This window comes from Neomegalonema sp. (assembly GCF_028688855.1).
In the GTDB taxonomy this organism is placed as follows: Bacteria; Pseudomonadota; Alphaproteobacteria; order Rhodobacterales; family Rhodobacteraceae; genus Neomegalonema.
Window position 1 is genome coordinate 112,672 of record NZ_JAQTXI010000005.1, and the last position, 104,226, is coordinate 216,897.

A 104,226-nucleotide genomic window follows, 5' to 3' on the forward strand; every position below is an offset into this window, starting at 1 on the left:
CGGACGCCGCGGCTTCGGGCTCGACCGGCGCGAGGAGGGGGGCGGCGGGCTCGGGCTCTGCGGTCTGGAGCGCCTCGACCGCGAGGGCCGGAGCCTCCTCCTCCGCGAATTCGGGCGCGGCTTCGGGCGCGAGTTCTGGCTCGGGCCGGATCTCGAAGGCCTGAGCCTCGGCTTCGGCTTCGCGCTCGGCCTCGATCTGGAGCAGTTCGGGCGCCGCATCCTCGAACCGGAGCGCGGAAGGCGCCTCGGAGAGCGGCGCGGGCTCGGGCTGGATTTCAGGCTCGGGTTCGGGGGAGGGCGCGGGCTGGCTCTTCGCCGCGAAACGCTCGGGAGGATCCGAATAGGGCTCCTCCTCGGCGGGTTCGAGGGCGGGCGGCCAATCGGCCTCCAGCGCCGCGAGCGCCGCCAGGGCGGGGGCGCTGGTCGTCTGGACGGAGGCGAGCCCGGTCCGCACGCCGCCCAGAGCCGCGATTCCCTCCAGATAGAGCCGATGCGAGTCGGCGGCCTCGCGGCGGGCCTCCTCGACGGCGAAGAGCGCCTCGGGATCGGCCGAAGCCTCCAGCAGGGCGCGCAGGGCGGCGGTCTGGTTCTCCAGAAAGCGGGCGTGGGCGGTCGTGACCTGTTCGGCCAGACGCAGCGCCAGAGCCGCTCCCGTCAGAGGCGCGGGCGGCGCAGGCGGCGCGGCGGGAGCCTGCGCCTCTTCGGGGGCCTCCTCCGGCGCGGCGGAGGGAGCCTCCTCTTCCTCCGGCTCGACGGGGGCCTCGACGGGCTCGGGCGCGGAGGCTTCGGCCTCCTCCCCGGCCTCGGCTTCGGCCTCGATCTGGGCCGGGGCCTCCTCCAGGGCGGCAGAGAGCGCCGGATCTTCAGGCGCCGGAGCGGCTGCGGCCTCTTCCGGCTCCTCCGCTTCGGGCGCCGCCGGGAGGACGGCGGACAGGGCCTCCGGCTCCTCCGCCGGAGCCTCCTCCTCAAGCTTCGGCGCGGGCTCCGGAAGGGCGGACTCCTCCTCGGCCTGCTCCTCGGCTTCCGGGGCTTCGGCTTCCGCCGTCTCGGGAGCTTGGGGCGGCTCGGCGAGGGGGGGCTCCTCCTCGATCTCCGCCGGTTCGAGCCGGGCCTCCTGCGGCGCTTCGGCGAGGGCCTCTTCGATCATGACCGCCTGAAGCAGGGCCACGCGCGGCGGAGGCGCTTCGACGAAGGACTCCTCAAGCATCGGCGCTTCGGGGGGCGCCGTTTCGGGGGGCGCCGTTTCGGGGGTCGTCGTTTCGGGAGCTGGAGCTTCGGCGCGCGGCGCCTCCGGCCGGGCCTCGGGCTCGGGCTTGGGCTCGGGGCGGGGCGGGGCGGGCGCAGGCGCGGGTCGGGGCTGGGGCGGACGCTCGCCCTTGAAGGCCGCGCCCGAAGCCGCCAGAGCCGCCGCCGCCTCCATGATGCGCCTTGCGGAAAGCTCGGGTTCTGCGGAATCCAGCGCCACCGCCATGTGCGGACGCCCTTCGAGGATCGCCCGGACATGACGCGTCAAGGCGTCGCCGGGGCCGAACTCCACGAAGATCCGGGCGCCGTCGGCGTGCATGCGCTCGACGGTCTCCTGGAAGCGCAGCGGCCGGAGCAATTGCCGCGACAGCCGCTCGACGATCTCGCCGGGGCCGTAGGGCAGGGCGGTTTCGGCGCCGTAGACGGGCAGGCCGGGTTCTCCGAGCCGCGCCCGGCGCAGGGCTCCGGCGAAGGTGGCGGCGGCGACCTCGGCGCGGGCGCTGTGGTAGGCGAGGGCGCCGGGCATGGATTCATGCGCGATCCCCCGGCCCAGAAGACGGGCGGAGAAGGCTTCCAGCTCCTCGATCTCGCCGCCGACCACATGGCTGCGCGGCGCCTCGTGGCGCGCGACGAAGACCCGCAATCCCGATTCTCCGATCAGATCGAGCGAATCCTCGATGGGCGCATGCACCCGCAGATTCGCCGAAGGCCGACGCGGATCGGGCGCGCTCATGGCGCTGGCGCGGGCGTAGAGCAGGGCGCCGAGCGTTTCGTCCTCCATGGCGCCGGCCGCCCAGAGCGCGGTCGTCTCGCCGGAACCGTATCCGGCGAGCATGTCGGGGGCGAATCCTCCGGCGCGCAGCACGGCGTATTGTCCCGCCGCCAGAGCCGCCGCTCCAAGCTGCGCGTAGATCGGCGAGCGCAGCCGCGCGGCGGTGCGGGGATCGTCTCCCTGGACGACCTCCGTCAGGGGGGGATCCCCGAGGGCGGCGAACATGCGGTCGAAGCTGCGGGCCACGCCCGAGGCGCGCGGGAATCCGGCCGTCAGGGCGGCGCCCATGCCCGGATGCGCCTCCTGCTCGCCCGAGAAGAGCGCGGCGATCCCGCCCGGATCGACCGCCCGTCGCCGGAAGCAGACCCCGTGCTGATGAAAGGCCTCCAGATCAGGCCTCATCTCCAGGAACCGGACGGAGGCCTCGATCAGGGCGCGCCTTTCGGCTTCGCTGCGGGCGGCGAATCCGATCCTCGCCCAATCGGGCGGCGCCTGGGTCTCGAAGGGGAAGGCCTCGGGCTGCGCCGCCAGATCGGCGAGCCGGGCGATCAGCGCCCGAGTCTCGGGAGCCGCCGCCAGAAAGGGACGGGGCGGAGCTTTCGCGCTCGAGCTCTGGATCATGAGGGCGTTCCTTGGGCGGCATCCGTGGTTGTCGGGCCGTCCGCGCTCGACCATCCGCCGTCTTCGGCGTGGGGGCGCGTTCCGGAACGCGCCGATCCTCCGCCGGACGGGAGGTTCAGCCCGATCCCCAGCCCATGTCGTTCACATGTTCCTCAAATTGGTGTAGATAGGCTTACCGATCCCGAAAAGACGGCTTTCCAGGCCTTTTGGCCCGGCCTCCGGAGCGGCGCGCGGCGTCGAGGCGCAAGGCTCCGTCCGCCCGCATGGCGGGCGGCGGGCGGAAGGCTCCGGCGTCAGGGAGAAGAGGTCAGGGCGCCTTCAGCATGGCTTCGAACTCGCGCCATTCGCCGGGCGACATGCCGGACCCGGCCTGAGTCACGGCTTCGCCGGCCAGCATCCGCCGCAGGACCGCCATGGCCGGTCCCGAGAAGCTGCGCGCGTCGAGGCGGTAATCCTCGAAGGCCTGGGCCGCGACGGGCGTCCAGAGCTTCACCAGCCCGAGAATCGCTTCGGCGTAGGCCCGGATCTCGTATTGGGCGTGGGGGTCGGCGCGCAGGCTGAGGAAGTGCAGGAGATTGTAGAGATCCGTCTTCCAGTACCATTGCGTATAGGCGTTGAGCGGCAGATTCATGCGGGCCAGCTCGCGCGCGAGGCCCTGGCGGCTGTCGTCGTTCTCGGCGAGGAGATGCTCGTAGCTGGAGAAGCTGCGTTCGGCGTCCTCGCGCAGGATGCGCAGGGCCTCGGCGGCCTCCTCGCCTTCGAGCAGATCGCCGCGCCCCTGGCGGTTCTTGCGCGACTGCGCCGCCAGATGCTCCGGAGCGGGGAGGTAATACTCCCGGTCGAGGATGGAGTAGCGCGCCGAGATCTCGTTGACGTTGGCGGTGCGGTGCCGGATCCACTGCCGCGCCACGAAGATCGGCAATTTCACATGCAGCTTGATCTCGCACATCTCGAAGGGCGTGCTGTGGCGGTGCCGCATGAGATAGCGGATGAGCCCCGCGTCGTCGCGGAGGGTCTTGGTCCCGGCGCCGTAGCTGACCCGCGCCGCCTGCACGATGGCCGCGTCGTCGCCCATGTAGTCGACCACCCGCACGAAGCCGTGGTCCAGAACCGGGACGGCCTCGCCCAGACGGGCTTCGAGCGCCTCGGAGACGGGACGGGCGAGAGGCTGGACGGGGGACTGGGTGGGGGAATCGGCCATGGCGAAAGGCTCCGCAAGGATCTGGGAGCCTCTCTTAGGCCATCAGGCGCGGAGGGGAAAGACGCCTCGTGCGCCCCTCAGTCCCGGATCGCGACATAGGGCTCGGCGGCGACGGCGATCAGCCGCAGACGCGCCTGATTCTCGGCGAAGAGCGGGAAAAGCCCCCGGATCTGCATGCGGAAGGCGCGTTCGCGCGTGGGAGTCGCCCCGCGGGAGAACATCGGCTGACGCAGCACCGAAGCGGCGATCATCTCGTGATAGCGGGCCTCGACGAATTCGGCGTCGATGGTCTCGCTCATCCAGGCGTCGCGCATCGAGTTGCCGCCCCGGCGCACGACCTTCTCGCCCTGCCCGACGATGGAGAAGTCGACGAAGCCCTGCATGTCCACCGGCTCGACGTGCTCGGCGTACATCAGAGCCGCCTGAAGCCGGGGGTTTTCGAGGATTTCATTCTCGTGAGGCAGCAGGTGCCCCCGGCGAAGCTCTTCATAGGCCTTCGCGATCATCTCGGTGGGATGCCCCGCCGGAAGATCCGCCCGACTCAGGGGCGTGAGGCTGTAGAGATTCGCCGAGGGGCCAGCGGCGCTGAGCGAGGCGGCGTCGGTCATGGGAAGCGGGCTCCTCGGCCGGGATGGGGGGCGAGATGGAGAAAGTTTCATCCTTATCTCTCACATGTCTTGACAATCTCTTGAGGGATGGCCGCTCCCCATCCTTTCGCAGAGGGAATCCGCCGAAGCCGCTTGACGCCCCGTCGCGGATGAAGCATCCGGCGCGAGCGTCCGGACGGCGGCCTCGGGGCGGAGGCGCGCCGCGCATGAAATTTGCTGGAAACCCGCCTGCGGCCCGGAAGGCCGGGGCGCCTTCCTGCGCTCCGGCGCGGGCGGGCAGGATGAGGATGGATCGATGCGGATCGGAAAATGGGCGGCTGCGGCCGCTTTCTCGGCTCTGGCCGCGAGCTTCGCGCCCGGCGGCCCGGGCGTCGTGGAGCGCGGCGGCGTCGCGCAGGCCCAGGGCTACGCCCAGCAGGGCGCGCCCCTCGGCGGGACGATCCACCCCCTGCCCGACGGTCAGCGCCTGCTCGTGACGCCGGACGGAAGACGCTATCTCCTGCCGCCCGCCCCTCAGGCCCAGCAGGGCTGGCCGCCCGCGCCCACGCCGGTCACGGTCGCGCCGCCGGCCTGGCAGGCCCCCGCCTGGACGCCGCCTCAGCCCGTCCCGACTCCGGCTCCGCGCCCGACCTACGCCGCGCCCGCCCCCGCCCCCGCGCCGAACTTCTCGCCGATCCCCGGCCAGACCGGCGTTGCGGGCCGGGGCGCCTACACGACCTCGACCCATGTCAGCCGCCGCGAATCCGACCAGTCGACGGGCTATCGGGCGGGGGATCCGCGCATGTACGCCAACAGCTCCGACGGCCGCACGCCGGTTCCGCCGACCATCGAGCTGAACATCGCGCCCTCGACCCAGGAGGAATCGCTCTGGTGCTGGGCTGCGGCCGCGCAACAGGCCGTGGGCTGGGCGAACCGGGGCCGGGCTCCGGCGCAATGCGAGATCGTGGCGACGGTCCACGGCCTGGACGCGGCGGCCTGCTGCGCCGATCCGAAGAGCGTCTGCAACGTCACCGGCGAGATCCCCGAGATCATCCAGCTCGTGCGCCGCTTCGGCGGACAGGCCCAGACCGCGCCGGTTCCGCGCACGCCCCGGGAGATCCAGGAGGCGGTCGCGCAGAACAAGGCCATGCTGATCCGTCTGCGGCCCCAGCCGCGCGAGGAGGCGGTGGGGATCCGTCACATGATCATCGTGCGCGGCCTGGAGTGGTTCCGCATGCCCAACGGACGGATCCAGGCCAAGCTGCTCTACAACGACCCTCTGGGCGACGGTCAGCGCGCCGTGGACTTCGACGAGATCGTCGGATTCTTCGAACAGGCCATGGTGGTTTCGCCCTGATCCGCCTATTTCTGCGGGGCGGCGGCCTCCTCGAGGGGGCGCCCGCCCTGCGGAAGGACGATTCATGACCGCCGAGGCTCCTCCTGCGGCTTCCTCGCCGTCCATGGCCCCGACCTCGCCGCGCGCCTCTGCGGCCGGGGGCGCGGGGGCTCTGGGCGAGGCCTGGTCCTGGGGCGGAGATCTGGCGGCCTGTCCCTCCTGCGACCTGCTGCACCGGGTTCCGGATCTGGCGGTGGGCGAGAAGGCGATCTGCGCGCGCTGCGGTTCTCTGGTGGCGGCGCGGCGACCTCAGGTCTTCGAGCGGCTCTTCGCGGTGGCTCTGGCGAACATGGTGCTGATGGGGGCGGCGCTCTGGTTTCCCTTCATCACCATGAGCCGTTCGGGGGTGGGGCGCGAGATCCGCATCCTCGACGCGCCCTTCGCCCTCGCCGAGGGCCCGACGGCCTTCATCGCGCTGACGGTCATGGCGAACATCGCGCTGATCCCCTTCCTGCGCAGCCTGACGGTGGCCTATGTGGCGGCGCCCGTGGTCTTCGGCCGCGCGCCGCCCGCCCGCTCGGCGGAGGCGCTGCGGCTCTGGAGCTTCCTGCGGCCCTGGTCCATGGCCGAGATCTTCATGCTGGGCGTGGCGGTTTCGGCGATCAAGCTGGGGAGCATGGCGCGGGTGTCTCTGGGGCCGGGCTTCTGGGCCTTCGCGGCGCTGCTGCCGACGCTGGCCTTCGAGAACATGATCTTCCACAGCCCTTCGATCTGGCGCGAGATCCGCTTGCGTCGTCGTCGGGTGGCGGCCGCGGCGCGGCTCGCCCGGAGCCGCTCCAGGGAGCGCCGCGCATGACCACGGCCCGCGAAGCCGGTCTGATCGCCTGCCCGAGCTGCGGCGCTCTGGAGCCCATGGCCGCCGACGGAAAATCCTGTTCGCGCTGCGGCGGTCGGCTGTGGAGCCGTCGTCCCCAGGCTCTTCAGCGCGCGGCGGCCTGGCTGGCTCTGGGGCTTCTGGCCTACGTCCCGGCGAATCTCTGGCCGATCATGCGCACGACGACCCTCGGGCGCGGCGAGGACAACACCATCCTCGGAGGCGTCTGGGTTCTGGCGCATCACGGATCCTGGGATCTGGCGGTCGTGGTCTTCCTGGCGAGCGTGGCGGTGCCGGTGGCGAAGTTCTGCGTCCTCGGGGCGCTGCTCTGGGGGCTGGCCTTCGGGATAGGCTTCGAGCCGCATAAACGCCACAGACTCCACGAGATCGTCGAATATATCGGCAGATGGTCCATGCTGGACGTCTTCGTGGTGGCCATTCTCGCGGCGCTCGTGCAGGTGGGGCCTCTGGCTTCGATCACGCCGGGACCGGCGGCGGGAGCCTTCGGGCTCAGCGTCGCCTTCACCATGCTCTCCGCGCAGGCCCTCGACCCGCGCCTGCTCTGGGACGCCGAGAAGGACCACGCATGACGGACCGGACGCCCTCCCCGGAGTCTTCCTCCCCGCCTCCGCCTTCCCCCGAGCCGGCGCCTCAGGTCGAGACGACGCGCCCGCGCATCCGCGAGACGCGCCTCGACCGCCGGATCTCGCTGATCTGGCTCGCGCCTCTGGGGGCGGTGGCCATGGCGGGCTTCCTGGCCTGGCGCGACTACCAGAGCCGGGGCGTGATGGTGACGGTCTCCTTCGAGACGGCTTCGGGCGTCGAGGCGGGCCAGACCCGCGTGAAGCATCGCGACGTCGAGGTGGGGCTCGTCGAGCGCGTGGGCTTCACCGACGACCTGCGGTCGGTGGCGCTGCATGTGCGGATGAATCCCGAGATCGAGCCCTATCTGAACGACACGACGCAATTCTGGATCGTGCGCCCGAGGATCAGCGCGGCGGGGGTCTCGGGTCTGGAGACGGTGCTGTCGGGCGCCTATCTCGAAATGGACTGGGGCGCCCGCGACGACGCCGACAGGCGCGACTTCGTGGGGCTGGCCGATCCGCCCCTGACTCCGACCGGCACGCCGGGCATGCGCATCCTGCTGCGGGCGGGCGAGGGTGGGGTGGGCGTGGGGGCGCCGATCCTGTTCCGGCGGATTCCGGTGGGCCGCATCGAGACCCAGGCCCTCACCGCCGACGGCGCCGCCGTCGAGATGCAGGCCTTCGTCAATGCGCCCCATCACGAGCGGCTCTCCCGCGCGACGCGCTTCTGGAACGCCTCGGGCTTCGAGTTCCAGCTCGGCGCCGACGGCGTGAAGGCGCGCATGGAATCCCTCGCGGCGCTGCTGGAGGGCGGGGTGTCCTTCGACACGCTGCCTTTGCCATCGGCCTCCCAGCCCGCGCAGGAGGGCGACAGCTTCATCCTCTACGCCTCCGAGCAGGAGGCCCGCGAGAGCATGTTCGAGGACGCGACCGGCTCCGAGATCCGCCTTGCGGCGATCTTCGACGAATCCGTGCGCGGCCTGACGGTGCGGGCGCCGGTGGAGTATCGCGGCGTGCGGGTGGGCGAGGTGACGGCGATCAGCGCGCGTCTGAATCCGGTCACCCAGCGCATCGACATCCTGACGACCATGGTGATCCAGCCCAACCGCCTCGGCCTCGAAGACCCCGACCCGGAGACGACCTTCCACATCCTCGGGGGGGCGGTGGAGAACGGCCTCCGGGCGCGTCTGGCGAGCGGCAGCCTGCTGACGGGCGCGCTCTTCGTGGAGCTGGCCGAGATCCCCGACGCGCCTCTGGCCTCGCTGGATCCGGATTCCGATCCCTATCCGATGATCCCCACGGCGCCCTCCAGCCTTCAGGCCCTGAGCGACGCCGCCGGACAGATCCTCGACACCATCAACGGCCTGCCTCTGGCCGAGACCGTCGAGACTGCGCGCGGCGCCATCCAGGACCTCCGCGACCTGATCGCCAGCGAGGGCGTGCAGGGCGTTCCGGGCCAGCTGGCGCAGACTCTGGCCTCGGCCCAGGCGGCGGCGGACGGCGCGGCGCGGCTTCTGGCCGATCCGCAGCTCGCGGCTCTGCCGGGGCGTCTCGACGTGATCGGCGCCAACGCGGAAAGGATCTCGGAGCGCGTGGCGGCCCTGACGGAGGATCCGGGCTTCGCGGCGCTTCCGGGCCGTCTCGACTCCATCGGGGCCAACGCCGAGCGCGTTTCGGCGGATCTCGCGGCCCTGACCGCCTCGAAGGCCTTCGCGGCGCTGCCGGGGCGCCTCGACTCCATCGGCGGCGACGTCGAGCGGATCGCGGCGAATCTGGCGGCCTTCTCGGCGAGTCCCGGCTTCGCGGGGCTTTCGGGGCGCCTCGACTCCATCGGCGCCGACGTGGGGCGCGCGGCGGCCAACCTCGCGGGGCTGACCTCGGATCCGGCCTTGCTCTCGCTCCCGAGGCGGCTTGACGCGACGGTGGCGAAGATCGAGGCCCTGGCCATCGAGGACATGATCTTCACCGCCCGCAGCGCCCTCGACGAGGCTCGCCGCCTGCTGGCCGATCTCGGGACGCAGCAGATTCCCGCCCGCGCCGCCGCGACGCTGGATTCCGCCCGCGCGCTCCTTTCCGAGCCCGCCTTCCGTCAGACGGCCCATGAGGCCTCCGCGGCCCTCGCCGAGGCCCGGACGCTCATCAATGAATTGCGCGCGGCGGGGACCAGTCGGAATCTGAATGCGGCCCTGGCCAGCGTGCAGGGAGCGGGGCGCTCCATCGACGCGGCGGCGGCGGCTCTTCCGGCGACTCTGGCGCAGATCACGGCGGCGGCGGCGCGCGCCGAGAACATGCTCGGCGATTTCGGTCCCGGCGCGCCGGGGAACTACGAGCTGATCCTGACCCTGCGCGAATTGCGGGCCTCGGCGGGCAAGCTCTACGAACTCATGGACACCTTGCAGCGTCAGCCCAATTCGATCATTTTCGGCAAATGAACAGACGTCTTCTCCTCGGCTCCGCGACGGCCTGCCTCCTGCTGGCGGGATGCGGCGGCGGCTCGGCTCCTCAGGGGCCCTTCTTTCATCTTCTTCCGCCCGCTCCGGCGCCTCAGGCTCTGGGCGCGCCCCTGGCCGGGATGGAGGTGGGGCTCCGCGAGGTCCGGCTTCCGCGCTACGCGGTGGACGAGCGGCTGTCGATCCTCCAGCCCGACGGGGTGGCCCTGCGCGAGGAATACCAGCGCTGGGCCGAAGACCCCACCCGCGCGGTGAGCCAGAACCTCGCCGAGGCGCTGCGCGCGGCGAGCGGCGCGGCGGTGGCTCTGGAGCCCTGGGCCAGCGGCTTCGAGCCGGATCGTCGGGTGGAGGTGGAGTTCACGCGCCTGATCGGCGCTCCGGGCGGCATGCTGGAGGCGGCGGGCGTCTGGCGGGTGCTGGAGGGGCGGCGCGGCCGCGAGATCCTGTCGGAGCCCTTCCGCCTCGATCTCGCCGTGGGGCCCGGCTACGAGGGCCTGATGCGCGCCCATGCGGCGAGCCTCGGCGATCTGGCGGAGCTTCTCGCGCAGGCTCTGGCGCGCAGCGGGCCTCTGGAGCCCGCGGGCTTCTGAAGATCCGGAGGCCGCAAGCGGCTTCCGGAGATCGCGCCTCAGGCGGCCTTGTAGCCCTGACGCGCGGCGTTGGCCTCGCAATCGCCCTGAGCCTTGTAGCCTTCGCTCGAAGACCCGACGATCTGGCCGTTGGAGGCCTTGCGCCGCCAGCGCCATTCGCCGCGCTTGTCCTGATAGAACTCCCATTTGTCGGAGTCCTTGTGGCCGCGGTTGGCGTTGGCCTCGCAATCGGCTCGGGCCTTGTAGCCCTCGCTGGCCGCTCCGACGATCTTGCCGTTGGAGGCCTTGCGCCGCCAGCGCCATTCGCCGCGTTTGTCTTCGTAGATCTCGATCTTGTCCTTCTCGGACATGGGGGCGCCTCCTGAAGAGCTCCGGATCTGCGGAGCCTGGCCTGCGCCGCCTTCGGGCGCAAGCCGACTCTCCGGTCAGGGTTGGGGGTTCAGGGACGCTTGTCGCTGGCCGGATAGACGCCGAGCACCTTCAGATGGGTCGTGAAGAAGCGGATCTCCTCGAGGGCGCGCTTCATGTTCTCGTCCTCGACATGGCCCTGGGCTTCGGCCCAGAACTCGGTGGCCTCGAAGGCGCCGCCGACCATGCGGCTCTCCAGCCGCACGAGGTTCACGCCGTTGGTCGCGAAGCCGCCGAGCGACTTGTAGAGCGACGCCGGAAGGTTCTTCACCCGGAAGACGAAGCTGGTGATGGAGCGCGTGCCGGGTTCGGCCTCCAGCTTGCGCCGCGAGACCACGAGGAAGCGCGTGGTGTTGTGGTCGGCGTCCTCGATTCCCGAGGCGACGCTCTCCAGCCCGTAGAGCTTGCCCGCCAGAGCCGAGGCGATGGCGGCGCGTTCGCGCTTGCCCTCGCGGGCGACGGCCGCGGCGGAGCCCGCCGTGTCGTAGCCGGTGACGGACTGGATCCCGTGACGGCGCAGGAAGGCCTTGCACTGCCCGAGCGCCACGATGTGGCTCTGGGCCTCCCTGACCTCGTCGAGCTTCACGCCGGGCAGCGCCAGCAGATCCAGCGCGATGCGCACGAAATGCTCGCCGATGATGTAGAGTCCGGCGTCCGGCAGGATCTGGTGGACGTCGGCCACGCGGCCGTAGATCGAATTCTCGACCGGCAGCATGGCGAACCTGGCGCGGCCCTCCTTCACGGCGTTGACGGCCTCCTCGAAGGTCGTGCAGGGCAGGGGGGTCATCTCCGGAAAGACCTCGTCGCAGGCCTGATGCGAGTAGGCGCCGAGATCGCCCTGAAACGAGATCGTCTGATCCGGATTCGAGGGCGCGGCGGGCCGCAGGGCGGGGGTGGAGGCGGAGTCCGAAGAGGTCACGGAGAAAGCTCCCGAAAAGAGGCGAGCGGCCGGAAGCGGCCGCGCCGCCCTTATACGCCTCCGCGCGCGTCGGGGATAGCTTCCCGAACGGGCCCCGCCTTCCGGAGAATTCGCCGCACGCCGCCCGATCCTTCCCCCTTGCGGCGGCGCGGAGGAAGCGGCTACAAGTCGCGAGGACGCCGCCGCCCGGAGCTTCGCGCCGGGTGGAGGGAACGGCGCCGTCCCCGCCACTGAAGACGGAATCACGATCATGGACAGCTTGGAGTTCAGCAAGATCCTTGGCGCCGGCTGCGTCGCGCTTCTGGTTTACGTGGGCATGTCGGAGATCGCGGGCGCCATGTACGCCGGCCACAAGCTGGAGACGCCCGCCTATTCCGTCGAGGAGGCCGAAGCCGCCTCCGCCGGGCCCGCCGAAGAGGTCGCGCCCATCGCGGCCCGCCTCCAGACCGCCGATCTCGCCGCGGGCGAGAAGGCCTTCGGCGCCTGCAAATCCTGCCACACGGTCAGCAGCGACGGCAAGAACAGCACCGGCCCGGGCCTCTGGGAGCTGGTGAACCGCGAGATCGGAACCCACGCCGGGTTCTCCTATTCCTCCGCCATGGCCGAGAAGGCCGGGCAGCATTGGGACTGGGATCATCTCGACGCCTTCCTGACCAATCCCAAGGCCTACGCGCCGGGCACCAAGATGTCCTACGCGGGTCTGCGCAATCCTCAGGCCCGGGCGAATCTGATCGCCTGGCTGAACACCCAGGGCCCTTCGCCCGCGCCCCTGCCGGAGGCTCCCGCCGCCGGAGAGGCTCCCGCCGCGCCCGTCGAGCATTGAGCCGGAGGGGCGTCTGCGGGCGCCCCCTTCCTGCGGATCTCCCGGCGCAGGCGCGCGCGTTAACCGCCGATTCAAATACGCCGCATAGGTTTGAACCGCCCGGGAAGCTCCGCGGCGGTTCTTTCGTGACTCCACGTTTCGTGATCTTGCGCGCCGGGCTCCGGTCGCCTATCGCCATGATTTATGGAATATGATGCACGGCTCGCAGCCGTCCCGAGCTTCTCCGGGCCTCTCAAGGGGATACGCCGTCATGTCGCTTCGCCTCACTCGCCGCGCCGCCGCCCTTCTTCTGGCAGGAGGGAGCGCCGGGCTGATCCTGCCGCCGCGATTGCGGGCGCAGACGGCGGGCGAGGGGGGCGCGGTCGAGAGCGCGGCCGAGAGCGCGGGAGGTTCTCCCGAAGGCTGGATCCGGCGCCATGGCTCGACCCTGGTCGGCGATCTGAAATATCCGCCGGACTTCCCGCATTTCGACTTCCTGAACCCCGACGCCCCCAAGGGCGGGCGGGTCCGTCTGGGGGGCTTCGGCAGCTTCGACAGCTTCAATCCCTTCATCGTGAAGGGGATCTCGGCTTCGGGCCTGGGCCTGCTCTTCGACACCCTGACCTCCTCGCCCTATGACGAGATCTCGGCGAGCTACGGCCTTCTGGCGGAGTGGATGGAATATCCGCGCGACTTCTCCTCGGTGGCCTTCAAGATCCGCGAGGAGGCGCGCTGGGCCGACGGCCGCCCCGTGACGGCGGCGGACGTGATCTTCTCCTTCAAGGCCCTGACCGAGAAGGGCGCGCCCTTCTACCGGACCTATTACCACAACGTGACCGGCGTCGAGGATCTCGGCGGCGGCGTGGCGCGCTTCACCTTCGACGAGGCGAACAATCGCGAATTGCCGCACATCATGGGGCAACTGACGATCCTGCCGCAACATTGGTGGGAGGCCGAAGGCCGCGACTTCGCCCGCAGCGGCTTCGAGAAGCTCATGGGCTCGGGGCCCTATGAACTGGGGACTTACGAAGCCGGACGCTTCGTCGAGTATCGCCGCCGCCCCGACTACTGGGCGAAGGATCTGCCGATCAGCCGCGGCCAGAACAATTTCGACGTCATCCGCTACGAATACTTCCTCGACGACGGCGCCGCCTTCGAGGCCTTCAAGACCGGCCAGATCGAATTCCGCTCCGAGAATTCGGCCAACAACTGGGCGACGATGTATGATTTCCCCGCCCTGCGGCGCGGCGACGTGATCCGTCGGGAGGTGGAGGAGGAAGGGCCCAAGAGCGCCCAGACCTTCGTGATGAACACGCGCCGTCCGCAGTTCCGGGATCGCCGCGTGCGCGAGGCGGTCAGCCTGGCCTTCGATTTCGAATGGACCAACAAGACCCTCTTCCACAGCCAGTACGCGCGCCCGCAGAGCTATTTCCAGGGCTCGAAGGACCTGATGGCCACGGGCCTGCCCGAAGGGGCGGAGCTGGCGCTTCTGGAGCCCTTCCGCGACCAGCTGCCGCCTGAGCTCTTCACCGAGCCTTTCAGGCTTCCCGTTACGGCGGGCGACGGACGCGACCGTGCCAACCGGCTGCGGGCGACCGCCCTGTTCAAGGAGGCGGGATGGGAGACGAAGGGCGGCAAGCTCGCGGACGCCTCCGGCGCGCCCTTCAAGATCGAATTCCTCTTCCGTCAGAGCAATCTGGAGCGGATCCTCGCGCCCTTCATCGCGAATCTGAAGCAGCTGGGCGTCGACGCCTCCCTGCGCTTCATCGACGGCCCGCAATACGTCAACCTCGTGCAGACCCTTCAGTTCGACATGATGGTGGGCGGAATCTCCAATTCGGAATCGCCCGGCAACGAGCAACGCGACATGTGGGGCTCCGAGACCGCCGACGAGGACGGCACGCGCAATCTCAGCGGGGTGAAGAATCCCGTGGTGGACGCGCTGATCGACAGGATCGTCTTCGCCGCCGACCGTGAGGAGCTGGAGGTCGCGACCCGCGCCCTCGACCGCGTGCTGCTCTTCGAGCATTACAACGTCCTCCAGCTCTATACGCCCTACGAACGCATCGCCTACTGGAAGCGCCTGCAGCCTCCTCCGAAACTGCCGCCCTACAGCATCGGGTTTCCGTCGATCTGGTGGAGCGGCTCCTGATCAGGGAGAAGGAAGATGAAGATGTTTCGCGCAGCCTTTCGCGCCTTGGGCGCGGCGGCCCTCCTGACGGGCTTCTTTGCGGGAGCGGCCCCTTCCGCCGCCCTTGCGCATGTCCTGGTCGGGTACGGGCTTTCGTCTTTCGGCGACCTGAAATATCCGCCGGATTTCCCGCATTTCGACCATGTGAACCCCGAGGCGCCCAAGGGCGGCCAGATGCGGACCACGCCGCAATCGGCGCTGAACGCCTTCGACAGCCTGAATCCCTTCATCCTTCAGGGCGATCCGGCCGAGGGCGCGGGGACGCTGCCTTTCGACTCGCTGATGGTCTCCGGCGGCGACGAGCCGGACGCCGTCTACGGGCTGGTCGCCGAGCATGCGGAATACGTTCCCGGCAAATGGGTGACCTTCCAGCTCCGCCCGGAGGCGCGCTTCTCCGACGGGACGCCCGTCACGGCCGAAGACGTGAAGTTCTCCTTCGACATCCTGCGGGAGAAGGGATCTCCGCGCCTCAAGCCGCAGCTTGAGGGCATCGCCAGCGTGGAGGTCCTGACGCCTCTGCGGGTGCATTACGTCTTCGCCGAGGGCGTCCCGACGCGCGACCTGCCGCTGGTGGCGGCGGGTCTGCCGATCTTCTCGAAGGCCTCCTGGGAGGGGCGCGATTTCGCGAAGTCCAGCCTCGACCCCATCCTGGGTTCGGGGCCTTACGTCGTGGAGTCGACGGCGGCGGGCCGCCGCATCGTCTGGAAGCGCCGCGAGGATTACTGGGCGAAGGATCTGCCGGTCAACAAGGGCCGCTGGAACTTCGACAGGATCGTCTTCGAATATTTCGCCGATTCCACGGCGGGCCGTCAGGCGCTCTTCTCGGGCGAACTGGACCTGCGCGAGGAGATGAGCGCCAACGACTGGGCCACCGCCTATGACGCGCCGCCCGTCCGCGACGGGCGCGTGATCCGCGAGGCGATCCCGGACGGCCGTCCGGCGGGCACCCAGGGCTACTGGCTGAACATGCGGCGTCCGCATCTGGCGGACCCGCGCGTGCGCGAGGCGCTGGATCTGGCCTTCGACTTCGAATGGTCGAACAGGACGCTGTTCAGCGGGCTCTACCAGCGCACGACGAGCTTCTTCCAGAACTCCGGGCTTGAAGCCCGGGGCCTCCCGACTCCGGGCGAACTGGCGCTTCTGGAGCCCTTCCGCGACCAGCTTCCGGCCGCCGTCTTCGACGAACCGGCCTATGTCCCGCCCGTCACCGACGGCTCGGGCCGCAACCGCGAGGCCATGCTCCGCGCCGGCCAGCTGCTGGACGCAGCAGGCTGGAAGGTGGTCAAGGGCAAGCGCGTCAACGCCGCCGGAGAGCCGCTGAAGATCGAATTCCTGGAGGATAATCCGGCTTTCGCGCGGATCACCAATCCCTATCTCCGGAATCTGGGGCAACTCGGGATCGAGGCGACCCTGCGCCAGATCGACTCCCCGCAGATGCAGCTGCGCCTCAAGAGCTACGACTACGACATCGTGACGGGGCGGTTCGTCATGGCCCCGACTCCCGGCGTGGAGATGAACGTCTTCTTCAGTTCGGAATCTGCGGCTCAGGACGGCGGCTACAATCTTTCGGGCCTCTCCAGCCCGGCGGTGGACGCCCTCGTCGAGGCCGTCGCCGAGGCCCCGACCCGAGAGGCCAACGCCGAGGCCGTGCGGGCTCTGGACCGCGTGCTGCGCGCCGAACACATCTGGGTGCCGCACTGGAACAAGGCTTCGCACACCCTCGCCTGGTGGGACCGCTACGGACGCCCGGAGACCAAGCCGCCCTATGACCGGGGCGTGCTGAGCACCTGGTGGGCCCGACCCGCTCCCTGAACCGCCGTCGAAAGCCCCCCGCTTCGCGTCAAGAAAGGCCCCTCCCATGGGCGCTTACATCCTCCGTCGCCTTCTGCTGATGATTCCGACGCTCTTCGGGATCCTCGCCATCAACTTCGCGGTGATCCAGTTCGCGCCGGGCGGCCCGGTCGAGCAGGTGATCGCCGAACTGAGCGGGCAGGGGCAAAGCTCCACCAGCCGCTTCACCGGCGGCGGCGGCGACATGGCGGGCGGCCCGACGGCCATGCCCGGCGCCATGGGCGGCGAGGCCTCGGTCACGAGCAAGTATCGCGGCGCCCAGGGCCTTGATCCGGAGTTCATCAAGGATCTCGAACGGCAGTTCGGCTTCGACAAGCCCGCGCTCGAACGCTTCTGGCTGATGCTCAGGAATTACATGACGTTCAATCTCGGCGAGAGCTATTTCCGCTCCATCTCCGTGACGGACCTCGTTCTGGAGAAGATGCCGGTCTCGATCTCGCTCGGCCTCTGGACGACGCTGATCGTCTATCTGGTGTCGATCCCTCTGGGGGTGCGCAAGGCGGTGAAGGCGGGCGGCCGCTTCGACGTCTGGACGAGCGGCGTGATCATCGCGGCCTACGCCATTCCGAGCTTCCTCTTCGCGGTGCTGCTGCGGGTGCTCTTCGCGGGGGGCTCCTACTGGAACATCTTCCCCCTGCGCGGCATCGAATCCGAGCAATACGCCAACCAGCCCTTCTTCTGGGAGAAGGCCTCCGACCCCTCCTGGTGGCTGGATTACGTCTGGCATCTCACCTTGCCGGTGACGGCCATGGTGATCGGCGGCTTCGCCACCCTGACGCTGCTGACCAAGAACTCCTTCCTTGAAGAGATCTCGCGGCAATATGTGCTGACCGCCCGCGCCAAGGGGCTTTCCGAAAGGAGGGTTCTGTATGGCCATGTCTTCCGCAACGCCATGCTGATCGTGGTGGCGGGTTTTCCGGCGGCCTTCGTGGGGATCTTCTTCACCGGCTCGCTGCTGATCGAAACGATCTTCTCGCTCGATGGCCTCGGCTATCTCGGCTACGACGCGGCGATCAAACGCGATTATCCGGTGTTGTTCGGCACCCTCTTCGTCTTCTCGCTGATCGGTCTGGTGATCGGGCTGCTGTCCGATCTTGTGTATACGTGGATCGATCCGCGCATCGACTTCAGCAAGAGAGGCGGCTGATCATGGCGCTTTTCGATCTCAGCCCGATCAACCAGCGCCGCTGGTCGAACTTCAAGGCGAACCGGCGGGCGATCTGGTCGCTGCGGCTCTTTCTGGCGATCTTCGTGGTCTCTCTCTTCGCGGAGGTCATCGCCAACGACAAGCCGCTGCTCGTGAAATACGAAGGCGGATATTACACGCCGATCCTGAAGTTCTATCCGGAGACCGCCTTCGGCGGCGATTTCGAGACCGAAGCCGATTATCACGACGAATTCCTGGCGAACCTGATCCGGGAAGGCGACGGCTGGATGATCTGGCCGCTCATTCCCTATTCCTACGACACGATCTCCTACGGGGTGGGGCGCGCTCCTGCGCCGCCGAGCGCGCAGCATGTCCTCGGCGTGGACGACCAGGCCCGCGACGTGACGGCCCGTCTGATCTACGGCTTCCGGATCTCGGTGCTCTTCGGCCTGACCCTGGCGATCTTCTCCAGCGTGGTGGGGATCATGGCGGGGGCGGTCCAGGGCTATTTCGGCGGCTGGCTGGATCTGGTCTTCCAGCGGGTCATCGAGATCTGGAGCAGCACGCCGCAGCTCTATCTGATCATGATCGTCTCGGCGATCATCGTTCCGAGCTTCTGGATGCTGCTCGGGCTGATGCTCCTGTTCTCCTGGACCTCCCTTGTCGGGGTGGTCCGGGCCGAATTCCTGCGGGCGCGGAATTTCGAATATGTGCGGGCGGCTCAGGCTCTGGGGGTGTCGAACGCCACGATCATGCGTCGGCATCTGCTGCCCAACGCCATGGTGGCCACCGTGACCATGGCGCCTTTCGTGGTGACCAGCTCCATCGCGACCCTGACCAGCCTCGACTTCCTCGGCTTCGGGCTTCCGCCCGGCTCGCCCTCGCTCGGCGAGATGACCCTCCAGGGCCAGAACAATCTTCAGGCGCCCTGGCTCGGGTTCACGGCCTTCTTCGCCATGGCGATCATGATGTCGCTGCTGGTGTTCATCTTCGAGGGCGTGCGCGACGCCTTCGACCCGCGCAAGACCTTCGTCTGAGGAACGCCCATGACCGACAAACCGGCTGAAAACCCGGCTTCCGGCGATCCGATCCTCGAGATTTCGGATCTGCGTCTGAGCTTCCGCTCCGCCGGCGGGGCGAGCCTGGAGGCCCTGTGCGGCGTCTCCTTCAAGATCCGCAAGGGCGAGACCGTGGCTCTGGTGGGGGAATCGGGCTCGGGCAAGTCGATCACGGCTCTGGCGGCCATGGGGCTCCAGCCCGCTTCGGCCGAGCGGACGGGCTCGATCCGCTGGCGCGGCGAAGAAACCGTGGGCCTCACGGAGAAGCAGCTCCAGAGGCTGCGCGGCTCCGAGATGGCCATGATCTTCCAGGAGCCCATGACGGCCCTGAATCCGCTGCACAGCATCCGCCGCCAGATCGCCGAGAGCCTGAGCCTCCATCGCGGCCTGAGCGGGCGTCAGGCCACGGAGGCCGTGCTGAAGCTGCTGGAGGAAGTGGGCATCCCCGACGCCGCCCGGCGTCTGGAGGCCTATCCGCATCAGCTCTCGGGCGGACAGCGCCAGCGCGTGATGATCGCCATGGCTCTGGCCAACGACCCTGATCTGCTCATCGCCGACGAGCCGACCACCGCTCTGGACGTGACGGTCCAGGCGCAGATTCTGGCGCTGCTCAAGCGGCTTCAGGCCGAGCGCGGCATGGCCATGCTCTTCATCACCCATGATCTGGGCGTGGTGCGGCGGGTGGCGGATCGCGTCTGCGTGATGACGAAGGGCGAGATCGTCGAGCAGGGGCCGACCGCGGAGATCTTCGCCGCGCCGAAGCACGACTACACCCGCAAGCTTCTGGGCTCCGAGCCGCGCGGCCGGCCCTCGCCGCTGCCGGAGGGCGCGCCTCTGGCCGCCGAGGCGCGGGAGGCGCGGGTCTGGTTTCCGATCCATACGGGCTTCTTCCGCCGCGTGACGGGCCATGTGAAGGCGGTGGACGGGGTGTCCTTCGATCTGCGCGCGGGCGAGACTCTGGGCGTGGTGGGGGAATCGGGCTCGGGCAAGAGCACGCTCGGCTTCGCGACGCTGCGGCTTCTGCCCCACGAGGCGGAGCGCAGCGGCGAGATCATGGTGCTGGGCCATGACATGCAGAAGCTCTCCTCCGGCGAGATCCGGCCCTTCCGGCGCGACATGCAGGCGGTGTTCCAGGACCCTTTCGGCTCTCTCTCGCCCCGGCTTTCGGTGGTCGAGATCATCGCCGAGGGGCTGAAGGCGCACGGGATCACCCCCGATCCTCAGGAGCGCCGCGCCCGCGTGGCCGAAGCCATGGTCGAGGTGGGGCTCGATCCGGCCGCCATGGACCGTTATCCGCATGAATTCTCGGGCGGGCAGCGTCAGAGGATCTCCATCGCGCGGGCCATGGCGCTCAAGCCGAAGCTGGTGATCCTCGACGAACCGACCTCGGCGCTGGACGTGACGGTCCAGGCCCAGATCGTGGACCTGTTGCGCGATCTTCAGCAGAAATACGGCCTGGCCTACATGTTCATCAGCCATGACCTGAGGGTGGTGCGGGCTCTGGCGCATCGCATCATCGTGATGAAGGACGGGAAGGTGGTGGAGGCGGGTTCCTCCGAAGAGATCTTCGAGCGCCCGAGGACCGATTACGCCCGCGCCCTGATCGCGGCGGCGCTGCATGACGAAGCGCCGCCCGCCGCTCTGGTCCCCCAGGCCTGAGGCTTTCCCTCCGGAGTCCCGGAGCCCTTGGCCTGCGGGGCGCCGGATTTCACGCTCTTTCCGATTGCGTCCATGGAGATTTCTCGTCCAGGATACGCCGATCTTGCGGACGTCGACTCAGGGATGAGGAACGATCATGCTGCGGACGGGAAGGAATCTTCTGAAGATCCTGCGGATCGGGGCCTTGTCGGGACTCGCCTTTCCGGGGGCCTCCGCTCTGGAGGGCGGAGCCGCAAGGGCGCAGGACGCCGGGGCTGGCCTCATCGAGCGTCTGCGCGTGCTCGAGCAGGAGGTCGCCTCCCTGAAGGAGCGGCGCTTCGAGAGCGGGAATCTGACGCTGTCTCGTGAAGACATTCCGGAGCTGACGAAGACCACGGAGTGCGCCGAGGCCAATGGATGGGGAACCCGGGGGCTTGTGAATCAGAAGGTGACCTTCTCGAAACCCTTTCCCAGGCCGCCCAGGGTGATCGTGAGTCTGCGCAGGGTGGATAACGGTTCCGGGGACGACATCATCCGGTTGCATCTCGAAGCGAACAACATAACCCCCGAGGGATTTGAATATTCATTCTACACGTGGTGCAAAAGCAGCGTCTGGGTCGCGCATGGGACCTGGTTCGCCTTCCTGGAGGGGTGAGTCTCCCGTGGAGTCAGAGGATCGCCTCAGCGTCGCGCCCTTTCGTTCTTGCATGGCCGCGCAGACATCCGGATGGCCGCATCGGATCGACCGGATTTCTCTCTTGGTCGTCCACATGGAGCAAAGCTCTCCTTTTGGGAATAATTGTATTTTGATCTCGTTATGATTGCAATTCGGAGGTTATCGGGACAAGATCCGTTAATTTTTAACCTTGAGTAGATTCATCCACGAACGAGGGGGCGATCATGCGTCGGACGGATGGAGTTCTTCCGCGATTCATGCGGGCGGCGATCCTGTCGGGAGCCGCTTTGCTGGCGCCCCACTTCCTGGGGAGCGAGGCGGCAAGCGCGCAAGAAGCCAAGAGCCTCATCCAGCGTCAGGCGGCGCTTGAGGAGACTCTGAAGCGGATCGAGTCCGCCCTGACCTGGGCGCCCGTGGCCCCGGACGTCAAAGCCTTCGACGCATGGCTGAAGGAGGACGCCAACCGGCTGCGCGATTATGAATTTGGGATCGAATACAGCGAAGGATTCCGCATCCTGCATGTCTCGAATTGGAACCACGGTCGGCGTTTCATGACCGAGCCTTATATGACCGGGGATAGGATATCTGACGAACTTTACAACGGTTTTCATCTGGGGGGCAGCCTCTGGCTGGTCGGCACGCAGGACGTTGGGGAAACCAGAGCCCATTACTGTGTGAACAGCGCGGACAAGGCGAGTTATCCGCCGAAGCCGGATCAGGATCGCCGCGCGCTGCATCGGTATTATTTCTATGGTCCGGACGGCGTGAAGCCTTCAACCATCGGCAGCAGTTGCGTTATAGCGGGCCCGGTCTACGCGCGGGCGCGCCTCTTCACGGAGTGACCGGCTCCGGCTTCCCTTGTGGGCGCGGTTGCACGACGCGGAGGCGAAGACGTTTCGGCTCCGCCGGAAAACGCTCTAATAGCCCCTCCCCCGGTCCACGAGATGCAGCGGCGTCTCTCCCTGGGCGAGGCGCCGCATCTGCTCGGCGGCCACGCGCGCGGCGGTCTCGGGACGCGTGGCGCTCGCCACATGAGGCGTCACGAGGATCTTCGGATGACTCCAGAAGGGATGTCCCGACGGCAGGGGCTCCATCGCGAAGACGTCGAGAGTCGCGCCCCCGAGCGCCCCCGAATCCAGAGCCGCCAGAAGCGCCGCCTCGTCAAGGATCGGCCCGCGCGCCGCATTGACGATCCGCGCCCCGCGCGGAAGCCGCGCCAGAGTCCGGGCGTTCAGCAGCCCGCGGGTTTCGGGCGTCAGCGGCAGCAGGATCAGCAGGATCTCCGAGCTCTCCAGAATCTCCTCCAGCCCCTCCGGGCCCCAGAGCGCCCGGATTCCCGTCCCGATCTCCGGTTTGGGCGCGCGGCTCCAGCCGGAGACGGGAAAGCCCACCGCCGCCAGAGCTCGCCCGACCGCCGCGCCCAGCTCTCCGAGCCCCAGCACGCCCAGAGGCCGCCCGCTCGCCAGAGGCGGCGCCTCGGGCGCCCAGATCCCCTTCGCCTGAGCCTCGCGGAAACGCTCCGTCTCCAGATGGGCCCGCAGCGCATGGCCGAGCATGTATTCGACCATCCCCCGCTCCAGGCCCGGCTCGACCATCCGCGCGAGGGGAACATGATCGGGAATCCGTCCCTCGCCGAGGATGCGCTCCACCCCCGCCCAGAGCGACTGCACGAAACGCAGATTCCGGTAGGGCGCGAAATCGCGCAGAGGGCCGCCCGGCGCATAGAGGATCGCCTCCACCGCATCCGGATCGGTCTGGGCGGGATCCATCACGAGATCCATCCGGGGATCGGCAGCCCGGAGGCTCCGCGCCCAGAGGGCCTTCTCTTCGGGGTCTCCGGCGTAAAGAACGCGCATCCTCGCCTCCATGGAACGCAGCTGAAAGAGCTCGCAGCCCTTGAGCGATCCGGCCTGATCGCAAGACCGCCCGTGGCCCTGCGCAAGCCTCCCGCAGGATCGCCCTGCGAGATCCTCCGCGCAAGAACCTCCGAAGACGATTGGCGAACATCGGCCGCTTGAGTAGCATGCCGCCGGAGCGCCGGGATCATCCCCGGGCGTTCCCGCCGCAGACTCCCGCCGCCCCGAGGGGCCCGGAGGGAGAGGCGGGGCGTGCATGACATGGAGCATTCGATGAATCGAGCGACAGCGACGGCCTTCGCGCTGGTCCTGGCGGCGAGCGCCTCAGGCGCCGGCGCGCAGACCGTCCTCTGGGGAGGCGGCGCCTCCACATCCGGCGCGCCTGCTTCGGGCTCGGCGCCGATCTACAACCCCTCCGCGCCTGCGGCCGCCCCGACGAATCCCCTGCCGCCGCCCGGCTTCGGCGGAGGCCTGAGCGGCGCGGCGCCCCAGGGCTTCCCCACCACGCCCCCGCCGGGCTTCACGCCCGGCGCGACCGGAACGGTTCAGGGCTTCCCGACCACGCCGCCTGTCTCCTCCTCGGGCGGTTTCCCCCTGCCGATCCCGACCACCCCGCCGCCGGGCGCGTCTTCCGTCGGCTCCGGCGTTGGTCCCGGAGGCGGCTTCGGGCGCTGGTCCTCGGAGGCCGAACCGACCTATTCCCCCTGGCGCGGCGACGAGGCCGAACGCGCCCGCGAACTCGTGCAGCAGCTTGAGCGCCTGGTCCGGGCCGCCGAGCGTCAGCGCGCCGCCGATCCCGACTTCCTGCGCGACCTGCGCCGCGTCATCGAGCGCTACGACGACCGCGACGACCGCCGTCCGGGCCGCCGCCCCGTGCCGCGTCCGGATGTGACCGTGGTTCAGCCGCCGGTGGTCCAGCCGCCTGTCGTCGTCGTGGCCCCGGCGCGGGTCTACATGAACGACACGTTCTCCGACGGCGACTTCACCCGCGGAACGGTCTGGACTCCGCGTCAGGGGCAATGGGGCGTCGATCCGGCCAACGGCCTGCGCTCGGTGCGTCCGGCGGCCCCGCCGACGGTCGCGCGCCGCCAGGTCTCGCCGCAGGAGCTGCTTCAGGCGCTTCTGGTGGGTCCGCAGTCGCTCGGCCTCGGCCCGCAGGAGGCGCCGCCCAACGCCGCCCTCATCGAATACGCCCAGCCCATCGGCAACGCCTTCACGCTCAAGACCCGCCTCACGGATCACGGCGGAGACGGCGCGGCGCATCTGATCGTGCATCAGGGCGGCTCGAACTGGAACGGCTACCGGCTGGAGCTGCGCGGCGGTCCCGAAGGACGCGCCGTGCTGACGCGTCGCGGCGCTTCGGGCTACACCGATCTGGCGAACGCGCCTCTGCGCCGCTTCGCGGCCAACATCCCGCATGACGTCGAGTGGACCCGCGCCGCCAACGGCGCCATGAGCGTCCGGGTGGACGGCGAGCTGCTCTTCAGCACCGCCGACTCGGCCTTCCGCGACGACTGGCGCGGCTTCGCCTTCTTCAATGCGGGCGGCGATTTCTCGATGCGCTCGATCAGCATCGAAGAGACCCGCTGAAGCCTCTTCGCGTCTTGCGCCGCCCGGATCTTCCGGGCGGCCTCCGCCTTCAGGCCAGTCTGGCGAGGATCTCGCCGGCGAGCGGCTCGGGCGCCGCCACCAGGTTGGGCCGCACCGGAGAAGGCTGATTATAGACGCCTTCCTTGCCGTCGAAGCCGACCACCCGCACGCCCGCCTCCGCCGCGAAGAGCTCCGCCGCCGCCAGATCCCATTCGTGGAAGGGATTGACGATCATCGCGGCGTCGAAGCGCCCGGTTCCGACCATGCAGACCCGCAGCGCCAGAGAGCCGACATAGACGGGTCTGGCGTTCAGCTTCCTTCCGTCGCGCCAGAGCCGCCAATCCGTCATGGCGCTGTTGCCGACGAAGCGCGCCGCAGAGAAATCCGGTCCGGCGGCCCGCAGGACGCGCGCCCCGTTGAGGAAGGCGCCCGCGCCCGCCCGCGCCGCGTAGAACTCGCCGCGCGCCGGAGCCCCCACCGCGCCGAGCACCACACGTCCGTCTTCGACCAGGGCCGCGCAGACGCCGAAATCCTTGTGCGCCGAGATGTAGTTGCGCGTGCCGTCGATGGGATCGACGATCCAGACCCGCCGCGCCTTGAGGCGGCTCCTGGGGTCGTCGCTCTCCTCGGACATCCAGCCGTAATCCGGCCTTGCGCCGCGCAGCCTTTCCTGCAGCACGGCGTCGGCGGCGAAATCGCCCTCCGAGACCGGGCTTCCGCCCTTGTCCCAGACCTGGGGCTCGCGGCCGAAATGGCGCATGGCGGCTTCGCCCGCCGCCTCGACGGCTTCGGTCAGCAGGGCGAAATCGGCGTCGAGATCGTCCTGTCCCTGCGGATCAAACGGCGACATGGCAGCCCTCGACGCGGAGGGTGGGGGCGTCGATGCGCCGGTCTCCGCGCAGGTCGTTCGCCAGCGTGAGGTTCATGAACATCTCCGGCAGGGCGCCTGCGATGGTGGCCTCGTCCACCGGATAGGCGATTTCGCCGTTCTCGATCCAGAATCCCGAGGCCCCGCGGCTATAGGCGCCGGTGGTCGGATTGATGCTCGCGCCGAGGAATTCCGTCACGAGGAAGCCCGACTTCACGTCGCGGATCAGATCCTCCGGCGAGAGGCTCCCCGGCGTCATCCGCACGTTGGAGGGCCCCGGCGAAGGCGAGGAGCCCGCGCCGCCCCAGGCGCAGGCGTTGCTTTCCATCCCGAGCCGACGGGCGGTCTGGGAATCGAGCAGCCAGGTCTTGAGGAATCCGTCTTCGACGAGCTTGCGCGGCGCGGTGCGGCGGCCCTCGCCGTCGGAGAGCCGCGAGCCATGGCCGCGCTTGAGCCAGGGATCGTCCGTGATCTCGAGTCCGGCGCAGAACACCCGCTCGCCGAGCTTCTCGCGCAGGAAGCTGGAGCCGCGCGCCACCGATTCCCCGTTGATCGCATTGAGCAGATGCGACACCAGCGAAGCCGAGACCCGACGCTCGAAGATCACCGGAGCGGGGCCGCCCGGCGGCTTGCGCGCCCCGACCCGTCGCGCGGCGCGTTCTCCGGCGCTGCGGGCGATCTCCTCGGGCGAGCGCAGGTCCGAACGCCAGCGCTTGTGGTCGAAATCATGGTCGCCCTTCATGCAGAGGCCCTCGCCCGCGATGGCCTGACAGCTCAGCCAGAAGGCGCTGTTGCGCCGGAGGCTCTCGTAGCCGTCGCTGAAGGCGGCGGCGTGCTCGCCGAGGGCCCAGCCCGCCGAAGAGCCTTCGCTGTTGGTCACGCCCGGAACCGAGCGCATGACCTGATCCATCTCCTCGGCGGCGCGGCGATAATCCGAGGCCGGGCCGGGCTCGGCGGAGTCGAAGAGTTCGAGGTCGGGGCCTTCGGCGGGCGGCTGGGTCTCGGCGAAGGCGCACCAGGGGTCTTCGGAGGCCTCCTTCGCCATGGCGACGGTCTGTTCCGCCAGATCCTCCATGGCCTGAGGGTCGAGGCTGGAGACGCTGGCGCAGGCCTGCCGAAGCCCGATCTGCACGCGCAGGCTCAGGTCCAGGGTTTCGGCCCTTTCGATGGAATCGAGGCGTCCCATGCGGAAAATCGCGTCGAAATGGTCGCTGCGCGAGGCGGAGGCGGAGGCGGCTTCGGCTCCGGCGCGCCGGGCGAGGCGCACCAGCTGGCGGGCGGTTTCGAGCGACATGCGTATTCTCCCTGGAAGGACCGGGCCTCACATGCGCCCTTCGGGCTCCGGAATCAAGCGCGCGAAGGCGAAAGGGCCGGAGCCTTCCGGCTCCGGCCCCCCGGGGCTCGCGGAAAGCGCGAAGCGCTTATTCGGCGGTCCAGCTCTTGACCAGCTCCTCGTAATTCACGGTGATCGGGGTCTCGTCCTCGTTCTCCAGCTTGGGCTGGGGCGCGAGATTCCCTTTCGCCACGGCGTCGGCGTGCCAATAGGCGAGGTCATGCTCTTCGGCGAGGACCGGGCCGAGGTCGCCCATCACGCCCGAACGCTGAAGGCGCTGGAGCACGGCCTCCTGTTCGGCGCAGAGCGAGTCCATGGCCGCCTGAGCGGTCTTGGCGCCCGAGGAGGCGTCGCCGATGGCCTGCCACCAGAGCTGAGCCAGACGCGGATAATCCGGCACGTTGGTTCCGGTCGGCGACCATTGCAGGCGGGCGGGCGAGCGGTAGAACTCGATCAGGCCGCCGAGTTTGGGCGCGCGCTCGTCGAAGCTGGCGTGATCCAGCGAGGACTGACGGATGAAGGTCAGGCCGACGTGGCTCTTCTTGACGTCCACGGTCTTGGAGGTGACGAACTGGGCGTAGAGCCAGGCGGCCTTGGCGCGGTCGTCGGGGGTGGACTTCATGAAGGTCCAGCTTCCGGCGTCCTGATAGCCGAGCTTCATGCCGTCCTTCCAGTAGACGCCATGGGGCGAGGGCGCCATGCGCCATTTCGGCGTGCCGTCGGCGTTGTTGATCGGCAGGCCGTCCTTGACCATGTCGGCGGTGAAGGTGGTGTACCAGAAGATCTGCTGCGCGATATGGCCTTGCGCCGGGACGGGGCCGCTCTCGGAGAAGGTCATGCCTCCGGCTTCGGGCGGGGCGTAGGCCTTCATCCAGTCGAGGTATTTCTGGATGGAGTAGACGGCGGCGGGACCGTTGGTGTCTCCGCCGCGCGCCACGCAGGAGCCCACGGGACGCGCCTTGTCGTCCACCTTGAGGCCCCATTCGTCGACGGGGAGGCCGTTGGGGATGCCCTTGTCGCCGTTGCCCGCCATGGAGAGCCAGGCGTCCGTGAAGCGCCAGCCGAGCGAGGGATCCTTCTTGCCGTAATCCATGTGGCCGTAGACCTTGCGGCCGTCGATGGTCTTGCCGGTGAAGAATTCGGCGATGTCCTCATAGGCGGCCCAGTTCACCGGAACGCCGAGGTCGTAGCCGTATTTCTCCTTGAACTCGGCCTGGAAGGCGGGGTCCGAGAACCAGTCATGACGGAACCAGTAGAGATTCGCGAATTGCTGGTCGGGCAGCTGATAGACGGCGCCGTCCGGGGCGGTGGTGAAGGAGATCCCGATGAAGTCCTGAAGATCGAGGCCCGGATTGGTGGCGGCGGCGGCGTCTCCGGCCATCCATTCGGTGAGGTTGCGCGCCTGCTGATAGCGCCAGTGGGTGCCGATCAGATCGCTGTCGTTGATGTAGCCGTCATAGAGGTTCTCGCCGGACTGCATCTGCGTCTGGAGCTTCTCGACCACGTCGCCTTCGCCGATGAGGTCATGGGTGATCTTGATGCCGGTGATCGCCGTGAAGGCGGGCGCCAGCACCTTGGATTCATATTCATGGGTCGCGATGGTCTCGGAGACGACGCGGATGTCCATGCCCGCGAAGGGCCTGGCGGCGTCGACGAACCATTGCAGTTCGGCTTCCTGCCCCGCGCGGTCGAGCGCGGAAAGCTCGCCGATCTCGGAGTCGAGGAAGGCGCGGGCGGCCTCCATGTCGGCGAAGGCCGGAGAGCCCATCGCGAAGAGGGCCAGGGCCGAAGCCGCGCCCAACAGGGAACGAGTCATGACATTCCTCCCTAAAGGATCGTCCTGTTCAGATGAAAGGCCCGGTTCTCCGGGCTCTGTGTTCGCCGCCTCGCCGGTCAGACGAAGCGGAAGACGAAAAACGCGTAGATCGCCGAGACCCCCAGCGCCTGCCAGAGGTTCGGCCCCACCAGGCCCAGCCAGGCCAGATGGATGAAGGCCGCGCCCAGCAGCGAGAGGAACAGGCGGTCTCCGCGGGTGGTCTCCAGCCCGAGGATTCCCCGTCGCGGAGAGCCCCCCGGCGAAACCCGCTCCCAGAGCGCCATGCTCAGCAGCAGAAGCGCGATGACGCAGAAGAAGATCGCGGTGGGGGTGGTCCAGGCCATCCATGAGAAGTCCACGGCGCTCCCTCCCTCAAACCCGCCCGAGGGCGAAGCCCTTGGCGATGTAGTTGCGCACGAACCAGATGACCAGGGCTCCGGGGATCAGCGTCAGCACGCCCGCGGCCGCCAGCACGCCCCAGTCCATGCCCGAAGCCGAGACGGTGCGGGTCATGGTGGCGGCGATGGGCTTGGCCTCGGTGGTGGTGAGCGTCCGGGCGAGCAGAAGCTCGACCCAGGAGAACATGAAGCAGAAGAAGGCCGTCACCCCCACGCCCGAGGCGATCAGCGGCATGAAGATCTTCACGAAGAAATGCGGGAAGCTGTAGCCGTCGATATAGGCGGTTTCGTCGATCTCGCGCGGCACGCCCGACATGAAGCCTTCGAGGATCCAGATCGCCAGAGGCACGTTGAAGAGGCAATGCGCCAGAGCCACCGCAATGTGGGTGTCGATCAGCCCGAAGGCCGAATAGAGCTGGAAGAAGGGCAGGGCGAAGACCGCCGCCGGCGCCATGCGGTTGGTCAGCAGCCAGAAGAACAGATGCTTGTCGCCGAGGAAGCGGTAGCGCGAGAAGGCGTAGGCGGCGGGCAGGGCCACCAGCAGGGAGATCGCCGTGTTCATCACGACATAGGTGATCGAGTTGAGGTAGCCCGAATACCAGGAGGGATCGGTGAAGATCACCCGGTAATTGCGCAAGGTCGGCTCGTGGGGCCAGAGCGAGAAGCTTCCCGTGATCTCGGCGTTGGTCTTGAAGCTCATGTTCGCCAGCCAGTAGATCGGCAGAAGCAGAAAGAGGATGTAGAGCGTCAGGACGAGCCAGCTCCAGCTTCTTTTTCCTTGGGTCATGCTTGCGCCCTCACTCCTGGTCATGGCGCGTCATGACGGCGTAGAACACCCATGACAGCAGCAGAATGATGAGGAAGTAGATGATCGACATGGCCGCCGCAGGCCCGAGGTCGAATTGTCCGAGCGCCATCTTCACCAGATCTATCGAGAGGAAGGTGGTGGCGTTGCCGGGGCCTCCGCCCGTGACGACGAAGGGCTCGGTGTAGATCATGAAGCTGTCCATGAAGCGCAGCAGCACCGCGATCAGCAGCACGCGCTTCATCTTGGGCAGCTGGATGTGCCGGAAGACCGCCCAGCGCGAAGCCCCGTCGATTTCGGCGGCCTGATAATAGGCGTCGGGAATCGAGACCAGCCCGGCGTAGGCCAGCAGCGCCACGAGGCTCGTCCAGTGCCAGACGTCCATGACGACCAGCGTGACCCAGGCGTCGCCGACGTTGTTGACGTAGTTGTAGTTCACGCCCAGCTCGGCCATGGCCCGCCCGAGCAGCCCGATGTCCACCCGCCCGAAGACCTGCCAGATGGTCCCGACCACGTTCCAGGGGATCAGCAGCGGCAGGGCCATCAGCACGAGGCAGACCGACAGCCAGACGCCCTTGCGCGGCATGTGCAGCGCGATGAAGACCCCGAGCGGAATCTCGATGGCGAGGATGATCCCCGAGAACAGCAGACTCCGCCAGAGCGCCGCCCAGAAGCGGTCGGAGTTCAGGATCTGCTCGTACCATTCGGTTCCGGCCCAGAAGAAGCGGTTGCCGCCGAAGGTGTCCTGAACCGAATAGTTCACCACCGTCATCAGCGGGATCACCGCCGAGAAGGCCACCAGAACCAGCGTCGGCAGGACGAGCAGCCAGGCCTTGTTGTTCCATGGCTTCATGGGATGCGCCCTCCTCCGATGCGCCAGCCCCCGGCGTAGAGGTTCAGAGCCTCCGGCGCGAAGTCGAGCCGGGGATCGGCGGGGATCTCCGCGTCTTCGCCCAGCGCGACGGCGAGGGGATGGCCGTAGAGCTCGGCGCGCAGGATCTTGCGCCGCCCGACGTCCTCCAGCCGGAGCGGGACGAGCGGCCAGCCCTCGCGCCCGACGCGCAGCATCTCGGGGCGCAGGCCGATCTCCGTGCGGGCGCCGGGAGGGATCTCCGCATGAGGCCCGAGGGGAATCCGCGCCTCGCCGAGGATCGCCTCGCCGCCCTCCACCCGGACCGGCAGGAGGTTCATCCCCGGCGAACCGATGAAATAGCCCACGAAGCTGTGTTCGGGCCGCAGGAACAGCTCCTCCGGCGTGCCCATCTGCACGATGCGCCCGTCATGCATCACGGCCACGCGGTCGGCGAAGGTGAGGGCTTCGGTCTGGTCATGGGTGACGTAGACCATGGTGAAGCCCGAACGCCGGTGCAGCGCCTTGAGCTCCGCCCTCAGACGCCATTTCATCTGCGGGTCGATGACGGTCAGAGGCTCGTCGAAGAGGATGGCGTTGACGTCCGGCCGCGCCAGACCCCGCCCCAGAGAGATCTTCTGCTTCTGGTCGGCGGTGAGGCCTCGCGCGCGGCGGTCGGCCATGCCTTCGAGGTCGATCAGCCGCAGGATCTCGGCCACGCGGGCCTCCGTCTCGGCGCGCGGGAAGCCGCGGTTGCGCAGAGGAAAGGCGATGTTCTCGCGCAGGGTCATGCCGTCATAGACCACGGGAAACTGAAACACCTGCGCGATGTTGCGTTTGCCGGTGGGCAGGTCGGTCATGTCCTGATCGTCGAAGAGGATCCGCCCCTCCGAGGGCCGCAGCAGCCCCGAGATGATGTTGAGCAGGGTGGTCTTGCCGCAGCCCGAAGGCCCGAGCAGCGCATAGGCGCCGCCGTCGCTCCAGACGGCGTGGACCTCCTTGAGGGCGTAATCCGACTCCTGACGGGGCGTCCCGTAGGCGTGGCGCACATGATCGAGCGTGATGCGGGCCATGGCCTATCCTCCCCGAACCAGGCTTTGCGCCGAAGTCTCCGCCGCAGCGACGGCGCGGCCTTGCGCGTCGAAGGCCATGAGCCGCGCCGGATCGAGAAAGCCCGCGAGCGGCGTCCCGGGGGCGATCTCGTGCACCCCCGGCGCGAGCAGGGCCCAGCGCTGGAGGCCGCGCTCCACATGGATGAAGGTTTCGGAGCCCGCGATCTCGGCGAGATCCACCGTGGTTTCGAGCCGCAGATCCTGCGGGCCCTTCGGCGCGAGGGTCAGGTGATGCGGATGGAAGGCCAGCCGACAGGGCCCGTCCGGCGCGGCGGAGAGATGCGGCGGAACCGGGCTGAAGGCCGCCTCGCCTTCGAGGAGCAGGCCGCCTTCCTTGCGGGCCTCCAGCATGTTGAGCGGCGGATCGGCGAAGGCGCGGGCCACGGTCAGATCCCGGGGACGGCGCCAGACCTCCATGGTCGGGCCGAACTGCGCGAGCCGCCCTTCATGGAGCACCGCCGTCGCGCCGCCCAGAAGCAGGGCTTCGGCGGGCTCGGTGGTGGCGTAGACGAAGATCGCCCCGGAGGCGGCGAAGATCTTCGGCAATTCCTCGCGCAGCTCCTCGCGCAGCTTGTAGTCGAGATTGGCCAGCGGCTCGTCGAGCAGCACGAGGTCCGCGCCCTTCACCACCGCCCGGGCGATCGCGGTGCGCTGCTGCTGTCCGCCGGAGAGCTCCAGCGGCTTGCGGGAGAGATAGGGCGTGAGCCGCAGCAGATCGGCGGCCTTGCGGACTTCGGCCTCGATCTCCGCGCGCGGGCGCCCCTGGAGCTTCAGCGGCGAGGCGATGTTGTCGTAGACGCTCATCGCCGGGTAGTTGACGAATTGCTGATAGACCATCGCGATGTCGCGCTTGCGCACCGGAACGCCCGTGACGTCCTTTCCGTCGAACCAGACCGAGCCCGAAGTCGGGCGGTCCAGCCCCGCCATGAGCCGCATCAGCGAGGTCTTGCCCGAGAGCGCCGCCCCCAGCAGCACGTTCAGCGACCCCCGCTCCAGCTTGAGGCTGAGCGGATGGATATGCGTCTCGCCGCCGACCGTCCTTGCGGCCTCGCGCAGCTCAAGCATGGCCGGGCCTCCCTGATCCTGGTTCGCTTCCTCCGCCCGCGCCCTCTTCGGGGCTGTCGGGCCTTCGTCGTCTCGCTCCGCCGCGCCGGGCTGCGGCTCAGGGGGCTGCGCGTCGCGCCTCCGCCATGGCCTTCTCCAGCTCTTCGGCCTCCTGCGCCGTGAAGCGCAGCCCGAGCTTGCTGCGTCGCCAGAGGACGTCCTCGGCGGTGAAGGCCCATTCGCGCGTCATCATCCAGCGCAGCTCCGCTTCGTGGAGATCCGCGCCGAAGCGCCGTCCGAGCCCCTCCGCCGTGTAGACGCCTTCGAGCATCCGGTAGGAATCGAGCCCGTAAAGCCGCATGAGCCGCTCCGCCAGAGCCTCGCCGAGGAAGGGCCTGGCGCGCAAGAGCTTCGCCGTCTCCTCCGCGAGTCCCCGGACCGGGAAATCGCCGCCGGGCAGATGGGACCAGGCCGTCCAGGGCCCCGCCTTCGGCCCGATGGCCTGGCCGATCTTCTCCAGCGCGCTTTCCGCGAGGCGCCGGTAGGTGGTCAGCTTGCCGCCGAAGACGTCGAGCAGCGGCGCTTCTCCGGCGGGGGCTTCGAGGTTCAGCACGTAGTCGCGGGTGGCCTCCTGAGCCTTGCCCGCGCCGTCGTCGTAGAGCGGGCGCACGGCGGCGTAGCTCCACACCACGTCCGCGCGGCCGATGGGCTCGCGGAGGTAGGCGTTGGCCATCTCGATGAGGTAATCCGTCTCGGCGGGCGTGATCTGCGCGCGGGAGGGATCGCCGGTGAAATCCTGATCGGTGGTGCCGATCAGCGTGAAGTCCCGCTCGTAGGGGATCGCGAAGAGGATCCGGCCGTCCGGGTTCTGGAAGAAGAAGGCGCGCTCGCCGGGGAAGCGCCGCCGCGTGACGATGTGGGACCCCTGCACCAGCCGCACATGACGCGCCTCCCGACGGCCCAGAGCCTCGCGCAGCACGATGTCGGCCCATGGGCCCGCCGCGTTGACGAGCATCCGCGCCCGACGGATCATCTGCGCGCCCTCGCGCTCGACGTCGATCCGCCAGAGCCCGCCCTCGCGCCGCGCCGAGACCACCTTCGCCCGCGTGAGGATCTCGGCGCCCTTGTCGGCGGCGTCGCGGGCGTTGAGCAGGGTGAGGCGGGCGTCGTCGACCCATCCGTCGGAATATTCGTAGGCCCGCCCGAATTCCGGCTTGAGCGCCGCCCCGAGCGGATCCTTGCGCAGATCCACCGGACTGGTGGCCGGCAGCAGCTTGCGCCCCCCGAGGTTGTCGTAGAGGAACAGGCCCGCGCGGATCATCCAGGCGGGGCGGGGGCCGCCCTTCTCCATGGGCAGCACGAAGCGCATCGGCCGGATGAGGTTCGGCGTCATGGCCCAGAGCGTCTCGCGCTCCCGGAGCGCCTCGCGCACGAGCCGGAATTCGTAATGCTCCAGATAGCGCAGGCCGCCGTGGATCAGCTTGGTCGCGCCCGAGGAGGTTCCGGAGGCCAGATCCCCCATCTCCGCCAGCCCGACGCGATAGCCCCGGCCCACGGCGTCGCGGGCGACGCCGCAGCCGTTGATTCCGCCGCCGATCACGAAAAGGTCGAGGACGTCCTCTTGCGCCACGCGGACCCCCAGGGTTTCAGGAGACTGGTCGAAACGAAACCCGTTCAGGATGAACCGCATCCGAAACGCGTGTCAAACGAAACTTTCCGCGCTTTCGGGTCTCAGCCTCCGGTTTCGATGAGCCGCACGTCCTCGCGCAGGCAGAGCGCGCGGATGGAGTCGGGCGCGGGGCGGTCGGTGACGAAGCTGTGGACCTGCGTCAGACGCCCGATGCGCACCGGAGCGGCGCGCTCGAACTTGGTCGAATCGGCCACGAGAATCACATGCCGGGCGTTGGCGATGATGGCTTGCGAGACCTTCACCTCCCGGAAGTCGTAGTCGAGCAGGGCGCCGTCCTCGTCGATGGCCGAGGCGCCGATCACGGCGAAATCGACCTTGAACTGCCGGATGAAGTCCACGGCGGCCTCTCCGACGATCCCGCCGTCAGAGCCGCGCACCAGGCCCCCCGCGATGACGACCTGAATCCGGGGGGCGGTCCTCAGGCGGTTGGCGACGTGGATGTTGTTGGTGACGACCATCAGATCCTTGTGGTCGAGCAGCGCCTCGCCGACGGCCTCGGTGGTGGTGCCGATGTTGACGAAGAGAGAGGCGTCGTCGGGAATGAGCCGCGCCGCCGCCCGGCCTATGGCCTGCTTGCCTGCGGCGGCGATCTTGCGCCGGGCTTCATGCTCGACGTTCTCGTTGCCGCCGGGCAGCAGGGCGCCGCCATGGATGCGCGTGAGGGCGCGGGAGTCGCAGAGATCGTTGAGATCCTTGCGGATGGTCTGGGGGCTCACGGCGAAGCGCCGCGCGAGCTCCTCCACCTCCACCCGGCCGCGGAGTCTGGCCAGGTCGAGGATCTCGGTCTGACGGATCGTCATGGGGTTCAAGGGCGGCCTCGCGCTGGGAGGGCTCGGGAGAATCGCGAAAGGGAGACGCAAGCGGATCGAGAGCGATCCGGCGGGAAAATCTGCGCTCCGCCTCCGGCTTTGTAAAGCGCGCCCGGAGCGTGACGGATCAGGGGGGCTTCAGGCGTAGCCCATCCATCCCCGGAAGCTCAGCCCCGCGTAGAAGAGCGCGACTCCCGAGAAGCCGGCCGCGCGCAGCAGGGCTTCGTCCTCCTCGGGCGAGAGGACGCAGAGCCGCGAGGCGATGGCGCGTCTGGCCTCCGCGGCTCTTGCGGGATCGCCGCCCGCGAAGGCGACGTGGCGGGCGATCCACAGCGATCTCTCGGGCTCGTCCTGCGGGAAGCTGACATGCGCGACGACGAAAGGCGCTCCCGGCTTCAGGCGTCTGCGGATCTCGCGGAGCGTCGTCAGGCGCTGGTCCTGCGGCACGAAATGCAGCGTCAGCAGGCAGACGGCGCCGTCGAAGGGGCCTTCGGGCGCGTCCTCCACATAGCCGCGGCGCAGGCGCGCGCGGGCGAGGTGCGGGCCGATGATCCGTTCCGCCGTCTCCAGCATCTCGGCGGAGGGGTCCACGCCGTCGAAGCTCCAGCGCGGGTGATCCTCGGCCAGAGCCCGGATCTCCAGCCCGCCGCCCGCGCCGACGACCAGAAGCCGCCCCTCCTCGGGAACGCGCTCCGCCAGCAGCAGCGAGGTCATGCGGTGCAGCCCCGCGAAGCCGGGGACCTGCCTGGGCGGTCCTTCGGCGTAGGCGCGGGCGTGGTCGGCCTTGAAGGCCTCGGCTCCGGGAGGCGGAGGGGGATCGTCCTGGGTCATGAATCTTCGTGGCGCCCGGCCTCCTGCGCCGTCAAGCCCCGATCCGCTTGCGCGCGGGCGGCGAAAGGCTTATTTCTGGGGACATGACCGCCTTGCGCCCCCTCTCGTCGAGTTTCGCCGTCCGGAGCTACCTCCGGCGCGGCTACGCCTATGCGCGGTTCGACGACCGGGCGCGCGTCTTCTGGCGTTTCTTCGGGCCTTTCGCGGCCTCGGACCGACTTCCGACCCCCTTCTGACGGTTCGCCAAAAAGTCAGCCCCGGCGCGCCTTCGCGCCGCCCGTCTTTCAGGAATTCCTCCATGTCCGACACCCAAAAGGCCCAGGGCCCCCGCACGCTCTATGACAAGATCTGGGACGATCACGTCATCCACCGGCAGGAAGACGGCACCTGTCTGCTCTACATCGACCGCCATCTGGTCCATGAAGTGACCAGCCCTCAGGCCTTCGAGGGCCTGCGGGCCTCGGGCCGCAAGGTGCGCCGTCCGGAGGCGACTCTGGCGGTGCCCGACCACAACGTCCCCACCGCCGACCGCCGTCTGGGCATCGCCGACCCCGAGTCGCGCCTCCAGGTCGAGACCCTCCGCGAGAACGCCGCCGAATTCGGCGTCGAGATCTTCGACGTGCTCGACAAGCGTCAGGGCATCGTGCACGTGATCGGCCCCGAGCAGGGCTTCACCCAGCCCGGCATGACCATCGTCTGCGGCGACAGCCACACCGCCACCCATGGCGCCTTCGGGGCTCTGGCCCATGGCATCGGCACCTCCGAGGTGGAGCATGTGCTCGCCACCCAGACGCTGATCCAGAAGAAATCGAAGAACATGCTCGTGCGCGTCGACGGGACGCTCGGCGCGGGCGTCACGGCCAAGGACGTGACCCTCTCGATCATCGGCCACACCGGCACGGCGGGCGGCACGGGCCACGTCATCGAATACGCCGGAGAGGCGATCCGGGGTCTGTCGCTCGAAGGGCGCATGACGGTCTGCAACATGGCCATCGAGGGCGGCGCGCGGGCGGGCCTCGTGGCGCCGGACGAAAAGACCTTCGCCTATGTCGAGGGCCGCCGCATGGCGCCTCAGGGCGAGGCCTGGGAGCGCGCCGTGGCCTATTGGCGGACCCTCTTCAGCGACGAGGGCGCCCGTTACGACCGCACCGTGATCCTCGACGGCTCGGCCATCGCGCCGGTGGTGACCTGGGGCACCAGCCCCGAAGACGTCCTGCCGATCACGGCCCTCGTGCCGAACCCCGAGGACTTCGAGGACGAGCACAAGCGCGCCGCCGCGCGCCGCTCGCTGGACTACATGGGCCTGACGCCGGGCGTGCGTCTGGAGGACGTCGCCATAGACGCGGTGTTCATCGGCAGCTGCACCAACAGCCGCATCGAGGATCTGCGCGAGGTGGCGCGCATCGTCGGCGACCGCAAGATCAAGGCGGGTCTGCGGGCGATGATCGTTCCAGGCTCGGGCCTCGTCAGCGAGCAGGCCGAGCGCGAGGGCGTCGCGGACATCCTGCGCGCGGCGGGCTTCGACTGGCGCGAGCCGGGCTGCTCCATGTGCCTCGCGATGAACGCCGACAAGCTCCAGCCGGGCGAGCGCTGCGCCTCGACCTCGAACCGCAATTTCGAGGGCCGTCAGGGCCGCGGCGGCCGCACCCATCTGATGAGCCCCGCCATGGCCGCCGCCGCCGCCCTGACCGGCCGCCTCACCGACGTGCGCCAGATCGCCTGACCCCGGCTCTCCCGGGTCTCCGCCCGGCCTTCCCCGACGCCGCGCCCTGAACAGGCGCGGCGTTTCGCGTTTCCGCGGACCTATCCTTTCGGACAGGCATGATTCGTGGGGCGATTCCCGCGACGTGCGAGGCTTTCCCGATTCGCTCAGAAGGCGTATGTTGTACGCCAACAGCTCAACCGCCGCGAACTCGCATGGGGAGGAGCGCGGCCTCCGGAGACTCGCACCGATGGAGACATGCAGATTCAGCCGTCCGGGCCTTCCCCAGCTCCTGCGCGCCGCGCCGCGCGACGGGAGCGGCGATTCCCCTGACGACGACCTTCCTCCCAGGAGGCCGGGGACGTCCTCCGTCTCTCCCTCCAACCCCTTTCCGCCCGGCGACCACCGGCGGGACTGCTTCTGGATGCTCGGCGTCATCACCTCCTGGAGTCTGGCGGTCCGGAAGGCGGAGATCGTCCCTTCCGGCACCCGCGCCAAGGAGCGTCGCGATTTCAAGCAGATCTCGCGCGAGGACATGATGGCGATGATGACCCTCCTCGCCTATTCCTGGGATCCGCGCAACCGCTTCGACGCCCCCCCGGACGCCGCCTGCTTCAGCCTGAACTCCCTCGCGACCATCATGGACGCGCCGCGCGTGCCTGCGATGTCCAACACCCTGCGTCAGGTGCTGTTGCCCGCCGCCCTGCGCTGCGATCTCGTCTGCGGCTTCCAGCCGGGCGATTGCGCATGGGAGAACGATCTGGAGAAACGCGGCACCTTGCGTCACAAGATCCACATCAGCGAAAAGGGACTGGCGCTGGTGCGTGTGTTTCTGGATATCGCCAATCAGTCCATGGGAGAATGAGATGAGCAAACTCACAGGGCTACTCGGCTGCGGCTGTCTGGGCCTGGCTTCTCTGTTGCTCTTCGCCCCGCCCGCCGCCGCCGCGAGGTCAGCCCGGCCCGTCGCGGCTCCGGCGGTCGCGGCGCCGGAAGGCTTCGAGATCGCCTTCGACATGGAGAGCGTCAGGCTCTATCGGGACAAGGTCGCCTCCGAGGCCGCCGCCGCCCAGAGTCAGCAGCCCGTGAAGTGACGCGGGAGGCCGAAAGATAATCCCTGTCGAACGCTTCGCGCCGAGCCCCACGGGCCCGGCGCATCTCGGCCACGCCTATTCGGCGCTGCGCGGCTTCGAGGCCGCGCGGGCGGCGAAGGGGCGTTTCCTGCTGCGCATGGAGGATCTCGATTCCACGCGCTCCCGGCCGCTCTGGGAGGCGGCGCTCTGCGAGGATCTCGCCTGGCTCGGCCTGAGCTGGGAGACGCCGGTCCTCCGGCAGTCGACCCGGGGGGCGGCCTATGGCGCGGCTCTGGAGGGCTTGCGCCGACGCGGCCTGATCTATCCCTGTCTCTGCACGCGCCGCGACGTGGCGGAGGCGCTGTCGGCGCCTCAGGAGACGGCCGCCGCCCTCGGGAGGTCCGCCGCCGAGGCGACGGGTCCGGATGGTCCGGCCTATCCGGGAACCTGCCGCCTGCATCCGCCGGATCCGGCGCGTCTGGCCCGGGCGCCCTACGCCCTGAGGCTGGACATGCGCCGCGCCGTCGCGGCGCTGGAGGGCGAGGCGCTGGAGTTCGTCGAGCTGGAGGAGGGGCCCCGGGGCGAGACGGGCCTCATCCGCGTCGATCCCGCATGGCTGGTCGAAGGCTGCGGCGACGTGGCGCTCGCCCGCAAGGACGCTCCGGCGAGCTATCATCTGGCGGTGGTCGTGGACGACGCCTTCCAGGGCGTGACCCATGTCACGCGCGGGCGCGACCTCTTCGCCGCGACGCCGATCCACCGGCTGCTTCAGGCGCTGCTCGGCCTGCCTCGACCGCTCTACCGGCATCACCGGCTGATCCGGGACGACAGAGGTCGCCGTCTCGCCAAGCGGGACGGCGACCGGAGCCTGGCGGCTCTGCGCGCGGAGGGCTGGTCTCCCGGGGACGTGCGCCGGGCGGTGGGGATGACCTGAGGGAAAGGTCGGCCCGGACGAAGGGAGGGCCGCCGCGCTTCGGAGCGCCCGAGGGAAAGGCGCCCCGAATTCCGGGAAAGACTTCGGGAAGTCCGGGGCGTCAGCGCGCCATGCGGCAGACGTTCACCGACTGCCAGACCGGGATTCCGTAACGCTGGAGATCCTCGACGCAGCGCACCGGACGATCGCTCCAGGGGTTCTGCTGACAGAGCTGCTGCGCCTCGTTCCACTGGAAGACGACGTGGCTGCGCTGGGCCGCGCTCTGGCATCCGCCGCCGCCGGGCGGCACGATGATGCGCGGCTGAGCGCCGCCGGGGCCGGGGAAGCCTCCGCCGGGGAAGCCGGGGCCGGGTCCGCCCCAGGGCTGGGCCAGGGCCGGGGAGGTCAGGGCGGCCGCGGCGAGGCCGAAGGCGCAAAGGGCGGATTTCAGGACTTGGTTCATGGGGGTCTCCTCCTCGTTCGCCGGCTTTTCCGATCCGGGCTCCGCATCAGGGCGAGGCGTCAGGGTTGCGACGTTCGCCGGAGATCAACCTGACGCGCGAGTGAGCCCGCATCTGGGCTCAATCAAGGAATTTTCGGACCAAGTAAGGTTTTTGAAAGGCGATCAAGGCCGCAAGGCCGCAATTCCTCCGGAGGCCGCAGATCAGGAGGCGGCTCCGGATTCCTCCTCGCGCCAGGCCAGAAGCCGCCGCAAGGCCACGCCGGGCCCCACGCAGATCAGGGCGGGGGGCTCGATTCCCGCCTGGGCGGCCTCTTCGGCGGCGCGCGCGAGGGTGGTCTCCAGCACCCGCTGACCGGGCAGCGTGGCGTTCGAGACGATGGCCACCAGCTCCTCGGGCGGGCGTCCGGCCGCGATCAGCGCGGCGGAGATCTCGGGCAGATGGCCGAGCCCCATGTAGATCACCAGCATGGGCGCCCCCCGCGAGAGCGCCGCCCAGTCGATGGCGGGAGTCTCGCCGCTCTGGTCGTGGCCGGTGAAGAAGGCGAGCGAGGCGTTGATCCCGCGATGGGTGGCGGGAATCCCGGCGTAGGCCAGTCCGGCCACGCCCGCCGTGATTCCGGGCGTCACGCGGAAGGGGATCCCCGCCGCCGCCAGAGCCAGGGCCTCTTCGCCGCCGCGCCCGAAGACGAAGGGGTCTCCGCCCTTGAGCCGCAGCACCCTCAGGCCCCGGCGGGCCAGCTCGATCAGCTTCAGCGAGATGTCCGCCTGTTTCGCCGAGGGCCGGCCGCCGCGCTTGCCCGCCTCGACGGATTCGGCGTCGGGGCGGCGCAGCGCCAGGATGCGCGGATCCACGAGGGCGTCATGGACCACCACGTCGGCCTGACGGAGCGCGTTCAGCGCATGGAGCGTCAGCAGGCCGGGGTCTCCCGGACCCGCCCCCACCAGCCAGACCGAGCCGGGCCTGAACTCCGGCCAGGGCGCGCCTTCGATCTCGGGAAGCTCCTTCTCCGGAAAGCGGGTCACGGGGCTTCGGCCTCGGGCGGAGGAATCAGCCTCTGCGGGTTCGCCTCGCCGTCATAGGAGGCGTCGAGCTGATATTCCTTCAGCTCATAGCCGCCGTCGAAGGACGTCTCGGGATCGTCGACGTAGCGCCAGACGGCGGAGCTGGAGGCGTCGGAGATCCCCCGCCAGCGCGAGAACTCCGAGATCTCGGCGGTCTCCGGATCGAAGGCGGCGTTGACGATCTCGCGCTTGAGCTGAAGCCCCACGATCCGCACCCCGAGGACCGCGCCTTCGAAATCGTCGTTTTCGTAATCCACGTCGACGAGGGGCGCGGGGAACTGCAGCAGATCGAAGCGCGAGCCGTCCGCCTTGCCCGCGATGAAGACATGGGTCTCGTTATAGGCCGCCCGGTTGCACAGGAACTGGAAGAGCAGGTCGCGTTCTCCGGTCTCCGGATGAGGCGGCAGGGCGTAGATCCGGGGGGCGAGGTCCTCTTCGTCGATCCAGTCGAGGGCGCGGATGCAATGGGAGTCTCCGGCGGCGGCCTCGAAGACCTCCACCGCCCTGAGCGTCGCGACCGGATCCGCCTCGACCTGCGGCGGGAGGGCGGGCGCCTCCTCCAGATCCTCCGGGGCCTCGACGACGGCCCCGGCTTCGACCTCAGCTTCCTGGGCCTTCAGCGGCGCGGCCCAGACCAGAGCGAGGACGCAGAAGGCTCCGCCCAGACGGGCGGGGCGGCGAGAGGCGAGGGCGGCCATGCAGAATCTCCTGAGCGGACAAGTCGCCGCGCAGATTAGGCCTTTCCCGCGCGGGCGAAAAGCGTCCGTCTGCGGGCGCGGGGGATCAGTCGCCAGAGCAGAAGGAGGATCAGCGCCAGAAGATAGACCGCCTCCTCCAGACGCAGCGTCTTGGCCGCGAGCAGCAGATGGATCGCGCCGCAGACCGCCGCCGGATAGATCAGCCGGTGCAGCTTCCCCCAGCCCGACCCCAGACGCCGGATCGCCCAGGAGCCGGAGGTCACGGCCAGAGGAACCAGCATCACGAAGGCCGCGAAGCCGAGCAGCAGAAAGGGCCGTTTGGCGATGTCGGCGAGGATGGGACCGGCGTCCTGAAGCTGAAGCGCCCGCAGATCCAGCAGCAGATAAGCCGTGAAATGGAACAGGGCGAACCAGAAGCAGAGCAGCCCCAGGGCTCTGCGCCAGCGGATGAGGTTGATCCCCGTCGTCTCGCGCAGGGGCGTGACGGCCAGCGTCAGGATCAGGAACCGCACCGCCCAGAGCCCGAGCATGTGTTCGAAGCTCTTGACCGGATCGGCGCCGAGCTGGTTCGTCGCGCCGAGGTAGAAGCCCCAGAGCGCGGGCGTCAGACCGACCAGGTAAAGCGGCCAGACGGGCAGGCGGCGCGGTCGCTGCGCTGCGGCGGCCCGAGGGGAAGGGGCGGTCAATATTTCGCCCGCAGATCCATGCCCGCATAGAGGCTCGCGACCTCTCCGGCGTAGCCGTTGAAGGAGAGGGTGGGGCGCCGGTCCGAGCCGAAGAAGCCTCCGGCGCCGATGCGCCTTTCGCTGGCCTGGCTCCAGCGGGGATGGTCCACCTCCGGATTCACATTGGCGTAGAAGCCGTATTCATGGGGCGCGAGGATGTTCCACGTCGAAGGGGGCTCTTCTTCGGTCAGGGTGATCTTCACAAGGGATTTCGCGCCCTTGAAGCCGTATTTCCACGGGACCACCAGCCGCACCGGAGCGCCGTTCTGATTGGGCAGCGTCTCGCCGTAGAGCCCCAGCGCGAGGATCGCCAGAGGATGCCGCGCCTCGTCCAGACGCAGGCCCTCGACGTAAGGCCAGTCGAGCGGCTGGAAGGCCCCGCGCTGGCCGGACATCTCCTCGGGGCGGACCACCGTCTCGAAAGCCACGTATTTCGCCGAAGCCAGAGGCTCCACCTGATCGAGCAGCGCCGAAATCGAGAAGCCCACCCAGGGAATCACCATGGACCAGGCCTCGACGCAGCGCATGCGATAGACCCGCTCCTCAAGACCGAGGCCGCGCAGGGCGTCGAGATCGAAGGTCCTGGGTTTGGCCACCAGCCCGCCCACCTCCAGAGTCCAGGGCTCGGGCCTGAAGGGGCCGGAGTTGCGGGCGGGATCGCTCTTGCCGCTGCCGAATTCATAGAAGTTGTTGTAGCTCGTGACGTCCTTCTGCGGCGTGAGCGGCTCGCCGGGATCATAGCCGCCCTTCGCGGCCTCCAGAGGCGCGGCCCGGGCCTGGCCGGATCCGAGCAGCCCCGCCGCGAGCGCGCCCGCCAGCAGCCTTCGCCGGTCCAGCCAGATCTCTTGCGGCGTGATCTCCGAGGGCGGAAGGACAGGCGGACGATAGACGGCCATGGCGAGGACTCCGGGCGAGGCGGGGACTTCGAACACATAGGTCCGCAGAGGGCCCCCGCAAAGGCCTCCGGCTTCACGGATCGGAGACGACGAAGGCCGCCCCGAAAGGCGGCCTCCTGCGGCGCAGGCGAGCCCGGAGCCTCAGAGCCCGAGCGAGCGGTAGGACAGCCCGATGCGCTGGATGGCCAGAATGAAGGCCGCCGTGCGCAGATCCACGCCTTCCTCGCGCCTGGCGCGCCAGATCTCGGCGATGTTGGAATAGGCCGTGCGCATGGTGTCGTCGAGGCCCGAACGCACGAGGTCCAGCTCGTCGGTGCCCTTGACGAAGGCCTCGCGCATCTCCGCCGGGAAGGGCTTGCCGGTCATGACCTCCAGCGCGCCGATCAGCTTCTCCTGACGCGCCTCCTCCTGACGGCGCTGCATCCGTCCGAAGCGGATGTGCTGCAGGTTCTTCACCCATTCGAAATAGGAGACCGTCACGCCGCCGCCGTTGGCGTACATGTCGGGGATGATGATCACGCCCTTCTCGCGCAGGATGCGGTCGGCGCCCGCCGTGACGGGGCCGTTCGCCGCCTCGATGATCAGAGGCGCCTTGATCCGCTCGGCGTTGGAGAGGTTGACCACGCCCTCCATGGCGGCGGGGATCAGGATGTCGCATTCGGCCTCGAGCAGGGAGGCCGCCTCGGCGACGTAGGAGCCGCCCTCGAAGCCTTTCACGCCGCCCGCGCCCTTGAGGTGCTCCTTGAGCTCCTCGATGTTCAGGCCCTTGGGATTGATCACGGCGCCGTCGCGCTCCAGCACCGCGACGACCAGGGCGTCGTCCTCCTCCGACAGGAACTTCGCGGCGTGATAGCCCACGTTGCCGAGCCCCTGCACGATGACCCGCTTGCCCTTCAGCCCGCCCTTGAGCCCCGTCAGCGCGACGTCCTGCTTGTGGCGGAAGAATTCGCGCAGGGCGTATTGCACGCCGCGTCCCGTGGCCTCGACGCGCCCCGCGATGCCTCCGAGATTCTTCGGCTTGCCCGTGACGCAGGCGGCGGCGTTGATGTCGTCGGTGCGGGTGCGGCGGTATTGATCGACGATCCAGGCCATTTCGCGCTCTCCGGTGCCCATGTCGGGCGCCGGGACGTTGGTCGCCGGATTGATCAGGTCGCGCTTGATCAGTTCGGAGGCGAAGCGGCGGGTGATGCGCTCCAGCTCCTCTTCGGTCCAGGCGCGCGGGTCGATGCAGAGCCCGCCCTTGGAGCCGCCATAGGGCACCTCCATGACCGCGCATTTGTAGGTCATGAGCGCGGCCAGAGCCTCGACCTCGTCCTGATCGACGTTCGGCGCATAGCGGATGCCGCCCTTGACCGGCTCCAGATGCTCTTTATGGACCGAGCGATAGCCGACGAAGGTCTGCATCTCGCCGCGCAGCCGCACGCCGAAACGCACCGTATAGGTCGAATTGCAGACGCGGATCTTTTCCGCCAGACCCGGCGGAAGATCGACGTATTTGACGGCGCGGCGATACATCGCGTCCACGCTGTCCCGGAAGCTCGGCTCCGCAGCCTGATGGGCGTCCATTGTTTTCCTCCGTGATCCGCCGTCGTTCGCGGCGTTTGAGATCATGCGGGGCCCCGGCGCCAGAGGCGCGCAAGAGGCTCCCAGCCTTCTTGTCGCACGGGCTTCGGCACAGAGCGAGGAAAGTTTCAGGCCCCCCTCCGTGAGGGCGGCGGCGAAGGCCTGAGGAGGAAACGGAAAAGGGCGGCCCGAAGGCCGCCCTTGCAGAAACGTCGAGAGACGACCGGAGCCGCCCCCGGACGCCGGATCAGTTGGACGAAGCCGGAGCGGTCAGCGCGGATTCGACCGCCGTGCGCACCGGAGAGAACAGCCCCTCGGCGGCGCGCTCGACCGGAGCGGCCACGGCCTCCACGGCGTGCTCGACCGGGGTCGCGACGGCCTCGAAGGCGCGCTCGACCGCATTCGGAGCCGGAGCGGCGACCAGCGGCGTCACCGGAGTCGGGGCGCCGGTGGCCACGCCCGAAAAGGCGTCGGCGGGCGCGGGGGTCGGGATGGCGACCGGCGCCGGAAGAACCGGAGCGGCGGGCGCGGCGAAAGCCTCGACCGCGACCGGAGCGGCGACCGGAGCCGGAGCCGGAACGGCGACCGGAGCGGGCTGCGCGATGATCGCCTCAAGCTCGGCGGCGCTCAGCACGTTGGAGGCCGGAGCGGCTTCGACCGGAGCCGGAGCGGCCTGCGCCGGAACCACGAGGGCCTCGAGCTGCGCCGGAGCGGCGGCCGGAGCCGCCACGGCCTCGACCGGAGCCGCCACAGGCGCCGCAGCCGGAGCCGAGCCGAGATTGAAGGTGACGTCCGGGAAGGCCACGACGGTCGCCGGGGCCTGAACCAGGACGGGAGCCGGAACCGGAGCCGCGACGGGGGCGGCGACGGCTTCGACCGGGGCCGGGGCCGGGGCGGCGGGGGCCTCGACGGCGACCGCCGGAGCCGGGACCGCGACGGGCGCCGGCTGGGCGATGATCGCCTCGAGCTCGGCGGCGCTCAGCACGTTGGAGGCCGGAGCGGCGACGGGCGCCGGAGCCTCGGCCGCGACCACGGGGGCCGCGACGACCGGAGCCGCGACCACCGGAGCCGCGACGGGGGCGGCGGGCTGAAGCAGGCTCTCGACGGCGGTCAGGAAGGGGTCGGCGGGCGCAGGCGCCGCGACCGGAAGAGCGGCGGGCTGGGCGGCCGCGAGCGGCAGGCCCACAGCCTCGGCGCCGCTGGCGACGACGCCCGAAACGGCGTTCGAAGCCGCGTTGACGGCGGCGGTCGAAGCGGCGTCGACGACCAGGCCCGTCAGGGAGCCGTCCTGAGCCTTCGCAGGCGCAGCGCCGATCAGCATGGCGCCGCACATCAGAGCGGCCAGAGAAGTCTTGTTCCTCATGACGTGACGAATCCTTCGGTCGGCAAGATGAATCGGATGAAAAGCAACCTGCAGGGGAATGCCCCGACGGGCCGCACAGGGCAATCCCGAAAATCAAACGCGAAAAATTTGTAATGTTCGGGCGTCGGCGAAGCCCCGGGCGCCGCAAGGAGCGCCGGAGGCGGAAAGGCGGATCCTCGCCGCATCGCGGCGCCTTCGCGCGGAGCGGAGCGCCTCCCCGTCAGGGGAGAGGCTCCGTCGCCCGACCCGGCTCGGGAAAGCCGGGCCGGAACAGCCTCAGGAGGCGTTGGCGCGCAGACGGGCGGCGACGTCGTAGCGGCGGAAATCCTCGAGATCCCAGTCGCTGGAGCCGACCTGGCAGGCCGGACGGGCGTCGCCCGCCTGATAGATCAGCGAACCGACCACCGTGCCGCCCGCCTCGACGCAATAGGCCGCGGCGGCCGTCACGGCCGGAGGAGGAGCCACGACCGGCGGCGGAGGAGCGACCGCCGCAGCGGGCGGCGGCGGGGGCGGCGGAGGCGGAACGGGCGCGGGAGCCGCCGGGGCCGGCGGCGGAGCCAGAACCGCCGCGGCGGGCGCCGGGCGCGGAGCGGGCTTGTCGTCATGCCACCAACCACGGATGGTCGAGCAGCCCGCCACGGAGGTCGCGAGCAGCACGACCACGGCCGGAGCCATCAGCTTCTTCATGTCTTCATCTCCCAAGGTCGACGGTCGGCGAGACCGCGTCGGGAAGGGCGCGCGGCCCTTTCCCCCCAGCAAGAAGCCCGTAGGGCCTCCGCTTAACAGTCTTGTAAGAATTCGCAGAAGGATGCAACGGCGCTTGAACGTAAAACGTCCGATTTTCCCCATGTTGCGCGCGAGAGACGCGATTCGCAAGGCGCGCGGCGGAGCCTCCGGAGAAAGACCCCTCAAGCCCGGGCTTGCGGCGGCGAAGGCTGAAGCGGAGCCGCGAAGGGAATCGGGGCGTCGGCCTGCGCCGCCTTGAAGGCCCTCCGCCGTCGCCGCAGACGCTCCCAGGCGTAGCCGTCGGGGTCGAGGCGGGCGGAGCGGATCGTGTCGAGCGCCGCCTCCCGGACGGGCGCGAGATCGGTCCCCGGCGGCAGATCGCGCCCCAGACGCGCCTCGGCGCACTCCAGAGCCGCCTCCAGATCGGCCTCCGAGATCAGGCCGTGCAGCAGCCAGTTCGCCAGATGCTGCGCGCAGAGGCGCTGGGTGGCGAAATCCTCGAAGCGCTTCTCGTGGCGCGGCGAGCTATGCAGCGCGAAGGCGACTCCCCCCCGCAGCCAGCCGTCGAGATAGGCCAGCAGCGTGAAGGCGTTCCCTTCGGTCTCGGCGCGGATCTCCTCGGGGCCGGGCAGGGCTCCGGGCGCCAGCAGCGGCGGGCGGAGCATCTCCTCCAGAGCGGTCCGGCGGCCCAGAACCCCGAGCGTCGTCTGACGCGCCCGCGGATCGGCCCGGTGATATTGCGTCGCCATGAGCGTGGCGGTGCGCGGCGAAACGGAGGTCATGGCGGTGGCGCCTCCGCCGCCCGCCTCGGCGATGCGCCAGGACAGCAGCTCCGCCATGCGCCGCGGCCGCGACCAGCCCGAACGCTCGACCTTGGCGCGGCCGTTGAATCCGACCTCCACGGCCATGTCCACGACATGCCGTTCGTAGGCCCGCCGCCAGCCGAGGGTCTTCAGATCGGCCAGCCGCGCGACCGGTCCGGCCTCGGTCGCGGCGCGGATCTCTCCGGCGCAGCGGTCGCCCAGGCCGGAGCTCATGAAGACCAGGCGTCGGCGCAGGGGCCGCAGCGCCGACTTCAGGTTCAGCCCGAGCCGCCGCTCCTCGACCATCAGCCCGACCTTCAGCGTCAGGGGCGGCAGCCGCAGGCATTCCTCGACGCGCCCGAAGATCTCGGCGGCGAGGGCGCATTCGTCGGGGGCGTGCATCTTGGGCAGCCCGAGATAGATCGACCCTTCCTCGCTGTTGCGGATCATGCGGTCTCCCCGGACGCGCGGCAGGTCGTGGAGCCCGCAGAGGGCCATCATCATCACGTCGAGCATCATCTCGGGGATCTCGGAGCCGTCCGGGAGCAGGACCGCGGGCGTCGTCGGATTGAGCCCCGCCACCCGCGTCATGGCCAGAGCCCGCCCCTTCAGCCGCAGGGTCCGGCCGCCCGGGGCGCTCCAGAAGCGGTCCGGGGCCAGGGACAGCCGCTCGCCCGAGGGCGTCGTCGCCTCCAGCCGCCCCTGCGAGAGCGCCAGCCAGTTGCCGTAGGAGCGCAGCTTGTCCGCGGCGTCCACGGCGCAGCAATGGTCCTCCAGATCGCCGAGCAGCGTCAGCGCGCTTTCGAGCACCAGATCCGAGAGCCCCGCCGGATCTCCGGCGGACAGAGGCGAATCGGGATCGAAGCGCATCTCGACGTGCAGGGCGTTGTTGCGCAGGAGCAGGGCCTCCGGGCGTTCGGGGGGGGCCGCGCCAGCCCACGTGCTTGGCGGGATCGGCGAGCTCGGTCTCGCGGCCGTCGGCGAGGATCGCGCGGAGGGTCTCGTCGGGGCCGATCAGATAGCGCCGCGCCTCGGCGTGGCTTCCCTGCGCCAGAGGGGCGATCTCGTCGAGGAAGCCGCGCAGCCAGAGGCGCGCGCGCGTCAGCCGCTCCGGATCGAGCGGCGCCCCCTCGGGCAGCGGCGCAGGCGAGACGGCGTCCGTGTCGTGCAGGATGCGCAGGAGCCCGCCCCAGCGCGCGTTGAGGCCCCGCAGCAGATTGGCGGCGTCGTCGAAGGGGCCGATGAAATGCGGCGCCGGGATCCTGGAGATCTCGACGTCCACGCCGGGCGGCGCGATCTCGAAATGCGGCTCCTCGGGCTCCAGATAGCCGATGGAGGCGAGAAAGGCCATGTGGGCGGCCTCGTCGAGGGGCGCGCCGCGTCGGGCGCGCATCCAGACGTCGAGCTTGCCCTGGAGGTCGGCGCGACGCTCCAGCAGCCAGGCGCGGCGATGTCCGAAGTCGCGGGCCAGCCGCGCCAGCCCGAGCCAGACGTCCCGGGCGCAGGCCCCCGAGCCGGGCAGCGCCTCGCGCTCGACGAAGGCGTGAAGCGCCGGGTCGATTCGGAGGCCTTGGACGGAGATGCGATGCGGCACGGGATTCTTCCCGGCCCGCGCTGGGTGCGGGCCTGGTCTCGGATGTTGACAGGAGAATGTTGAACGCAAGGTGAAGCCGGATGGAATCTCCTCGCGGCGCCGCCGGATTCCGTCCGGAGGCGTCAGTTGCTGCGGCGGATGGCGCCCCAGGCGTCGGGCTGGTCCACGAGGCTGCGGTAGAAGGCGAGGGTGCGGTCGGCGTCGGCGCGGGCGAGGTCGCGGCGCAACAGGCGCTCGGCGCCGGCGGAATCGCCCTGGAGGCTCAGCACGAGGGCCAGATTCTGCCGCACCCGGGCGTCGGCCTCCGGGGCGCCGAGGGCGGCGCGCAGGGTCTTTTCGGCGCCGGGGAGGTCTCCGCCCATGGCCTGCGAGAGTCCGGCGTTGTTCAGCACGGCGGCGTCGTGAGGCGCGAGGGCGACGGCGCGGTCGTGATGGGGGCGGGCCTCGGCGTGGCGTCCGGCGTAGTCGTAGGCCGCGCCGAGGGCCGAGCGCAGGTCCGGGCCGTCCTGGCCCTGGGCGAGGGCCTGCTCCAGAACGGTGACGGCCTCTTCGGGGCGTCCGTCGGCGGCGAGGGTCTTGCCGAGCTCCTGGGCGAAGCGGGGATCCCGGGGCGCGGCCCGCAGTCCGGCGCGCAGGGCGCGTTCGGCCTCCTCGTTGCGTCCGAGGAGCCGCAGATGGCGTCCGAGCTGATAGGTCGCCTCCATGTTCTCGGGCTGGGCCCGCGTGATGGAGGACCAGTGCGTCGCCGCCGCGAGGGGCTGGCGGGCGCGGGTGGCCTCTTCGGCGGCCTCGCGGAGATAGACGAGGGGATCCTCGGGGGCGTCCGGATTGAACTGCGAGGAGACGTCCTGATTGAAATCGGGGCGCGCCGTCGAGCTCATGAAGCCGAGGCTCGGGGGCTTGCTGGACACCGGAGAGCTGGCGGAGCCGCCGCCGAAGGCCCGCTCCATCGAGGAGCAGCCGCCCAGCAGCAGCGCCGCGCCGAAAACCGACGCGAGGGCGCGGGCGGCCACGGAGGACGCGGCGGAGGCGGCGGCGCGGGTCATGCGGAGACTCCTGAAGACGGCGCGAAGGCTGGAAGCGCCTCCCGACGGGCGCAGCATCCCGCAAGCGGGTCAACAGAGTTTTAACGTCCGCTTCCCGAAGGGCGCCCTGCGGCGAAGGGGAGCGCGCGCTTCCGGTCAGGATCCGGCGGGGCGGGGGGCTTCCCCTCCTTCTGCTGCGGAAGCAACGCTGGCGCTCGGGGCTTCTCCCGCGTATGGGTGGGGGGCTCGCCGCAGGAGGCCTTGATGACGCGATCCCCCGACATTCCCCTTGATTCCCCGGGGGCTCCGGCCGATTTCGCTCCGGAGTCCGAGGCGCGGTCCGCGCGGCCTCTGCGCGCGCTGACGCCTGCGGAGCTTCCGGACTGGGTCGGGGCGCATCCGCGCGGAGGCGCCTGGGCGGCGGCGACGGAATTCACCGCGCGCGAGGGCGCGATCCTGACCCTGCCCGACGCCTCGGGCGCTCTGGAGGGGGCGCTCTTCGGGCTGGGCGCGGGCGGGCGGCTCGCGGAGCCGCTGGCCTTCGGCGCGGCGCCCTGGGGATTGCCCGAAGGCGTCTGGCGGCTGGAGGGGCTGGAGAAGCCCGAGGAGCTGGAGGCGGCGGCTCTGGGCTGGCTGCTGGGCTCCTATAAATTCACGCGCCATCGGCCTTTGGACCGGGCTCCGGCGCGGCTGCTGGCGCCCGAGGGAATCGACGCGGCGAAGATCCGTCGTCTGGCGCGAGGGGCCTTCCTCGCCCGCGACCTGATCAACCGTCCGGCCAATGATCTCGGCCCCGAGGCGCTGGAGGCCGAAGCCCGCGCGGTGGCCCGGGCCGGCGGAGCTGAGATCTCCGTGATCCTCGGCGACGAGCTGCTGACGGCGGATTATCCCCTGATCCATGCGGTGGGCCGGGCGGGGCCTCAGGCGCCGCGCCTCGTCGATCTGCGCTGGGGAGATCCCGAGGCGCCGAAGGTCACGCTGGTGGGCAAGGGCGTCTGTTTCGACACCGGCGGGCTCGACATCAAGCCCTCCTCGAACATGCTCCTGATGAAGAAGGACATGGGCGGCGCGGCGGCGGCGCTCAGCCTGGCTCAGAGCCTCATGGATGCGAAGGCGCCCATCCGGCTGCGGGCGCTGCTGCCCATCGTCGAGAACAGCGTCGGCTCCGACGCCTTCCGTCCCGGCGACGTGCTGAATTCGCGCGCGGGCCTGACGGTCGAGATCGGCAACACCGACGCCGAAGGCCGCCTCATCCTCGCCGACGCCCTGACCGAAGCCGATTCCGAGGCGCCGCAAGTCCTGATCGACTTCGCGACGCTCACCGGCGCGGCGCGGGTGGCGCTCGGGCCGCAGCTTCCGCCGCTCTTCACCGACGACGAGGCTCTGGCGGCGGATCTTCTGGCGGCGGGTTCGGCTCTGGCGGATCCGCTCTGGCGTCTGCCGCTCTGGCCGGGCTACGAGGCGGATCTCGCCTCGCCGGTGGCCGACCTCAACAACGCGCCCGGCGGAGGCTTCGCCGGAGCGGTCACGGCGGCGCTCTTCCTGAAGCGCTTCGTGAAGCGCGCCGGAGCCTGGGCCCATCTCGACATCTACGGCTGGACCCCCAAGGCCCGGCCGGGCCGCCCCATGGGCGGCGAACAGCAGGGAGCGCGCGCCGTCTACGGCGCGCTGGCGAAACGCCATGGCTTCTAGGAGCGCCGCCTTGGGCAAGACCCCGCCGAAATTCGATCCTCGCATGACCCCCGCCCGCCCCGATCTGGCGGCGGCCTGGCTGAAGGGCGAGGTCGAGGCCGCGCGCTTCGTCGAAGGCGAGAAGCGGATCCTGCTCGGGCCCTTCGCGGCCCTGACGCGGATCCCCGACGCCTCGGCGCCGCTCGACAGCATGATCCTCTACGGCGAGCCCTTCGAGGTCTATGAAGACAAGAGCGGCTGGGTCTGGGGGCGCTCCGGCGTGGACGGCTACGTCGGCTACGCGCCTTCGGCGGGCTTCCTGCCCGCCGCCGAAGTCCCGGAGCCGACCCACAAGGTGATCGCCGCCACCACGCATCTCTATCCCGAGCCGAAGGCGAAATGCTATCCGCTCGGCGCCTTGCCGCGTCTGGCGCGGGTGGCGCCGACGGGGCGGGTCGAGAACGCCTTCGCCGAAATGGCCGATGGATTGTGGATTCCGCAGGTCCATCTGGCCGCGCTCGACGCTTGGGAGCCCGATTACGTGCTCTCGGCTTACGGATTTCTGGGCGCGCCCTATCTCTGGGGCGGCCGCACGGCGGCGGGCGTCGATTGCTCCGGGCTGGCGCAGATGGCGCTGGCCATGGCGGGCATGGACGCTCCCCGCGATTCCGACCTTCAGGAAGCCGCCCTCGGGCGGCCTCTGGAATCCGGCGAGAAGCTGAGACGGGGGGATCTCGTCTTCTGGCCGGGCCATGTGGGGATTCTGACCAGCCCGCGCGGGCTGATCCACGCCAACGGCCATCACATGGCCGTGGCCGCCGAGCCGCTGCGCGACGCCGTCGACAGGATCGGAGCGCCCCGCAGCTATCGGCGTCTGCCCCTGCGGCGACGCCTCACGCAAGACTGATGACCGAAATTCCAAGGAGAGGCGTTATGAGCAGACGCGCCCACCCCCTGATGAGCGGCCTTGCGGCCCTCGCCCTCTTGACCGGAGGCGTCGCCTTGGCGACCCCGGAGGCCGCCGCTCAGGCGACCGCGACGACTCCGCCCGTGACTCCGCAGAAACAGGCCGAATTCGCGGTCTGGGTCGCGAATTTCAAACGCGAGGCCGTGGCGGCGGGAATCCCGCCGCAGATCGTCGAGCGCGCCTTCCAGGGCGTGACGCTCAACGCCCGCGTGATCGAGCTGGACGGCCGTCAGGCCGAATTCACGACGCCGATCTGGACCTATCTGGGCAACATGGTCACCGACGCCCGCGTCACGAAGGGCCGCGAGAACTACGCCGCCCTCGACATGACCCTGCGGCGCGTCAACCAGACCTACGGCGTGGATCCTGCGGTGGCGGTGGCCATCTGGGGCGTGGAGTCCAATTACGGGGCGAATTACGGCAATTACTCCGTGATCGAGGCGCTGGCCACCCTGGCCTTCGACGGCCGCCGCGCCGACTGGGCGCGCGGACAGCTCATGGAGGCGCTGAAGATCCTCGCCAGCGGCGACATCACCCCCGAGCGCATGAAGGGCTCCTGGGCGGGCGCCATGGGCCACACCCAGTTCATCCCGACGAGCTTCACCGCCTACGCCGTGGACTTCACCGGCGACGGCAAGCGCGACCTCTGGGGCGCCGATCCGAGCGACGCCGTGGCCTCCACGGCCAATTACCTCGCGAAGAGCAAGTGGCGCACCGGCGAGCCGGTCTTCATGGAGGTCTCGGTCCCGCCGAATCTCGACCCCTCCGAATTGCGCGACTCGGTGAAGAAGAGCACCGTGGACTGGGCGCGTCTGGGGGTGCGTCCGCTGAGCGGGGCGCCTCTGCCGAACATCTCCGAGGCTTCGGTGATCCAGCCTGCGGGGGCGCGCGGCCCGGCCTTCATGATCTTCCCGAACTTCGGCGTGATCCGCCGCTACAACAACGCCACGAGCTACGCCCTCGCGGTGGCGCATCTGGCCGACCGCATCAAGGGCGGAGGGCCTCTGCGGGCCGTCTGGCCGGAGGGCGACAAGCCGCTCTCGCGCACCGAGATCGAGGAGTTCCAGCGCCTGCTTCTGGCTCTGGGCCATGATCCCAAGGGCGTGGACGGCCGCCTCGGCTCCGGCACCCAGGAGGCCCTGCGCGCCTATCAGCGGGCTCAGGGCCTGCCCGCCGACGGCTACGCCACGGCGGATCTGCTGAACCGTCTGCGGCGGACCGCGGGCGTGGCGGCTCCGGCGACCGCTCCGGTCCAGGTCCTCGCTCCGGCTGCGCCCGCCGGGCCGATCCTGACCGCCGGACCCCTGACCGCTCCGCCGCCTCTGGCGCCCGCGCCGGTCTGGACGCCGCAGCCTCAGCCCTTTCCGCAGCCGCCCGCCCTCAGCGGCGACCGCTGGCTGACTGCCCCCGCCCCCCAGCCGACGCCCTATGCGCCCCAGCCCTACGCTCCCCAGCCTCAGCCGGGCTACGCGCCTGCGCCTCCGGGCGGAGGCATGGCGCCGGTGCGTTCGCCGGGCGACCAGGGCGCCTTGCGGGGCGCCTCTCAGGACGGAACGCGCTGGGTGGCCGCGCCCACGCCCGCCGCTCCGCCGACGGCTTCTCCGGCCCTGCAGGTCGGGGCTGCGGATCCGCAGCTTCAGCGCGTCCAGGGCCGCCTGGCGCAGCTCGGCTACGACGTCGGCCCCGCCGACGGCCGCATGGGTCAGCGCACGGCTTCGGCCATCGCGGCGGCGGCGGCCTCGGCGGGCCTGCCTCCGCGCGGCGAGCTCACGCCCGAGTTCCTGCGCGCGCTCGGCCTCTGAAGCCCTGCGGCGAGAGAAGTTCGGCCTTACCCGGTCCTTCAGGATCGGGTAAGGCTTTCGCGTTCACATGTTCGTCGTAAATGAAACCCGAGGAGTCGAGTCTCCATGCCCGAGTTGATGCGCGCCGCCGAGATCCGCATTCCGGGAGGCCCGGAGGCTCTGGTGGTCGGGGGGCGTCCGCAGCCCATGGTCGGGCCGCATGAGGCGCTGATCGCCGTCGAGGCGGCGGGAGTCAACCGCGCCGACGTGCTCCAGCGCGAAGGCCGCTATCCGCCTCCGCCGGGCGTGACGGACATTCCGGGCCTCGAGGTCGCGGGGCGGGTCTTCGAGGTCGGCCCCCAGGTGACCCGCGTGCGTCCGGGAGACCGGGTCTGCGCCCTGGTCTCGGGCGGAGGCTACGCCGATTACGCGACCGTCCATGAAGGCGCCGTGCTGCCCATTCCCCGGGGTCTGGACATGATCCACGCCGCCGCCCTGCCGGAGGCCTGCTTCACCGTCTGGACCAACGTCTTCGAGCGCGGCCAGCTCGCCGAGGGCGAGACCCTGCTCGTGCATGGCGGGACCAGCGGAATCGGCGTGACGGCGATCCAGATCGCGAAGGCCTTCGGCGCGCGGGTGATCGTCACCGCCGGGACCGCCGCCAAATGCGACGCCTGCCGCGAGCTCGGGGCGGATCTGGCGATCAACTACAACGAGAAGGACTTCGTGGAGGAGGTCAAGGCCTTCACCGCCGGACGCGGCGCGGACGTGATCCTCGACATGGTGGGCGGCGACTATCTGCCGCGCAACGTCAGGGCGGCGGCGCGCGACGGCCGCATCGTCAACATCGCCTATCAGAACGGCTCGCGGATGGAGTTCGACTTCCTGCCCGTGATGCTCAAGCGCCTGACCGTCACCGGCTCGACCCTGCGCATCCGCAGCGACGAGGACAAGGCCGGAATCGCCGAGGCCCTGCGGGAATACGTCTGGCCTCTGGTGGAGTCGGGGCATCTGCGGCCCGTCGTGGATTCGGTCTTCCCGCTGGAGCGCGCCGCCGACGCCCATCGGCGCATGGAAAGCTCGCAGCACGTCGGCAAGATCATGCTCGAGATCTGAGGCCGCCCCGCTCGCGCGCTTGCGACCATGGGCGCAGGGCGGCGGCCTTGCCCCTCGCGGCGCGAGCCTCTAGCTTTCCCCGGAAATCCGATCCGGGGGAAAACGCTCGTGAGCTTCTGGCTTCCCGCCTTGATTCTGACCGCTCTGGCTCTGTCCTGGCCTCTGGCGGCGTTGTTGCGCGCCCGTCCGGCGCCGCTTCCGCGCGTCGCCCATGAGGCGGAGGCGCTCAAGGCGCAGATCGCCGAGATCGCCCGCGACCAGACGCGCGGGATCGTCTCGCCGGAGGACGCCGCCTCAGCGCGGCTGGAGCTCTCCCGACGCCTCCTCAAGGCCGACGCCGCCGCAGCCGGGACTCCCGAGGCCGCGCCGCGTCGCGGAGCGCCTCTGGTCGCGGGTCTTCTGGCGGCGGGAGTCCTCGCGGCGGCGGGCGGAGTCTACGCCCGGATCGGCGCGCCGGGCCTGCCGGACCAGCCTCTGGCCGGACGCGGCCCGGAAGGCGCCATGCTGGCGGCTCTGGGCGCGGCGGGCGGACGCCTGAGCCAGCGTCAGGCCGAGAGCCTCGCCGAGGCGCGGGGCGCGCGGCCCAGGGTTCCGGAGCCGCCTGCGCCGCCTGCGGGCGAGCCGCCCCTCCCGGAGCTTTACGCGCGCCTGCGTCAGGCCGTGGCCGCCAACGCGCAGGATCCTCAGGGCCTGGCGCTTCTGGCGGGCTTCGGGGCGCGACTGGGGCATTTCGAAGAGAGCTGGCCCGCCTATCTCTCGCTGGCCGACCTGACCGCAGATCCCGCCGAGGCCGCCGCCCTCAGGGCGCGGGCGGTGGGCGCGATGGCGCTTGCGGCGGGGGGCTACGTCTCGCCGGAGGCCGATTCCGCCATGGCCGCCGCCCTGCGCGAGGCGCCGGAGGAGGCGTCCTTCGCGCGGGGGCTGCGGCTTCTGGCTCTGGAGGGGCCGGAGGATCCGCGTCGGGCCCGCGAGATCGCCCTGGGGCTGCTGGAGGGCGCGGATTTCGCCCCCGCCCCCACGGCTCAGGACGTGGCCGCCGCCGGAGCGATGAGCGCCGACGACCGCGCCGCCATGATCGAGGGCATGGTGGAGGGCCTCGCCGCGCGGCTGGAGGAGGAGCCCCGGAATCTCGAAGGCTGGATCCGGCTCGTGGGGGCCTGGGGCGTCCTCGGCCGCGAGGAGGAGCGCCGCGCCGCTCTGGCTTCGGCCCGCGCGGCCTTCGCGGGAGACGCGACGGCTCTGGCGCGCCTTGCGGCGGCGGATCGGGAGTCGGCGCCATGAACGGCCTCCTGCGCCCCATGACCGTCGAGGAGCTGGCGGAGATCCTGCCTCAGCGCGGCCCCCTGCTCGGGCTGGACCCCGGCGCGAAGACCATCGGCCTCGCGGTCTCGGACGGGCTGCGCCGCACGGCGGCCGCCGTCGAGACCATCCGGCGCGGCAAGTTCGCCGAGGACGCGGCGCGTCTGGCGGCCTTCGCCGCCGAACGGGGCGTCTGCGGGATCGTGCTGGGCCTGCCGCTGAACATGGACGGCACCGAAGGTCCGCGCGTGCAGTCGGTGCGGGCCTTCGCGCGGAATCTGGCGGCGGTCCTGCCTCTGCCGATGGCCTTCTGGGACGAACGCCTCTCCACGGCCGCCGTCGAGCGCGCCATGCTGGAGGCCGACCTCACGCGCGGCAAGCGCGCCGCCGTGGTGGACCGCCTGGCGGCGGCCTATATCCTGCAAGGGGCGCTGGACCGGCTGGAGGTTCTGGCGCGCTTCGCCGCCGGAGCCTCCGGCGAGGAGGACGAGGAGGATCCATGGCGCTGAATCCGGAGAGCCCCTGCGTGAACATCTGCGTGATGGACGAAGAGTCGGGGCTTTGCGTCGGCTGCCTGAGGACCATCGATGAAATCATCGCCTGGGGAGGGCTTGCGTCGGAGGCCCGCCGCGCCTTGATGAAGGCTCTGCCCGAGCGCAAGGCCCGGCTCGGCGCGCGGGCGCTGAAGCGCCTCGCGATCCTGACCCGCGCCAGAGGAGAAGCTTCATGAACGGCGGCCGGATCTTCCTGATGATCGCCGTGGCGCTGGGGCTGTTCTGGCTGGCGCGGCGCGATCCCGGAGTGCTGTCCAATCCCGACAACATCGCGCGTCTGGTCGTGCTTCTGGGCTTCCTGTCGCTCTTCGTCTTCGCCTGGGGACGCAACCGGCGTTCGCGCGGCGAGGGCGGGAGGAGCGGGGCCTTCATGGCTCTGGTCTGGGTGGGGATCTTCGGCGCGCTGATGCTGGGCTACAACCTCGTGACCGGAAGCCGCGCCGCCCGCGACGCGGCGGAGTTCGCGCGGGTCTCGGGCATGGAGGATCCCGGCGCGGGGGCGCGTCAGCTGACGCTGGCCAGAGGCCGCGACGGTCATTTCCATGTGGAGGCCCAGGTCAACGGCATGCCGCTGCGCATGATGGTGGACACCGGCGCCAGCTCCATCGCCCTCCCCTACGAGGATGCGGAGGCCCTGGGGATCTCCACCGGCCGCCTCGCCTACATCGTCGAGGTGCGCACCGCCAACGGCGTGACCAGAGCGGCGCCCGTGATCCTCGACTCCCTGACGCTCGGGCCGATCACGATGCGCGACCTGCGGGCGACCGTCGCGCAGCCGGGCGCTCTGGAGACGCCGCTTCTGGGTCAGGGCGCGCTGAACCGCCTTCAGGGCTATCACGTTCAGGGAGACCGGATGATCCTGACCGGACGCTGAGGGCCGGACTGCGGGGGGCGGCGCTTGAAAAGCGGCGCATCGGGGCCTAGCTTCAGGCGGATCACGTCGCGCGAGGAGGGAATCACATGGCGATGCAGGCAGCCGACATCGAAGCCTTGCTTCGGGAGGCCTTTCCCGGAGCCGTCATCGAGATTCAGGATCTCGCCGGAGACGGAGACCATTACGCCGCCACCGTCGTCGCCGGAGAGTTTCGCGGCCTGAACCGCGTCCAGCAGCATCAGCTCGTCTATGCGGCGCTCAAGGGCAAGATGGGCGGCGAGCTGCATGCGCTGGCGCTTCAGACCAGCGCGCCCCCCGCCGACGCCTCCTGAGGCTGCGGCCGCACTCTCGTCCCGACGCCTCCCGAGGCGGCGGCCGAGGCCCCCAGCGGCCGCTCCGGAAGCGCCGCCAGATCAAGGAATTCCGACATGTCGGAGAACCCCGCCTTCGCCCAGATCGACGAGATCGTGAAGGGCAACGACGTCGCGCTGTTCATGAAGGGCGTCAAGACCATGCCGCAATGCGGCTTTTCGGCGAAGGTCGCCCAGATCCTCCAGTATCTCGGAGTCGAGTTCAAGGACGTGAACGTCCTCCAGAGCAACGAGCTGCGCGACGGGATCAAGAGCTACGCCAACTGGCCGACCATCCCCCAGCTCTACGTGAAGGGCGAGTTCATCGGCGGCGCCGACATCGTGACCGAGATGACCCTCTCGGGCGAGCTGGACCAGCTCTTCGAGGAGAAGGGCGTGAAGTTCGACAAAGCCCGCGCCGAAGAGATCCGCGCCCATAACAAGGCCGCCTCCTGAAGCTCCTGCGCGCCCGCCGCAAGGACGACGAACCACCGGAGCGACCGGAGCGGCGGAGAAATCCGCCGCTTCCGCATCCGCGCAAACCACTGGGCTCCGCCTCGCCCTCCCTCTATAGCTGAGGGCGCGGAGGGCCCCGTCCGGTCGGCCCGGATCGCGCATGCGGGAGAAACGAATTGGGCGGCTCCATCTTCCTGAAGTCCGGCGCGGTCCTCGCGCTCACTCTGGCGCTGGGCGCCTGCGAGGCGGCCCGCATGGCGCCTCCGCTGGAGCATCAGGGGCGCAGGGCTCAGGCCTCCTTCGTCGGGGCCAGGCATATGCTTCAGCACAGCCTGTCGCTGGTCTCCACCGAATCGGCGAGCGTCGCGGTCGCGAAATACGACGAATTCGGCTATGGAATCGACGTGAGCGCCTCCTCCAACTGGCGTCTGCTGTCCATCCGCTCCGCCTCCACCCCGGAGAAGGAGCTCGTCTATGTGCCTCAGCGCGAAGGGCGCTCGGCGAACGGGCTCGTCTCGAAGGGCGTGGTCCTGCTCAGCGACGAGGATTACCGGCGCGCTTCCGAAAGCGGCCTTCAGCTCCGGTTGACGGGCGTCAGGAAGGGCGAGCCCTTCATCACGCAGCCCAACGACGGCGGCGTCGGCTTCCTCGAAGGCTTCATTCCGCCCGAGATCTTCCGGGATCTCTCCGAGGTGCCCGAGCGCTGGAAGAGATAGGCGGCTTCAGTCTCCTGCGGCGGCCTCCATGGCCTCCATGTCCTCGTCGGAGAAGCCGAGGTGATGGCCGATCTCGTGGATGAGCACATGGGCGATGACGTCGCCCAGGGCTTCGTCGTGTTCGGCCCAGTAGTCGAGGATCGGCCGCCGGTAGAGCCAGATCAGATTCGGCGCAGCCCCCGTCTGGGGCGTCGCGCCCCCCTGAGGCAGCCCCACGCCGTGAAACAGCCCCAGCAGGTCGAATTCGCTTTCGGCCCCCAGGGCGTCGAGGGTCTCCTCGTCGGGGAAGTCGGCGATGCGCGAGACCACCCCCGCCTTGCGGCAGGCCTCGCGGAAGATCTCCGGCAATTCCGCGAAGGCCCGGTCGGCGATGGCCTGGAAGGCCTCCAGATCCGGGGCTCTGGCCGAGGCCCAGTCCTGATGTGAAAGCTCGCCCATCGCCTGCTCCCTGAAGTCTGCGCCGCACGAGGAAAGGGCGCGAGGGGCATCCTGCCCGCCCGCGCCCTCCCGATCAAGCCGCAGAGAAGCTCAGACCGCCTCGCCCCGGATCACGGCCATCTGACGCACGATCACCTGAGCCTGACGCGCCGAAGCGATGTCGATCAGCTTGCCGTCGAGGGTGGCGGCGCCCTGACCCTGGCGGGCGGCCTCCTCCATGGCGGCGAGGATGCGCTTCGCCTGACCATGGATGGCCTCCGAGGGCGTGAAGACCTCGTTGGCGATGGCCACCTGTTTGGGATGGATCGCCCATTTGCCCACGCAGCCGAGCGTCGCCGAGCGGGTCGCCTGAGCGCGGTAGCCGTCGGAATCGGAGAAATCGCCGAAGGGGCCGTCCACGGGCAGGAGCCCGTAGGTCCGGCAGGCGGCGACCATCCGCGTGATGGGGTCATGCCAGGGATCGGCGTAGAAGAATCCGCGGGCGCCTTCGGTCTCGGCGGGGGCGAGCATGCCGTAGCCGCTCTGGGTGCCGCCGATTCCGGTGATCTGCATGCCCATGGAGGCCGCGTAATCGGCGACGCCGAAATGCAGCGCCTTCAGGCGGGGGCTGGCGCCCGCGATCTCCAGCACGTTGGCGGATCCGGCGGCGGTCTCGATGATCGCTTCGAGCTCCACGCGGCGCTTGCGGCCGATCTCGGCCTCGACGCCCGAGACCACCGCGTCCAGAGCGTAGATGTCTTTTGCGTTGCCGGCCTTGGGCAGCATGATCATGTCGAGGCGGTCGCCCGCGCGGGCGATCAGCTCGACGGCGTCGCGGTGCCAGAAGGGGGTGTCGAGACCATTGATGCGCACCGAGAGGGTCTTGCTCCCCCAGTCGATTTCGGAGACCGCCCTGATGATGGCCTCGCGGGCGGCGGGCTTGTCGTTGGGCGCGACGGAATCCTCGAGATCGAGGGTGATGACGTCGGCGGCGCTCAGGGCGGCCTTGGCGAAGAGTTCGGGACGCGAGCCCGGCGCGAAAAGCTGGCAGCGATTCGGGCGCGCGGGGGAGGGAGGCTGAACGAGAAAGCTCATGAGGATCCTCGGAGGCGATGGGCCGCAGGGCCACGGCGGAGACGCCGCTTCGGCGTTGCGAAAGCAACATGTCCTCTTGAGTTCGGGAAGGGAAGCAAGATTCTTTCGCAAATCCGGAGAAAACCCCGCCGACTTTCGTCGCATCCGGAGATTTTCGAGCCCGCAAGGCCACGGAAATCAGCGACTTGAGACGAATTCCCCCCGTGCGCCTTGCATATGCGCCGTAAGTAAGGTTTAGCTGCGTTCAGCATGCGACGCCCCGGAGATCAAGGTTTGACGATGAAGAAAGCCCGACTGCTGGCGCTCGCCGCCGCCACGATTCTCAGCGGCTGCGCGCAAGGCGGCGTGGATCCCTTCGCGGGCGCCTCCGCGCCTCCGCCCGCCGAGGAGCCGCAATATTTCGTGCGCTATCCCGACGGCACCATCGCGCCGGTCGCGCCTTCGGTGGTGGCGGGGTTCGGCGCGCCTCCGGGCGCGGGCGTGGTCTATGCGCCGCCGCTTCAGGTCCAGGCGCCGGGGGCGCCCGCTCAGGCGCTCTATCACGCCGAGCCGCCGCCCCGGATCGTCGCGCCTCAACCCGTTCCGGCGCCCGTCGCGCCTCAGCCTCTCGTGCTTCAGGCGGCTCAGGTCCAGCCGCCCGTCCAGACGCCTGCGCCTGCGCCTCGTCCGACGCTGTCGGGTCCGCCGCGGGTCGCCTATGTCGGGCCGCCGCCCGAGGCCGCGCCTGCGCCGCTCGATTTCCCGCCCGTCCCGGCGCCTGCGCCGCGTCCGGCCGCCGCCGCGGCTCAGGGCGGGGCGCCCCAGATGGATCCGGCCCTCGCCGAGGCCCTGCGTCGTCAGGGCATCGACCCCAGCGAGGTGGTCGGTCTTGAATATGACGGCGGCGGCGGAGCCTTCGCGGGCTCCGGCCTTCCGGCGCCCGGCCCCATGGCCGCCCTGACGCCGCCTTCCGCGCCCGTCGCGGCGCGCGGCATGGCGCCGGTGGTCTCGCCCCGCGACGCCGCCGCCGGTCCCCGGACGCCTCAGGCCCTGCCCGGGGCTCCGGCGCCGCGCCCTGCGCCCGCCGCGGCTCAGGGCGGAGCGCCCCAGATGGATCCGGCCCTCGCCGAGGCCCTGCGCCGTCAGGGCATCGACCCGAGCGAGGTGGTCGGCCTCCAGATCGAGGGGGGGCTTGCGGCGATTTCGCCGGGAGCCGCTCCGGCTCCGGCGCCCGCCCGGAGCGCGGGTCCGCTCTCGCGCGAGGGCGCCACGGGCGCGCCTTCGGCGGCGCCTGCGCCGCGCATGAGTCCGCTGCGTCGGCCCGTCCCGACGGCCCAGCCTTCTTCTGCGACGCGTCCTTCCGCGCCCGCTCCGCAGCAGACCCGGACCGCCGCCGCCGCGCCTCAGGCTGCGCCGCGGGCCTCGGCGCCGCGTTCGGCCGCGACGGGGATCGCGGGCAGCTCCTGGCGTCTGTCGATGCTGCGGGGCCAGCCGGTCGCGCCGGGGGTGGAGCTGCATTTCGACGGCGCCGAGAATTTCGCGGGCGGCTCCGGCCCCTGCAGCCCCTACAGCTTCGACTTCACGGAGGGCGCGGGCGGCGCGCTGGCGGTGAACGGCGTGGGCGCCGATCCGCGCGCCTGCGGCCGTTCGGAGGAGGAGGAGCGGTATTTCACGGCTCTGAACCTCACCAGCGGCTACCGGATCTCTCCGGAGGGCGACATGGATCTTCTCGGCGCGGGCGGGGCGCTGCTGGCGAGCTTCCAGCCGCTCTGAGCCGTCGCGCCCGGAGGAGACAGGATCAGGCGGGGGCTTCGGGCTCCCGCCTTTTTCATGCGCGGAGGATCCTTAACGCCTTTGGGACAGGATGGGCCTCGCGCGGCTTGGGCGCGGTCTGGGAGGGGCTTTCGGCTCGGGGCGGATGTGGAGCAGGCTTGGTGTCTTCGTCGGAACCCTGTTCCGGATCGCGCTTCTGGGTCTGGTCCTGGCCCTCGCCGCGAGCATGCTGCGGGGGCGGTTCGGGCCCGAGGCGCTCTGGTCGGGGTTGAGCCTGGGCGGCCTGGCTCTGGCGGCGCTGAGTCCTCCGCTGGCCTGGCTCCGGGCGCGGCGCGGCCTGCGGGCGGCGCAGGAGGTCCGGCGCCTCGCCGAGCGCGCGCGGCTTCTCTCGGAGGCGGATCGTCACCGGGCGGCCCTGACGCGCAATCTGGCGCGGGCGGTCCGGCGCAACGACTACGGCGCCGTGACCTCAGACAAGCGGCCGGAGGCTCTGGAGGAGTTCTTCGCGAGCGTGAAGCTGGATTTCGGCCTGATCGACCGGACGGAGGCTTCGGCTCTGGTCTCGGAGCGGCTGGCCGGGCGCAAGCGCGAGCCGCGCAAGCCGCGTTTCGACCCTGAATCCTTGCCGGAGGACGGCCTCGCCTTCGAGGCCTGGGTGGCGGAGGCGCTGTCGGGCTTCGGCTGGACGGCGCAGACCACGCCCGGTTCGGGAGATCAGGGGCTCGACGTGATCGCGCGGCGCAACGGCAAGACTCTGGGGGTGCAATGCAAGCTTTACCGGTCTCCCATCGGGAACCGGGCCGTTCAGGAGGCCCATGCGGGGAAGGCCTTTCACGGCGTGGATGCGGCGGCGGTCCTGTCGAACGCGGCCTTCACGCCGAGCGCGCGGGCCCTGGCGGAGGCGACGGGGGTGAAGCTCTTCTCGCCCCACGACATTCCGGAGCTTTACGAAAAGACCTTCGGCGGGCGGCGGCGCTCGGCGTGAGGGCGCGGGGCCGCCTTCGGGATGATTTCGCAAGGCTTTGATTTTCTGCGGGAAATCTGGCTGGGGCGGGAGGATTCGAACCTCCGCATGGCGGAATCAAAATCCGCTGCCTTACCACTTGGCGACGCCCCAAAGCGCGCGCAACCTAGTCGCATCCCCGCAAGCTGACAAGACCTCTCCTGAAGGGGGCTTCCGGAAAATCCGGAGATATCCCGCGCTCAGGGCCAGATCTCGTCGGAACAGGCTTGAAAAGCTCTTGCGCCCCGGCCCGAGCCCCGATATAAGCCGCCTCCAGCGAGACGGAGTATAGCTCAGCCTGGTAGAGCGCTACTTTCGGGAAGTAGAGGCCGCGTGTTCGAATCACGCTACTCCGACCATTCCGCTTCGCTGAAAGGCCCGTCCTCCGGAGACTCTTCCGGGCGTGGGCCTTTTTCGTTTCCCCTTGAAATTCCTGACGAAATCCGTCGCACATCAATCTTGCGTGAAGTCGCGGCTTCCCTGAATCCTGTTGCGCGGCAACAGGAAATGCGCGATAGAGGCCGCAGGTTCCGAAGCGCGGTCACGTCTTTTTTTCTCATCCTTTAGAAGGGGGTGAGAAGGGCGTCACGCCGCCGCGCAACGTCCCCTGATCGCCGCAGGAGGCGTCGGGCCGCCCATCCGGGCCGCCGGGCCCACACCCAGCCGGGGGACGCTCATGACCATCACTGTCGGGAAAGACACGCTCCAGACGCGCCGAAAGCTCGTCATCGGAGACGACGTCTATTGGCTCTACTCCATCGAGGCGGCGGACAGGACGTCCACCGGAAACGGGCGTTTCGCGCGTCTTCCGCGCTCGCTGAAGGTGGTTCTGGAGAATCTCCTCCGCAACGAGGACGGCCGCAACGTCACCACCGAAGACATCGGCGCCTTCGGCCTCTGGGCCGAAGAGGGCGGCAGATCCGACCGCGAGATCGCCTATCAGCCCGCCCGCGTGCTCATGCAGGACTTCACCGGCGTCCCGGGCGTGGTGGACCTCGCCGCCATGCGCGACGCCATGGTGGCCCTCGGCGGAGATCCCGAGAAGATCAATCCGCTCTCGCCGGTGGATCTGGTCATCGACCATTCGGTGATGGTGGACGAATTCGGCCAGCCGCGCTCCTTCCAGAGCAACGTCGACCGCGAATACGAGCGCAACCTCGAGCGCTACCAGTTCCTGAAATGGGGCCAGAGCGCCTTCGCGAATTTCCGCGTCGTGCCGCCGGGCACCGGCATCTGCCATCAGGTGAACCTCGAATATCTCGGCCAGACCGTCTGGCTGGACCGCGACCAGCGCGGCGATCAGGTCGCCTATCCCGACACTCTGGTGGGCACCGACAGCCACACCACCATGGTCAACGGCCTGGCGATTCTCGGCTGGGGCGTGGGCGGCATCGAGGCCGAGGCGGCCATGCTGGGTCAGCCGGTGTCGATGCTCATCCCCGAGGTGGTCGGCTTCCGTCTGACGGGCAAGCTGCGCGAGGGCGTCACGGCGACCGACCTCGTGCTGACCGTCACGCAGATGCTGCGCAAGAAGGGCGTGGTCAACAAGTTCGTCGAGTTCTACGGCGACGGCCTCGACGACCTGCCGCTGGCCAATCGCGCGACCATCGCCAACATGGCGCCCGAATATGGCGCGACCTGCGGCTTCTTCCCGGTGGATTCCGAGACCCTGCGTTATCTGCGCGCCACCGGCCGCGACGAGAAGCGCATCCGGCTGGTCGAGGCCTACGCCAAGATCCAGGGGCTCTGGCGCAACCGGGGCGACGCGGATCCGGTCTTCACCGACGCGCTCGAACTGGACATGGGAGACGTCGAGCCTTCGCTGGCCGGTCCGAAGCGTCCTCAGGACCGCGTGGCGCTGACCGCCGCCGCGGGCAGCTTCGAGAAGGCGCGCGTCGAGCTGCGCAGCGTGAAGGGCGCCGAGCCCGGAGAGCCGCGCGTGGCCGCCGTCCCCGGAGCCGACTACGTGATCGGCGACGGCTCGGTGGTGATCGCGGCGATCACCAGCTGCACCAACACCTCGAATCCCTATGTGATGATCGCGGCGGGCCTGGTGGCGCGCAAGGCGGCGGCGCGCGGCGTCGCGCGCAAGCCCTGGGTCAAGACTTCGCTGGCGCCGGGCTCTCAGGTGGTCTCCGAATATCTGGAGCGCGCCGGACTCCAGACCGATCTCGACGCGCTCGGGTTCAACCTCGTGGGCTACGGCTGCACGACCTGCATCGGCAATTCCGGCCCGCTGCCCGAGGAGATTTCGGCGGCGGTCAGGGAAGGCGACCTCATCGTGGCTTCGGTGCTCTCGGGCAACCGCAACTTCGAGGGCCGCGTCCATCCCGAGGTGCGCGCCAACTACCTCGCCTCTCCGCCGCTGGTGGTGGCCTACGCCATCGCGGGCACGATGAACATCAACCTTGCGGAAGACCCCATCGCCACCGACGCCCAGGGCCAGCCGGTCTATCTGCGCGAGATCTGGCCGACCTCCGCCGAGGTGGCCGAGCTGGTCGAGCGCACCGTGACCCGCGACGCCTTCGTGGCGAAATACAGCGACGTCTTCGCGGGCGACGACCAGTGGAAGGCCATCGTCGCCGGAGAGGGCGAGACCTACGGCTGGGACAAGACCTCGACCTACGTCCAGCACCCGCCCTATTTCGAGGGCATGGGCATGGAGGCCGGCGAGATCTCGGACGTGAAGAACGCCCGCGTTCTGGCGATCTTCGGCGATTCGATCACCACCGACCACATCTCGCCCGCCGGCGACATCAAGGCGGGCAGCCCGGCGGGCTCCTACCTCAGCGAGCATGGCGTGGAGCGTCGGGACTTCAACTCCTACGGCTCGCGGCGCGGCAACCACGAAGTCATGATGCGCGGCACCTTCGCCAACATCCGCATCAAGAACGAGATGGTGCCGGGCGTCGAGGGCGGCGTGACGATCCACGTCCCCACCGGCGAACAGATGTCCATCTACGACGCGGCGATGAAATACGCCGCCGAAGGGTCGCCTCTGGTCGTCTTCGCGGGCAAGGAGTACGGCACCGGCTCCTCGCGCGACTGGGCGGCCAAGGGCACCGTGCTGCTGGGCGTCAAGGCCGTGATCACCGAGAGCTTCGAGCGCATCCACCGCTCGAACCTGGTGGGCATGGGCGTGATCCCCTTCCAGTTCGTGGAGGGCCAGGACCGCAAGTCGCTCGGCCTCACGGGTCAGGAGCTGGTGAGCATCCCCGATCTCGGGAACGTGCGCCCGCGCCAGATCGTCAAGGCGACGCTGACCTCGCCCGACGGCTCGACCCGCGAGATCGACCTCCTCTGCCGGATCGATACGGAAGTCGAGATCGACTACCTCAAGAACGGCGGCGTGCTGCATTACGTGCTGCGCAATCTGGCCCGGGCGGCCTGATCGCGCCCGCCTTCGGGCGGCTGAAACAGGAAACCCCCGCCTTCGCAGGAAGGCGGGGGTTTCTCATGCGGGCTGCGCGCGAGGCGCGATCCTGCGGATCAGGCCTTGTCGGCGAGCACCTCGAAGGTGACCTTCAGCGTCACGCGATAGGCGGTCACCTCGCCGTCCTCGACCTGCACCGACTGATCCTTGACCCAGGCCGACTTGAGGCCCTTCAGGCTCTTGGCGGCCTCGGCGACGCCCTGCTTGGTGGCGTCCTCCCAGGATTTCGGGGATTGCGCGAGGATCTCGATGACCTTCAGAACCGCCATGAGCCTTCTCCTTGATGAGGCGCGGCCCCTCGCCGAGGCGCCGCCGGATGGATGCGAGGGGCGGCCGCGCCGCCCGCTCAGGGGCGCAGATGGGGCCTCGGGCGCGGCGAAACCAGAGGAGGAGCAGGAAAAACCTGTCGGATTCGCCCCGCGACAGGCGGGAATCGCCGTCCTCCGGACATGAAAAAGCCCCCGGCGGAGGCCGGAGGCGATCAGGACGCGGTCTGGCGCGTCGATTGCAAGCTTGAAAGCTTACGCCGCGCCTTCGCGCTGCGCTTTCTTGCGCGCCAGCTTGCGCGCGCGACGGATGGCCTCCGCCTGCTCACGCGCCCGCTTTTCGGAGGGCTTCTCGAAATGCTGCCGAAGCTTCATCTCGCGGAAGATACCCTCGCGCTGCATCTTTTTCTTGAGAGCCTTCAGCGCCTGATCGACATTGTTGTCGCGAACCAGAACCTGCACCTAACTTCACCGTCCTTTCAGGCTGATCTCGAATTTCCAGAGCGAGGCGGCTATATAACAGCGAGCTTTCGGTTTTCCAACCCCCGTGAGGCCCTGCATGTCCGAATCCGAGCTTTTGCGGCGCCTCGCCGAGGCCGCCGCCCGCCACGCCCCCTTCGACGGCTGGTCGGAGAAGGCTTTCGCCGCCGCCGCGCAGGAGTGCGGGCTCTCCGGGGCGGAGGCGCGACTCGCCGCGCCGCGCGGGGCTCTCGACCTGGCGGCGGCCTTCCACCGCGCCGCCGACGCCGAGATGCTGCGGCGTCTGGGCGGGGCGGACCTCATGCGGCTGAAGTTCCGCGAGCGGGTGGCCTGGGCGGTGCGTCTGCGTCTGGAGATCGTCGCCCGCGACCGCGAGGCCGTGCGTCGGGCCGCGGCGCTCTACGCCCTGCCGACCCACGCCGCCGAGGGCGCGAAGCTGGTCTGGGAGACCTGCGACGCCATCTGGACGGCGCTCGGCGACGCCTCGCGCGACTACAACTGGCACACCAAGCGCCTGACGCTGATGGGCGTCTACGGCGCGACGCTGCTGGTCTGGCTCAACGACGAATCGGAGGATCAGGCCGAGACCTGGGCCTTCCTCGACCGCCGGATCGAGGAGGTCATGCGCATCGAGAAGCTCAAGGCGGCGGCCCGCAGGAATCCGGCGGCGCGCCTTCTGCTGACGGGGCCGCGTCTGGCGCTGTCCTTCCTCAAGGCGCCGGACGGCCGCGGGGCGCCTCCGGCGGGAAGTTGGCCGGGGGCCTGATCCGCGACGAAAACGCGAGTCCCCCGGATGATCTTCAACCCCCTGTGGCGGGATGTCGCGGCCATGGACGATTGCGTTGCAGGCCTGGCCGTGTGAAATCGACGGGGCCCTCCAGCCCGGGCGCGGACCTGGGCGGGAGGATCCGGGGATCATAGGCCCCCGCGACATGCGGGGCGAGTTGCGCAAGACGCAGGTCGTCGCGCTGAGCCGCGCCCGCAGGGGCGGCGAAACAGAAGGCTATGGCCAAGACGCACAGCATGGATGATGCTCCGCTTCAGAGCGCCGCCCCCTGATTGATGGCAACACAAAGTTGAAAACGACATTATTGGTTATTTTTCAGGGTAAAAATTTCCGATTCGCTAACACTCCGGTCAAGCTGAAATGTCTTGAAGCCATGCGTCAAGATGTCGCATAGGCGGGATTCCGTGGCTTGTGAACGGTTTTTTCCCGCAGATGCGTTCATGATTCCCCTTCCACGGGTTCCCCGAGCTCCGGAGCGTCCCCTCGCGCGAGGTTGCGGCGCCGCAGGACTGCTCCTAAAAGGGGTTGATTTCAGGCCTTTATTCTATAGGTAGAGAGGGCGTTCCCGCAGGCTTTTCGCGCCTGCGGCGCAGATTCGCGACGCGGCGGATTCCTTGCGTCGCCGCAGCGCAGGACGTTCTATCGGATCTTCACGGAGTTTGGCCTTGGGCCGCGCTGCGGAACAGGGTAAAAGGTGGCGTATGCGTTTCATCAGGACCACGACGGATCTCCAGGCGCTCTGCGACGAATATCGTGCGGCGCCTTATGTGACACTCGACACCGAGTTCATGCGCGAACGGACCTACTGGCCGATTCTCTGCCTCGTGCAGATCGCGCGGCCCCGGCTGCCGGGCGAAAGCCCCGAAGCCCACGAGGCCCAGGGCGCCGCCCTGATCGATCCGATGGTCTCCGAGATGGATCTCGCGCCGCTCTTCGGGCTCATGCGCGATCCCGGCGTGCTCAAGGTCTTCCACGCCGCCCGCCAGGATCTGGAGATCTTCAGCCTGCTCGGGGGGCTGGTCCCGGCGCCGCTCATGGACACCCAGGTGGCGGCCATGGTCTGCGGCTTCGGCGAACAGGCCAGCTACGAGACCCTCGCCCGCGACATCGCGGGGGCCCAGGTCGACAAGTCCCTGCGCGGCTCGGATTGGGCCGCCCGTCCGCTCTCGCAGCGGCAGCTGCTCTATGCGATCTCCGACGTGACCCATCTGCGGGTGATCTACGAGAAGCTCATGGCGCGCATCGACAAGGCCGACCGCATGGAGTGGATCTCCGAGGAGATGGCCGCGCTCGCCGATCCGGCGCAGCACCGCTCCGATCCCGAAGAGGCCTGGCGGCGCATCCGGCTGCGCAATCCGAGCGGCCCGGCGCTCTCGGCGCTGCGCGAGCTGGCCCGCTGGCGCGAAGAAGAGGCGCAGAAGCGCAATCTGCCGCGCGGGCGCGTCCTCAAGGACGAGACCCTCGCCGAGCTGGCGCAGCTCAAGCCCAGGAACGCCGAGGAGCTGGGCCGCAGCCGCGCCTTCCAGCGCGACAACCGCTCCTCCGAGACGACCCAGGCCGTGCTGAAGGCGGTGAAGACCGGGCTCGCCCTCCCGAAGGCCGAATGGCCGGTCCAGGAGGAGGCGCCCAAACTCGACGCCAGGGCCTCCGCTCTCGCGGAATTGCTCCGGGTGCTGCTGCGCGCCCGCGCGGCGGATCTTGACGTGGCGGCCAGGCTCATGGCCCAATCCGCCGACGTCGACAGGCTCGCTCTGGAGGAGGAGCCGGACGTCCCCGCCTTGCGCGGATGGCGCCGCGAGGTCTTCGGAGAAGAGGCCCTGCGGCTCAAGCGTGGCGAAATCGCGTTGACCGCCGGTCCTCAGGGGATCGTGGTGGCCGAGCTCAAGGACGGGGCCCGAGGGCGCGCAGAAGAGGGATGAGTCGTCGATGCGCGTCTTCACGGGCCGTGCGATCCGGGCGCTTCTGGTCGCCGTCGGACTTCTGACGCCGCTGGGCGGGGCTGCGCGCCTCGCCGTCGAGGTGGAGAGCGGCCGCATCCTGCTGGAGGACGCCGCCGACGCGCCGCGTTATCCGGCCTCGCTCACCAAGATGATGACCGTCTACCTCGCCTTCGAGGCCATGGAGAAGGGCGAGATCTCGCCCGACGACAAGGTGAAGGTCTCGCGCCACGCCGCCGGACAGACGCCGGTCAAGATCGGCTTCCGGGTCGGCGCCGAACTGCGCTTCGGCGACGTGCTCTCCGCCGCCGCCGTGGCCTCGGCCAACGACGCCGCCGTGGTGGTGGCCGAGGCGGTCGCGGGCTCCGAAGAGGCCTTCGTGGCGCGCATGAACGCCGCCGCCGTCCGGCTGGGGCTGATCAACACCCGCTTCGTCAACGCCTCGGGCCTGCCGGGCGCGGGCCAGAGCACCACCGCCCGCGACATGGCCTTGCTCGGAGCGGCGCTGCTGCGCGAGCATCCCAAGCGGTCGGAGCTGTTCAACCAGCGCGCGGGGCGTCTGGCGGGCAAGAGCTACCAGACCACCAACACCATCCTCGGCTTTCCGGGAGGCTTCGGGCTCAAGACCGGCTTCACCTGCGCGGCGGGCTACAACGTGGTCGGCGCGGTGGAGCGCGGCGGACGCAAGGTGATTCTCGTCACGCTCGGCAATCCGAGCCGCCCGGCCCGCACCCGCGACGCTCAGGACATCCTGCGCAAGGCCCTCGCCGCGACGCCCGGCGCCGCGCTGAGGCCCGCCCTCTCCAGGGCGGGGGCTCCGGCGGACCTCAACGTCTGCGTCGGGGCGAAGGACCCCGAGATCCGCCGCGGCACCCGCGAATGGGGCGTCGGGGTGAGCGCCGACACCATGGAGATCATCTCCGAAGAGATCTACCGCGATCCCGATTCCGCCGTGGCCTCGCTCGGGAGCTACCGGCCTTCGGCGAGCGCGCCGGAATACATGCTCTCCGCGCCGCCTCAGGGCTCCTACGAGCCTGCGCGTCCGCCTGCGCCGCCGCCTCTGGGGGGCTGGGCGCTGCATCTGGGCAGCGAGGCCAACGAGACCGCCGCCCGCATGCTCGTGCAGCAGGTGGCCTCCGCCTTCGGCGCGGGCGTGCCGCATATCGAGGCCCGCGCGCGGGACGGACGCTGGAACATGGTCGTGCATGGTCTGCCCGACCAGCGGACCGCCCTCCAGATCGGCCAGCGGCTCCAGACCCAGGGGCGTTACGCTCTGGTCCTGACGCCCGACACCCTGACCAACGCTTCGGCCCGCTGGCGGCGCTGAGCCCTCTCCGGAGGGGAGGCTCCTCCGCCTTGCGGGGGCGCGGCCTTCGCGCGCCCGGCGCCTCCCCGTTTGACAACCGGGAAGGCCGCGCTATGCCTGCGGGCCGGAACGCGACGACGCAAGGAGATTCGCCATGACGACCGCCCGCTTCGAGGAACTGGCGGAGGAATTCGCCCTGTTCGACGACTGGGAGGACCGCTATTCGGCGGTGATCGATCTGGGCAAGGCCATGCCGCCTCTGCCCGAAGCCGCGAAGACCGAAGCCGCCAGAGTGCGCGGCTGCGCGAGTCAGGTGTGGCTGGTCATGGGCGCGCGGCCCGGTCCGGACGGCGCGCCGCGTCTGAGCATCGAGGGCGACAGCGACGCGCATATCGTGCGCGGGCTGGTGGCGGTGATGCGCGCCCTCTACGAGGGGCTGACTCCCGAAGAGGCCCTGGCCGTGGATCCTCAGGCGGCCTTGCGGCGCCTCGGGCTGGCCGACCATCTCAGCAGCCAGCGGAGCAACGGCGTGAGGGCCATGGCCGAGCGCATCCGCCTTCAGGCCGCCGCTCTGAAGTCCGCCTCCTGACCGGGCTCCCGGCGCAGGCGGATAGGGCGGCGGGCCTCAGAAGGGCGGCGGCGCGCGCCAGATCGTCTCGGCGAGGGCCAAAGCGGAATCAAGCGTCAACCCGATCTGTACGGCGACAAGACGAATTAAAAACCGTTCCATGTTTTTCTCTTTATGAGACATAATGAACTGTTAATTTGTTCTGTCATGGAACTTTTAACCGGTCAATAACTATCTATGTAAACTTTCGTATGCAGACTGTTTTTTCTTGCCCCAATTTCGCCCCCCTGATGTAATGTTCGCGACATCGGGAAGAGGCCCCGATCCCGCCGCGACGCGCCTTCGCGCGCAGCGGTCCAGACAAGCGGGTGGAGCAGTGTGGCGGGCGTCGTCGGATCTCGAGGCTGAACGCGGCGGAGCCCGCGGAGGACGGTCATGACGGCTGCGTCTTCAGGCGCCGGATTGCGCCGCATTTCGGCTTTCGAATTCGTCCGTCGTCTGCGGCGGGCGCTGGAGAGGCGCGAAGGCCGCTTCGCCTGGTTCCTCGGAGCGGGCTGCTCGACGGGGTCGGGCGTGCCGGACGCCGCCGCCGCCGTGCGGCTCTGGCTGCGCGAGCTCAAGCATCTGGAGACCGGATCGGGCGAAGGCGTCGAGGACTGGGCCTCCGAACGCTTCTACGGCTTCGATCCGGCCGATCCCGCCGCCGTCTACGGCAAGGTTCTGGACGACCTCTTCCACACCGAACAGGACCGCGCCCGCGAGATCGAACGGCTGGCGGCCCTCGGCGAGCCCGGCTTCGCCTACGCCACCCTCGCGCAGCTCATGACCCACGAGGTCTGGGGCGAGGCCTGCAACTTCGCCCTCACGGCCAATTTCGACGATCTCGCCGCCGACGCCCTCTATCTGTATGGCGCGCGCAAGCCCCGCGTGCTGACCCATGAATCCTTCGGGCCCCGGATGCGGCTGTCCAGTCTGCGCCCGACGGTGGTCAAGCTGGCGGGAGACGCCCATCTCGGGGCGGGGCTGGACGCCAATCGCCTGCGCTTCGCGCCCGATCTGCGCGAGCGGGTGGGGGCGACCCTCGCCGACCGGACTCTGGTCTTCCTCGGCTATGGCGGACGCGACTCCGCGGTGGCCGACCTCCTGCGCGGCCTGCCCGAAGGCGCCCCGAGCGGCGGCGTCTACTGGGTCAACGCCGCGCCGCCGGGCGAGGCTCTGGCGGAATGGCTCGCCGAGCGCAAGGCGCTCTGGGTGGCGCAGGGCGATTTCGAGGAATGGGCCTGGCTGGTCCGGCGCGAATTCGACCTGCCCGAGCCCAGACCCCTGCGGCTCGAAGCGGCCCTGCGCGCCTACGCCCGCCAGAACGCCGAGCTCGCCGACCGCGAGGAGCTGCGCCGCAAGGTGGCCGAGGGCGAAGCCGCCGCCGCCCGGGCGGTCGCGCCTGCGCCGCCTCCGCCGCCCGCGCCGCCGCCTGCGCCCTCCGCCGAGGGGGGAGAGGACGCCGGAGCGGGGCCGCGTCTGATCGCGCCCGCCACGCGCTTCCGGCCCGCCATGCGCCCCGACCCCGAGATCGGCGAGGCGCCGCCTCCGGAGCCTCGCGCGCCTGCGCCGCCTCCGCCGCCTGCGCCGCCCGAGGAGCCGCTCTTCGCCTTTCCGCCCGAGGAGGGCCTGTCTGCGGAGGAAGAGGAGGCCGCCGAGCTGGCGCGTCTGAATCTGCCGCCTTCTCCGCGCCGTCTGCTGGCGCGCGAAGCCGCGCTGGAGGGCGAACGCCGCTTTCAGGAGGCTCTGCGCGCCCATCCGCGCGACGCGGGGCTGATGGCCCGTTACGCCGAATTCCTCGCGGTGGGCCGCCGCGACGACAACGCCGCCGAACATTACTTCAACCGCGCCCTCGACGCCGATCCCAACGACGCCGATTCCCTGCGCCTCTTCGCGGAGTTCCTCTGGCGGCGGCGGGGCGACCGGACGCGCGCCGAAGATTGCTTCCGTCTGGCGCTCAACGCGGATCTCTCCTCTCCGGAGACGCTCTGCGCCTATGGCGAATTCCTCGCGGAGGCCCAGGGCGCGCTCGACGCCGCCGAGGACTGCTTCCGCCTCGCCCGCGAGATAGATCCGCGCCGGGCGGACACGCTCCGGCGTTCGGCGGCCTTCCTCGCGCTGCGGCGCGGAGAGGAGGAGGCCGCGCTGTCTCTGCTCCGGCTGGCGGCGGGGACGGGGGATCCGGCGTCTCTGGTCGCTCTGGCGCGTCATCTGGCCGAGCGGCGCGGCGACGTGGAGGGCGCCGACCGCGCCTTGCTGGAGGCTCTGGACGCGGCGCCTCAGGATCCGGCGGTCTGGCGGGCGCGGGGCGAGTTCCTGTCCGCCCGGCGCGGCGACGCCGACGGCGCCCGCGCGGCCTTCGAGCGCTCCGCCGGACTGGATCCGCGCGATCCGGCGGCCCAGATCGCCTGGGGGCGCTTCCTGCGGACGCAAGGCGCGCTCGACGCCGCCGAGGAGCGTCTGTCCCGGGCCGTGGCTCAGGATCCCGGCGCGCCCGAGGCCCTGACCGCCCTCGCCGAATTCCAGGAGGAGGCGCGCGGCGATCTCGACGGCGCCGAAGATCTCTATCGCCGGGCCGCCCGCAGCGCCCCCCGCGACGGGCTCGCCCGCGCGGGCTACGCCGATTTCCTCGCCCGCGCCCGCAACGCCCTCGACGCCGCCGAGGCGGGCTTCCGCAAGGCTTTGGCGGTCGATCCGCAGAATCTGGCGGCTCAGCGCCTCTACGGCGCCTTCCTCGCCCAGAGGCGCGGCGAATGGAGCCGGGGTCTGGAGATCCTGCGCGCCGCCGCCGCCGCCGCTCCGGGCGACGCCGCCGTGCAACGCGATCTGGCGCGGGCTCTGGCTCTGGTCCCCGCCGAGAAGGAGGCCGCCCGCGCGGCTTTCGAGGCGGCTCTGGCGCTCGCGCCTTTCGACGCGCGTCTGGCGGCTTCGGCGGCGGCCTTCCATGCGGCTTCGGGCGACCGCTCGGCCGCCGAGGCGCTCTATCGTCGGGCTCTGGAGGGCGACGGGCTCGAATCGGGGATCTTCGCCGAGGCCGCCGCCGCCTTCTTCGCCCAGGGGCGCCGCGCCGACGGGCTGCGCACGCTGGATCGGGGCTTCGAGGCCATGGCCGTGGGGCCGGAGGGCGGGCGTCGGCGTCCGGCTTCGGCGATGCTGGCGCTCTGGCATCTGCGCTACGCCTTCGACGCGCCGCGACGGGGGGAGGCGCTGAAGGCTTCTCTGGCGCTGATCCGCACGGGGGCGCGTCTGGAGGCGGGCTTCCTCGACGCGGCTCTGGCTCAGGCGCTGTCGGGCGGCCATCCCGAGCCCGAGACCCTGCGCGCGCTGGCGCGGGCGGCGGAGGGCGATCCGCCGCCGCCGGGCCTGCTCTCCGCCGGATTGTGACCGCGCTCGCGGATCTTCTGGCGGGAGGCGCCGTTCCGGCCGACGCGGCCATGGCCACGGCGGCTGTCTCCCTGGGGCTGAAGCCGGGGGAATCGCCGGAGCTCTGGGCTTTCGACCATCCTGAGGAATCCTCGGCGATTCACCGCGCCCATCGGGCGGCGGGGGCGCGGATCCTCCTCACCCAGAGCTTCGGAGCCAATCGCTGGCGTCTGGCGCCCTTCGGCGCGGAGGATCGCCTCGCGCAGATCAACCGCGCGGCGGCGGCGCGCGCCCGGGCTGCGGCGGGGGAGGGCGCGCTCGTGGCGGGCTGCCTCGGGCCGAGCGGAGTCTTCGCGCTCTCCGCCGATTGGGAGGCGGGCTTCTTCGCGCAGGGCCGCGCCTTGCTGGAGGGCGGCGCCGATCTGCTCTGGGCGGAGACTCTGGGGGATCTGGCGGAATGGCGGGCGGCGGCTTCGGCGGCGGCGCGTCTGGGGGCGCCGTTCTGCTGCAGCTTGAGCTTCGAGGCTCCGGGCGGCCTGACGCGGAACGGCGTCTCGCCGGAGGAATTCGTCCGCGCGGCCATGAGCCTCCCCGAGCCGCCTGCGGCTCTGGGGGTCAATTGCGGCGGAGGGCCCGCGCAGGTTCTGGAGAGTCTCGGGCGTCTGGCCCGGACGGCGCCTCGGGCGATCCTGATCGCCAAGCCCTCGGCGGGGCTTCCGCGACGCGAAGGCGAGTCCTGGGTCTACGACTGGACTCCGGAGGCGGCGGGGCTCTGGGCCCGGGAGGCCCGGCGGCTCGGGGCGCGGATCCTCGGCGGCTGCTGCGGAACCGGGGCGGCGCATCTGGCGGCCATGGGCGCGGCGATCCGGGAGGCTTAGGGCGCGGCGGCCACCAGCTTGATCTCGCCGCGGGCTTCGGCGGCGAAGGGGCCCTCCAGCAGCGTCACCGAGATGGGGGCGCCCTCCCAGTCGCGTTTGCCGAAGGCCATGGCCTGGGCCCGCAGGATCATGTCGTCCCCTTCGCGCGAGACCTCGACCGGACCCACCACCAGAGAAGGCGGCCCGGCGAAGATCGCCTCGGGCGCCTCGAAGGAGCCCGATTCCGCAAGCCGGATCTCCAGGCTGCGCCGGATTCCCTCGCCGATCAGCTTCGCCTCGCCGAGCGCCACGCCGGCCGCCTCGCCGTCGGGCGGCACGAGGGTTTCGGCTTCGGCGATGCGGCGGCTCTCCTCGGTGGAGGCCGGTTCGCCGGTCAGGCTGCGCCGGACCTCCAGATCCAGCGGCGTGCAGATGTCGCGGCAGACGCCGAAATAGATCTGCACGTCCAGATCCACCGGCTTCGTCGGATCTTCGGGCGTCACCCGGATCGGCAGGGCGAGATGCGAATCATAGCCCCAGAATTCGGCGCCCGCGCTCTCCAGCTTTCTGGGACGCGGCCAGAGCACTTCGGCGCTCTTCAGATTGGTCGAGCCCGACCAGTCGAATTCCGGCGCCACCCCCGTCGAGCCCGGGGCCCGCCAGTAGGTCTTCCAGCCCTCCTTGAGCTCGATGTCCAGAGCGGCGCGCAATTCGGTCGCGTTTCTGGCCTCGCCTTCGAGCAGCCGCACCCGCGCCACATCCGCCTCGACCCAGCCTCCGGCGAGGGCGGCGCCTCCAGGCGCGGAGGTCGTGAGCAGCAGGGCGGCGAGCGCGGAGCGGGCGAAGGTCATGGGCGGAGATCCTTGCGGAGAGGCTGAAGCGCGGGCTTCCGGAAATTCCCCGGAGGCCCGCGCCCCGGCGCATGCAGCCGCACCATAAGCCCCCGAATCGTTCACGCGGGCTTCAAATTCAGCGGAGCGGGGATTTCCGGCGGCCTCTGTCGCATCCGCGCCGCGCCCCCTTGCCCCCTGAGGACGAATCCGTTAGCTCTCGTGCGGCGCGACGCCGGGCGGCCCATGGCCCCGGCGTTTTTGTTTTTGCGGGCGCGAGAGGGAGATTGATATGACGCGATATGTGTTCGTCACCGGCGGCGTGGTGTCCTCTCTCGGCAAGGGTCTGGCGGCTGCGGCTCTGGGGGCGCTGCTTCAGGCGCGGGGCTACCGGGTGCGGCTGCGCAAGCTCGACCCCTATCTGAACGTCGATCCGGGCACCATGAGCCCCCATGAGCACGGCGAGGTCTTCGTCACCGACGACGGCGCCGAGACCGACCTCGATCTGGGCCATTACGAGCGCTTCACGGGCGTCGCGGCGCGCCGCACGGATTCCATCTCGGCGGGGCGCGTCTATCAGAACGTGCTCGACAAGGAGCGTCAGGGCGCCTACCTCGGCAAGACGATCCAGGTGATCCCCCACGTCACCGACGAGATCAAGGCCTTCCTCTCCATCGGCGGCGAGGAGGTGGACTTCATGCTCTGCGAGATCGGCGGCACGGTCGGCGACATCGAGGGGCTGCCCTTCTACGAGGCCATCCGGCAATTCGCCAACGAGCAGCCGCGCGGACGCTGCGTCTTCATGCATCTGACGCTGCTGCCCTGGCTGGCGGCCTCCGGCGAGCTCAAGACCAAGCCCACCCAGCACAGCGTGAAGGAGCTGCGGGCCATCGGCCTGCGCCCCGACGTGCTCGTCTGCCGCTCCGAGGTGCCGATCCCCGAGCGCGAGCGCGAGAAGATCGCCCTGTTCTGCGACGTCCGCCCCGACAGCGTGATCCCCGCCTACGACCTCGCGAGCATCTACGAGGCGCCTCTGGCCTATCACGAGGCGGGCCTCGACCGGGCCGTCCTCGACGCCTTCCAGATCGACCTCGCGCCCGAGCCCGACCTCTCGCGCTGGCGCGACGTCAACGACCGCCTGAGCAATCCCGACGGCGAGGTGCGCATCGCGGTGGTCGGCAAATACATGCAGCTCGAAGACGCCTACAAATCGCTCAAGGAGGCGCTGACCCATGGCGGCCTCCCGCATCGGGTGAAGGTGCGGGCCGAATGGCTCGACGCCGAGGTCTTCGAGCGCGAGGGCGCGGCGGCCCATCTGGCGGGTTTTCACGGCGTGCTGGTGCCCGGCGGCTTCGGCGAGCGCGGGACGGAAGGCAAGGTCGCGGCCGCCCGTTTCGCCCGCGAGCGCAAGATTCCCTATCTCGGGATCTGCCTCGGGATGCAGATGGCGGTCGTCGAGGCGGCGCGCAATCTGGCGGGCGTCGAGAAGGCGGGCTCCGAGGAGTTCGAGAGCGGCAAGGGCCCCGACCGCTTCGAACATGTGATCTATCACATGAAGGAATGGGCTCAGGGCAACGAGCTCGTCACCCGCGAGCGCGACGGCGCCAAGGGCGGCACCCTGCGGCTCGGGGCCTATCCGGCGGTGCTGGAGGAGGGGTCTCTCCTCGCCGGGATCTACGGCAGGACGCGCATCTCCGAGCGCCACCGCCACCGTTATGAAGTGGACGTGGCCTATCGGTCGCGTCTGGAATCGGCGGGGATGAAGTTCTCGGGCATGTCGCCGGACGGGGCCTTGCCTGAGACCGTGGAGATCCCCGATCATCCGTGGTTCGTGGGCGTGCAGTTCCATCCGGAGCTGAAGTCGCGTCCCTTCGCGCCGCATCCGCTGTTCTCCAGCTTCGTGAAGGCGGCTCTGGAGCAATCGCGGCTCGTCTGAGCCCATCCCGCAAGGAGGCCCCGCGCATGAGCTTCGATCCCGCCGATCTTCCCCCCGCTCCGGAGCTTGCGGCCATGCAGCGGCTGGCCGAGCGCCTCGCCGAGGCGGCGGGCGCGGCGATCCTCCCTTCTTTCCGCGCCGAGGCGCTGGAGGTGGAGGACAAGCGCCTGCGCGGCGTCTTCGATCCGGTCACCGAGGCCGACAAGGCGGGCGAGCGCGCCATCCGCGCGATCCTCGAAGCCGAGCGCCCCGAGGATTCCATCTGGGGCGAGGAATACGGCCGCCGCGAAGGGACCAGCGGCTACGAATGGATCCTCGATCCCATCGACGGCACGCGAGCCTTCATCTGCGGGCTGGCGCATTGGGGGATTCTCGTCGGGCTTTACTGGAAGGGGCGTCCGGTGGCGGGAGTGCTCGGTCAGCCCTGGCTCGGCGAGATCTTTTCGGCGCGTCTGGGCGGCGGGGCTCTGCTCACGCGGGGCGGCGAGTCGCGCGCCTTGCGGACCCGGCCTTGCGGCGCCCTGAGCGACGCCGTGATGTTCACCACCGATCCCCGGATCTTCGATTCCGTCTCCGGAGAGCGCGCCGCCTATGACGCGCTCGAACGCTCCGTGCGTCTGGCGCGCTACGGCGCCGATTGCTACGGCTACGCCATGCTGGCGGCGGGTCGGGCGGATCTCGTCGTGGAGAGCGGGCTCTCGACCTATGACGTGGCGGCGCTGATTCCCCTCGTGCGGGAGGCGGGCGGCGTCGTCACCGACTGGCGCGGCGGCGACTGCGCCCAGGGCGGACGCGTGATCGCCGCCGGAGACGCCCGGCTGCACGCCCTCGCCATGGCCGGACTCTCGCGGCTGGATTTCTAGAGCCTCTCCCGCGCGGGTCGGGCTGAATCGCCTCGGACTTCAGCCGGGGGCGGCGAGGGCGCGCACGCTTTCATTGTCGAGGATCTCGAAACGCTGGAAGCGCGCGGGCTTGAGCCGCTCCTCCGCGACGGCTCGCTCGAGAATCCCCAGGGCCTCGACGGGCTCGGAATAGCGCAGGCCCGGCAGCTCGCGCCGGTCCAGATCGTAGAGCCACCATTGCAGCTTCAGGAAGCGCGCCACGGTCTCTTCGTCGAAGCGCATCCGGATGAGCCTGGCCGGAGTTCCGCCCACCACCGCATAGGGCGGGACGTCGGCGGCGACCACCGCCCCCGCGGCCACCACGGCGCCGTCGCCGATGGCCACTCCCCGCCGGACATAGGCGCCATGGCCGATCCAGACGTCATGTCCGATCCGGGTGCGCTTGTGGTTGCTCTCGAAGCGTTCGGGGCCGAGGAGCTGGGCGTAGCCCGGCGCGTTCCGGAAAACCCCGAGATCGCCGAAGGCGAAGCCATGGGTGCTCATCCAGTCGGTGGGATGCTCCGGCGGCCCGATGGTCACGCGATGGGCCAGAGAACAGAACCGCCCGATGTCGGCGCTGTAGATCAGCGTCTCGGCGTTGCCGTAGCTGAAGGCGCCGATGCGGTTCGAGCCGCGGAAGATCGTGTTGCGCAGAGAGGCGGGGCGCTCGAAGACCAGCTTGCCCTTGCTCATCCAGAGCGGTCTTTCGCGCTCGGGCAGATCGAGCACGCTCAGGACTTCGGGGGAGGTCTCGGGGGCGGACATCGGGGCTCCTGCTGGAAGAGGCGAGGGCGGGAAACGCCCACAGACATCGTCCGTAAAGCCTTGGACATAAGATGGAACGCGCAGCCTGCAACCGCTTGCGGCCTGCGCTCTCGGTCAGGCGGCGCGGCGGGAGGTCGCAGAACCCGCCTCCGGAGGGCGGGGGCGCAGAAGAAACGGAGGGAGAAGGCCCCCGGATCGCGCGGATGGAGCGCAGGAGTCCGGAGGCCGTCTTCAGAGCGCAGGGGCGCGGCTCAGGCGGCCTTGCTCTTCTTGTTCTTGCCGAGTCCGCGCTCGTTGAGCAGCTCGGCGATCTGCACGGCGTTGAGCGCCGCGCCCTTGAGCAGGTTGTCCGAGACGCACCAGAACATCAGGCCGTTGTCGACGGTCGGGTCGATGCGGATGCGGCTGACGTAGGTGGCGTAATCGCCCGCCGCCTCGACCGGCGTGGCGTAGCCGCCCGCCTCGCGCTTGTCGACGACCAGGATGCCCGGCGCCTCTTCGAGAACCTCGCGGGCCTCGTCGTCGGTGATGGGATGCTCGAACTCGACCGAAACCGCCTCGGAATGGCCCACGAAGACCGGAACCCGCACGCAGGTCGCCACCAGATCGATGGAAGGATCGAGAATCTTGCGGGTCTCCGCCGTCATCTTCCATTCTTCCTTGGTGAATCCGTCCTTCATGAAGACGTCGATGTGGGGGATGACGTTGAAGGCGATCTGCTTGGAGAACTTCGTCGGCTCGACGTCCTTGCCGGGGACGTATTTGGCCTTGGTCTGGTCCCAGAGCTCCTCCATGGCCTCCTTGCCCGCGCCCGAGACCGACTGATAGGTCGAGACGACCACGCGCCTGATGGTGGCGCGGTCATGCAGGGGCTTGAGCGCCACGACCAGCTGAGCCGTCGAGCAATTGGGATTGGCGATGATGTTGCGCTTGAAGGCCAGCTCCACGGCGTCGGGATTGACCTCCGGCACGATCAGCGGGACGTCGGGCTCGTAGCGGTAATAGGAGGAGTTGTCGATCACGAGGCAGCCCGCCGCCGCGATCTTCGGGCCGTAGTCCTTGGCCACGCCCGAGCCCGCCGACATGAGGGCGATGTCCCAGCCGGAGAAGTCGAATTCGTCGATGTCCTGGATTTTCAGCGTCTTGTCGCCGAAGCTGACTTCCGTGCCTTTCGAGCGGCGGGAGGCGAGCACCGCGATCTCGTCGATCGGGAATTCGCGCTCGGACAGAACGTTCAGCATCTCGCGGCCCACATTGCCGGTGGCGCCCACGACGGCGACTCGATAACCCATCTCCTCAGACTCCTGATCAGGGGGATTGCGACGCTTTTTCTACAGGAGCGCCTCCCGCAAGGGAACCGGAATCCTCCGCTTCGTCCGGAGGCTCCCGCGCCGGAAGGTCGCAAGCCCGCCCGCAGAGGCCGCTTGTCTTCCCCGCGTCATGGCGTAGAAGTAGAGGAGCATGGGCGAGCCTTGTTCCGGCTCTCTCCGCTTTCAGGATTCCAGACATGTTCACTCCGGCCTCCAGGGGCCGCGCAAGCGTCGACACGGTCACGCTTGGCGTGGGTCTCGCCATTTGCGCCTCGCTGCTTTTCGCGGGGCAAGACAGCATCTCCAAGCATCTGGCCGACAATTACGCGCCGGAGTTCTTTCTGGCGATCCGCTTCTGGGCCTTCGCGGGCTTCGCGCTGGTCTTCGCGGCCTGGCGGGCGCCGGGAGGAATCCGAGGGGCCCTGAAGGCGCCGCGCTCCATCGGGCTGCAGATGGCGCGCGGCGTGTTGATCATCACCGAGATCTGGATCTTCACCTACGCCCTGACCTACATCCAGCTCGCCGACCTCATGGCGATCTTCTCCTCCAGCCCGCTGCTGACGACCGCTCTGGCGGCGATCTTCCTGGGCGAACAGGTGGGCTGGCGGCGCTGGCTGGCGGTGGGCGCGGCGGTGCTGGGGGTGGCGATCATCCTGCAGCCGGGGGCGGGGATCTTCGGATTCGGCGCCTTGCTGGGTCTGCTCTCGGCCTTCCTCTATTCCTGCTACACGCTGCTGACCCGCATGACGGGCCGCACGGATTCCATCGAAAGCTCGCTGCTGTATTTCGCTCTGGTGGGGGCGGTGGCGATGACTCCGGCGGGACTGTCGGTCTGGGGCGATCAGAACGTCGCGCCGATGGACTGGTTCTGGATCTTCGTGCTCTGCTGCACGGGGATCGGGGCGCATTGGGCGCTGACGAAAGCTCTGAGCTGGGCGCCCGCCTCCACCTTGCAGCCTTTCTCCTACATCGGCGTGGCGGGGAGCATCCTCGTGGCGGTGGCGGTGCTCGGCGAGCGGCTGGAGGCCACGACCCTCCTCGGCGTGACGCTGATCGTGGCGGCGGGGCTCTACGCGCTCCATCGCGAGCGGATCCGCGCCAGAGAGGCGAGGGCTGCGGCTCTGGCCGCCGGAGAGGCGGGGCGGCCCGTCTGAATCCGCGGGAGGCTTGACGGGGATCCTCGTCCGGATTATAAAATGATCATCATTCATTTTATTGAAGCGAGATGATCCGATGAGCGATCCCTTCGCCGATCCCCCTTCCGCAGGCTCCGGCGCCTGGAAGGCTCCCGCTTCCGCGCGTCCAGCCGGGCCGGGCTTCTGGCGCTCGCGGGCGGCGCGCTTCCTGATGCTCGGCCTGATCACGCTTCTGCTCGGGGCGCCCTTGCTGATGGTGGGGCTGATCGGCTCGGAGCGGGAATATCTCCATCGCCAGACCTCCCGCGAGATCGGGGCGGTCTGGGGCGGCGAACAGACGCTGATCGGCCCGGCTCTGGCGATCCCCTTCGACCAGAGGGAGCGGCGCAGCGTCGGTTCGGGCGAGGATCGCCGCACGGAGATCGTCACGACGCGCCGCATCGCCGTCTTCCTGCCGCGCGAGCTGGCGGTCGCAGGCGAGACCGAAGCGGAGATCCGTCGTCGGGGCATCTATGAAACGCCGGTCTATGCGGCCCGGGCGGCGCTCTCGGGCGAATTCGACGCCGCCCCCTGGGAGGGCTTCTTCGACGAGGACCAGACTCCGCTCTGGGACCGGGCCTTCGTCTCCATCCAGATCTCCGATCCGCGCGCCTTCCGCGAAAACATGAGCCTGGATTGGGGCGGACGCAGCCTCAAGCTTCTGCCCGGCGCCTCCCTGAGCGGCGCCGCCGGACTTCATGCGCCGGTGGGCGATCCCCGGGAGGGCGGCGCGAAGCGCTTCTCGACGGAGCTGGCCTTCAACGGCAGCGGCTCTCTGTTCTTCGCGCCGCTCGGCGAGACCAGCCGCGTGACGCTCAAGGGCGACTGGCCGCATCCGGGCTTCGGGGGCGCCTTCCTGCCCGTCGAGCGCGAGGTCTCGCCGACGGGCTTCACGGCTTCATGGAGCGTGCCCTATGTGGCGCGCAGCCTGCCGCAGAGCTTCGTCGAGGGCGAGACCGCGAGCCTCAATTCCTACGGCGCGGAGCGCGCTTCGGCTTTCGGGCTGACCTTCGCCCAGCCCGCCAGCCCCTATCAGCAGGTGGAGCGGGCGCTGAAATACGGTCTGCTCTTCGTCGCCATGACCCTCGTGACGGTCTTCCTCATCGAGACCCAGGGGCGGCGTCCGGCCCATGCGGTGCAATATCTGCTGATCGGGCTGGCGCAATGCGTGTTCTTCCTGCTGCTGCTGGCCTTCTCGGAGCACATGGGCTTCGCCGTCGCCTACGGGATCGCGGCGGCGGCGACCATCGGACTGATCACGCTCTACGTCTTCGCGGGGCTGAAGCTCGGGCGGGCGGGCTGGACGGTCTTCGGCCTGCTGACGGTGATCTACGCCTTCCTCTACCTGCTGCTGCGCAATCAGGACTACGCCCTGCTGATCGGCGCGGTGGCGGCCTTCGCGGCTCTGGCGGGGACCATGTGGACGACGCGCGACGTCGACTGGCGCGCCGCCGCCGTCGAGTGAACGAAAAAGCCCCGCGCGAGCGGGGCTTTCCATGTCTTCCGACGCCTTCCGGCGAGGCCCGGATCAGGCCTTGGCGATCTCGCCGTCGATCCACTGCTTGAGCGCGCCCTTGGGGGCGGCGCCGACCTTGGTCGAGACGAGCTGACCCTTGTTGAAGATCATCAGCGTCGGGATGCCGCGCACGCCGTATTTCGTCGCGAGGGCCTGATTGTCGTCCACGTTGAGCTTGGCGATGGTGACCTTGCCCGCGAGATCCTCGGCGATCTCTTCGAGCGCCGGAGCGATCTGGCGGCAGGGGCCGCACCATTCGGCCCAGAAATCCACGACGACGGGGCCGTCGCTGTTGAGCACGCTGGTTTCGAAATTCTCGTTGGTGACGGTGACGGTCGCCATGGGTCTGACCTCGCGCAGGGCCGCGCCGGAGCGCGCCGCAGGAGATGAATGTTGCGCAAGAGGTAGGCTCTCGCGGGGCGGCGGTCAAGGTTGCGCCCTAAAAGACCCAGCCGCCCAGCGCCACCAGTCCGCCCCCCAGAGCCGCCGCCGCCAGCCATTCCAGCACGGGGCGTCGGGGCGGAGGGGGCTTGGCCGGAGGCTCCGCCGCCTCGCGGGCGAAGCGCTCGGCGATCTCCGGCAGGCGCGGCCCGAGCAGCGAGAGCGCCCGCAGGGTCCCCGCGAGATCCCGCGCCACGGCGGGCGGCGAAAACTGTTCGCGCATCCAGGTCTCGGCGACGGGCTGGGCGGCCTGCCACATGTTCATGTGCGGATCGAAGCTGCGGGCCACGCCCTCGACCATGATCATGGTCTTTTGCAGCAGGATCAGCTGCGGCTGGGTCTCCATGCCGAATTGCTGCGTGACCTCGAAGAGCTGGTTGAGCAGCCGCCCCATGGAGATGTTTTCGGCGCCCAGCCCGAAGATGGGCTCGCCCACCGCCCGCAGAGCTTGGGCGAAGGCGCCGAGGTCGGCGTCCTCGGAGATGTAGCCCGCTTCGCGATGGACCCGCGCCGCGCGGTGATAATCGCGCTTCAGGAAGGAGATGAGGATCTCGGCGTAGAAGCGGCGGGTCATCTGGTCGAGCCGCCCCATGATGCCGAAATCCAGCGCCACCAGCCGCCCTTGCGGATCCACGCGCAGATTGCCCTGATGCATGTCGGCGTGGAAGAAGCCGTCATGCAGGGCCTGCCGCAGGAAGCTCTGGATGGTGGTTTCGGCCAGATGGGCCATGTCCACGCCCCGAGCCCGCAGAGCCGCCAGATCGCGCGCCGGAGTCCCCTCGATCCACTCCATGGTCAGCACGCGCCGGGAGGTGCGGCTCCAGTGGATCGCCGGAGCCCGCATCTTGCCCTGGGCGGCGGCGTTCTCGGCGAATTCCGAGGCCGAAGCCGCCTCGATGCGCAGATCCAGTTCGAGGCGGGTGGTCTCGTCGAAATTGGCCACCGCCGCCACGGGCCGCAGCCGCCGCGAGTCGGGCGAAACGCGCTCCAGCCAGCGGGCGCCGAAATAGAAGGCGTCGATGTCGCGGCGGAAGAGGGCCTCGATTCCGGGACGCAGCACCTTCACCGCGACGGGGCGTCCGTCGGGGAGGCGCGCCTTGTGCACCTGCGCGATGGAGGCCGCCGCCAGAGCCGGGCCGAATTCTGAAAAGATCTCGTCGATGGGACGCCCGAACTCGGCTTCGATCACCGCTACGGCTTCTTCCTGCGGGAAGGGCGGCAGGTTGTCCTGCAGCGGCGCGAGGGAGGCGGCGGTCTCGGGGCCGACGATGTCCGGCCGCGTGGCGAGCATCTGGCCGAACTTGATCGCCGGAGGCCCCAGCGAGGTCAGCGCCCGCACGAGCGGCGCCTCCTCGGGATTCCCCTTCGGGCCGAAAGGCTGCGTCGCCTTCAGCGCGAGATCGGCGGCCTTGCGGCGCTTGCCCCGGAGCCCCGCCTCGTCGAGGACGGGGCCGAAGGCCTCGGCCCGCGCCATGGCTCCGAGGATCTGCAACAGCCGCCAGGCGTGGCGAGGCGCCGAAAGCCAGCTCACAAACGCCAGCCTCCATGGAGCGCCACCACTCCGGCGGACATGTCCATCCACTCGACGCGGGAGAATCCGGCGGCTTCGATCATCCGGGCGAAGCGGCGGCGATCGGGGAACTTGCGGATGCTCTCGACGAGATATTGATAGGAATCCCGGTCGCCCGTCACGACTTCGCCGATGCGGGGAATGACGTTGAAGCTGTACCAGTCGTAGACCTTGTCGAAGACCGGCGTCTCGACGGGCGAGAATTCGAGGCAGAAGAAGCGTCCGCCGGGCTTGAGCACGCGGTAGGCCTCGGAGAGCGCCTGCTCGATGCGCGTGACGTTGCGGATGCCGAAGGAGATCGTATAGGCGTCGAAGCTTCTGTCCGGGAAGGGGAGGGCCATGGCGTCGCCGCAGACCCAGGCCAGTCCCTCGCGGTGTTGCGCTTCGGCGCGGCGGCGGCCTTCCTCGAGCATGCCTGCGGTCATGTCGCAGACGGTGGCCGAGGCGCCGCCCTCCTTGCCCTTGAGGCGGTCGAGGAAGCGGAAGGAGATGTCTCCGGTTCCGCCCGCGACGTCGAGCAGCTTCATGCCGGGGCGCGGCGCGAGCTTGTGGATGAGGGTGTTCTTCCAGATCCGGTGGACGCCGCCGGACATGAAGTCGTTCATGAGGTCGTAGCGCCGGGCCACGCTCTCGAAGACTTCCCGCACGAGAGGCGCCTTTTCGGCTTCGGGCACCTCGCGATAGCCGAAGCTCGCGGTGGCTTCGGATTGCGGGCCAGATTGCGGGTTGGATTGCGTTTCAGACTTGGGGGTCATGACGGCTCCTCCGGGCTTTGGAGCCCTCCCTTAGCCTATACGGAGGGCTTCGCCCAGAGGGCGCGGCGACGCGCCCGACAGACGAAGAACCCGGGCGCGGCGACGCGCCCGAAAACCAGGGAGCCCGGGCGCGGCGACGCGCCCGACAGACAAGCAGGCCGGGCGCGGCGATGCGTTCGATCAAAAGGGGGCCGCGCTCCTCAGGTTTTCTTCGCCGGATGCTCGACCGGTCCGCCCTGTTTCTTCCAGTCTCCGAAGCCGTTCTTCAGATGGGCGGCCTCGAAGCCCATGTCCTGAAGGGTCGCGGCCGAAAGCGCCGAGCGCCAGCCGCCCGCGCAATGCAGGATGAAGCGTCGGTCCTCGCCGAAGATCGGCTTGAAATAGGGGCTTTCCGGATCCACCCAGAACTCCAGCATCCCGCGCGGACAATGGAAGCTGCCCGGAATATGGCCCTCGCGCTCGCGCTCGCGCGGGTCGCGCAGATCCACGAAGAGCGTCTTCGGATCCGCCAGCAGAGCCACCGCCTCCGGCGTGTCGATCTCCTCGATGCGGGCCTTGGCCGCCGCCACCATCTGCGCCACGCCCGTCTTCAACGGCTTCATGCGGAATCTCCCTTTCAGATCTTCAGGAACGAGGTCGCCCTCACGCCGGAGCCGTCGCCGCGCCGCGTCCGGCCCGGGCGCTCCGCGATTTCTTCGGCCTGCGTCCGGACGGCGGCGGCGGAGGAGGAGCCTCGGGCGCAGGCTCCGGAGCGGGCGCTTCGGGCTGCTCCTCGAGCGCGCCGCCGATCCGCCGCAGCAGGGCCCGCAGCCGCGCCGGAGGCGTCGGCTTGGGCAGATGCCGGACGCCCATCCGCGCCGCCTCCGCGATCACGCCCGGCGAGCGGTCGGCGGTGGCGAGGATGGCGGGAATCTCCACGCCCGCCGCCGCCCGCAGCGCCGCCACGGCCTTGAGGCCGGTGTCCTCGCCGTCGAGGTGGTAATCCGCGAGGATCACGTCCGGCGCCATGCCCAGATCGCTCAGCGCCTCCAGGGCCTCGGCGGTGGAGCCCACCGCCAGAACGTCCATGCTCCAGGTGGCGAGCAGCGCCGTGAGCGCATGGCGAATGTCGGCGTCGTTCTCGACCACCAGCGCGATCAGGCCGTCTTCGCGGCCTTCGGGCTCGGCGCCCTCCGGAGCCTCCAGCAGCGGCGGCGCGGGGGGCGCGGCCTCGACCAGCGGGACCGAGACCGAAAACACCGAGCCCTCGCCCGGCGTCGAGCGCACCGCCAGAGGATGCCCCAGCAGCCGCGCCGCCCGCTCGACGATGGCCAGCCCGAGCCCTGCGCCGCGTTCTCCGGCGGCGGCGGAATCCTCGATGCGGCGGAACTCCTCGAAGATGGTCTTCAGATGCTCGGGCGCGACGCCCACGCCGCTGTCCCAGACCTCGATGCGCAGCTCTCCGCCCCGGCGCCGGCAGCCGACCACCACGCCGCCCTCGCGGGTGTAGCGGATGGCGTTGGAGACCAGATTCTGCACGATCCGCCGCAATTGCCCCGGATCGCTCATCACCATGGCGGCGGAGGGCCGCACCTTCAGCTTGAGCCCCCGCGCCAGAGCCAGCGCGCGGAATTCGTTCTCCAGCGGCGTGAGGATCGCCGCGATGGACATCGGGCGCGGTTCGGCCTCCACGGCGCGGGCGTCGAGCTTGGAGATGTCCAGCAGCGCCCCGAGCAGATGCTCCACCGAGCGCAGGGCGCTGTCGAGCCGCCGCACCAGGCCTTCCTGAGCGGGCGGAAGCCGCGCCTCCGACAGCGAGGCGATGAAGAGACGCGCCGCGTTCAGAGGCTGGAGCAGATCGTGGCTCGCGGCCGCGAGGAAGCGCGTCTTGGAGAGATTGGCCAGTTCGGCGGCCTCCTTGGCCTTCAGGATCTCCTGAGCCAGAAGGGCGCGCTCCTCGATCTCGCGCAGCAGCGCCGCGTTGAGCTGCGAGAGCTCCGCGGTGCGCTCGCTGACGCGATGCTCCAGGGTCTCGTTGGCGAGGGCCAGTTCGCGGGCGCCCTCGCGTTCGGCGGTGACGTCGGTGAAGCTGAGGACGAAGCCTCCGTCCGGCGACTGGCGGCATTCGGCGATGAGCGCGCGTCCGGCGCGATGGGTCAGCTCCACCGTCAGCGGCGGCGAGGAGCCCCGCGAACGCACCCATTGCATCAGTTCGAGCGCGGGCTTGCGCGAGGAGATCAGCCCCTGATCCCCGATATGGCCGATGATCCGCAGGAAGCTCGCGCCGCGCTTGAGCAGATCGAAGGGCAGATCCAGCAATTCGCGGTAACGGTCGTTCCAGGCCGCCAGACGGTCGGAGGAGTCGAAGACGCAGACGCCCTGATTCAGCTGGTCCAGCGTGGCGCGCACGAGCCGCGCCTGTTCGTCGAGCCGCTTGTCCCGCTCCAGCCTCTCCCAGCGGACCATGTCGGTGATGTCGGTCTGGATCACGGCGAGGCCGCCGCGCGGCGTGCGCTGCTCCGAGATCTGGATCCAGCGGTCGCCGCGCAATTCCTGGATGTAGGAGGCGTGGTGGCGCTCATGGCGGTCGAGCGCCCGCTCGACCCAATGTTCGGGCGTGTCGCCGCGGTTGAAGGCCAGACGCCCCGAGCGCGCCAGAAGCCCGGCGTAGGCCGCGAAGCTCAGGCCCTGCGCGATCTGATGGGCGATCTCGGGCGCCATGACCCGGAACCAGCGGTTGCACATCACCAGGCGGTCGTCGGCGTCGAAGAGCGCGAAGCCCTCGCGCAGGGATTCCACGGCGCCTTGCAGATTGGCGCGGGCGCGGTCGGCCTCCTCCTTGGCCTCGGCGAGGTCGGCGAGGGTCGCCTGGAGGTCCAGGGTGCGGGCGCGCACCTGGCTTTCGAGAGCTATGGCGGTCTGGAAGAGCGAATAGGCGCCCCCCGAGAATTCGGTCGAGCGTTCGGCCCGGCCGATCAGGGCGGCGTTGATCTTGCGCAGCCGCGCGTTCTCCTCGCGCAGGGCGCGGATCTCCTCGCGCCGCGCGTCGGGTTCAGAAGTCATGCCTCGCCTCGTCCGGCCGCTCCGCGGCCTCCTTTCGTCCGCCCTCCAGCCTTCCGAAGCGCGGTTCGGGTTCGGAGAAGGAGATGGCGGTGAAGGTCTGGTTCGCATGCACCGAGCCGAGCTGCTCGCCATAGGTGTTGAAGCCCACCACCCCGAAGCGCCGCAGCACGTCGGAGATGCGGCCGCTCTGCTGGGTCTGCTCGGCCTCGATCCGGCGCAGCACGCAGTCGAAGGCGAGGACGCCCCTGCGGCGGCGCTCGTCGATGGCGGAGAGCCTGCGCTCCAGCTGTTCGGCCATGGGCAGGCCATGGGCCATGGTCAGCACCAGGCCTTCGTCGATGGCGCAGTAGAACTTCAGATGGCGCCCTTCGAGCACCCTCTGCACGGCCCTCACGTGATGGGCGCCCCCCACCCGCACCACCAGAGGATGCGCCGCGAAGACGAAAGGCGAAAGATCCTGAGGCGCCACCCCCACCACGCGGGCGTATTCCTCGGCGGCGGGGACGGCGTTCAGCTCATGGACGATCCGGCGTTCCGGATCGGCCTCGGTGACCACGAACTTGACGTCGGTGGGCTCCAGATGGTCGAACTGGATTCCCTCCACGTCGAGATCGGTCTCGACCACGCAGATCAGCCCCGCCTCGGCGTGGACGCGCCCTCCCGCCAGAAGCCAGGTGCGTCCGAAGCTCATGCCGTCGGCGGCGGCGCCGCCGTAGAGCGGCGTCGTCCCGAGCGCGGCCCCCGCCACCGAGACGAAGGCCTCCACCTGGGTCGACAGCCCGTCCACCAGACAGAGCCCGAAGCGGCGGCGGCCTCCCGAGGGCGGCGGCGCGGCGTAGGGCGCCAGTTCGCGCCGCAACAGGGCCTCGCCCTCGCGCAGGGTGAAGTCCAGAAGCGGGATGAGCCGGCTGGCCGCCAGCCGGAAGCGCCGGGCGTCGAAGGCCACGGCCACGATGCCGCCTTCCGAATAGCCCTGGGGCCCGATCTCTCCCGCCGTGGTGCATCCGAAGATCGGCGGCGCCCCCGGCAGACGACGCGCCGCCTCGGCCACCGCGTGGAAGTCATGATGCGAGGAGGCGAAGAGCAGCACGAAGGCCGCCTCGAACCCCGAGGTCGGCCCGATGGAGCGCCAGATCTCCGCCAGAGCCTGTTCGGGATGCGGATTCTCCGAGGACGCCGAACGCAGGGCGCTGCGCCGTCCGCCGAGGCGCGCGGCGGCGCCCGCGCGCGTCCAGTCTCCTCCTCCGGCCCCGAGCCCGGCCCCGAGTCCGAGCCTGCCTCCGGCCCTGACGCGGGCGCGCAGGGCGGTCATGGCGCGATCCTCCCCGCGGGGCGGCGGGCGCGAAGGCTCCTGGCGAATCCTGCGGACGCGCCGCCGGGCTCCGGCGAGCGCTCGGTCGTCGACTGCGCCTTCATCGGCTTTCCTCCCTGAAGCTCCGGAACTCCGCCCGGACGCCGTCCTCATGATTTTGGATATGGGGCCTTCTGGCAAGAGCTTTGGCGCGAATCGGCGCGAGAAGGGCGGAAGCCGCCAGGAAGACCTATCCGGAAGGAGGCGTCCCGTCTTGGGATCAACTTCCCGTTCACACTGAAGCGCTAGGCTTCGTCAGGACGGCGAGGGAGGCCCTGGGGACCAGATGAGCGGCGGAACGGTCTATCAACGTGCGGCGAAACGCCATGCCGTGCTCATCGAGCATCTCGTCGGCGAGGCCACCGAGGGTTTTCTCCTCGTGCCCATCGGCGTGGCGCTCGAGCAATACATCCACCAGATCGAGCACATCTTCCCGCTGGAGGCCATGGACGGACGCCGCCTCTACATCTCGCTGGGCGGAGTCAAGTTCATCGCCCCCCGCGAGGACGAGGGCGCCGCGCCGATGTCCGCGCCCGCTCCGTCGCGGGAAACCCGCGTCGAGCCGCCGAGGCCCGCCGCCGCCTCCCGTCCGCCCGACGAGAACTCCGCCGCCGCCCGCGAGCTGGTCGAGCGCCAGCGCCGCGAGCGTCAGAAGCGCGTCGCCGACGAGCGCCGCCGCCGCCGCGAGGAGGATCCCGACGCCGCCGCCGCCGCGAGGAGGATCCCGACGCCGCCGCCGCCGTCAACCTGCTGAGCGTCCCCATCGACGCGCCGCTCGAAGAGGTGCAGTCGGCCTACCGGCGCGAGGTCAAGATCTATCACCCCGACCGTCTGCGCGGCTTCGGCGCGCCCGAAGAGGACATCCTGCGCGCCCATGAGCGCCTGACGCTGCTCAACCGCGCCTATCAGGTGCTGGCGGCTCTGGAGGTCGAGGGCGCCGAAGAGGGCGAGGCCTCCGCCGCTCCCTCCTGAGGCTCCGGCGCCTCCGCCCCGCGCAGGGAGGCGCAGGGAAGGGACGCGCATGAAAAGGCCCGGCCTGGGGCCGGGCCTCGTCCTGTCGCGGAAGGGCGGCCGGCCCTTGCGGGAGCTCAGTCGTCCCGATAGACCTTCTCGCGGCGTTCGTGGGCCTCCTGGGCGGCCAGCGAGAGCGTGGCCGTGGGGCGCGCGATCAGCCGACGGATGCCGATGGGCTCGCCGGTGGCTTCGCAATAGCCGTATTCGCCTTCGTCCAGGCGGCGCAGGGCCGAGTCGATCTTGGAGATCAGCTTGCGCTGACGGTCGCGGGTGCGCAGCTCCAGCGCCCGGTCGGTCTCCTCCGAGGCGCGGTCCGTGAGATCCGGCACGTTGTGCGTGTCGCTCTGGAGCGTCTCGACGGTGGACTGGCTCTCCTTGAGGATGTCGCGTTTCCACGCGAGAAGGCGCCGCCGGAAATAGATCTGCTGGCGCGGGTTCATGAAGGGTTCGTCCTCGGAGGGCGAATAGGAATCGTCGATGTCCATCATCTCGTTCATCGCGGTTGTCTGCTCCTCCCGCAGCGAGACGCCGGGCGGAAGCCCGACGAGTCGCCGTTAACATTTTGGCGCCCGCATAACGCATCATGGAGCGGAAGTCATCACCGCTCTCTGAAGCGCCCGTGAAGCGCCGATGACGTTCGCGTGAAAATCCTGATCTTCCGCGACGTTACCTTGTCCCCGCGGCGCCCCGGGCTTCCTCGCCCGGCGGCTCCGGAGGGGCGGGCTGGAGGCAGGGAAAGCAAGGTTCGGGCCGAAGGATCCGGCCTCAATCCTCCTCGGAGAGCGAGAGCTTGGCCTCGTCGAGACAGCGCGACATCTGGGCGCGAATCTCGGTTTCGGACAATCCGGCGCCTTTGGCGTCAAGATCGGCCTTCAGCTTGCGGAACAGGTCGTCGTCGCCCTTCTCGCGCATGTCGGCGAGGATGAGGTCTCCGGCGTAGCTGTCGATCTTCTCCTCGCCGTCGATCCCCAGGGGGCCGGCGGCCCAGCGCGCCAGAAGGCGCGTGCGGCGGGCTTCGGCCTTGAACTGCAGTTCGGCGTCATGGGCGAACTTCGCTTCGAAGGCGTTCCTGCGGTCTTCGAGATTCGTCATGCTTGCGTTCCCCGGTTGAGCCTCCGCCACGAGGGCGGCTGGCGGATTCGCGCTTCCATATACTCTTTTCCGCTCCGGACGCAAACGCATGGGCGTCGATGCGGGATGGACAGCCGCGACGCGGGCGCGTAGCCTGCGCCCGAGGCGAAGGCAAGGCGCTGAAACTCCATGCATATTCTTAGGGATGGGTTTGTGATCTCCAGCTCTTCCGGCCGGATTCGGCCTTTTGCGGCGATCCTGGCGGCCCTGCTGGCCTCCACGACGGCGGGCGGCGGGCTCGCGGCCGGACTGACCGTCGAGGCGAACGCCCGCCGCGCCGACGGCGGCGCGCTCTCGCAGCTGGAGGGCGGCGCGCGTCTGGAGGTCGAGGCGCTGCTGCGCAATCCGGGCCCCGAGGCCGTCCGGCTTCTGGAGGCGCGTCTGGTCCCCGAGGGCCCCGCCGAGGCGACGGGCGCCGAGGCTCCGGGCGCGAAGCCTGCGGGTCGGGGAGCCCTGGGCTGGGGCGCCGAGGGCGCGCTTCTGGCGTCCGGCGAGACCCGGCGTCTGGTCTTCTCGGTGGAGATTCCCCCCGAAGCCGCTCCCGACGCCGAGGTGGCGCTGAATCTGACCGCCCGGGGCCTCGCGGGCGCGGAGGCGGCGGGGCGGGGCTCCGAGCGCGCCGCCTTGCGCGCCGAGACCGCCATGAGGCTGCGTCTGGCGCCGGTGCGTCTGGTTCTGGAGCGGGCCTTGCCGCCCGAGAGTTCGAATCCCCTGATCCACGGCGACGCCCTGCGGGTGATCCTCGGCGCGGAGTTCCCGGCGGGCCGGGCGCGCAACGTGACGCTCGCCGCCGCGATTCCGCCTTCCGCCCGGTCGAGCCAGCCGCCCACCCTGGCCTCGACCATCGGGGCGGATCTGCGCTGCTCGGGCGGCTCTCCGCCGGAGGCCGCGGAGACCGAACTGATCTGGCGTCTGGGAGATTGCCGGCTCGCGCCGGGGGCTTCGGCCTCGGGGCGGCGGGTGGAGCTCTCGGGGCGCTTCGTGCTGCGCGACGCCGATCCCTTCCAGCCTGCGGCGGCCATTGCGGCGCATCGGGCGGGGTTCTTCAGCGCGCGTCTGGAGGCCGAAGGGCGGGTCATGGGCGAATCGAGCGTCACGGCGCAGATGGGCGGGCCGCTGATCGCGGGCGAGCTGCTCGATCCGCCGCCGCCCGAGGCGCGGGTCTACGAGGCGGGCGACGTCTTCACCGCGCGTTACGAGCTGCGCAATCTCGGCGACGCTCCGGTCAACGGGCTGGAGATCTGGGTCCGCCCCGACGCCGCTCTGGACTGCGCCGCCGCCGGGGTGGTTCTGGAGCCGGCGAAGGGCGCGGAATCCGGGCTCGGGCCTTGCGGGGCCTCGGCGGGTCCGTCGAAGGGCGTCCTGCCGCCGGAGGGGCGCCTCGTCGCGGCCCTGACGGCGCGGGTCCGGGCGGAGGCCTCGCTCGACGCGCCCTTGCGGATCGGGCTCGACGCCGCCGCGACGGGCGAATCCGGCAAGCCGCCGCGCATCCGCATCCATAGTCTGGAGATGGCGCCGCGTCCGCCGGGTCCGCCGCGTCTGCGAGTCCTCGACGCCGAGGAGTGGACGGAGGCGGGTCCGGGCTTCTTCTTCGCCCGTCCCGGAGACGGCGCCCTTCTGGAGGCCGCCTTCCAGCCCCCCAGGGGCGTGACGCGCGGGACGCTGGCGCTCAAGGCGCGGCTGATGGACGAAGGCGACGGCGCCTCCGAGCCCCGGGCTCTCGGTCCTGCGCCGCTGCTCATGGGGCGGCCGGAGTTGTCGGCGGAGTCCGTGCTCTGGGAGGAGGAGCCCGTCGCGCCGCCTGCGCCCTTCGCGGCGGAGGGCTGGCGGATCCTGCGGATTCCGCTCGGGGCGCTGCGGACCTCGCCCGAGGCGGAGGCGCCTCTGGTGCGGGCGCGGATTCCCCTCCGGATCGACCCCGCCGACGAGACCGCCCGCGCGGATCGCCTCATCGACCTGAGGCTGGCGCTGATCCCCGGAGATTCCGCGGAATCCGCCTCGGGCGGGATCGAGGCCGAGGAGGGGATCTTCGTCGAACTGCGCGAGCCCTATCTCGCGCTGACCGTCGCGACCGGCGATTCCGACCGCGTGATCCGCGCGGGCGAGAGCGCCGAATTCTCGGGGGATCTCTGCAACCTCGGCGAGGCCGGGGCGCGGGGCGTGGTCATGACGGCGGATTTCGGCCCCGGCTGGACTCCGGAGGGGCCTCAGGGGATCCGTCTGCGGCGCAGCGATTCCGACTGGCCGATCCTGGAGGACGCGCCGGTGCTGCGCGCCGAAACCGGCTATGATCCCGAGAAACGGCGCCTGACCCTGAGGCCGGGCGTCGACTGGACGGGCGATCTCGGGGCGGCGGAATGCCTGCGCCTGAGCTTCCTGCTGACCGCCGCCGGAACCGCCGAGGCCATCGACCGCGCGGCGCTCTTCCGCCTCCAGCCCTACGAGACGGGCGGCGCGGCGCGGCGCTATGATCCTCCTCCGCCGGTGCGCATCGCCCTGAGCGAGGCGCGTCTGGGGCTCGGGCCGGGCGGCGAGAGCCAGGCGGCGCGCGGCGGCGCGCTCATGCTGACGGGAGAATTCCGCGCGCCCGATTCCGGCGGACCCTACGAGATCTCCTGGCGCTGGAGCTCGGCGGCGGGGCTGAGATGGCGCGTCTTCGACGGCACCGGCCGCGTGGCCCTGCCGCCGCAATTCCGTCTGGAGGCGGGGGACCGCCGCGCCTTCCGTCTGGAGAGCCTCGCGCCTTCCGACGCGAAGGCGGGCTGGACCGAGACCCTGGCGATGCACGCCGAAGCGAAGGACGCCTCCGGGAGCTATCCGGCGGCGGCGCGCTGGGCGATCCGGCTGGAGCGCGATTCGGAGGCCGCCGCCGCCCTCACGCCCACCAAGACCATGGCGCTCGACCGCGATTGCGACGGCGAACTGGCCGACGAGACGCCCCAGGACGCCCTTTTCGAGCGCTTCAAGGATCTGCGGGCGGGAGAATGCCTGATCTTCCGGATCCACCTGCGCAACGGCGGCGCGACGCCTCTGGAGGACGTGGTGGTGACCGAGACTCCGCAGCCGGGGCTGCGCTTCGTGCCCGGCTCGGCGACCATCGGCCCCACGGCGGAGGGATTCCTTCTGGAATCGGTCCAGGAGCCGACGCCTCAGGCGCCGCAGATCGTCTGGCGGTTTCAGGGCTCTCTGCCCTCGGGCGCCGAGGCCGAAGCCCGCTACGAGGCCAGGGCCCCCGGCGGGATGTAGGCGGTTTCAGATGGTGACGGCGATCTGCGCGGCGTCGGCCTCGATGAGGCAGCGGATGTTCGCGTCGAATTTCCGCGCCAGCAGATAGGCGAGCCGGCAATTGGAGAGCCGCGGCTCCAGCAGGCTGGGGTCGCCGCCGGTCTCCAGGATCCTGACGGCCTCGGGCATGAGCCGGGCGCGCGGGCCCTCGGCGGAGATCATCAGATTGATCGCCCCCTCCTTGCGCACGCCCACGCGCAGCACGCCGCCGCGCGGCAGGGCCTCGTAGCCGATGAGGATGAAGTTCATCAGCAGCCGGACCAGATCCTTGTCGAGCGTCGCCTCCGAGCCGACCCAATGCAGCACGACGCCGGATTCGGCGAGCAGGCCCTCGGTCAGGCGGCGGGGCTCCTCCAGCGAGACGCTTTCGGCCAGGGAGCTGGCGGCCCCGAAGGCCACGCGCATGAACTGCAGCTTGGCCGAGGCGTGACGGGCGCTCTTGCGCACGAGATCCTGAGCTTCGCGGCGGGTCTCCTCGTCGGGATCGTCGTCGAGCAGCTCCAGCCCGTTGTTGACCGCGCCGATGGGGCTGACCAGATCATGACAGAGGCGCGAACACAACAGGGTCGCCAGGGCGAGATCGGTCATCGGAGTTCCTGAACGCGGTGAATCGGTGTAAGGTCGGGCGCGCGGCTTCCGTAGGGTGCGGCGCGCGCCCATGATAGGCGCCGCAGCATGAAAGGGGAAGGGCGGATGCGACATCTTCTGGAGCCGGGCGCGCTGGTGCGGCATCCGGGCCATCCCGAATGGGGCCTGGGCCAGATCCAGTCGGTCACGGGGGACCGGGCGGCGGCCAATTTCGAACATGCCGGAAAACAGACGCTCGACCTCAGGCGGGTGGAGCTGGAGTTCGTGGAAAGTGACGTTTAAATTTCCGATATGTTCTTGATATGCGCGAACGGATGGGATACGACTTCCTTGTCCCTCGATCGATGGGGGCGGAGCGCCTCCCCCTCTGCGCTCCGCCCCGCCTTCTCTTCGCCTTGAGGCGTCTCCGGGGACGGGCGCGACATTAAGGCTTTGCATTTGGGAACGGGCCATGTCTCAATCCGCCGCGCAAACTCCGCTCCGCCTCGTCGACAGGGACGTCATGGACAAAGAAAAAGCGTTGGAATCCGCTCTGGCCCAGATCGAGCGCGCCTTCGGCAAGGGCTCGATCATGAAGCTCGGCCAGAAGGGCGCGGTTCTGGAGATCGAAGCCATTCCGACCGGCTCCATCGGCCTCGACATCGCGCTGGGCATCGGCGGGGTGCCCAAGGGGCGCATCATCGAGATCTACGGCCCGGAAAGCTCGGGCAAGACCACCCTCGCGCTGCACATCATCGCCGAAGAGCAGAAACGCGGCGGAATCTGCGCCTTCGTCGACGCCGAACACGCCCTCGACCCCTCCTACGCCCGCAAGCTGGGCGTGGACGTGGCCAATCTGCTCATCGCCCAGCCCGACGCGGGCGAACAGGCCCTGGAGATCGCCGACACCCTCGTGCGTTCGGGCGCGGTGAGCGTGGTGGTGGTCGATTCGGTGGCGGCGCTCGTGCCCAAGGCCGAGCTCGAAGGCGACATGGGCGACGCCCAGATGGGCCTTCAGGCCCGCCTGATGAGCCAGGCCATGCGCAAGCTGACGGCCTCCATCAGCCGTTCGAAATGCACGGTGATCTTCATCAACCAGATCCGCATGAAGATCGGCGTGATGTTCGGCAATCCCGAGACCACCACCGGCGGCCATGCGCTGAAGTTCTACGCCTCGGTGCGCATGGACATCCGCCGCACCGGCGCCATCAAGGACCGCGACCAGACCGTCGGCAACACCACCCGCGTGCGCGTGGTCAAGAACAAGGTCGCGCCGCCTTTCCGCGAAGTGGAATTCGACATCATGTATGGCGAGGGCATTTCGAAGATCGGCGAACTGATCGACCTCGGCGTGAAGGCCGGGATCGTCGAGAAGTCGGGCTCCTGGTTCTCCTACGACGGCCAGCGCATCGGGCAGGGCCGCGAGAACGTGAAGAACTTCCTCAAGGAGAACGCCTCCATCGCCGAGGCCATCGAGGGCAAGCTCCGCCAGTCGCACGGGCTGAGCCTCGCTTCGGTCATCCCTGAGGACGAGCGCCCCGCCGATTCCGACGACGAGGCCTGACCGCCTCTCGCCTGCGCCGCCATGTCAGGATCCCGCCGCCCCGAAGCGAAGCCCGCTTCGGGGCGGTCGCGCATGTGGAGTCTCCGCGAGGGCGCCCGGGGAAGCCCGGAGGAATCGGGGGAGGGGGCCGCGCCGGGGCTCGGGGTTGCGGGTCGGGCGGCGTTTTTCCTCCGAAAAGCGGTTTCCTGTTTCCGGATTGCGCTCTAGGGTCTGTCGGCGTTCAGGGTTCGGGCGCGGGGCGGGACCGCGAGCGGCCGCCTCCCGCAGGGGAGCCGGGCGCCTGTCCCGGATCGCGCTCCGGACCCCGGAGGCCGACGGATCCTGAGGAGGATCCGCGCAATCCGCGCCCGCGTCCGATCTTCTCCGTCCGGAGCGGGTCGGTTTCGGGGCGCTCTCGGGAGGATCCGCCGATGCCCCATCGCTCCGACGTTCCGCTGTCCGAAGCCGCCGCTCTGGTCGCCTTCTGGCGTGCGGCGGGCCGCGAGAAATGGTTCACGAAGGACGAAGCCTTCGACGCCGAATTCCGCACCCGTTTCTGGGATTCCCACATGGCCGCCGCGGCCCGTCGCTGCGACGGCTGGATGCGGACCACGGAAGGCGCTCTGGCGCTGCTTCTGCTGCTGGACCAATATCCGCGCAACAGCTTCCGCGGCACGGCGCACATGTACGCGACCGATCCTCTGGGAGTCGCCTTCGCGCGTCAGGCTCTGGAGGCGGGGCTCGACCGCCAGGCCGAACCCGGATTGCGGCCCTTCTTCTACATGCCCTTCATGCATTCGGAGGCTCTGGCCGATCAGGAGCTCTGCGTGCAGCTCTTCGAGGCTCTGGGCGACGCCTCCCTGCCGCACGCCCTGGAGCATCGCGACGTGGTCGCGCGCTTCGGACGCTTTCCGCATCGCAACGCCATGTTCGGCCGCGAGACCTCCGCGCAGGAGGCCGCCTTCCTCGCCGAGGGGGGCTTCGCGGGCTGAACCTGAAGCGGGAGATCACGGAGCGTCATGGTCTTGCAGCGGGACGCGCGTAAACTGCGCGTCCCGAATCATTTCGGCCAGGGAGGAAAGAACATGGCGAAGATCCTGCTGCTCGCGGGCGACTTCACCGAAGATTACGAAACCATGGTGCCGTTCCAGACCTTGCTCGCCTGCGGCCATACGGTCCACGCCGTCTGTCCGGGCAAGAAGGCGGGCGACAAGGTCTCCACCGCCATCCATGACTTCGAGGGCGACCAGACCTACACCGAGAAGCCCGGCCACAAGTTCACCCTCAACGCCACCTTCGACGAGGCGAAGCCCGAGAGCTACGACGCCCTCGTGATTCCCGGCGGACGCGCGCCGGAATATCTGCGGCTGGATCCGAAGGTTCTGGCGGTGGTGCGTCATTTCTTCGAGACGAACAAACCCGTCGCGTCGGTCTGCCATGGCGCGCAGATTCTCGCGGCGGCGGGCGTGCTGAAGGGCCGGACCTGCTCCGCCTATCCGGCCTGCCGCCCTGATGTGGAGCTATCCGGCGGGAAATACGCCGAGATCGCCGTGGACGACGCCGTGACCGACGGCAATCTGGTCACGGCCCCCGCCTGGCCCGCCCATCCGGCCTGGCTCAAGCAGTTCATGGCGATCCTGCCCGCCTGAATGAAAAAAAGGGCCGCCCTTTCGGGGCGGCCCTCCGCAGGAGCGCGCGGCCTCAGCCGCAGGCGTAGACGCCGCCCGATTTTGTCAGCACGCCGTTGTAATCCTTGAAGATCTGCACGACCTTGGCCGAGGTCTCGTTCTCCTGGGCGATCTCGTCCCAGAAGACCATGGCCGCCCGTTCGATCTGCGCCCAATCCTCGGCGGGCACGGTGGTCAGCTCCAGCTTCTCGCCCTGAGCGCGCAGCTTGGCCTCGCCGCCCCAATACCACTGGTCGCGGTAGTTGTGGCCCGCCTGGACGCAGGTCAGCCAGAGATCCTTGAGGTGCTCGGGCAGATCGGCCCAGCGCTTCTCGTTGACGAACCAGGAGCCGATCCAGGCGCCCGAGATGTTGTTCGTCAGGAAGTATTTCGTCACGTCGGCCCAACCCACGGTGTAGTCTTCGGTGATGCCGGACCAGGCCATGCCGCTGATCTCGCCGGTCTGGGCGGCCACCTGCACGTCCTCATAGGGAATCGAGACCGGAACCACGCCGAATTGCGTCAGGAAGCGCCCGGCGGTCGGGAAGGTGTAGAGCCGCAGGCCCTTCAGATCCGCCACCGAGCGGATCGGCGTGCGGGTGTTGAAGTGGCAGGCGTCCTGACCGGCCGCCGAAAGCCAGACCACGCCGCCCGCCTTGGCGTAGGCGTCGCGCCAGATGTCGGCCAGGCCATATTGGTTGAAGAGCACCGGCACGTCGAGGATGCTCTTGGTGGCGAAGGGGAAATAGCCGCCGAAGATCGAGACCGGAACCGGAGCGGCCATGGAGTCGTCGTCGGAATGCACCGCGTCGATGGTGCCGTTCTGGAGCGCGCGGAAGAGCTCGCCCGTCGGGACCAGCTGGTCGGCGTAATAGAGTTCGATCTCCATCTCGCCCTTGGCCGAGCGGTTGAAGAGGTCGATGGCGGGCTTGGTCACATGGGGCCCGAGCGCCGCTCCGGCGTAGGTCTGGAAGCGCCAGCGGATCGGGGCCTGAGCCAGCACGGCCGGCGCCGCCAGGGCGCTCGCGGCGACGCCGAGTCCGGCGGTCTTGAGGAAATTGCGGCGATTGGCGGTCATGGGGCGGTCCTCCGGAGGTTCAGGAATAGACGTAGCTGGGCAGCCAGGTGGCGATGGGCGGATAGAGCGCGATGATCAGCAGCGTCAGCAGCATGATCGCCACGAAGGGCCAGATGGAGCGGTAGATGTCGGGGAGCGTCACCTCCGGCGGCGCCATGGCCCGCATGAGGAAGAGGTTGTAGCCGAAGGGCGGCGTCACATAGGCCACCTGACAGGTGATGGTGTAGAGCACGCCATACCAGATCAGATCGAAGCCGAGGGCTCCGGCCAGCGGGATGAAGAGCGGCGCCACGATCACCAGCATGGCGGTGTCGTCGAGGAAGATCCCGAGGATCAGGAAGGCGGCCTGCATCATCAGCAGCACCTGCCAGGGCTCCAGCCCCCAGTCGTTGAGGAACAGCCGCTCGACGGACTTCACCGCGCCGAGCCCGTCGAAGACCGCGCCGAAACAGAGCGCCGCCATGATCAGCCACATGAACATGCAGCTGACGCCGAGCGTCTTGCGGGCGGTCTGATGGAGCACGTCCCAGGTCAGGCGCCCCCGGATCAGGGCCACGAAGGTCGAGGCCGCCGCGCCCACCGCCGCGCTCTCCACGAGGCTGGTGACGCCGGTCAGGAAAAGCCCCGTCATCGAGAAGAAGATGACGAAGGGCCAGATCCCCGCCTGAAGCGCATGGAGCTTCTCGGCGCGGGGGATCTTCGCGCGCTCCTCCTCGGGCATGGG

At 69.7% G+C, this 104,226-nt stretch carries 96 protein-coding genes, 2 tRNA genes and 1 pseudogene (1 of these 99 only partly in view); 51 read left to right on the forward strand and 48 right to left on the reverse strand.

What is annotated here, in order from left to right; genetic code table 11:
* From PHN62_RS05330 to PHN62_RS05340, 3 genes are all read right to left on the reverse strand, one after another.
* Positions 1-2,638 carry the 5' portion of an acyltransferase domain-containing protein gene (locus PHN62_RS05330; protein ID WP_300147357.1) on the reverse strand. It extends 2,501 nt beyond the left edge of the window, so only the first 2,638 of its 5,139 coding nucleotides appear in the window; its start codon is at positions 2,636-2,638; the stop codon falls past the left edge of the window.
* Between the two features lie 307 nt (positions 2,639-2,945).
* Positions 2,946-3,839 carry an FAD-dependent thymidylate synthase gene (thyX, locus tag PHN62_RS05335; RefSeq protein WP_300147362.1) on the reverse strand — a complete coding sequence of 298 codons (894 nt, stop codon included), beginning with the start codon at positions 3,837-3,839 and terminating at the stop codon, positions 2,946-2,948.
* Between the two features lie 77 nt (positions 3,840-3,916).
* Positions 3,917-4,447 carry a hypothetical protein gene (locus PHN62_RS05340; protein WP_300147365.1) on the reverse strand — a complete coding sequence of 177 codons (531 nt, stop codon included), beginning with the start codon at positions 4,445-4,447 and terminating at the stop codon, positions 3,917-3,919.
* Between the two features lie 295 nt (positions 4,448-4,742).
* Between PHN62_RS05340 and PHN62_RS05345 the strand changes: the two genes are divergently transcribed.
* The 5 genes from PHN62_RS05345 (at position 4,743) to PHN62_RS05365 (ending at position 10,260) form a co-directional block, all read left to right on the forward strand.
* Positions 4,743-5,783, forward strand: coding sequence for a hypothetical protein (locus tag PHN62_RS05345; protein ID WP_300147368.1), 1,041 nt, complete (start codon positions 4,743-4,745; stop codon positions 5,781-5,783).
* A 64-nt stretch (positions 5,784-5,847) separates the two neighbouring features.
* Complete coding sequence (locus PHN62_RS05350) at positions 5,848-6,618, forward strand: paraquat-inducible protein A (RefSeq protein WP_300147371.1); 771 nt, start codon at positions 5,848-5,850, stop codon at positions 6,616-6,618.
* Complete coding sequence (locus PHN62_RS05355; protein ID WP_300147374.1) at positions 6,615-7,226, forward strand: paraquat-inducible protein A; 612 nt, start codon at positions 6,615-6,617, stop codon at positions 7,224-7,226. Before PHN62_RS05350 ends, PHN62_RS05355 begins: the two co-directional genes overlap by 4 nt.
* Entirely contained in the window at positions 7,223-9,652 is a 2,430-nt protein-coding gene (locus PHN62_RS05360) for an MlaD family protein (protein ID WP_300147377.1), read from the forward strand. Before PHN62_RS05355 ends, PHN62_RS05360 begins: the two co-directional genes overlap by 4 nt.
* On the forward strand, positions 9,649-10,260 hold the full coding sequence (locus PHN62_RS05365) for a membrane integrity-associated transporter subunit PqiC (protein WP_300147379.1): 612 nt from the start codon (positions 9,649-9,651) through the stop codon (positions 10,258-10,260). The genes PHN62_RS05360 and PHN62_RS05365 overlap by 4 nt, the downstream gene beginning before the upstream one ends.
* Positions 10,261-10,298: 38 nt before the next feature.
* Here the strand turns inward: PHN62_RS05365 and PHN62_RS05370 are convergent, their stop codons facing one another.
* Positions 10,299-10,610, reverse strand: coding sequence for a DUF1508 domain-containing protein (locus tag PHN62_RS05370; protein WP_300147381.1), 312 nt, complete (start codon positions 10,608-10,610; stop codon positions 10,299-10,301).
* Between the two features lie 89 nt (positions 10,611-10,699).
* Positions 10,700-11,587, reverse strand: coding sequence for a prephenate dehydratase (locus PHN62_RS05375; protein ID WP_300147384.1), 888 nt, complete (start codon positions 11,585-11,587; stop codon positions 10,700-10,702).
* Between the two features lie 250 nt (positions 11,588-11,837).
* On the opposite strand from PHN62_RS05375, the gene PHN62_RS05380 reads away from it, so the two are divergent.
* The 8 genes from PHN62_RS05380 to PHN62_RS05415 all read left to right on the forward strand — a co-directional run bounded on the left by PHN62_RS05380 (position 11,838) and on the right by PHN62_RS05415 (position 21,792).
* Positions 11,838-12,410: a cytochrome c family protein gene (locus PHN62_RS05380; protein ID WP_300147387.1), complete on the forward strand. Its 573-nt coding sequence runs from the start codon at positions 11,838-11,840 to the stop codon at positions 12,408-12,410.
* A 250-nt stretch (positions 12,411-12,660) separates the two neighbouring features.
* Positions 12,661-14,541: an extracellular solute-binding protein gene (locus tag PHN62_RS05385; protein WP_300147389.1), complete on the forward strand. Its 1,881-nt coding sequence runs from the start codon at positions 12,661-12,663 to the stop codon at positions 14,539-14,541.
* A 15-nt stretch (positions 14,542-14,556) separates the two neighbouring features.
* Positions 14,557-16,392 carry an extracellular solute-binding protein gene (locus tag PHN62_RS05390; RefSeq protein WP_300147392.1) on the forward strand — a complete coding sequence of 612 codons (1,836 nt, stop codon included), beginning with the start codon at positions 14,557-14,559 and terminating at the stop codon, positions 16,390-16,392.
* Between the two features lie 46 nt (positions 16,393-16,438).
* Positions 16,439-17,578, forward strand: a complete 1,140-nt coding sequence (locus PHN62_RS05395; protein ID WP_300147394.1) for a microcin C ABC transporter permease YejB — start codon at positions 16,439-16,441, stop codon at positions 17,576-17,578.
* 2 nt (positions 17,579-17,580) lie between these two features.
* Positions 17,581-18,615, forward strand: coding sequence for an ABC transporter permease (locus PHN62_RS05400; protein ID WP_300147398.1), 1,035 nt, complete (start codon positions 17,581-17,583; stop codon positions 18,613-18,615).
* Positions 18,616-18,624: 9 nt separating this feature from the next.
* A complete protein-coding gene (locus PHN62_RS05405) occupies positions 18,625-20,295 on the forward strand; it encodes an ABC transporter ATP-binding protein (protein ID WP_300147400.1) in 1,671 nt (556 codons plus the stop codon).
* A gap of 136 nt (positions 20,296-20,431) precedes the next feature.
* Positions 20,432-20,929, forward strand: coding sequence for an H-type lectin domain-containing protein (locus tag PHN62_RS05410; RefSeq protein ID WP_300147404.1), 498 nt, complete (start codon positions 20,432-20,434; stop codon positions 20,927-20,929).
* Positions 20,930-21,207: 278 nt separating this feature from the next.
* The gene (locus PHN62_RS05415) at positions 21,208-21,792 is read left to right on the forward strand and encodes a hypothetical protein (RefSeq protein WP_300147407.1); all 585 of its coding nucleotides are present in this window, start codon (positions 21,208-21,210) and stop codon (positions 21,790-21,792) included.
* Positions 21,793-21,867: 75 nt separating this feature from the next.
* Here the strand turns inward: PHN62_RS05415 and PHN62_RS05420 are convergent, their stop codons facing one another.
* Positions 21,868-22,806 (reverse strand): NAD(P)-dependent oxidoreductase, encoded by a 939-nt coding sequence (locus tag PHN62_RS05420; RefSeq protein ID WP_300147411.1) that lies wholly within the window; start codon positions 22,804-22,806, stop codon positions 21,868-21,870.
* A gap of 273 nt (positions 22,807-23,079) precedes the next feature.
* Here PHN62_RS05420 and PHN62_RS05425 point away from each other — a divergent pair, with 273 nt between their 5' ends.
* A complete protein-coding gene (locus tag PHN62_RS05425; RefSeq protein ID WP_300147414.1) occupies positions 23,080-24,396 on the forward strand; it encodes a hypothetical protein in 1,317 nt (438 codons plus the stop codon).
* A 49-nt stretch (positions 24,397-24,445) separates the two neighbouring features.
* Here the strand turns inward: PHN62_RS05425 and PHN62_RS05430 are convergent, their stop codons facing one another.
* The 11 genes from PHN62_RS05430 to PHN62_RS05480 all read right to left on the reverse strand — a co-directional run bounded on the left by PHN62_RS05430 (position 24,446) and on the right by PHN62_RS05480 (position 35,952).
* Complete coding sequence (locus PHN62_RS05430; RefSeq protein WP_300147416.1) at positions 24,446-25,246, reverse strand: 3'(2'),5'-bisphosphate nucleotidase CysQ; 801 nt, start codon at positions 25,244-25,246, stop codon at positions 24,446-24,448.
* Positions 25,233-26,558, reverse strand: a complete 1,326-nt coding sequence (locus PHN62_RS05435; RefSeq protein ID WP_300147419.1) for a metallopeptidase TldD-related protein — start codon at positions 26,556-26,558, stop codon at positions 25,233-25,235. The genes PHN62_RS05430 and PHN62_RS05435 overlap by 14 nt, the downstream gene beginning before the upstream one ends.
* 127 nt (positions 26,559-26,685) lie before the next feature.
* Positions 26,686-28,413: an ABC transporter substrate-binding protein gene (locus PHN62_RS05440; protein WP_300147422.1), complete on the reverse strand. Its 1,728-nt coding sequence runs from the start codon at positions 28,411-28,413 to the stop codon at positions 26,686-26,688.
* A gap of 77 nt (positions 28,414-28,490) precedes the next feature.
* Entirely contained in the window at positions 28,491-28,757 is a 267-nt protein-coding gene (locus tag PHN62_RS05445; RefSeq protein ID WP_300147617.1) for a DUF2160 domain-containing protein, read from the reverse strand.
* 28 nt (positions 28,758-28,785) lie between these two features.
* Positions 28,786-29,598 (reverse strand): carbohydrate ABC transporter permease, encoded by an 813-nt coding sequence (locus tag PHN62_RS05450; RefSeq protein WP_300147425.1) that lies wholly within the window; start codon positions 29,596-29,598, stop codon positions 28,786-28,788.
* A gap of 10 nt (positions 29,599-29,608) precedes the next feature.
* On the reverse strand, positions 29,609-30,469 hold the full coding sequence (locus tag PHN62_RS05455) for a carbohydrate ABC transporter permease (RefSeq protein WP_300147427.1): 861 nt from the start codon (positions 30,467-30,469) through the stop codon (positions 29,609-29,611).
* Positions 30,466-31,539 carry an ABC transporter ATP-binding protein gene (locus PHN62_RS05460; RefSeq protein WP_300147429.1) on the reverse strand — a complete coding sequence of 358 codons (1,074 nt, stop codon included), beginning with the start codon at positions 31,537-31,539 and terminating at the stop codon, positions 30,466-30,468. The genes PHN62_RS05455 and PHN62_RS05460 overlap by 4 nt, the downstream gene beginning before the upstream one ends.
* A 3-nt stretch (positions 31,540-31,542) precedes the next feature.
* Positions 31,543-32,643, reverse strand: a complete 1,101-nt coding sequence (locus tag PHN62_RS05465) for an ABC transporter ATP-binding protein (protein WP_300147433.1) — start codon at positions 32,641-32,643, stop codon at positions 31,543-31,545.
* 97 nt (positions 32,644-32,740) lie between these two features.
* Positions 32,741-34,312 carry a glycerol-3-phosphate dehydrogenase gene (gene glpD, locus PHN62_RS05470; RefSeq protein ID WP_300147436.1) on the reverse strand — a complete coding sequence of 524 codons (1,572 nt, stop codon included), beginning with the start codon at positions 34,310-34,312 and terminating at the stop codon, positions 32,741-32,743.
* Positions 34,313-34,353: 41 nt separating this feature from the next.
* On the reverse strand, positions 34,354-35,112 hold the full coding sequence (locus PHN62_RS05475) for a DeoR/GlpR family DNA-binding transcription regulator (protein WP_300147619.1): 759 nt from the start codon (positions 35,110-35,112) through the stop codon (positions 34,354-34,356).
* Positions 35,113-35,259: 147 nt separating this feature from the next.
* Positions 35,260-35,952 carry a class I SAM-dependent methyltransferase gene (locus PHN62_RS05480; RefSeq protein WP_300147439.1) on the reverse strand — a complete coding sequence of 231 codons (693 nt, stop codon included), beginning with the start codon at positions 35,950-35,952 and terminating at the stop codon, positions 35,260-35,262.
* Between the two features lie 83 nt (positions 35,953-36,035).
* Here PHN62_RS05480 and PHN62_RS05485 point away from each other — a divergent pair, with 83 nt between their 5' ends.
* From PHN62_RS05485 to gluQRS, 5 genes are all read left to right on the forward strand, one after another.
* Positions 36,036-36,188, forward strand: a complete 153-nt coding sequence (locus tag PHN62_RS05485; protein WP_300147441.1) for a hypothetical protein — start codon at positions 36,036-36,038, stop codon at positions 36,186-36,188.
* A gap of 62 nt (positions 36,189-36,250) precedes the next feature.
* Positions 36,251-37,675, forward strand: a complete 1,425-nt coding sequence (gene leuC / locus PHN62_RS05490) for a 3-isopropylmalate dehydratase large subunit (protein ID WP_300147444.1) — start codon at positions 36,251-36,253, stop codon at positions 37,673-37,675.
* 229 nt (positions 37,676-37,904) lie between these two features.
* Positions 37,905-38,519, forward strand: coding sequence for a hypothetical protein (locus tag PHN62_RS05495; protein ID WP_300147447.1), 615 nt, complete (start codon positions 37,905-37,907; stop codon positions 38,517-38,519).
* 1 nt (position 38,520) lies between these two features.
* Positions 38,521-38,748 (forward strand): hypothetical protein, encoded by a 228-nt coding sequence (locus tag PHN62_RS05500; RefSeq protein WP_300147450.1) that lies wholly within the window; start codon positions 38,521-38,523, stop codon positions 38,746-38,748.
* 19 nt (positions 38,749-38,767) lie between these two features.
* The gene (gene gluQRS / locus PHN62_RS05505; RefSeq protein ID WP_300147621.1) at positions 38,768-39,661 is read left to right on the forward strand and encodes a tRNA glutamyl-Q(34) synthetase GluQRS; all 894 of its coding nucleotides are present in this window, start codon (positions 38,768-38,770) and stop codon (positions 39,659-39,661) included.
* A gap of 100 nt (positions 39,662-39,761) precedes the next feature.
* Here gluQRS and PHN62_RS05510 read toward each other — a convergent pair whose 3' ends face one another.
* From PHN62_RS05510 to PHN62_RS05560, 11 genes and pseudogenes are all read right to left on the reverse strand, one after another.
* The gene (locus tag PHN62_RS05510) at positions 39,762-40,103 is read right to left on the reverse strand and encodes a hypothetical protein (protein WP_300147453.1); all 342 of its coding nucleotides are present in this window, start codon (positions 40,101-40,103) and stop codon (positions 39,762-39,764) included.
* A 201-nt stretch (positions 40,104-40,304) separates the two neighbouring features.
* A complete protein-coding gene (gene cobA / locus PHN62_RS05515; RefSeq protein ID WP_300147456.1) occupies positions 40,305-41,126 on the reverse strand; it encodes a uroporphyrinogen-III C-methyltransferase in 822 nt (273 codons plus the stop codon).
* Entirely contained in the window at positions 41,123-41,863 is a 741-nt protein-coding gene (locus tag PHN62_RS05520; protein WP_300147459.1) for a hypothetical protein, read from the reverse strand. The genes cobA and PHN62_RS05520 overlap by 4 nt, the downstream gene beginning before the upstream one ends.
* Before the next feature lie 35 nt (positions 41,864-41,898).
* Positions 41,899-42,549: a protein-methionine-sulfoxide reductase heme-binding subunit MsrQ gene (gene msrQ / locus PHN62_RS05525; protein ID WP_300147462.1), complete on the reverse strand. Its 651-nt coding sequence runs from the start codon at positions 42,547-42,549 to the stop codon at positions 41,899-41,901.
* Complete coding sequence (gene msrP, locus PHN62_RS05530) at positions 42,546-43,484, reverse strand: protein-methionine-sulfoxide reductase catalytic subunit MsrP (RefSeq protein WP_300147622.1); 939 nt, start codon at positions 43,482-43,484, stop codon at positions 42,546-42,548. Before msrP ends, msrQ begins: the two co-directional genes overlap by 4 nt.
* A 141-nt stretch (positions 43,485-43,625) precedes the next feature.
* Positions 43,626-45,050 carry a Glu/Leu/Phe/Val dehydrogenase dimerization domain-containing protein gene (locus PHN62_RS05535; RefSeq protein ID WP_300147465.1) on the reverse strand — a complete coding sequence of 475 codons (1,425 nt, stop codon included), beginning with the start codon at positions 45,048-45,050 and terminating at the stop codon, positions 43,626-43,628.
* A 244-nt stretch (positions 45,051-45,294) separates the two neighbouring features.
* The gene (locus tag PHN62_RS05540; RefSeq protein ID WP_300147468.1) at positions 45,295-46,410 is read right to left on the reverse strand and encodes a hypothetical protein; all 1,116 of its coding nucleotides are present in this window, start codon (positions 46,408-46,410) and stop codon (positions 45,295-45,297) included.
* 276 nt (positions 46,411-46,686) lie between these two features.
* Positions 46,687-47,097 carry a hypothetical protein gene (locus tag PHN62_RS05545; RefSeq protein ID WP_300147471.1) on the reverse strand — a complete coding sequence of 137 codons (411 nt, stop codon included), beginning with the start codon at positions 47,095-47,097 and terminating at the stop codon, positions 46,687-46,689.
* 221 nt (positions 47,098-47,318) lie between these two features.
* The gene (locus PHN62_RS05550) at positions 47,319-48,809 is read right to left on the reverse strand and encodes a hypothetical protein (RefSeq protein WP_367186999.1); all 1,491 of its coding nucleotides are present in this window, start codon (positions 48,807-48,809) and stop codon (positions 47,319-47,321) included.
* Positions 48,810-48,909: 100 nt separating this feature from the next.
* Positions 48,910-49,533 (reverse strand): annotated as a pseudogene (locus tag PHN62_RS17415) (malate synthase G); the annotation flags it as partial.
* A gap of 122 nt (positions 49,534-49,655) precedes the next feature.
* Positions 49,656-50,579 (reverse strand): tetratricopeptide repeat protein, encoded by a 924-nt coding sequence (locus PHN62_RS05560; RefSeq protein ID WP_300147475.1) that lies wholly within the window; start codon positions 50,577-50,579, stop codon positions 49,656-49,658.
* A 243-nt stretch (positions 50,580-50,822) separates the two neighbouring features.
* Between PHN62_RS05560 and PHN62_RS05565 the strand changes: the two genes are divergently transcribed.
* The 11 genes from PHN62_RS05565 (at position 50,823) to PHN62_RS05615 (ending at position 60,342) form a co-directional block, all read left to right on the forward strand.
* Positions 50,823-52,250 carry a M17 family metallopeptidase gene (locus PHN62_RS05565; RefSeq protein ID WP_300147477.1) on the forward strand — a complete coding sequence of 476 codons (1,428 nt, stop codon included), beginning with the start codon at positions 50,823-50,825 and terminating at the stop codon, positions 52,248-52,250.
* A gap of 10 nt (positions 52,251-52,260) precedes the next feature.
* Positions 52,261-53,136: an NlpC/P60 family protein gene (locus PHN62_RS05570; RefSeq protein WP_300147480.1), complete on the forward strand. Its 876-nt coding sequence runs from the start codon at positions 52,261-52,263 to the stop codon at positions 53,134-53,136.
* Between the two features lie 26 nt (positions 53,137-53,162).
* Positions 53,163-54,998 carry a lytic murein transglycosylase gene (locus PHN62_RS05575; protein WP_300147483.1) on the forward strand — a complete coding sequence of 612 codons (1,836 nt, stop codon included), beginning with the start codon at positions 53,163-53,165 and terminating at the stop codon, positions 54,996-54,998.
* Positions 54,999-55,103: 105 nt separating this feature from the next.
* The gene (locus tag PHN62_RS05580; protein ID WP_300147486.1) at positions 55,104-56,093 is read left to right on the forward strand and encodes an NAD(P)H-quinone oxidoreductase; all 990 of its coding nucleotides are present in this window, start codon (positions 55,104-55,106) and stop codon (positions 56,091-56,093) included.
* A gap of 108 nt (positions 56,094-56,201) precedes the next feature.
* The gene (gene ccmI / locus PHN62_RS05585; protein WP_300147488.1) at positions 56,202-57,374 is read left to right on the forward strand and encodes a c-type cytochrome biogenesis protein CcmI; all 1,173 of its coding nucleotides are present in this window, start codon (positions 56,202-56,204) and stop codon (positions 57,372-57,374) included.
* Positions 57,371-57,901, forward strand: a complete 531-nt coding sequence (gene ruvX / locus PHN62_RS05590; RefSeq protein ID WP_300147491.1) for a Holliday junction resolvase RuvX — start codon at positions 57,371-57,373, stop codon at positions 57,899-57,901. The genes ccmI and ruvX overlap by 4 nt, the downstream gene beginning before the upstream one ends.
* A complete protein-coding gene (locus PHN62_RS05595; protein WP_300147494.1) occupies positions 57,892-58,122 on the forward strand; it encodes a DUF1289 domain-containing protein in 231 nt (76 codons plus the stop codon). The genes ruvX and PHN62_RS05595 overlap by 10 nt, the downstream gene beginning before the upstream one ends.
* Positions 58,119-58,820: a TIGR02281 family clan AA aspartic protease gene (locus PHN62_RS05600; RefSeq protein WP_300147496.1), complete on the forward strand. Its 702-nt coding sequence runs from the start codon at positions 58,119-58,121 to the stop codon at positions 58,818-58,820. The genes PHN62_RS05595 and PHN62_RS05600 overlap by 4 nt, the downstream gene beginning before the upstream one ends.
* A gap of 86 nt (positions 58,821-58,906) precedes the next feature.
* The gene (locus PHN62_RS05605; protein ID WP_300147498.1) at positions 58,907-59,152 is read left to right on the forward strand and encodes a BolA family protein; all 246 of its coding nucleotides are present in this window, start codon (positions 58,907-58,909) and stop codon (positions 59,150-59,152) included.
* A 96-nt stretch (positions 59,153-59,248) separates the two neighbouring features.
* Positions 59,249-59,626 (forward strand): Grx4 family monothiol glutaredoxin, encoded by a 378-nt coding sequence (grxD, locus tag PHN62_RS05610; protein ID WP_300147502.1) that lies wholly within the window; start codon positions 59,249-59,251, stop codon positions 59,624-59,626.
* Between the two features lie 176 nt (positions 59,627-59,802).
* On the forward strand, positions 59,803-60,342 hold the full coding sequence (locus PHN62_RS05615; protein ID WP_300147505.1) for a hypothetical protein: 540 nt from the start codon (positions 59,803-59,805) through the stop codon (positions 60,340-60,342).
* A gap of 6 nt (positions 60,343-60,348) precedes the next feature.
* Here the strand turns inward: PHN62_RS05615 and PHN62_RS05620 are convergent, their stop codons facing one another.
* Positions 60,349-60,780 carry a metallopeptidase family protein gene (locus PHN62_RS05620; protein ID WP_300147507.1) on the reverse strand — a complete coding sequence of 144 codons (432 nt, stop codon included), beginning with the start codon at positions 60,778-60,780 and terminating at the stop codon, positions 60,349-60,351.
* A gap of 90 nt (positions 60,781-60,870) precedes the next feature.
* On the reverse strand, positions 60,871-61,854 hold the full coding sequence (locus PHN62_RS05625) for a CoA ester lyase (protein ID WP_300147511.1): 984 nt from the start codon (positions 61,852-61,854) through the stop codon (positions 60,871-60,873).
* 279 nt (positions 61,855-62,133) lie between these two features.
* Here PHN62_RS05625 and PHN62_RS05630 point away from each other — a divergent pair, with 279 nt between their 5' ends.
* Positions 62,134-63,606, forward strand: coding sequence for an META domain-containing protein (locus tag PHN62_RS05630; RefSeq protein WP_300147513.1), 1,473 nt, complete (start codon positions 62,134-62,136; stop codon positions 63,604-63,606).
* A gap of 145 nt (positions 63,607-63,751) precedes the next feature.
* The gene (locus PHN62_RS05635; RefSeq protein ID WP_300147516.1) at positions 63,752-64,591 is read left to right on the forward strand and encodes a restriction endonuclease; all 840 of its coding nucleotides are present in this window, start codon (positions 63,752-63,754) and stop codon (positions 64,589-64,591) included.
* 57 nt (positions 64,592-64,648) lie between these two features.
* Here PHN62_RS05635 and PHN62_RS05640 read toward each other — a convergent pair.
* Positions 64,649-64,723 (reverse strand) — tRNA-Gln (locus PHN62_RS05640).
* A 168-nt stretch (positions 64,724-64,891) separates the two neighbouring features.
* Here PHN62_RS05640 and PHN62_RS05645 point away from each other — a divergent pair.
* Positions 64,892-64,968: transfer RNA gene (locus tag PHN62_RS05645), tRNA-Pro, on the forward strand.
* 317 nt (positions 64,969-65,285) lie between these two features.
* On the forward strand, positions 65,286-68,000 hold the full coding sequence (gene acnA, locus PHN62_RS05650; protein WP_300147519.1) for an aconitate hydratase AcnA: 2,715 nt from the start codon (positions 65,286-65,288) through the stop codon (positions 67,998-68,000).
* A gap of 98 nt (positions 68,001-68,098) precedes the next feature.
* Here the strand turns inward: acnA and PHN62_RS05655 are convergent, their stop codons facing one another.
* Both PHN62_RS05655 and rpsU read right to left on the reverse strand, forming a co-directional pair.
* The gene (locus PHN62_RS05655) at positions 68,099-68,311 is read right to left on the reverse strand and encodes a dodecin family protein (RefSeq protein WP_300147521.1); all 213 of its coding nucleotides are present in this window, start codon (positions 68,309-68,311) and stop codon (positions 68,099-68,101) included.
* A gap of 252 nt (positions 68,312-68,563) precedes the next feature.
* Entirely contained in the window at positions 68,564-68,770 is a 207-nt protein-coding gene (gene rpsU, locus PHN62_RS05660; protein WP_083922885.1) for a 30S ribosomal protein S21, read from the reverse strand.
* A gap of 97 nt (positions 68,771-68,867) precedes the next feature.
* On the opposite strand from rpsU, the gene PHN62_RS05665 reads away from it, so the two are divergent.
* The gene (locus tag PHN62_RS05665; protein WP_300147527.1) at positions 68,868-69,554 is read left to right on the forward strand and encodes a COQ9 family protein; all 687 of its coding nucleotides are present in this window, start codon (positions 68,868-68,870) and stop codon (positions 69,552-69,554) included.
* 34 nt (positions 69,555-69,588) lie between these two features.
* On the opposite strand, the gene PHN62_RS05670 is transcribed toward PHN62_RS05665, so the two are convergent.
* Positions 69,589-69,813, reverse strand: coding sequence for a hypothetical protein (locus PHN62_RS05670; RefSeq protein WP_300147530.1), 225 nt, complete (start codon positions 69,811-69,813; stop codon positions 69,589-69,591).
* Positions 69,814-70,276: 463 nt separating this feature from the next.
* On the opposite strand from PHN62_RS05670, the gene rnd reads away from it, so the two are divergent.
* From rnd to PHN62_RS05695, 5 genes are all read left to right on the forward strand, one after another.
* Positions 70,277-71,494, forward strand: a complete 1,218-nt coding sequence (rnd, locus tag PHN62_RS05675; protein WP_300147533.1) for a ribonuclease D — start codon at positions 70,277-70,279, stop codon at positions 71,492-71,494.
* 7 nt (positions 71,495-71,501) lie between these two features.
* Positions 71,502-72,839: a D-alanyl-D-alanine carboxypeptidase family protein gene (locus PHN62_RS05680; RefSeq protein ID WP_300147536.1), complete on the forward strand. Its 1,338-nt coding sequence runs from the start codon at positions 71,502-71,504 to the stop codon at positions 72,837-72,839.
* Between the two features lie 133 nt (positions 72,840-72,972).
* Complete coding sequence (locus tag PHN62_RS05685; RefSeq protein ID WP_300147539.1) at positions 72,973-73,407, forward strand: SufE family protein; 435 nt, start codon at positions 72,973-72,975, stop codon at positions 73,405-73,407.
* A 414-nt stretch (positions 73,408-73,821) separates the two neighbouring features.
* Entirely contained in the window at positions 73,822-76,809 is a 2,988-nt protein-coding gene (locus tag PHN62_RS05690) for a tetratricopeptide repeat protein (protein WP_300147541.1), read from the forward strand.
* On the forward strand, positions 76,806-77,666 hold the full coding sequence (locus PHN62_RS05695) for a homocysteine S-methyltransferase family protein (RefSeq protein ID WP_300147544.1): 861 nt from the start codon (positions 76,806-76,808) through the stop codon (positions 77,664-77,666). Before PHN62_RS05690 ends, PHN62_RS05695 begins: the two co-directional genes overlap by 4 nt.
* On the opposite strand, the gene PHN62_RS05700 is transcribed toward PHN62_RS05695, so the two are convergent.
* Positions 77,663-78,496 (reverse strand): protein-disulfide reductase DsbD domain-containing protein, encoded by an 834-nt coding sequence (locus PHN62_RS05700; RefSeq protein WP_300147546.1) that lies wholly within the window; start codon positions 78,494-78,496, stop codon positions 77,663-77,665. The two genes, PHN62_RS05695 and PHN62_RS05700, sit on opposite strands and share 4 nt — an antisense overlap.
* A 271-nt stretch (positions 78,497-78,767) precedes the next feature.
* Between PHN62_RS05700 and PHN62_RS05705 the strand changes: the two genes are divergently transcribed.
* Entirely contained in the window at positions 78,768-80,411 is a 1,644-nt protein-coding gene (locus tag PHN62_RS05705) for a CTP synthase (protein ID WP_300147549.1), read from the forward strand.
* Between the two features lie 26 nt (positions 80,412-80,437).
* Positions 80,438-81,274, forward strand: a complete 837-nt coding sequence (gene hisN / locus PHN62_RS05710; RefSeq protein WP_300147552.1) for a histidinol-phosphatase — start codon at positions 80,438-80,440, stop codon at positions 81,272-81,274.
* A 39-nt stretch (positions 81,275-81,313) separates the two neighbouring features.
* On the opposite strand, the gene PHN62_RS05715 is transcribed toward hisN, so the two are convergent.
* Together PHN62_RS05715 and PHN62_RS05720 are read right to left on the reverse strand one after the other, a co-directional pair.
* Entirely contained in the window at positions 81,314-82,057 is a 744-nt protein-coding gene (locus PHN62_RS05715; RefSeq protein WP_300147555.1) for a CatB-related O-acetyltransferase, read from the reverse strand.
* A gap of 251 nt (positions 82,058-82,308) precedes the next feature.
* The gene (locus PHN62_RS05720; RefSeq protein ID WP_300147558.1) at positions 82,309-83,349 is read right to left on the reverse strand and encodes an aspartate-semialdehyde dehydrogenase; all 1,041 of its coding nucleotides are present in this window, start codon (positions 83,347-83,349) and stop codon (positions 82,309-82,311) included.
* Positions 83,350-83,564: 215 nt separating this feature from the next.
* Between PHN62_RS05720 and PHN62_RS05725 the strand changes: the two genes are divergently transcribed.
* Positions 83,565-84,521 carry a DMT family transporter gene (locus tag PHN62_RS05725; protein WP_300147561.1) on the forward strand — a complete coding sequence of 319 codons (957 nt, stop codon included), beginning with the start codon at positions 83,565-83,567 and terminating at the stop codon, positions 84,519-84,521.
* A 79-nt stretch (positions 84,522-84,600) separates the two neighbouring features.
* Positions 84,601-86,007: a cell envelope integrity protein CreD gene (gene creD / locus PHN62_RS05730; RefSeq protein WP_300147564.1), complete on the forward strand. Its 1,407-nt coding sequence runs from the start codon at positions 84,601-84,603 to the stop codon at positions 86,005-86,007.
* A 63-nt stretch (positions 86,008-86,070) separates the two neighbouring features.
* Here the strand turns inward: creD and trxA are convergent, their stop codons facing one another.
* From trxA to PHN62_RS05760, 6 genes are all read right to left on the reverse strand, one after another.
* Positions 86,071-86,400, reverse strand: coding sequence for a thioredoxin TrxA (gene trxA, locus PHN62_RS05735; protein WP_300147567.1), 330 nt, complete (start codon positions 86,398-86,400; stop codon positions 86,071-86,073).
* 97 nt (positions 86,401-86,497) lie between these two features.
* On the reverse strand, positions 86,498-88,030 hold the full coding sequence (gene ubiB, locus PHN62_RS05740; protein ID WP_300147570.1) for a 2-polyprenylphenol 6-hydroxylase: 1,533 nt from the start codon (positions 88,028-88,030) through the stop codon (positions 86,498-86,500).
* Positions 88,027-88,824, reverse strand: coding sequence for a bifunctional demethylmenaquinone methyltransferase/2-methoxy-6-polyprenyl-1,4-benzoquinol methylase UbiE (gene ubiE / locus PHN62_RS05745; protein WP_300147573.1), 798 nt, complete (start codon positions 88,822-88,824; stop codon positions 88,027-88,029). Before ubiE ends, ubiB begins: the two co-directional genes overlap by 4 nt.
* Before the next feature lie 200 nt (positions 88,825-89,024).
* Positions 89,025-89,426: a rhodanese-like domain-containing protein gene (locus tag PHN62_RS05750; RefSeq protein ID WP_300147576.1), complete on the reverse strand. Its 402-nt coding sequence runs from the start codon at positions 89,424-89,426 to the stop codon at positions 89,025-89,027.
* Positions 89,427-89,466: 40 nt separating this feature from the next.
* Positions 89,467-91,866, reverse strand: coding sequence for a NahK/ErcS family hybrid sensor histidine kinase/response regulator (locus tag PHN62_RS05755; RefSeq protein ID WP_300147579.1), 2,400 nt, complete (start codon positions 91,864-91,866; stop codon positions 89,467-89,469).
* Entirely contained in the window at positions 91,856-93,178 is a 1,323-nt protein-coding gene (locus PHN62_RS05760) for an FIST N-terminal domain-containing protein (protein ID WP_300147581.1), read from the reverse strand. Before PHN62_RS05760 ends, PHN62_RS05755 begins: the two co-directional genes overlap by 11 nt.
* Before the next feature lie 325 nt (positions 93,179-93,503).
* On the opposite strand from PHN62_RS05760, the gene PHN62_RS05765 reads away from it, so the two are divergent.
* Complete coding sequence (locus PHN62_RS05765; RefSeq protein WP_300147583.1) at positions 93,504-93,971, forward strand: hypothetical protein; 468 nt, start codon at positions 93,504-93,506, stop codon at positions 93,969-93,971.
* Between the two features lie 29 nt (positions 93,972-94,000).
* A complete protein-coding gene (locus PHN62_RS05770; RefSeq protein ID WP_300147586.1) occupies positions 94,001-94,189 on the forward strand; it encodes a DnaJ family molecular chaperone in 189 nt (62 codons plus the stop codon).
* A 116-nt stretch (positions 94,190-94,305) separates the two neighbouring features.
* Here the strand turns inward: PHN62_RS05770 and dksA are convergent, their stop codons facing one another.
* Entirely contained in the window at positions 94,306-94,728 is a 423-nt protein-coding gene (gene dksA, locus PHN62_RS05775) for an RNA polymerase-binding protein DksA (RefSeq protein WP_300147589.1), read from the reverse strand.
* A 268-nt stretch (positions 94,729-94,996) separates the two neighbouring features.
* A complete protein-coding gene (locus PHN62_RS05780; RefSeq protein WP_300147591.1) occupies positions 94,997-95,323 on the reverse strand; it encodes a DUF1476 domain-containing protein in 327 nt (108 codons plus the stop codon).
* A gap of 192 nt (positions 95,324-95,515) precedes the next feature.
* Here PHN62_RS05780 and PHN62_RS05785 point away from each other — a divergent pair, with 192 nt between their 5' ends.
* Entirely contained in the window at positions 95,516-98,608 is a 3,093-nt protein-coding gene (locus tag PHN62_RS05785) for a DUF11 domain-containing protein (protein WP_300147593.1), read from the forward strand.
* 6 nt (positions 98,609-98,614) lie between these two features.
* On the opposite strand, the gene PHN62_RS05790 is transcribed toward PHN62_RS05785, so the two are convergent.
* Positions 98,615-99,235, reverse strand: a complete 621-nt coding sequence (locus PHN62_RS05790; protein ID WP_300147596.1) for a histidine phosphotransferase family protein — start codon at positions 99,233-99,235, stop codon at positions 98,615-98,617.
* 105 nt (positions 99,236-99,340) lie between these two features.
* Here PHN62_RS05790 and PHN62_RS05795 point away from each other — a divergent pair, with 105 nt between their 5' ends.
* The 4 genes from PHN62_RS05795 (at position 99,341) to PHN62_RS05810 (ending at position 102,406) form a co-directional block, all read left to right on the forward strand.
* Positions 99,341-99,517, forward strand: coding sequence for a DUF3553 domain-containing protein (locus tag PHN62_RS05795; RefSeq protein ID WP_300147599.1), 177 nt, complete (start codon positions 99,341-99,343; stop codon positions 99,515-99,517).
* A 220-nt stretch (positions 99,518-99,737) separates the two neighbouring features.
* Complete coding sequence (recA, locus tag PHN62_RS05800; protein ID WP_300147602.1) at positions 99,738-100,778, forward strand: recombinase RecA; 1,041 nt, start codon at positions 99,738-99,740, stop codon at positions 100,776-100,778.
* Between the two features lie 410 nt (positions 100,779-101,188).
* Complete coding sequence (locus PHN62_RS05805; protein WP_300147605.1) at positions 101,189-101,749, forward strand: DUF924 family protein; 561 nt, start codon at positions 101,189-101,191, stop codon at positions 101,747-101,749.
* Positions 101,750-101,842: 93 nt separating this feature from the next.
* Positions 101,843-102,406 carry a DJ-1/PfpI family protein gene (locus PHN62_RS05810; protein WP_300147608.1) on the forward strand — a complete coding sequence of 188 codons (564 nt, stop codon included), beginning with the start codon at positions 101,843-101,845 and terminating at the stop codon, positions 102,404-102,406.
* A 52-nt stretch (positions 102,407-102,458) separates the two neighbouring features.
* On the opposite strand, the gene PHN62_RS05815 is transcribed toward PHN62_RS05810, so the two are convergent.
* Both PHN62_RS05815 and PHN62_RS05820 read right to left on the reverse strand, forming a co-directional pair.
* Positions 102,459-103,502, reverse strand: coding sequence for a TRAP transporter substrate-binding protein (locus PHN62_RS05815; protein ID WP_300147611.1), 1,044 nt, complete (start codon positions 103,500-103,502; stop codon positions 102,459-102,461).
* A 19-nt stretch (positions 103,503-103,521) separates the two neighbouring features.
* The coding region (locus PHN62_RS05820; RefSeq protein WP_300147614.1) for a TRAP transporter large permease subunit at positions 103,522-104,226 on the reverse strand (705 nt) is incomplete at its 5' end.

Bases quoted from the DNA above. Each gene is read 5' to 3' on its own strand.
- PHN62_RS05420 (WP_300147411.1), bottom strand. From the start codon at position 22,806: ATGCGCGTTCTTTACGCCGGAGACCCCGAAGAGAAGGCCCTCTGGGCG.
- PHN62_RS05790 (WP_300147596.1), bottom strand. From the start codon at position 99,235: ATGACCGATCTCGCCCTGGCGACCCTGTTGTGTTCGCGCCTCTGTCAT.
- hisN (WP_300147552.1), top strand. From the start codon at position 80,438: ATGAGCTTCGATCCCGCCGATCTTCCCCCCGCTCCGGAGCTTGCGGCC.
- PHN62_RS05600 (WP_300147496.1), top strand. From the start codon at position 58,119: ATGAACGGCGGCCGGATCTTCCTGATGATCGCCGTGGCGCTGGGGCTG.
- PHN62_RS05410 (WP_300147404.1), top strand. From the start codon at position 20,432: ATGCTGCGGACGGGAAGGAATCTTCTGAAGATCCTGCGGATCGGGGCC.
- PHN62_RS05360 (WP_300147377.1), top strand. From the start codon at position 7,223: ATGACGGACCGGACGCCCTCCCCGGAGTCTTCCTCCCCGCCTCCGCCT.
- PHN62_RS05460 (WP_300147429.1), bottom strand. From the start codon at position 31,539: ATGGCCCGCATCACGCTCGATCATGTGCGCCACGCCTACGGGACGCCC.
- PHN62_RS05455 (WP_300147427.1), bottom strand. From the start codon at position 30,469: ATGAAGCCATGGAACAACAAGGCCTGGCTGCTCGTCCTGCCGACGCTG.
- PHN62_RS05575 (WP_300147483.1), top strand. From the start codon at position 53,163: ATGAGCAGACGCGCCCACCCCCTGATGAGCGGCCTTGCGGCCCTCGCC.
- PHN62_RS05450 (WP_300147425.1), bottom strand. From the start codon at position 29,598: ATGACCCAAGGAAAAAGAAGCTGGAGCTGGCTCGTCCTGACGCTCTAC.
- PHN62_RS05715 (WP_300147555.1), bottom strand. From the start codon at position 82,057: ATGTCCGCCCCCGAGACCTCCCCCGAAGTCCTGAGCGTGCTCGATCTG.
- recA (WP_300147602.1), top strand. From the start codon at position 99,738: ATGGACAAAGAAAAAGCGTTGGAATCCGCTCTGGCCCAGATCGAGCGC.
- PHN62_RS05565 (WP_300147477.1), top strand. From the start codon at position 50,823: ATGACGCGATCCCCCGACATTCCCCTTGATTCCCCGGGGGCTCCGGCC.
- PHN62_RS05535 (WP_300147465.1), bottom strand. From the start codon at position 45,050: ATGGACGCCCATCAGGCTGCGGAGCCGAGCTTCCGGGACAGCGTGGAC.
- PHN62_RS05485 (WP_300147441.1), top strand. From the start codon at position 36,036: ATGACCGCCTTGCGCCCCCTCTCGTCGAGTTTCGCCGTCCGGAGCTAC.
- PHN62_RS05395 (WP_300147394.1), top strand. From the start codon at position 16,439: ATGGGCGCTTACATCCTCCGTCGCCTTCTGCTGATGATTCCGACGCTC.
- ubiE (WP_300147573.1), bottom strand. From the start codon at position 88,824: ATGACCCCCAAGTCTGAAACGCAATCCAACCCGCAATCTGGCCCGCAA.
- leuC (WP_300147444.1), top strand. From the start codon at position 36,251: ATGTCCGACACCCAAAAGGCCCAGGGCCCCCGCACGCTCTATGACAAG.
- ruvX (WP_300147491.1), top strand. From the start codon at position 57,371: ATGAACGGCCTCCTGCGCCCCATGACCGTCGAGGAGCTGGCGGAGATC.
- PHN62_RS05385 (WP_300147389.1), top strand. From the start codon at position 12,661: ATGTCGCTTCGCCTCACTCGCCGCGCCGCCGCCCTTCTTCTGGCAGGA.
- PHN62_RS05725 (WP_300147561.1), top strand. From the start codon at position 83,565: ATGTTCACTCCGGCCTCCAGGGGCCGCGCAAGCGTCGACACGGTCACG.
- PHN62_RS05685 (WP_300147539.1), top strand. From the start codon at position 72,973: ATGACGACCGCCCGCTTCGAGGAACTGGCGGAGGAATTCGCCCTGTTC.
- PHN62_RS05670 (WP_300147530.1), bottom strand. From the start codon at position 69,813: ATGCTGTGCGTCTTGGCCATAGCCTTCTGTTTCGCCGCCCCTGCGGGC.
- PHN62_RS05635 (WP_300147516.1), top strand. From the start codon at position 63,752: ATGTGGAGCAGGCTTGGTGTCTTCGTCGGAACCCTGTTCCGGATCGCG.
- grxD (WP_300147502.1), top strand. From the start codon at position 59,249: ATGTCGGAGAACCCCGCCTTCGCCCAGATCGACGAGATCGTGAAGGGC.
- PHN62_RS05720 (WP_300147558.1), bottom strand. From the start codon at position 83,349: ATGGGTTATCGAGTCGCCGTCGTGGGCGCCACCGGCAATGTGGGCCGC.
- PHN62_RS05620 (WP_300147507.1), bottom strand. From the start codon at position 60,780: ATGGGCGAGCTTTCACATCAGGACTGGGCCTCGGCCAGAGCCCCGGAT.
- PHN62_RS05595 (WP_300147494.1), top strand. From the start codon at position 57,892: ATGGCGCTGAATCCGGAGAGCCCCTGCGTGAACATCTGCGTGATGGAC.
- PHN62_RS05445 (WP_300147617.1), bottom strand. From the start codon at position 28,757: ATGGCCTGGACCACCCCCACCGCGATCTTCTTCTGCGTCATCGCGCTT.
- PHN62_RS05815 (WP_300147611.1), bottom strand. From the start codon at position 103,502: ATGACCGCCAATCGCCGCAATTTCCTCAAGACCGCCGGACTCGGCGTC.
- PHN62_RS05350 (WP_300147371.1), top strand. From the start codon at position 5,848: ATGACCGCCGAGGCTCCTCCTGCGGCTTCCTCGCCGTCCATGGCCCCG.
- PHN62_RS05605 (WP_300147498.1), top strand. From the start codon at position 58,907: ATGGCGATGCAGGCAGCCGACATCGAAGCCTTGCTTCGGGAGGCCTTT.
- PHN62_RS05665 (WP_300147527.1), top strand. From the start codon at position 68,868: ATGTCCGAATCCGAGCTTTTGCGGCGCCTCGCCGAGGCCGCCGCCCGC.
- PHN62_RS05425 (WP_300147414.1), top strand. From the start codon at position 23,080: ATGAATCGAGCGACAGCGACGGCCTTCGCGCTGGTCCTGGCGGCGAGC.
- PHN62_RS05580 (WP_300147486.1), top strand. From the start codon at position 55,104: ATGCCCGAGTTGATGCGCGCCGCCGAGATCCGCATTCCGGGAGGCCCG.
- PHN62_RS05680 (WP_300147536.1), top strand. From the start codon at position 71,502: ATGCGCGTCTTCACGGGCCGTGCGATCCGGGCGCTTCTGGTCGCCGTC.
- PHN62_RS05705 (WP_300147549.1), top strand. From the start codon at position 78,768: ATGACGCGATATGTGTTCGTCACCGGCGGCGTGGTGTCCTCTCTCGGC.
- PHN62_RS05370 (WP_300147381.1), bottom strand. From the start codon at position 10,610: ATGTCCGAGAAGGACAAGATCGAGATCTACGAAGACAAACGCGGCGAA.
- PHN62_RS05520 (WP_300147459.1), bottom strand. From the start codon at position 41,863: ATGGCCGCCCTCGCCTCTCGCCGCCCCGCCCGTCTGGGCGGAGCCTTC.
- PHN62_RS05430 (WP_300147416.1), bottom strand. From the start codon at position 25,246: ATGTCGCCGTTTGATCCGCAGGGACAGGACGATCTCGACGCCGATTTC.
- PHN62_RS05440 (WP_300147422.1), bottom strand. From the start codon at position 28,413: ATGACTCGTTCCCTGTTGGGCGCGGCTTCGGCCCTGGCCCTCTTCGCG.
- PHN62_RS05405 (WP_300147400.1), top strand. From the start codon at position 18,625: ATGACCGACAAACCGGCTGAAAACCCGGCTTCCGGCGATCCGATCCTC.
- PHN62_RS05655 (WP_300147521.1), bottom strand. From the start codon at position 68,311: ATGGCGGTTCTGAAGGTCATCGAGATCCTCGCGCAATCCCCGAAATCC.
- creD (WP_300147564.1), top strand. From the start codon at position 84,601: ATGAGCGATCCCTTCGCCGATCCCCCTTCCGCAGGCTCCGGCGCCTGG.
- PHN62_RS05345 (WP_300147368.1), top strand. From the start codon at position 4,743: ATGCGGATCGGAAAATGGGCGGCTGCGGCCGCTTTCTCGGCTCTGGCC.
- PHN62_RS05750 (WP_300147576.1), bottom strand. From the start codon at position 89,426: ATGAAGCCGTTGAAGACGGGCGTGGCGCAGATGGTGGCGGCGGCCAAG.
- PHN62_RS05545 (WP_300147471.1), bottom strand. From the start codon at position 47,097: ATGAAGAAGCTGATGGCTCCGGCCGTGGTCGTGCTGCTCGCGACCTCC.
- PHN62_RS05380 (WP_300147387.1), top strand. From the start codon at position 11,838: ATGGACAGCTTGGAGTTCAGCAAGATCCTTGGCGCCGGCTGCGTCGCG.
- thyX (WP_300147362.1), bottom strand. From the start codon at position 3,839: ATGGCCGATTCCCCCACCCAGTCCCCCGTCCAGCCTCTCGCCCGTCCC.
- PHN62_RS05415 (WP_300147407.1), top strand. From the start codon at position 21,208: ATGCGGGCGGCGATCCTGTCGGGAGCCGCTTTGCTGGCGCCCCACTTC.
- PHN62_RS05500 (WP_300147450.1), top strand. From the start codon at position 38,521: ATGAGCAAACTCACAGGGCTACTCGGCTGCGGCTGTCTGGGCCTGGCT.
- PHN62_RS05365 (WP_300147379.1), top strand. From the start codon at position 9,649: ATGAACAGACGTCTTCTCCTCGGCTCCGCGACGGCCTGCCTCCTGCTG.
- PHN62_RS05755 (WP_300147579.1), bottom strand. From the start codon at position 91,866: ATGACTTCTGAACCCGACGCGCGGCGCGAGGAGATCCGCGCCCTGCGC.
- PHN62_RS05510 (WP_300147453.1), bottom strand. From the start codon at position 40,103: ATGAACCAAGTCCTGAAATCCGCCCTTTGCGCCTTCGGCCTCGCCGCG.
- PHN62_RS05810 (WP_300147608.1), top strand. From the start codon at position 101,843: ATGGCGAAGATCCTGCTGCTCGCGGGCGACTTCACCGAAGATTACGAA.
- PHN62_RS05765 (WP_300147583.1), top strand. From the start codon at position 93,504: ATGAGCGGCGGAACGGTCTATCAACGTGCGGCGAAACGCCATGCCGTG.
- PHN62_RS05540 (WP_300147468.1), bottom strand. From the start codon at position 46,410: ATGAGGAACAAGACTTCTCTGGCCGCTCTGATGTGCGGCGCCATGCTG.
- PHN62_RS05630 (WP_300147513.1), top strand. From the start codon at position 62,134: ATGAAGAAAGCCCGACTGCTGGCGCTCGCCGCCGCCACGATTCTCAGC.
- glpD (WP_300147436.1), bottom strand. From the start codon at position 34,312: ATGCGGTTCATCCTGAACGGGTTTCGTTTCGACCAGTCTCCTGAAACC.
- PHN62_RS05560 (WP_300147475.1), bottom strand. From the start codon at position 50,579: ATGACCCGCGCCGCCGCCTCCGCCGCGTCCTCCGTGGCCGCCCGCGCC.
- acnA (WP_300147519.1), top strand. From the start codon at position 65,286: ATGACCATCACTGTCGGGAAAGACACGCTCCAGACGCGCCGAAAGCTC.
- PHN62_RS05340 (WP_300147365.1), bottom strand. From the start codon at position 4,447: ATGACCGACGCCGCCTCGCTCAGCGCCGCTGGCCCCTCGGCGAATCTC.
- PHN62_RS05435 (WP_300147419.1), bottom strand. From the start codon at position 26,558: ATGTCGCTCGAAACCGCCCGCCAGCTGGTGCGCCTCGCCCGGCGCGCC.
- PHN62_RS05400 (WP_300147398.1), top strand. From the start codon at position 17,581: ATGGCGCTTTTCGATCTCAGCCCGATCAACCAGCGCCGCTGGTCGAAC.
- PHN62_RS05550 (WP_367186999.1), bottom strand. From the start codon at position 48,809: ATGCGCTTCGATCCCGATTCGCCTCTGTCCGCCGGAGATCCGGCGGGG.
- PHN62_RS05805 (WP_300147605.1), top strand. From the start codon at position 101,189: ATGCCCCATCGCTCCGACGTTCCGCTGTCCGAAGCCGCCGCTCTGGTC.
- PHN62_RS05355 (WP_300147374.1), top strand. From the start codon at position 6,615: ATGACCACGGCCCGCGAAGCCGGTCTGATCGCCTGCCCGAGCTGCGGC.
- PHN62_RS05795 (WP_300147599.1), top strand. From the start codon at position 99,341: ATGCGACATCTTCTGGAGCCGGGCGCGCTGGTGCGGCATCCGGGCCAT.
- dksA (WP_300147589.1), bottom strand. From the start codon at position 94,728: ATGAACGAGATGATGGACATCGACGATTCCTATTCGCCCTCCGAGGAC.
- PHN62_RS05390 (WP_300147392.1), top strand. From the start codon at position 14,557: ATGAAGATGTTTCGCGCAGCCTTTCGCGCCTTGGGCGCGGCGGCCCTC.
- PHN62_RS05780 (WP_300147591.1), bottom strand. From the start codon at position 95,323: ATGACGAATCTCGAAGACCGCAGGAACGCCTTCGAAGCGAAGTTCGCC.
- PHN62_RS05465 (WP_300147433.1), bottom strand. From the start codon at position 32,643: ATGCTTGAGCTGCGCGAGGCCGCAAGGACGGTCGGCGGCGAGACGCAT.
- PHN62_RS05690 (WP_300147541.1), top strand. From the start codon at position 73,822: ATGACGGCTGCGTCTTCAGGCGCCGGATTGCGCCGCATTTCGGCTTTC.
- PHN62_RS05495 (WP_300147447.1), top strand. From the start codon at position 37,905: ATGGAGACATGCAGATTCAGCCGTCCGGGCCTTCCCCAGCTCCTGCGC.
- PHN62_RS05625 (WP_300147511.1), bottom strand. From the start codon at position 61,854: ATGAGCTTTCTCGTTCAGCCTCCCTCCCCCGCGCGCCCGAATCGCTGC.
- PHN62_RS05475 (WP_300147619.1), bottom strand. From the start codon at position 35,112: ATGACGATCCGTCAGACCGAGATCCTCGACCTGGCCAGACTCCGCGGC.
- PHN62_RS05700 (WP_300147546.1), bottom strand. From the start codon at position 78,496: ATGACCTTCGCCCGCTCCGCGCTCGCCGCCCTGCTGCTCACGACCTCC.
- trxA (WP_300147567.1), bottom strand. From the start codon at position 86,400: ATGGCGACCGTCACCGTCACCAACGAGAATTTCGAAACCAGCGTGCTC.
- PHN62_RS05760 (WP_300147581.1), bottom strand. From the start codon at position 93,178: ATGACCGCCCTGCGCGCCCGCGTCAGGGCCGGAGGCAGGCTCGGACTC.
- rnd (WP_300147533.1), top strand. From the start codon at position 70,277: ATGCGTTTCATCAGGACCACGACGGATCTCCAGGCGCTCTGCGACGAA.
- PHN62_RS05480 (WP_300147439.1), bottom strand. From the start codon at position 35,952: ATGACCCAGGACGATCCCCCTCCGCCTCCCGGAGCCGAGGCCTTCAAG.
- msrP (WP_300147622.1), bottom strand. From the start codon at position 43,484: ATGGCCGTCTATCGTCCGCCTGTCCTTCCGCCCTCGGAGATCACGCCG.